The organism is Lysinibacillus sp. AR18-8, assembly GCF_001705465.1.
Taxonomy (GTDB): Bacteria; Bacillota; Bacilli; order Bacillales_A; family Planococcaceae; genus Lysinibacillus; species Lysinibacillus capsici.
Window position 1 is genome coordinate 173014 of the sequence record NZ_MDGU01000015.1, and the last position, 115343, is coordinate 288356.

A 115343-nucleotide genomic window follows, 5' to 3' on the forward strand; every position below is an offset into this window, starting at 1 on the left:
TATGGAATAGGAATGGGGATTATTGATTTTGCGACGATTTTAGGCGCGTTAACGATGGGGTACTTTGCAAAAAAGCTGCGTATTCACACCCTCTATATTTGGGTATTGATGTCAGCCTTTTTGGTAATTCCCATGGCTATGTCTGTGCTCCCTCGCGCCCTTCAAATTGGCTATTATCCATCGTATAGCTTATTTATTGGTTGTGCTCTTATCATTGCGATGATGATGACGATTATCTCCATTTACGTAATGACCCTTGTGCAAAAAGAAACACCAAATGAACAATTAGGGAAAGTCATGGCAATTATGATGGCAGTATCACAGTGTATGGCACCACTTGGGCAGATGGGGTATGGGTTGCTATTTGAGTTCTTTCAAGCCAACATCTATATACCAGTCTTTATAATCTCTGTGTGTGTATTATTATTAGCTTTCGTAACGAAAAGAATATGGCGATTGGAGGTCAAATAAATTGCTAGAACAAAGAAAACCACCTTTTCATTGGTAGTTTTCTTTGTAAAGCGTACTTTGCTAAAATCTTCGGGTTCTTTGACGAGGCCTATGCCTGCTCGTAGGAGTATTGGTAGGATGGGTTGGAAACAGTAGCGTTGGCATATGTTGTGTATTATCTCCTATATGAATAGTAATGGATTCTTCTTCTTGAGGTGAGACTACCTTTTCTTCCTCAAGTTGTGAGTGTTCTACCTCATTTAATAGTGGTGCTGAAGATTCACTATGATGGGTAGTACTTGTAGGATTTGAAGGATTTGTGGGAGCTGTTGATTCTTGATGTGTTACAGGATGTTCTACTGCTGCATGAGGCTGCTGAACAGCATGGACGTCTTTCATAACGAGAATGGGTCGCATCATATCATGATCCTCATGCTCAAGGAAATGACAATGCCACATATAATTCCCGACATGATCTTTCCAATGCATAATAATTTTTGTCACCTTTCCAGCGTCAGCCTTCACAGTGTCTTTCCAACCTCGCTCATAGTCTCTTGGTTCTTCAGGCGGCCCTGTAAATTGTACGATGCCTTCATTTTGATAGATTTCTAAATCAAACGGCCTTCGTTCCAGAATTTTAAATTGAATGAGGTGCAGGTGAATAGGATGGATAAAGGGTGTAGCATTAATAAAGCTCCAGATTTCCACACTATCTAAAGAAGGTTTTTCCGTTGTTGGATCATGGTACATACGATCATTTAAAAGCAACATAGGTCGACCAAACTCATCGGTAGTCGCCGTCAATGGTAGTTGTCTTTCAATATGTGCATGGTGTGGATGTAGATCCATAGAAACGGCAAGTCTTTCTGGAATCTCACTTGTATCTTCACATTTCAAAGGTAAAGTTACTCGAAACTGCATAATCACGTTTGTGTGTTCATCACTGAAATCGGTATCAGTATTAAGTAAGGTAATCTCCTGTCCAGCACAGCTTGAAAAATCGATAATGACATCCGTGCGTTCAGCTGGCAGCAACTCGACAGATTGGATAAGTTGTGGTGCTGATAAGAAACCGCCATCTGTACCAATTTGAAACATTGGTTGATCATTGGAAAGACTGATGACATAGCCTCGTCGATTAGAGCCATTTAGTAAACGAAATCTATATTTACGTGGCTCAACATCTAAAAAAGGCCATAGTTTTCCGTTAACCACTATCGTATTGCCAACAAAGCCTGGTGTGATAGAGGGATGAACAGGCACGGGAAAGGGTGGTTCGTCAGGATAAAACAATGAGCCATCCTCATTAAACGTTTTATCTTGAATTAAAATCGGATATTCATAGTCTCCACATGGTAAATTAGAGCGTTCCTCAAGGGCATCCCTCAGTAAATAAAAGCCTGCTAATCCTGCATATACATTTAAACGTGTTAAAGCCATGGAATGGTCATGATACCACATGGTAGTGCCAGGTTGATGATTCGTATATTCATGTATTTCCTTATTAAATTTTGGACCAGTATGCCGATAGTCTCTTGTGTACCATGCTTCAGGATGGCCATCACTCTGCCAATCCACATTGGCACCATGTAAGTGAGTAACTGTTCTTACTTCTTGTGAATCGTTTGCAGCATGAAGCGTAAAATCTACTGGTAAAAAGTGCTGTAAGGGCAGCTGGTTTTTGTATTTCACATAGATAGTTTTATCTTTAGAAGCTTCTATGGTTGGCCCTGGGTAAAGCCCATTGTAGCCCCAAATTAATGAGTTTGGAAAATGCTTATGAAAACGATGCTGGCCCTCCATCATGACCAATTCGTAATAATCATTCTTCTGTTGCCCTCTGCTGTATTTTGGTTTAGCAATCATTGGTTTTGGAAGTTCATCTACAAATTTTGGAATCGTTGCTGGATCAGAAGGGTTAATTTGCATACTCACAACATCACGTCCCTTTTCGATACTAAAAAAGCTAATTAACTCATCATATGGGTAAAAACAACAGGTAACGAGGACAAAAATGGAGAAAAATGTGTAAAGACATAAAAAAATTACCTACATATTATGATGAGATAAGATGATTCACTTTCAAGCAAACAGATGTAAGATTTTAAAACAATCATCACAAAAGATTTTTGCGTTGTAGGTAATAGTTGGTATCATACGAAAAAGGCGGACTAAGTGAATACATATGTCTTATAATTGAGAAAGCACAAAGTAAACTGGATGATATGGGGTATGGAGAAGTGGTGAAACGGTGGAATTAACATTAGAAGAATTAAATAAAACGATAATGGAGATGCGCACAAAGGGGTATTTAACGAAAGCACTAAAGCTTGCTGATCAAGGTCTTTTAGTCGCATTAGAGAGTAATAACTATCCATATGTCATGGATTTGTACTATCAAAAAATATTAGTTCACCATTCTTTAGGTGACACATTAAGCATGGTTAATCTTATTCATGATTATGAGGCCATTTGTCAAAATTATGGTACGACAAAAGATTTAATGCATTATCATTTAGTAATGTCATTAATCTATGATTTAGTTGGTATCCGTGAAAAAACGGTGGAGATGACGAAAAAATCTATCGCCTATGCACAGGAGCTACAAGATCCTGTCATGCTTGTTCGCTGTCATAATAATCTGTGCTATTTAGAGGTAGAGAAGGGCTGTACAAAGGAAGCACTTCAAGCAGGGCTATTAGCTAGAGAATATAATAAATCTCTTGCTAGAACAATGCCTGATCTAGCAAAATTACATGATATTCGTATTAATAATAATTTAGCAGATGTGTATATTTTAGAAGGGGATTTTAAAAAGGGGAAGGCATTGCTGGACAGTACGTTATCCTCTACTATTATTCATCATCATAAACGAGAAAAAGTAGCGGCATTGTTTGGCTACGGTTTTTTATTTGAAAAACAGCAAAAGCTTGAAGAAGCTGTATTTTATTATAAACAAGCCATAGATCTTGCCCGATCTTATGGAGATAAGCCAATTACAAAAAAAGTGATGCGCTTACTGTTAAATGTATTGTATCAATTGGATTGGCGAGATGAAATTTTTGATGTACAGCGTGAATATATTGATCTCTCGGAAAAAATGAGTGTTGCAAATTTATTACAACAAGTAATGAACTTAGAATTTAAGCGTCAAAAGGAAAAGCTTGAGAAAAAAGCACATTATGATCCATTAACAGGCGTTTTAAATCGACATTTTTTAGACTATGAGCTACAGGAATGGCTCAATGCAGCCGAAATAACACAATCCTATGTATGTATTACGGTTTTGGATGTCGATTATTTTAAACTATTTAACGACACGCATGGTCATTTATTTGGAGATATGATTTTACAGCTTTTAGCTAACAGCTTGAAGGATTTTTTACAGGATGAAGATGTGGAAATTATTCGTTATGGCGGAGATGAATTCATCCTTTGTTTGAGGCATTCTCAGAAGGACTATATCAAAACATTGGTCCATAACACACATGCCTATTTGCTCTCACTAAAGCTCGAACAGGAACAGCAAAGTTATCCCTTAAGGGTCAGTATGGGTGCTTGTGTGAATAATCAGAAAAACTATCAATACAAAGAGCTATTTGAGCAAGCGGATAGCTGTTTATACCAAGCAAAGGCGAATGGCCGTGCTAGCTGTGTGCTATACGAATTATCATAATGACAGGTTCCTATTTACATAGTTAAATAGGAATTTTTCTTGTGATAGGACCATGTTTTTTATGCCCAAAACGAGGCTTCTAAGAGGTGAAATGAAATTTACTGTAGTCATTGTTTGAAAACGTTGTTCTAGCAACGTACAATATATGAAATTAAGAAACACGACAGCACAAAATTGTTGTATAATGTTGTGGTATGAGGAAAGAAAGCAGGTTGACAAAATGGAAAGCAAAATGAATGGTTACACAGTTATAGACACACACATGCATCAGCTATGTGTTATGCCAAAACAGCTCGATGTGAAACATAAGGTGAATAGATGAAAAACTGGTTAATTTTCATTTCTGTCTTTATTGTTTCGTTGTCACTTGTCATTAGTATTTTAGTACTCTGGAAAGCCGAGGCTCCGTTCCGTTCAATTGAAGAGCAGGCTGAACAGTTGGCACTCGATGCCAAAGCCCTCGCAATTGTATCGGAGTCCTACACATATAATGGCAAACATTCGTATGTTACTGTGTTCGGGGTAGACGAATACGGTGATAAAAAAGCTGTCTTTGTTCCGACGAATCTAGACGAGGATTCCATTCAGGAAGTGATATTAGAAGATGGTATTACGGAAAAGCAAGCATTATCGGTTTTTAAAAATGAAGGAAATGTACAAAAAGTCCTCCACATGAAATTAGGCTATGAGGAGCCTGGCGCAGTTTGGGAAATTACATATCTGAACGACCACGACCAGCTCAACTATGTCTATATTCTGTTTAAGGATGGCGACTGGTGGAAGCGCATTACGAATTTATAAGAGGAGTAGATCCCGAATGAAAAATTTATTAGCAACACGTGTAAAAACTTTAACACCATCTTCAACATTAGCGATTACTGCAAAAGCAAAAGCATTGAAAGAGCAAGGTATTGATGTGATTGGTCTTGGAGCTGGTGAACCAGACTTTAATACACCTCAAAATATTTTAAATGCTGCCATTGATTCAATGGAGAAAGGGTATACAAAATATACACCTGCTGGCGGACTTCCAGTTCTGAAAAAAGCCATTATTGATAAGCTTCAACGCGACAATAACCTTACCTATCAGCCAAATGAAATCATTGTTGGTGTAGGGGCAAAGCATATTTTATACACGCTATTCCAAGTGATTTTAAATGAAGGCGACGAGGTTATTATTCCAATCCCTTATTGGGTGTCTTATCCAGAACAAGTGAAATTAGCTGGCGGCGTACCAGTTTATGTTGAAGGTACACGTGAACAAAGCTATAAAATTACAGCGGATCAACTGAGAGCAGCTGTGACAGACAAGACAAAAGCAGTGATTATTAATTCTCCTAGTAACCCATCAGGCATGATTTATTCTCGTGAAGAGCTTGCAGAACTTGCTGCTGTTGCAGAAGAAAAAGATATTTTAATCGTGTCAGATGAAATTTATGAGAAGCTTGTATACAATGGTATTGAGCATTTTTCAATTGCACAGCTTTCTGATGCAGTGAAAGCACGTACAATCGTTGTTAATGGTGTGGCAAAATCTCACTCTATGACAGGCTGGCGTATTGGATATGCTGCAGGTGACACAGACATTATTAAAGCAATGACTGACCTTGCATCACACTCAACATCTAATGCGACAACAACAGCACAATATGCAACTGTGGAGGCGTATAATGGCTCTCAGGATGCGGTAGAGGAAATGCGTCAGGCATTTGAATCTCGTCTTGAAAAAATTTATCCACAGTTAAGTGCTATTCCTGGCTTCCATGTATTAAAGCCACAGGGTGCATTCTACCTATTACCGGACGTAGCAGAAGCTATGGCTCACACTGGCTATGATTCAGTAGATGCATTTGCTGCGGATATTTTAACAGAAGCAAACGTAGCAGTGATTCCAGGCTCTGGCTTCGGTACACCAACTACTATGCGATTATCTTATGCTACATCTTTAGACTTATTAGAAGAGGCAGTCCGTCGTATTGATACATTCGTAAAATCAAAATGGCAAGACTAATCCTTCTAGTCAACTTTGGAGGATTTCTATGAAAAAAATTATGATTAAAGATATGCCACAGCATATCGGTGAAACAGTCAAAATTGGCGCTTGGTTAGCCAATAAACGTTCAAGTGGAAAAATCGCGTTCCTACAGCTACGTGATGGCTCTGGCTTTGTACAGGGCGTTGTAGTGAAAGAAGAAGTAGGCGAAGAAATTTTTGCTACGGCAAAAGGGATGACGCAAGAAACTTCTATGTATGTGATTGGTGAGGTGAAAGCTGACGAACGTTCAAGCTTTGGCTGTGAGCTTGCTATAACTGGTATCGAGGTACTACATGCAGCAACAGATTTCCCAATCACACCAAAAGAACATGGTCCAGAATTTTTAATGGATAACCGTCATTTATGGCTGCGCTCTCGTAAACAACATGCCATTATGAAAATTCGTAATGAAATTATTCGCGCTACATACGAATTTTTCAATAACAACGGTTTTACAAAAATGGACCCACCAATTTTAACAGGTTCTGCGCCTGAAGGTACTTCAGAGCTGTTCCATACAAAATATTTTGATGAAGATGCTTATCTATCTCAATCTGGTCAGCTTTACATGGAAGCTGCTGCGATGGCTTTAGGAAAAGTCTTCTCATTCGGTCCAACTTTCCGTGCTGAAAAATCTAAGACTCGTCGTCATTTAATCGAGTTTTGGATGATTGAGCCTGAAATGGCATTCGTAGAATTTGAAGAAAATTTAGAAGTACAAGAGCAATATGTAGCGCACATCGTACAATCTGTACTTGAAAACTGCAAATTAGATCTAGAGCGACTTGGCCGTGATACATCAACACTTGAAAACATTAAAGCGCCATTCCCTCGAATTTCTTATGATGATGCGATTAAGCTTTTACACGAACAAGGCTTCGACGATATTGAGTGGGGCGATGATTTTGGTGCGCCTCATGAAACAGCGATTGCGAATTCATTTGACAAACCAGTATTTATTACTTGTTACCCAGTAGGTATTAAACCGTTCTATATGCAACCACACCCAGATCGTGATGATGTTGTATTATGTGCAGATTTAATTGCACCAGAGGGTTACGGAGAAATTATTGGTGGTTCAGAGCGAATCCATGACTACGATTTATTAAAATCACGTCTGGAAGAGCATAACCTATCATTAGATGCCTATGCTTGGTATTTAGAGCTTCGCAAACATGGCTCTGTCCCACATTCAGGTTTTGGTCTAGGGTTAGAGCGAACTGTAGCATGGATTTCAGGCACAGAGCATATCCGTGAAACAATTCCATTCCCACGTTTACTAAACCGCTTATATCCATAAGCTAATCAATTTAAAAGTCGCGTAGTGAACTATCTACGCGGCTTTTCTACTTACTTAAAGAAGGAGTCTGGAGAATAATGAACGTAAATAATCATCGACTCCGTACATGGACTGAGCAGAGAATGATTCCCATTCCACAGCTTTTTTTTCAGTTTTATAAGGAGTTAAACATGGAGGATGAAGAGGCACTGATTGTCATGCACTTATTGGCCTTTCATATGGAGGAGAATGACTTCCCAACACCTAATGATCTAAAAAATCGTCTCACAATGTCTGATAATGACATCACATCCCGTTTACAGCGATTAATGCAGAAGGGTTTTCTTGAAATTACACGAGATGTCGACGCGGGTGGCAAGCTATATGAAAAGTATTCCGTATACCCGCTATGGGAGCGCATTTTACGGATGATTGATATGAAAGAGCAGCAACAAACGGCAGTGACACTTCAGCAAGAAGAAGGGGAGATATTCCGTCTTTTTGAAGAGGAAATGGGGCGTCTTTTATCTCCTTTAGAACTTGAAAAAATTGGATGCTGGCTTGATGAGGACAAGCATAGTCCCGCACTCATCAAAGAGGCGCTAAAGGAGGCTGTCTTTGCTGGGAAATTGAGTATTCGCTATATTGATCGCATTTTATTAGAATGGAAAAAGAAAAATATTACGACACCTCAAGCCGCACAAAAGCAAAGTGAACAGTTCCGTGAGAAACAGACATTTAACAGAGCACCAGCTCGAACAGTTCAACAAGAAACGCAATCAACGGGTAGAGTTCCTTTTTATAATTGGTTGGAAGAAAGAGAATAGGGGGCATCCAGTTTGTTAACGAAAAAACAGTGGGAGCATTGTCTAGAAGAAATGGATCGAATGTTTCCCGACGCACATTGTGAGCTCGTCCATGACAATGCTTTTGAGCTAACGATTGCCACATTATTATCTGCACAATGTACAGATGTACTAGTCAATAAAGTAACGAAAACCTTATTTCAAAAATATAAAACACCAGAAGATTATTTAGCTGTTTCCATAGAGGAATTGCAACAGGATATTCGCTCTATTGGCCTTTATCGCAATAAGGCGAAGAACATTCAGGCTCTATGTCAACGTTTACTAGATGAGTACGGTGGCGAAATCCCTGCAACACGTGAAGCATTGGTGACATTACCAGGCGTAGGTCGAAAAACGGCCAATGTTGTGCTTTCAGTAGCCTTCGATATTCCAGCACTTGCAGTGGATACCCATGTGGAGCGAGTATCCAAACGCCTAGGGCTCTGTCGATGGAAAGATTCGGTGCTTGAAGTGGAAGAAACGATTATGAAGAAAACGCCAATGGACAAATGGTCAAAAACGCATCACCAATTAATTTTCTTTGGACGTTATCATTGTAAGGCACAAAATCCTGGATGTGGTACTTGCCCTTTACTCGACGATTGTCGTGAAGGGCAAAAGCGTTTAAAGAAAGGCATGGTGAAGGAAGCATGAATAGTGAAGCCATTGCAAAAGAAAAAGTAGATGCATGGTTTGCCCAATGGACTTCACTACAAGCCGCTATCCATACAGCACATGATGCAAGAAATGGACTGGCAAAAGGGCTAATGGAAGATGCCATCGAGCTATTTGAACAACTTGTGCAAGCTGCAGGCGATGAAGTGCTACCGATTAATGGGGTTGAGCGATTAGCCTTTATTAAAGCTAAGCCAGGTCAATATGCATGCTATCGTCAACTAGATGAGCTATTTAAAGAAACGAAAAAGCGCACAGCACGACTGCGGATTCAAGCTAGTAAAAGTTAGAGTGGATGGATAGAGTATAAAAAGTGGATAGGACATGTAAAGTGAAGGATAGAACGCGAAAAGTGGCGGATAGACCTTGTAGAGTGAAGGATAGACCGTCAAAACTGACGGATAGCCTCCTCAGAGCCCTTCATCAATAAAAAAACAAAAAACCGAGAAGCAGTGAATGAACTGCTTCTCGGTTTTTTTCTTTATTCTGAGCTTTGGTCTTCTTCATTTGGGTTGGTAGGCTCGGTAGGAGGTGTTGGCTGCTGATTTCCATCATTATTGCCATTGTTTCCACCATTGCCGTTATTTCCATGCCCATTGCCATTTCCATGCCCGTTATTACCATTATTATTGTTGTTATTACCGTTGTCGCCATTACCATTATTGTTATTACCTTGATCATTATCCTCTTGACCAGGATCAATCGGTAAATCAATATCTGGTTCATCTGGATCTTCCGTTTCCAAATCTTCCTCAGGGGTACTTGTGATCTGGAAGGTAGTTGTCCCAGGCTCACTGCGTGTGCCATCTACAATGGCTACGACAGAGATTGTATAGTTACCATCTTCAAGTGTGTTAGCAACAGTTAGGCCTTTCGTGTCTGCTGTGCCAAGGACAACCGTTTCTCCACCTTCACGTGTGGCAGAAACTTCAAATGAAGTTGGTAATGGTTCATCGGTTTCTGGATTTAGGATGGCATCATGTTCCCAAGAAATATTGATCGACTGTGCTCCTAAATCTAAGTTTGCTGAAACATTATAAGGTGTAGATAGCTCTGGCGCCTCATAGACCTCAGAAACCTCTGTTGGTTCAGTCCCGCGAACGAATAACTCTGTTTGACGTAGTTCGCTAGGTGTATAGTCACTTGCCAATCTTAAAGGTTTAGAGCCTACTTCCACCGTTGCTTCTACAACAGTACTTGGCTTTTTGAAGCTAGCTGTCTCAACATTCGCTGAAATTTCTTGCATAATCGTCTTAAATAAGTTTTGTGGTAATCGACGTTCTTCCCACGTTGTAATTGGATCAAAGTGTTTTTCATAGCCACTCCATATAGCGATGGAATAGTTAGTTGTGTAACCAGCAAACCATGAATCTGGCACACTTGTATTCGGTAAATTATATTTGTTAAAGTCTTCTGCTGAATAGTTAGTTGTACCTGTTTTACCTGCGATATCCAAGCCAGGCACATTGGCTGCAGTTCCTGAGGCATCAGGCTTATTGCCGACTACATCACGTAGCATGTCTGTTACCATGTAAGCCGTATAATCATTCATAGCCACTTTAGACTCAGGTGTATAGTTTTTAGACGTTTTACCATCTCGATAAACAATTTTTGTAATCGAATGTGGATCTGTGTAAACCCCGTTATTACCAAAAGCAGCATAGGAAGCTGCCATTTGAATAGGAGAGATAGTAATAGCACCACCGCCAATTGCATCGGACTCATAGAGGTTTTCTGTTTCAATTCCTAAACGTCCAACAAATTCCTTGGCTTTTTCTGTGCCAACCTCCTGTAATGCTTTGACAGCTGGAACGTTCCGTGAAGCATATAATGCTTTACGTGCAGTCATGGCACCCATATATCTGCCATCCCAGTTTGTGATTGTTTGCTTTGTACCTGTATAGTTCATTGGTTCGTCGACAAGTGTTTGACCTGTAGACCATTTTAAATATTCAATTGCTGGCCCATAGTCGACTAACGGTTTCATTGTGGAACCTGGTTGATTATTTGTTAAGTCCTCGGCATAATTCCAGCCACGTTCTGCACCATATTTACGACCGCCACCAACGGCTTGAATGGCACCTGTTTTTGTATCAACGACCGCCACACCTGACTGAATATCTTCAGTTGGGAAATTACTATCATCATTCATCACATTTTCTACAACTTGTTGAGCATTTGGATCAAGCGTCGTATAGACTTTGATTCCTTCTGCCATTGCCGAACCGTCACCATTATTTTCTAATTCATTAATAACAATATCCAGGAAGGCATCATATTTGGAACCTGCAAATGATTGACGTGTTGCATCATCCGCTAAACCTGATTGAACTTCTGCTTTTTTGGCTTCTTCCATTTCGGCTTTAGAAATTTTTCCGTGTTGATACATTAATCCTAAAACGGTATTACGTCGTTTTTTTGCAAGCTCAGGGTTTTTTAATGGATTATACGCATTTGGTCGTTGCACTAACCCTGCTAATAGTGCTTCTTCATCTAATGTTAAATCTTTTAATTCTTTACCATAGAAGTATTGTGCGGCTGTGCCGAAGCCATAGATACGACCTGACATAAGCATTTTGTTGAAGTACATTTCAAAAATTTCTTCTTTTGTATACTTACGCTCTAATTGGAAGGCAAGCCATGCTTCCTGTGCTTTACGCTTTAATTTCTTCTCGTTTTGTAAAAATGAGTTTTTGACTACTTGCTGTGTTAAAGTTGATGCACCTTGCGCACCAAAGCCATCACGGAAGTTTGCAAGGATTGCACCGCCTAGCCGATAAAAATCCATACCATGATGCTCAAAAAAGCGTACATCTTCAGTAGCCAGAATAGCATTGATCATATCTTCAGGTATATCTTCATATTTTATATATTTACGGTTTTCAGCACCGATTGTTGCAAATAATTCACCGTTTTTATCGTAGAACTCTGAAGAAACAGGATCTTTCAGTAATTCTTCATCGAGCTCTGGAGCCGTGCTTGCATAGAAGGCAAATAATGCACCTCCTCCAATTAAGCCTGCTACACCGATGGCTAAGACTGTTAAGAAAATGCGTTTAAACCATGTCTTAGCGGATGAGGCTGGTTTCGTTTTTTTCTTTTTATTTTTTTCAGCGAGAGCTTTTTGATGCTCTCCACGTGTTCGACGACGTTCAGTCATTCTTATTTCTCCTCACTTTCAGACCCGTAGCATTTTGCATCAATCAATTGTTGGATGATGGGTAAATAATCGATACGCGGATAATAGCTCGTAGGAATTTCATATGCCTCTTCTTCGATGATCGAAAAGGGTATCGATTTACGATTGCCATTTTCCATTGCTTGCCAGGCCTTTTGTAAAACTTTGTATGGCACAATAAAATATCGTTCAAAAGCAGAAAAACGAACGATAATAAAAGCCACACCATTTTGTTCCGTCACTTGCTGCATATGTGTCATTTGATGCTCATGAATATTTTTTAAGGGGAAACTTGTTTTGGAAGCCGTTTCCTTTGCATCAAAATCTATATAATGCCCATTCCAAACACCATTGTAGTCGGTTGTAGAGGGTGTTCGAAAATAAGCTTCACGAATGACTGCAGCACTTCGTGAAGGGTACTCTACTTTGACGATTTGCACAGGAACAGGTTTCTTATGAATGATAGCAAGTCGCCTTTTTATATAATAGTCGTTTGCTTCATTAATTTCATCTTCTAGCGTCTTCCCGCGATTACTAAAAGATAAATCTTTGCTTTTGCTCTTTTTTTCTGTTTTCTGTACAGAAGCATTTGGGGTATACAATTTCCCGTTTGGATAACGAATTGTCATTAAACTCACCCTTTACCTTACTGCTTTTCTATCCACTAGTTTACCATGTTTTAATAGCTGTTCTCTACCTCCATCATTCATGAAATTGTTACTAGAATAGTAGAAAACAAATGGTACGTATGAATAATTTGCGTCGAAAAATCGCCAGCTTTATTATTACTAGAATCGTCAAAATAACTGATAAATTTAAATAGGTCATTGGGATGAAAATATACTCACACAGCAACCTTTCATTCATGACGATTTTTTTGGTCAGAGGTTCACTATTAAAATTTTATCGAAAATCTTCTTCTTTCAGCTAACTTACGCTTATTTTGTCACGCCTGAAGGTAATTCTATACATACGAGGAATACTAAAGTAAAGCAAAGGAGGCGTTATTTTGAACAAGTTAGAACAATTAGTTGCGCAGTTAGATCTGGTCAATCAATTACTTTTCACGAGAGTGTCATTGGAAAACAATGCTCATAGTTTGCATTTTTTTATGCAACTTAAAGCGGTTAGCCAGAAAGTAAGCTTAGCAGAAAAGAACTGGCAAGTAAAGAATGCTTGTTCGCCTATTAGTAGTGAAAAATCATAGACTTTGGTACACTTATCTTATAAGCAATTGAACTAACGCAATAGCATGAAGATTGATACATTATTTTCCATAAAGGTGTGGTAAATAGGTGTCATAAACAGTGATATTTCCATAGCTGACGAGCTGAACAAAACATACTCACCATGTATATGCCGTCACTCCGAAATATATTTGCTATGTATAATTGTTGAGAGATGAGGTGCAAAATTGTTAGTTATCCAGCAAACATCCAAATTAATAGATGAATGTGATCAGTGTGTTTCACGTTTTTGGCAAATGCGTGAGGAAGATCGAACACCTGATTTTTTTCAAGAGGTAAAGCCACATGCAGATGAAATTCATCAACTTTTAAAGGTATGGCAGCAAGAAGCCAATAAATGGATTCAAAAAAATCGACCAAAATATATGCATACGCAACAAATTGTTTCAGTCGTTGAATCGATGGAGCAATTTGTTGTGCAATCTTTTTATAAAGAAACAAGTAAAAAACGCTTTTTAGATGCTATCCATTCTACTTCCTATACTTTGAAAATATTTGAACGATTAGTTAAGGAGGGAGAAAAGGATGCTATCGAAGAAACGAACGATTAGTGAGCTTTTACATGAGTGGAGATATGATGAAGAACTTAAAGAGCGTATCCTGCATTGGCAAACATTAGAGGGGCGTCCAGCTAACTATGCACCATTTCCTAGGAATTTACATCCTTCTTTAGTGAAAGCCTTACAGACAAGAGGGATTGAGCAGCTTTATACACATCAGCGAGAGGCATTTGATTTGGCACAGAGTGGTACATCTTTTACAGCGGTTACGCCAACTGCTTCAGGTAAATCCTATTGCTATCATCTGCCAGTGCTACAAAAAATAATGGAGGATAAAAATGCACGTGCCATTTATTTATTTCCAACAAAGGCACTGGCACAGGACCAGAAAAATGATTTGAATGAGCTCATTGAGCAAAGCGGCGAGGAGATTTTAAGCTATACCTATGATGGAGATACGGCTCCAGGCATTCGCCAAAAGGTTCGTAAGGCAGGGCATATCGTGATGACGAATCCTGATATGCTTCATTCGGGGATTTTGCCGCATCATACAAAATGGGTTTCACTTTTTGAGAATCTACAATATATTGTGATTGATGAATTGCATACATACAAAGGTGTGTTTGGTTCCCATGTGGCGCATGTTATTCGGAGATTAAAAAGAATTTGTGAATTTTATGGGAGTAAACCAGTGTTTATTTGTACATCGGCTACCATAAAAAATCCTAAAGAGCTTGCTGAGCTGCTAACGAATGAATCACACATGCTCATTGCCGATTCGGGTGCTCCAGTTGGTAAGAAAACTTTTCTTTTTTATAATCCGCCGATTATTCATAAAACATTTGGCGTGCGTAGAAGTGCTGTATTAGAGGTAAGTGATTTAGCTAAGAGGTTGTACACGGCTGGCATTCAATCCATTATTTTTGCCAAAAGTAGGGTACGAGTAGAAATGATTGTAACCTATTTAAAGGAACTTACACGTAATAAGCTGCTCGATGAATCTGTACGTGGCTATCGAGGTGGGTATCTGCCATCTGAACGACGTGTCATCGAAAAAGGCTTACGTGATGGAACAATCCAAACAGTAGTTAGCACCAATGCATTAGAATTAGGTGTCGATATCGGTCAATTACAAGCATGTATTATGACAGGTTACCCAGGAAATATTGCGAGTGCTTGGCAGCAAGCAGGACGTGCAGGGAGACGTCAGGATGAGGCATTGATTATTTATGTTGCGCAATCTTCCGCATTGGACCAGTATGTAGTCAATCATCCACTATTTTTACTAGGCAGTACACCAGAGGAAGCACGTATTTATCCAGAAAATATGCTGATTTTAATGGATCATTTGAAGTGTGCTGCCTTCGAGCTACCTTTTTCAACAGGCGATACGTATGGAGAATATGACATACAAGAATTGCTGGAGTATTTAGCAGAAGAAGGGGTAGTTTTTAAGACGAGTGATAAATGGCATTGGATGAGTGATCGTTTTCCGGCGCATGATATTAGCTTACGTTCAGCGTCACAAGAAAATGTAGTCATTATTGATCTTACCATTCCTGCACAGACAAAGGTTATTGGTGAAATGGATCGTCATAGTGCCATGACACTCTTGCATGAAGAAGCCATTTACTTGCACCAAGGCATTCAGTTCCAAGTAGAGAAGCTTGACTGGGAAGAAAAGAAAGCCTACGTACGTGAAGTAGATGTTGATTACTATACAGATGCCAATCTAGCAGTTGAAATGAAAGTTTTAGAGGAAGATCGTAACCGTTCATATGCAGGTGGAACAATCTGCTTTGGCGATGTTGGCTTAGTTGCACAAGCAACGATTTTCAAGAAAATACGCTTCGGCACACATGACAATATTGGCTCAGGACCTATACATTTACCACCAGATGAAATGCATACCAGTGCTTCGTGGCTATCGTTTACAGCACCAGATAAATGGACAGAGGAAGAGCTAACAGATGCTATGACTGGGGTAGCCTACGCGATGAATGCCTTCATTCCTTTGTTTATTCAATGTGATAGTAGTGATGTAGCCGTTGTACCACAGGTGAAGGCCACACATAATGAGCGGCCAACGTTTTTTGTCTATGATAAGTATCCTGGTGGCATCGGCTTAAGTGAAAAGGTATATGAACTATGGGAAGAGCTAATCATGAAAACATATGAGCATGTTACAAATTGTGCATGTGAATCAGGCTGTCCTTCCTGTATTGGGGCACAAGAATCATTGCTCCAAACAAAAGGAAAGGTAGCTAAATTACTGCAACAATTAATGGCATAGTAAACAGAGGGTGAGGAACGCCAATATGTTCTTTCACCCTCTTGTTTGTATTCATGGTAAATCGATTTTCCTCGAAGAATATTTTGAATGAGGTTAACAATCATGTTACTCTTGCAAGAGAGATGTCTTATACAATAAGCAGAAAATGAGTGAAATTCATGTCTTACGAAAATAAAATATTACAAATGAAAAAAATGCTGGGAAAAAAACCGATGTCCGCCAAAAAAGTTGAAGAACTAGCGTTCCAAAAGCCTGCTAGGCCAAGCTATACAGAGCAATGGAAACAGGCGGGACTAACGGTTGTTGAAAATGATTTCGGCATCGTATTTAAGCGTCAAGTAAGCTATCCGTTTAGCTATCAGCATGGACATTATCAACTGCAATCATTCTTTGAAGCCCTGAAAAAATGGCAAGATGCTGAGTTTGATCATCCTTATGCGCTAGATATGGAAGAGTCCGTCTTATTTTTTGACACGGAAACAACAGGTTTAAAGGGTGTTGGGACCCATATTTTTTTGCTTGGATTTTTAGAGGTAGCTGAAGAATCCTTTATCCTCACACAATATATTATGGCAGATCCTGCACATGAAGCAGCCTTCTTATTTGAATCCAAGCTTTGGCAAAAGTCAGCTACTGTGATTACCTATAATGGGAAAAGCTTTGATTGGCCACAGCTTGAAACACGATGGACATTGCATCAAAAAACCTTACCAAAATTACGCTCTCAGCGACAGATCGATTTGTTGCATAGTTCGAAGCGTTTATGGAAAAATGATATGGAGCGCTTAAAATTAAAATCTGTCGAGGAAGAAAAGCTTGGTTTTTGGCGTAAAGGGGATATTCCAGGCCATCTCGCACCTATTATTTATTTGGATGCAGTAAAAAGTGGCATTCCAGATGCTCTTATAAAGGTTTTGCATCATAATGAGTGGGATTTACTATCACTTATCACACTGTATAGTCATTCTACGTATTTATTGTTCGAGCAGGACCATGAAGAATCAGCAAAAACTTTCACCAACATTGGGAAATGGTATGGTGATTTAAGAGAAAGCACACAAAGTGTGAGGATTTTAGAAAAGGTGACATCAAAATTTGATGCGCTAGAAGCGGGCAATGCTCAATATTATTTAGCTTTACAGCACAAGAAGAATAAACGCTATAGTGAAGCTATTGACTCATTCGTGGCCTCCCTTCATTTTGTTGAAGCAAGGACAAAGTTACATGCCCTTGAGCAGCTAGCCATACTTTATGAGCACCAAATGAAGGATTATGAGCAGGCCCTTTATTATACGCAAGAAGGCATACGTCTCATTCGAAATAATGGGCAATGGAGAGCAGAACAAAAACAAAAATGGGAAATTTCTTGGGAAAAGAGACTACACAGATTAGGAAATAAGAAATAAATTCGTGGGTAAGCGCGTGAAACGACAAGTTTAGCCTTACAATTAGTATTTTCAGACGATATAATGTGATGAAGTATGCTATAATGTATTCGTGTATGTAGTGTGAGGAAGGGCGATGTGAATGGACATTAAATTAACGTCAAAAATGATCCTTGAAAAGGAATTTAAAAAGAACTTTAAAGGCTACAATGTAGAAGAAGTAGATTCTTTTCTTGATGAAATTATTCAAGACTATGAAACGTTTGAAAAAGTGGTGGCCCAACTACGTGAAGAAAATAGACAGTTAAAAGAAGAAATTGAAAGCACACCTAAGAGACAACCGGTTGCTTCAGCGGCAGCTGGTACAACGAATTTTGATATTTTAAAACGTCTTTCTAATTTAGAAAAACATGTATTTGGTAGCAAGCTGTACGAATAAATTTAGTCAATTATATTGTATTTAACATAAAACTCTAGTATAATCTTTCGTATCATCACGAAATTCTGGTAATCGCTGCGGCGCTAGACGTCGTAGAGGAAAGTCCATGCTCGCACGGTTCTGAGATGACCGTAGTGTTCGTGCTTACTGAAAAAATAAGGTAAGGCAGCTATTAAGGCTGACGGCGGAAGGAAAACCTAAGTCCTCTGGATATGGTTGACACTTCCTGAAAGTGCCACAGTGACGAAGCTTGCTTGGAAACTTGCAAGGTGGAACGAGGTAAACCCCACGAGTGAGAAACCCAAATTATGGTAGGGGCACTCTCTAGAAGGAATTGAACGGATAGAGGGACAGAGTTTGCTCTGTAGATAGATGATTACCACCTGATCGTACGAGGCGCAAGCTGTTTGAGTACTCGGGAACAAAACATGGCTTATGGAATTTTTTGATGCTTATCTACGAAATAACAAGCGCTCTCCAATTCGGTGGAGAGCTTTTATTTTGAATTCATGAGGAAAAAGTAACCTTGTTAATCAAGTCTTGGTATGCGCTATACGTTTGAGAAGTATCGCTACCGCTTCTAAGTCACAACATCTGAAAACGGTTATAGCATCAATGTGATGTATTGATCTTGACTGCTCACATACTTGTATTGTAAGCAAACGCCAGGTATAACAACCACCTCTATAAATGGTTTATCAGTTTAGGTGTATGGTTACCTGTTTATCAAGAGAATGCCTTCGGCGATTGTCATAGATTTACTTGAGGCGCTTTTCGAGCAAATTCGAAAAATCTGGACGCATTCATTGCACGAAAGAGAAGCGTCAGTGACAATTACACCGAGCGTAATAGATTACATAGTGGTTGGCCTGACGTAAATGCCCTTCTGAGAGGGAGTATAGAGAGATAGGATGGAGCGGAAACATGAACGGAGTAAACAATTGGGAAAGTACGGATAAACTGAAACTGATATCTAAATATCCGACTTCCTTAATACTTAAAATCTTCGAAAATGTATCTGAAGGTATCATGATTACTGATGAATACAAAAAAATAGTAATGGTTAATCCTGCCTTTGAATTTGTGACAGGCTATACATGTGATGATGTGGTTGGAAAAACGCCAGCCGTTTTACAATCTGGTGTACATGAATTGCCGTTCTATTTAGAGATGTGGGAGCAGATACGACAAGAAGGCATTTGGCAAGGTGAGATATGGAATCGTCGTAAAACTGGAGACGTATATCCTGAATGGTTAACAATTGTTTGTGTAACCAACGATGAGGGTGAGGTTACAAATTACTGTGGTATTTTCACAGATTTGTCTGAAAGAAAAATAGTAGAAAATGAATTAGAAAAGCGTTTGCTCACGGATTCATTAACAGATGTATCCAATCGTTTTGCCTATATCGAAAGAATGGATAATCTCTTGGAATCGACTTCTGCTATTTCTCATTCAGTGCAGCATGCGATCTATTTCTTAGATTTGGATCGATTTAAGCAAATTAATGATACATTAGGCCATGCTGTTGGAGATTCAATTTTAATAGAAGTCGCAAATCGACTAAAAAAATTACTGAAAAATAAAGATATTATTGCAAGATATGGCGGAGATGAATTCGTCATTACATTAACCAATGTGAAAAATGTGAAAGAGGCTGCAAAATTTGCTGAACAAATTATTAGTAGTATTGAACAGCCAATGATGATAAATGATCAGGAAGTTTTTATTTCTACAAGTATTGGTATTAGCGTTTATCCAGTTGATAGTAAAAACACAGAAGAACTGATCAATTGTGCAGATAGAGCGATGACTTATTCAAAAAAGAATGAATTAAACGGCTATTCCTTCTATTTTGATGAACTGCAAACCGACGCACAACGAGTGCTATTGCTAGATTCTGAGTTAAGAAGAGCAATAGAAAACCGTGAATTTGAGCTACATTTTCAGCCAAAGATTTCTATGGAAAATGAGCAGATTCAAGGTTTAGAAGCACTAGTCCGCTGGAATAGCGAGAGGCTAGGCTTTGTTTCGCCTGCTGAGTTTATCACTTATGCGGAGGATACAGGTCTAATCATTCCATTAAGTGAGCTTATTATCGAAAAAGCATGTGAGGCAGTCATTCAAATGCAACAATATGGTTGGAAAACACCTGTCGCCATTAATATCTCGAGCATTCACTTTAAACAGCAGAAATTTTTGGAGTCGATACAAACAATATTAGAGCGCTATAATATGCCAGCTAACAATTTTGAAATAGAAGTGACAGAGCGAACGGTGATGAACAGTGCCAATGAGACAGTTAGTAAATTGGTTCGTTTAAAACAATTAGGCTTTAAAATCTCAATCGATGATTTTGGGACTGGCTATTCATCCTTAAGCTATTTGGTTCGCTTCCCATTAGATTGTTTAAAAATTGATCGTAGCTTTATCCAGCATATTGGATCACTCGATGAAAAACAGGCAGTTGTAGATGCGATTATTCAAATGTCCCATCGCTTAAAAATGAAAGTTGTTGCTGAAGGTGTAGAACAAGCACAACAAGTGGATATACTACGTAAAATGAACTGTGATATTATCCAAGGCTATTATTACAGCAAACCACTCCCGTTAAACGAATTGATGGAGTTTATGGAGTATTGGGAAATTGAGCATCAAGGAAGGAAATAATCTATGGCAAACTATCAATTAGTAGCTACGTCAGCAATGGGCTTAGAAGCTATTGTGGCACAAGAAGTAAAAGCACTTGGCTATGAAACAACCGTTGACAATGGCAAAGTATATTTTGAAGGCGATGAAACGGCGATTGCACGTACCAATCTATGGCTACGTGTAGCGGATCGTGTAAAGATTGTTGTTGGGCAATTCCCAGCAAAATCGTTCGAACAATTATTTGAAAGTGTAAAGGCACTCCCTTGGGAGAAGTATTTACCAGTGGACGCTGCTTTTCCTGTTTCAGGAAAGTCCGTAAAATCGAAATTATTTAGTGTACCTGATTGTCAAGCCATTACCAAAAAAGCAATCGTTGAGCGAATGAAACAGCATTATAAGCGACTTGGCTTTTTAGATGAATCTGGAGCGACTTACAAAATTGAGGTTTCAATTTTGAAAGATGTGGCGACACTAACGATTGATACATCTGGTGCTGGCCTACATAAGCGTGGCTATCGTCAGGCTCAAGGTGAGGCACCATTAAAAGAAACATTAGCAGCTGCACTTGTACAAATTTCAAAATGGAATCCAAATCGCCCGTTTGTTGACCCATTCTGTGGCTCTGGTACTATTGCATTGGAAGCGGCGATGTTTGGACAAAATATAGCTCCAGGCTATAACCGAGAATTTATTTCTGAGGAATGGCCATGGATGAAAGCTGCAATCTGGGATACGGTTCGTGATGAAGCAGATAGTTTAGCGAACTATGATCAGCCTTTAGAAATTATTGGTTCCGATATTGATCACCGTATGGTCAGCATTGCGCAAGAAAACGCAATGGAAGCAGGCTTTGGAGAGTTAATCACGTTTAAGCAAATGCAAGCACGTGATTTTACAACACAGTTAACGGATGGTGTCATGATTGGGAACCCGCCGTACGGAGAGCGTATTGGTGATGTGGAAGTCGTGGAACAGGTGATTCGCGATGTTGGGAAGGTCATGAAAAACTATCCAACTTGGTCTGTATATATGCTATCCTCCATGAAGAATTTTGAAGAATTATATGGACGCCAAGCGACGAAAAAACGTAAATTATTTAATGGTTTTATTGAAACAAATTATTATCAGTTCTGGGGTCAAAAGTCTAAAAGAGATTAACGAATAGTAACGGAAGATAAGATTTTTTCTTATCTTCCGTTTCGTCGCGTATAATAGCACCAGATAGTTAGAGGGGGAACATTAATTGCGTAAATCTTTACCATTTGCATTATCAAAGGACCGTTCATTTTTCGATTCATTAGGTGACTGGATGGGCGATGTTCTTTATGATGAATTACCAGAAAAGGGCTTTGAATGCCGTGATGAGCAAATCTTTATGGCTTATCAAATAGAACAAGCACTAAAAGAAAAAAATGTTCTCTTTGCAGAGGCAGGAGTGGGAACTGGCAAAACGATCGCTTATTTGCTTCCAGCTATTTCCTACGCACGTTACACAGGGAAACCTGCGTTGATTGCTTGTGCAGATGAAACATTAATCGACCAACTTGTAAAAGAGGGGGGCGATATTTATAAACTCCAAAAAACGTTAGGACTTGATATTGATGTTCGACTAGCAAAATCGAGAGATCAGTATTTATGCTTAAAACGCTTTGAGGAAGCAGAGAAAGTGGAGTCGGATGAATGGATTGATGATATTTCCTTTTCTATCCCTGATGGTGTTTATGCACAAGGTTCGATGATTGCTGTTCATCCATATGGGGAACGCAGTGATTATCCAACAGTCAGTGATGAGGATTGGCAAAAGGTTAATTACAATTCGATTATGCAATGTTCGGTTTGTGACCTTCGTAATCGCTGTGGGCAAACATTGCATCGCTCTCATTATCGAAAATCAACCGATCTTGTTATTTGTTCACAAGATTTTCTAATGGAGCATTTAGCTACAAAGGAATCTCGTGAGCGTGAAGGTCAGTTAGCATTACTGCCTGAGGTATCAATGATGGTGCTGGATGAAGGACATTTATTGGAGTATGCTGCGCAAAAAGCGATGACCTATAAAGTACAGGCGACGACTATCGTGCAATTACTGGAGCGCTTAATGGTAGATGGTGTACGCGAGCGCACACTGTATGCAATGGAGAAATTACAGGATGATCATGAACTATTTTTTGATCAGCTTCGTGATGATATCGTTGCTTCTAATGAAGATCGCAAACGCATAAACAAATCAAAAACATTGCTTGCTTATGGGAAGCAATTAATAGATGATGTAGAAACATTGATGGAAGAATTCGTTTTTGAATCAGAAATGTACATGATTCCTGAATATGAGCTAAATATGGCGGAAGAATATTTAGAACAATATGAGGCTTCGTTGCGTATTTTCATCGCACAGGGAGATGCAGTAGATTGGTTAGAGGAAACAGATGGTGAAGAAACGCTCGTCATTATGCCTCGTTTAATCACAGAAGTTTTAGCAGAAAAATTATTCTCTAAAAAGCTTCCAATCGTCTTTTCTTCTGCCACTCTATCGGTCAATAAAGACTTTTCTTATATTGCCTATAGTTTAGGAATTCGAGATTACCAATCATTTTCTGTACCATCCCCATTCGACTATGAAGAGGTTATGAAAATCTATTTACATGAGCTTACACAACGAGACAAAACAGCGCGTGTTCAGCAGTTGCTGCGTGATGATGAGCAAACGTTGATTCTGTTTAAATCGAAGCAAGCCATGCTAAACTTCAAGGCAGAATTACCGCTAATGGAACGTATGTATGTAGCATTTGAGGGAGATCGAGAGCTATCAGCCATTGTTCGAGACTTCCAGCAAGGAACAGTTAAAACATTATGTTCATATCATTTATGGGAGGGGTTAGATTTGCCTGAGGAAGCATTAACACGTGTGATTATTTATGATTTACCATTTCCTCCACAGGACCCATTATTTGATGCGAAACGTACATTTGCCGAAAACCCATTTGAGGAAGTGGAATTACCTTTCATGCAATTACGCTTGCAGCAAGGGATGGGGCGCTTAATTCGTACATCGAATGACCATGGTGATATTCACATTTTATTAAATGAAGATGAACAAAAGCAGCGCGCAGCCTTTGAAAATATAGTAGCAGTTGTACCAGAAATAAAATAGAAAGAAGCGAGTTTACCCAAACGGTAAGCTCGTTTTTTGTTATATCGAAATAACATTATGTGTGTAGTTAAATTATGGATCTTTAAAAAACTGTTGAATATTTCTCTTTTAAGCTATATAGTTCTTTGTAATGCAACGAAATCTTGTGAAAGAATATATTTTTTATATTGAAAATAATTTCACAAAAGGTTTATAATAATGACAAAGATTTTTAAGAATAGTCAAATTGCTTGCTGACTATTCCTTGATAGGGGGCTTAAACCTGTCGAACATTCAATCATTGTGTAGAAAATATACAAATCTATCGGCAACGGATATTGACAAGTTAATAGAAATAGAGGCTACGCTAACGTATTATGCTGAGTTGACTGATTGTTACATGTTCATAGATTGCCTGTTGGAGAATTTACCACATGCAATTGTTGTGGCAGAGGCATTCCCGAAGAAAGAGATTGGTTTATACGAAAAATCAGTTATCGGAAAATTCGTATTTGAAAGTTTTGAACCAGCCGTATTTGCTGCGTTTAAACATAAAGAAAAATCATCCATTTCCAGAGCAATTACGCAGGAAGGCATAACGGTGGAGCAAAATGTCATTCCCATTTTTAATGAGCAGCAGCAAGTAATTGCTGTGTTGATTCAGGAAAAAATGGTGAAGATGCAAACGACACCGAAGGATGATTTTCAAAATATGCCGTTTGCATTAATTGAGCATATTGTCGAACCTAATTCTCAACCAATTCCAGTTGTTTCTGATTTACTCGTAGAGTCGATTATTCTCACAAATCACGAAAATAAAGTGATTTATAGTAATCCAGCAGGCTATCATTTTATTTCGGAGCTATCTGGATTAGAAAATTTTGACAATATAGCGTTGGATAAAATCTTACCTTTTTTACAGGAGGTCTATGATAAAGGCGACGATGTCTTTTTCCTAGAAATTACGATTGATCGTAAGTCCTTTATTGTGAAGAAGATTCCTATTCGCAGTCATAACGAGAAAGTCACGCTACTCATTATTCATGATCTAACAGAGCTTAAGCTGAAAGAAAATGAGCTAATGATGAAAACATTTGCGATACGAGAAATTCACCACCGCGTGAAAAACAATCTTCAGACAGTGACAAGTCTATTACGTTTACAAATGCGAAATGATCTGTCTGCTTCAAATGCAAGTGCGTTTCAAGAGGCATTAAATCGAATCTATAGTATTTCATCGGTGTATGAGCTGATTTTAGAAAATGAAGATAACGCTGAAGAAAGAGTAGACGTTATCGCATTAGCTAAAAAAATTGGTCATAAAATGATTGGTACGTCTAATACAGCAACTATTCAACTAGCCTTTCATCATGAAAATTTGCAGCTGTTCTGCCATTCAAAAAAGGCAGTCTCTTTAGCACTCATTATTTGTGAGCTACTGCAAAATGCATTAAAGTATGCGTTTATCGGACGTGATGAAGGAGTTATCGATATTCAATTCATTCAGGAAGATTCTACAATTTCGCTTCATATTTCTGACAACGGCGTTGGAATGCAAGAGGTGAAGGCATCTTTTGGTATGGAGATTATCACAAGGCTTGTAGAATATGATTTAGCTGGCTCATTTTCAATTATCCCTAGTAATGAAGGTACACATACTCAAATTCAGTTCCCTGTAAGTGAGGAGGTATTTATCGTAAATGACTAGGAAAGTTATGATTGTCGAAGATGAATCACTGATTGCGATTGATTTGAAGTTTATGTTAGAAGATAACGGCTACGAAGTTGTAGCACAAGCGAACAATGGGGAAACAGCCATTGAATTAGCCTTTTTACACAAACCTCAGTTAATCTTAATGGACATTAAAATGCCTAAACTTGACGGTTTAAAGGCAAGTAAAATTATTGAACAACAGCTTGGTATACCCGTTCTTTTCATCTCGGCCTATAGTGAAAAAGAATTGTTGCTATACATGAAGCAGGATAATATATTAGGATATGTAATGAAACCGTTTTCTGAAAAAAATGTGTTGCCTGTGCTTGAGGTTGCTTTTCATCAAATTGATAAATTCAACCGTCTCAATGGGGAGATCTTACATAAGCAAACACAATTAGATAAGCGAAAAGTCATTGAACGAGCGAAGGGCTTGCTGATGCAGGCTGAAAATATAAGCGAGGACGAGGCTTACCGTAAGATTCGCAATGAAAGCATGCAAACACAACAGGAAATGGTGCATATTGCACAGCAAATTATTAACAACTTACAAGTCAATAGTTGAAGCAAAGGCGCTTTAAAGAGATTTCTTCTTTAAAGTGCCTTTTTTTATATAAATTTATAAATAAAAAAGGGGTGATGAGTAAGATGGCAATGATAGGAACGGTTATCGTTTATATTATTATGATTTGTGCTGTTTTAGGGGCAATCGGAGCTATCCGAGATGCTGAGTATGGAATTGGGAAAGAATTTATGAATGGGATCCATACGGTTGGTCATATTTTTGTCCCAGCAGCAGGGATCATGGCAGCTATACCTTACTTAACATGGTTTATTAGTCATTTTATTAGTCCGATTTTTGAATTAATTGGCGCAGATCCTGCGATTGCAGCGACGACGATTTTAGCCTCGGACATGGGTGGTTACCAATTAGCCAATGCGTTAAAGGAGTCTTATGAGGGATGGGTAATGGCTCTTGTTGTTGGTTTTATGTCAGGTGCTACTATCGTATTCTCAATTCCAATGGGCCTTGCGATGTTGGATAAGCGTGATCATAAATACATGGCGCTAGGAATTATGGCTGGCGTTTTAACAATTCCGATTGGTGCATTTATTTCTTCGATCATGATTGTGCTATTCAACACAGAAGTACGTGAAGTCATTAGTACAACAGAGGCTCCTACATATGTATTTGCCATTTCTGTTTTACAAATATTAATTAACTTACTACCTTTATTCATTTTCGTTATCTTAATCGCACTAGGCTTAAAGCTTATTCCAAACGGCATGATTACTGGCTTCATGGTATTCGGTCGTGTAATGGATGCGGGAATTAAATTGGTGTTAGTGTTCTCTATTGTTGAGATTTTTACAGGTATTTTTACAAAGATTTTTGGCGCGTGGGGCTTCGATCCAATCATGGCTGATGAAATCGATCAGTTCCGAGCATTAGAAACAGCCGGTTATATCGGGATTATGCTAGCGGGTGCCTTCCCAATGGTGTATCTAATTCGAAAGTATGCTTCCAAGCCACTTGAAGCAGCTGGTAAAAAATTAGGCTTATCCTCTATAGGAAGTGCTGGGATTTTAGCAACGATTGCGAACATTTTAGCGATGTTTACACTAATTCGCCATATGCCACCAAAAGACAAAGTAATTAACATTGCATTTGGTGTATGTTCCGCCTTTTTATTAGGTGATCACTTATCATTCACGGCGAACTTCCAGCCAACCATTATTTTACCTGTTATTGCAGGGAAGTTTTTAGCGGGTGTTATTGCGATTATTTTAGCCTATAAGCTTTCAGTACCAACTGCATTAAGGTTGGAAATTGAAGATCGTAAGGCTGGCATTATCAAAGAAGGCGAGTATTTAACAGATCAACAATCTTAATTGATTAAAAAGTGAGGTGATGACGTGTGAGTGAAGAGAAAAAACGATTTATTCAGGAGTTTGTGCCGGGTAAACAGCTAACATTGAGTCACCTTATTGCCAATCCTGATCCAGAAATGTTTCAAAAGCTAGGTATCCAAGAAGCAGGTGCCCTTGGCATTATGACTTGTACGCCAAGTGAAACGGTAATTATTGCAGGAGACTTAGCAACAAAGGCTGCCAATGTCAAACTAGGATTTTTAGATCGTTTTACAGGTAGTCTCGTTATTGTTGGTAGTGTGTCAGAGGTAGAAATGGCGATGTTAGAAATCAATCGTTTTTTATCCGAGGTATTAGGTTATACACCATCAAAAATAACAAAATCATAGGATGTGTCATATGAAAAATCGAGTAATGATAATAGGCGGTGTGCAAGCAGGAAAGTCAACATTGATGAATACATTGTTGGGCAAAGAAAGCAGTGCCAACAAAACACAAGCACTCGTTTATGATGACTGGATTGTTGATACACCAGGTGAATATGTTGAAAATCCAATGTATTACAGAAATATAATGGCAACATCTTTGGAAGTAACCCATGTGATTTACTTGCAGGATGCCACATCAGCAAGGAGTGTATTCCCTCCGCAATTCAGCTTAGGGATTCCCAAAATACAAATAGGGGTTATTACCAAGATTGATGCCCCTGATGCAGATGTAGAAAGGGCTACCGCCTTATTAAAAAATGTTATGACGCAGGGCCCTATCGTGAAAACCTCTTCCTGGCAAAAGCTTGGCATTGAATTGATTGAACCATTGATTCAACTCCAGACAAATGAAGAAATTCGACAATTTGTTAAGGAAAGCGATAGTCCGTATCTCATGTATTGCTCACAGTAGCGAGAGGGAGGTGTAGGGTGAAAACTGAAAAAATATTTAGTGCAGGCATTGATATTGGGACAAGTACCACAAAAATGGTTGTCAGTAGTTTTCTGTTAAAGAATGTGGCTGGCGTAACACATGTGCCAAGGATTGAAATTATTGAGAAAACGGTGTTGCATCAAAGTCCAATTATTAGAACCCCTTTTATCAATAAAGACATCATTGATATGAAAAAGATAGAGGAATTTATTTCTCAACAGTATCAATTGGCACAAATTGCTCCATCTGATATTGCAACTGGGGCCATCATCATTACTGGTGAATCAGCCACGAAGGAAAATGCAAGTGAGGTTGTCCATACCATTGCAGATGGCGCAGGTCATTTTTTAGTTGCTACCGCAGGTCCTGATTTAGAGGGCATCATTGCTGCCAAAGGGGCAGGTACTTTACAGCAATCAAAGAATTCATCCAAAGTCATCGCCAATATCGATATTGGTGGAGGGACAGCGAATATTGCTGTTATGCAATTTGGAGAGGTCATTGGTACATGTACCTTACATGTTGGTGGTAGATTGATTGAGTTTAAGGATGGCAAGATTCAATCAATTTCTCCGCCACTCATGCGATTGATGGAACGATGGACTAATCCGTTAGCGGTCGGTGATGCGGCCGAAGATATTCGAGTGACACATTGTATTGAAGAAATGGTGCAAACACTTGCCATGATTCTTCATGGGCAATGCAGAGATGAAAAGCATCCATTATTACTAGGGCATTTACCAAACTGGCATAAACCTGTGGATGCCATCGTTTTTACGGGTGGTGTGGCCTCTTGTATTTATGAAAATGAATGTACCCAGCGTCAATATGATGATATTGGTGAAAAATTAGCGAAAATGCTACTTCAGCATGAACAGCTACAATCATTTTTATGGTTACGACCAGAGGAAACAGCACGTGCAACAGTGACTGGTGCTGGTACACAAACCACTGAAATCAGTGGGGCAACCATTCAGGTGGATGCACAGGTATTACCACTAAAAAATGTACCTGTCTTCAATTGTCATATAGATCCTTCAACAGACTTCAACTCGACGGTGAAGACAGCAGTAGAGAGAGCAAATGATCTATTTTCTATACAGGACAATCGTTCGCCATTTGCCCTCTATTTTAGTGAATTGCCATATTTAAGCTTTCAGGATGTACATGCATTGTGTCAGGCCATTTTGCTACATTTGGCGACAAGATGCTCTAAGGACATACCAATTATCATAGTCATTCAATCAGATTATGCAAAGATTATTGGACAGACCATACAAGCCATAAATGTGACAGTACCAATTATTTGCATTGATCAAATTAAAGTGGAAACGGGCGATTACATCGACATTGGAGAGGTTCTGCCATCTGGCGTCGTTCCTGTTGTGGTGAAGACCCTTGCCTTCCATTCAAAGTAAGGAGGATGAATGTGAACTTATCGGTGATATTTGGTGGAGAAAAATATAATTTTAAATCATTAAAAGATGTTATGGCTAAGGCCAATGAAGAAAAATCAGGCGATCAGCTAGCAGGTATTGCCGCTGAGACGGTTCAACAACGGATCGCAGCAAAGGCAGTATTAAGTGAGCTTTTAGTTAAAGATATCCGCGAAAACCCATTAGTGCCACAAGAAAATGATGAGGTTTCACGCATTATTGAGGGCGATATTAATGAGCAAATATATGGAGAAATCAAAAACTGGAGCATCGAGCAGCTGCGTGAATACATTTTATCAAATGACACGGGTGATCGTGAATTAAAGCGTTTAAGTAAAGGGATGAATTCCGAGATTATTGCCGCTGTTACAAAACTAATGTCCAATTTAGATCTTGTACATGCAGCCAATAAAGTTGAAATACTTTCAACGTGTAATATTACGATTGGTCAAAAAGGGACGCTGTCATCTCGTCTACAGCCAAATCATCCGACAGATAATATTGATGGCATCATCGCCTCTCTAAAAGAAGGACTGTCCTATGGTATTGGGGATGCTGTTATCGGCATTAATCCTGTAGATGATTCAGTTGAAAGTGTCAAAAAAGTGCTTACAGCTACAAAGGAATTCATCAATGATTGGTCCATTCCTACGCAAAACTGTGTATTAGCTCATATTACAACACAGATGAAGGCAATTAAACAAGGCGCCCCAGCAGATATGATTTTCCAAAGTATCGCAGGCACAGAAATTGCTAACCGTTCGTTCGGTATTTCTGCTGATTTAATAAGAGAAGCAGAGGAGCTCATTAAAAAACAAGGAACAGGTACTGGTCCAAATTTATTCTACTTTGAAACAGGTCAAGGCTCAGAGCTATCGGCAGAGGCACATATGGGCATTGACCAAGTAACACTGGAATCGCGCAATTATGGATTTGCTAGACATTTTAATCCTTATATTGTGAACACTGTAGTTGGCTTTATTGGCCCAGAGTATTTATACAACAATAAACAAGTAATTCGAGCAGGTCTCGAAGATCATTTCATGGGCAAAATGCATGGTATTCCTATGGGGGTAGATATTTGCTATACCAACCATATTAAGGCAGACCAAAATGATGTTGAAGATTTAAGTGTATTGCTGACAGCTGCTGGTGTTAACTTTATTATTGCTGCGCCAATGGGCGATGACGTGATGCTCAACTATCAATCGATGAGCTTCCATGATGTGGCTACATTACTCCAAACATTTGGTAAAAAACCAGCACCAGAGTATTTAGCATGGTTAGAGAAAATGGGCATTTATGAAAATGGTCGACTGTCAGCAAGAGCTGGCGATTTATCCATTTTTGAAAGGTAGGTGAGTCAAGTGAATGATCAATTAGTTTCTATGATTACACAGCTTGTCATGGAGAAGATGGAGAAAAGTACAGGTAGCCAAACACCTGAAATAGCAGCTACTCCAACAGAACAACCACTTATTAAATTTTATGATACAGTAGAAAATCGTTTTTCAGGAACAACAGAAGCTATAGCAACATCACAGGAGCCATTAATTCAGCTGTATCAGCATGGAGCTCCACAGCAAGTAACGACGGTTACTTCTGCTACTTTCGAACAACCAGTAAATGACGCTGTGCCGATCAAGCCCTTTCAGTTTGAGGCGGGCTCGTTAAGTGAAAGTGTGCAGGCTGCTAAGAAACATACACCTGCTCGTATTGGTGTAGGAAGAGCAGGGACAAGACCGAAAACGAAAACCTGGTTGAAATTCCGACTTGATCATGCTGCTGCGGTAGATGCTGTATATGGCGAAGTGACAGAAGATCTTTTACAAAAGCTTGATGTCTTTCAGGTCACAACGAAAGTCACAGATAAAGAGGAATACATTACAAGACCTGACTTAGGGCGTCGTTTATCAGAAGAATCAAAGGCATTGATTCAGCAAAAATGTAAACCACAGCCAAAGGTACAGATTATTATCTCGAATGGCTTGAGTGCAAGTGCGATTGAGGAGAATGTTCAAGATGTTTACTTAGCCCTTCAGCAAAGTCTTAGCAATTTAAATATTGACATTGGTACTACGTTCTATATCGATAAAGGGCGTGTTGCTTTAATGGATGAGATTGGTGAGCTGCTACAGGCAGAGGTTATTGTTTATCTAATTGGTGAGCGTCCAGGGCTCGTATCAGCAGAATCGATGAGTGCATATTTATGCTACAAGCCAAGAATTGGGACAGTGGAAGCGGAACGTATGGTAATTTCAAATATCCATAAGGGTGGTATCCCACCATTAGAAGCGGGAGCTTATCTTGGCACAGTCGTAGAAAAAATCCTGCGTTATCAGGCAAGTGGCGTAGAGCTTGTCGCAAAAGAAGGTTAGGAGGCTGAAATATGTATCCTCAAAAAATTATGGCGCAAATCTTGGCGATGCAAACCATTCCAAGAGTCAACAGTGAACTAGCAGAGCAGTTAGATTTAAAGCCACATCATCATAGCATTGGGCTTGTCACACTGACAATCGACGATGTTGGCTATGTTGCCTTAGATGAGGCGACGAAAAAGGCAGATGTCGATGTTGTTTATGCAAAAAGCTTTTATGCTGGAGCGGCACATGCGTCTGGTCCATTGTCAGGTGAAGTGATTGGCATTATTGCTGGAAGCTCACCTGATGAAATTCGTAGTGGTCTTGATGCCATTCAACAAAAAATTGAATTTGATACGTATTTTGAAGCCATTAATAATAATGACAATCATGCCTTGTTTGCCCATACCGTGGCAAGCTGTGGGACGTATCTTGCTGAGCTTGCAGATGTAAAGGTTGGCACCCCACTTGCTTATTTAATCGCACCGCCGCTTGAGGCAGTTGTTGGATTAGATGCAGCATTAAAGGCTGCAGATGTTGAGCTAAAGGTTTTCTTTGGTCCTCCATCTGAAACCAATTTTGGGGGCGGCTTATTAACTGGCAGTCAATCTTCATGCGAGGCTGCGGCACATGCATTCAGAGAAGCTATTGAAAATATAGCTAGAAACCCAGTGATCTAGAAGGGAGGCGGCTTTATGGCCACATTAGACAAAGACTTATTAGCGATTCAGGAAATGAGAGATGCCGTTAAACATGCTAATACAGCACAGGCTGCCTATATGCAATTTTCTCAGCAACAAGTAGACAACATTGTAAAGGCTGTCGCGGATGCTGCCTTTAAGGAAGCAGACCGTTTAGCAAAAATGGCTGTGCAAGAAACAGGAATGGGTATTCCTAACCATAAAAAGATGAAAAATGAAGTAGCTTCACGAGATGTCTATGAAGATATTAAAGAATTACAAACAGTTGGTATTGTGGGCTATGATCGGATGAAAAAAGTAGCCGAAATTGCAAGTCCTTTCGGTGTTATTGCTGGTATCGTACCAACAACAAATCCAACCTCTACAGCGATCTTTAAGACACTTATTTCTTTAAAAACGAGAAATGGTTTAGTGCTTAGTCCACACCCATATGCAGTGAAATGTACAAAAGAGGCCTTAGATATTTGTCGAGTAGCTGCTGAAAAAGCAGGTGCGCCAGAAGGATTACTACAATGTTTAACAATGTCCTCCATGGAGGCAACACAGCAGCTAATGAAGCACCCAAACATCCATTTAATTTTAGCTACGGGTGGTGGTGCATTGGTCAAGGCGGCCTATAGCTCTGGCAAACCTGCCTATGGGGTTGGGCCAGGAAATGTACCAGCTTATATTGAAAAATCGGCTAATATTCAAAAATCTGTACGTCAATTGGTGCAAAGTAAATCGTTCGATAATGGCACAATCTGTGCAACAGAACAAGCCATTATTGTGGATAAGGTGATTGCAGAGCAAGTGCAAACAGAATTAAAGAAAAATGGTGCCTATCTATTAAATGCCGAAGAAAAAGCTAAAATGGAAAAATTGATCTCGCCAGTTCCTGGGAAAGTAAATCCCCAGATTGTCGGTAAATCAGCTACTTGCCTAGCAGATTCTGTTGGTATTACGGTACCAGACGATACAAAAGTTCTTGTGGGCTTCGAAACAATGATTGGTAAAAATATTCCATTTTCTCTTGAAAAACTATCACCAATCTTTGCGCTTTATGTTGTTGAAAACAGTACAGAAGCCAAGCAGGTGATGATTGACCTGCTCAATATTGGAGGACGTGGACATACATGCTCAATTCACACTGAAAATGCAGCATTAGCAGAGCAATTTTCTGTCGAATTACCAGTATCACGAATTGTGGTTAATACATTATCCTCAATTGGTGCAGTAGGTGGCACAACGGGCTTAGCACCATCCTTTACATTAGGCTGTGGGACATTTGGCGGCAATATTACGTCAGACAACATTACAGCAAGACATTTATTAAATATCAAACGTATGGCGTATGGCATTAAAGATGTCGAAGTGCCAAAACCAGAATTCGAAGTACAGTCCGTGGTTGAATCGGTAGTTTCACAAGAACCTACTCTTGATACAACGATGGTTCAACAAATTGTCGATCAAGTATTAAAACAAATCACATTACAAAATAAATAAATTATTTGGAGGAATGACAAATGAGTACAGCATTAGGAATGGTAGAAACAAAAGGTTTAGTAGGAGCAATTGAAGCAGCAGACGCAATGGTAAAGGCAGCAAGCGTTAATTTAGTAGGCAAAGTACATGTAGGTGGCGGGATCGTAACAGTTCTTGTACGTGGTGATGTAGGTGCAGTAAAAGCAGCAACAGATGCAGGGGCAGCAGCAGCACAACGTGTAGGAGAGCTATTATCTGTCCATGTAATTCCACGTCCACATCACGAATTAGAAATGATTTTACCAAAAGCAGAAGCATAATTTCATGATCTTTCAAACGCTATAGATGGAAAAATAACTACCATTTATAGAAGAGAGCTGGATCTAACTTTAGAACAGCTCTCACCTTGTCCTGATAAAATAATCAACAAAATAAAGAGGTGGCTAACATGACAACAGCAACAAAAACTTTTCCAGTGGCCATTTCGGCTCGTCATATCCATCTAAGTGAAGCGGATTTACAAGCACTTTTTGGTCCAAATGCAACCCTAACGAAAGATTTCGACTTATCACAGCCAGGGCAATTTGCTGCAAAAGAGCGCGTCTCTATTGAGGGACCTAAAGGCGTTATTCATAATGTCCGTGTCCTTGGACCTGTTAGACCAGCAACCCAAGTAGAGGTAAGCCGCACTGATGCCATGAAGCTAGGAGTGACACCACCTTTACGTCAATCAGGTGATATTGACAATTCTGCGGGTATTAAAATACTTTCTCAAGACAAAGAAATAGAGATCCAGCAGGGAGTCATCATTGCGCAAGCGCATATTCATATGACTGAGGAAGATGCCAAAGCATTGGAAGTACGCAATAATGAATTAGTTTCAGTAGAAGTTGTAAGTGATCGACCTGTCACTTTCCGAGGTGTCGTTGTACGTGTTTCCAATGATTTTAGTCTGGAAATGCACATTGATACGGATGAAGCAAATGCTGGTTTTATCGAACAGCAGGCACAGGGTAAATTAATAAAAGTATCATCGTAAGGAGGAGGCAAGATGCAAGAAAATTTAGTGCAAAAAATTGTGGAAGAAGTTCTGCAACAAGTCTTAAAAAATCAATCTTCCCCTCCACATGACGGTAAAATTCCGATTGGTGTATCTGCCCGCCATGTCCATCTTGCACAAGCAGAAGTTGAACAGCTCTTTGGTGAAAATTATCAGCTCACACCGAAATTCGAGCTTTCACAGCCAGGGCAATTTGCTGCGGAGGAAACTGTAGTAATTGCAGGTCCAAAAGGGTCAATTGAGCGCGTGCGTATTCTTGGTCCCGCTCGTTCCTTATCACAAGTGGAAGTAAGCTGGACAGATGCTATGAAATTAGGTCTGAAGCCACCATTAAGAATTTCTGGTGATATTCAAGGTTCCAGTCCTGTTACATTAATTGGTCCAAAGGGAAGTGTTGTGTTAAATGAAGGCCTCATTATTGCACAGGCACATATTCATATGTCCCCAGCGGATAGTGCGAGATTCCAAGTCGTAGATGGGCAATCTGTCCAAATTAAGGTAGAAGGTATTCGCCCAATTATTTTATCGAATGTGGTTATCCGTGTTTCAGAGCGCTATCGCTTAGAAATGCATATTGATACAGATGAAGCAAATGCAGGGTTAATTCAGCAAGGAACGCTTGCAGAAATCGTGCATCATCAAGTAAGTGAACCTATGATCACTGTGAAAGAGCAGTCGCCAGTCGTACAGAAAGTAGAGCAACCGTCCGTCTATCATTATGACAAAAAGCTACTTTCACAAATAGAAGTGCTCGATATCGATGCACAAGAAATTGTCGTTCCAAAGAAAACCATTGTGACAGCATTGGCTTATGATAAGCTGCGAGAGTTAAATAAAACATTAACGATTCGTTCAGAGTAGTTAGACAATGTGTGTCGCATAAAGAGGGTGAAGTTCATGCAAATGGGAAGAGTGATAGGCAGTGTATGGGCAACACGCAAGGAAGAGGGACTGAATGGTTTAAAGCTACTAATCATTCAACCTATTGATTCCAATCAACAGCCGATTCGCACAGAAATGGTTGCAGCTGATCGTATAGGAGCGGGTATTGGTGATGATGTCCTGATTACAAGTGGTGGGTCATCTCGCTATATTATGAAAGATAATCCGTTACCGATTGATGCAGTTGTCATTGGTATTATTGATTCTACGGAAGTAATGAGAGGTGAGGACAATGAGTAGCGCAATTGGAATGATCGAAACAAAAGGATTAGTAGGCTCTTATGAAGCTGCTGATGCGATGATTAAAGCGTCAGACGTCACAATCGTCAAACAAGAGTTTGTGGATGGTGGCATCGTGACGATTGTCGTGAAGGGTGACGTAGGTTCTGTACAAGCTGCAGTAGAGGCTGGAAAAGCAGCAGCTATGCGTGTTGGTGAATTATTAGGCGCTCACGTCATTCCGAGACCTGATGAAGATGTCTTTAAAATGATTAAAGGACCAGAGGCACCAAAGAAAAAGGCTGTCTCTGCACCAGCAGCAACCCGTGCTAAAAAAACAACAGAAACAACATCGGCGACAGATAATCGAGGTGAGGCATAATGGCATTTCGTAAAAATAAAATCGCTGTTATTGGAGCAGGCCACACTGGTTCCACACTGAGTTTATTTTTAGCACAGAAAGAATTAGGCGATGTAGTGCTTGTTGATATTCCAGAGGCCGAGAACCCGACAAAAGGGAAAGCTTTGGATTTGCTACAAACAGGCCCCATCGAAAAATTCAATGTGTCCATTAAAGGCACGAGTCAATATGAAGATATCGCTGGCGCGGATATTGTTGTTATTACAGCAGGTATTCCACGTAAACCAGGAATGAGTCGGGATGACTTAGTCACAACAAATGCTAAAATCATTCAACAGGTTTCAAGACAAATTAAACACTATGCTCCAAATAGTATTGTTGTTGTGTTGAGTAATCCTGTTGATGCCATGACGTATGTGTGTCATAAGGAAACAGGCTTTGCCAAAAATCGTATCATTGGTCAATCTGGTGTATTAGATACAGCTCGCTTCAACACGTTTGTGGCGCAGGAGCTTCACATTGCACCAGAGGATGTATCAGGCTTCGTCCTAGGAGGACATGGCGATGAAATGGTACCATTAATCCGTTATTCCTATGCAGGCGGCATTCCATTAGAGAAACTAATTCCTCAGGAACGACTACAGCAAATCGTAGAGCGTACGCGTAAAGGCGGCGGTGAAATTGTTGGCTTACTAGGTAATGGTAGTGCCTACTATGCACCAGCAGCAGCGTGTGCCCAAATGGTTGAAATTATTATCAAAGATCAACGAAAAATTATCCCTTCTATTGCCCTATTAGAAGGAGAATATGGGTACCACGATCTCTTTTTAGGGGTACCAACTATTTTAGGTGGCAATGGCATCGAATCTGTCATTGAATTGCACCTAACAAATGAAGAACAAACAGCCCTTCAGCACTCTGCAGAAGCTGTGAAACAGGTAATTGCTATTTGCCAAAACATTGAATAGAGTAAACAGACTCTATTTTTCAACGGATCGAAAGGATCCCCAACTTTCTTTCCAATAAAGCTTCATGATAGCTCAAAAAATGTTTGATTGGAAACCGAACATGACTTGAAGGCTAGTATAAATCCCCAATTATATAGAAAGCTCTCCTGTATTTATGGGAGCAGAAACTGTAGCAGACTTTAAAGTTTGCTGCAGTTTTTTTCATTCACAACTTATATCATAAAAATCATTATCGCTTCTACTATAATGAAATTAGGAGGGATGTGGATGAACAACATTGTACAGGAGATGATTGATTGGATTGAGCGTCACCTATCAGAAGGATTTTCATTGGAGCAATTAGGAAAGGATATGGGTTATTCTCCTTATTACTGTTCTTTTAAATTCCATCAGGCGACAGGGATGACGATTAAAAAATATCGATCACTACGTAAAATCTATCTTTCTACTACTGCATTAAAAGATCCCCAAAAGAAAATAATCGACATCGCCTTTCACTACGGCTTTTCATCGCAGGAATCCTTTTCTAGAGCTTTTAAAAGGTACTTTGGTATAAGTCCGAATGATTACAGAAAGTCCCCTAAACCTTTACAAACCTTTGTAAAGTTGAGATTACAGGATGATGGAGGATGGTTGACGATGGATATTTCTCAGAAATTAAAAATTGAAGTATTACAAGAGAAGATGAATGCGCAATACGATCAGAAGCTATTGAATGTATTAAATGGTCAAATGATGTATGAGGAGTTCGCAAAACAACAATTAATGGGCAACAGCGATTACGTTCCTTTCAATGAAGCGATGTGTGCGAATCCAACGATTAGTCCCATTTTCAGTGAAGAATTTAATAAACTACGCGCTATAGGGCATGAGGTGTCTTTACAACAATATGAGCAGGTGACATTGAATCCGTTAAAGCCATTGTTAACAAATGACTATGAATGTATTGTTTTATGGTTTGGAGATGATATGTTTTGTCAGATGAATTTATTGACAGTCCTCGCTTTCCTAGAGCAACAAAGCTATCAAGGCAAAGTCTATTATTATATGGTCAAGGAAATGACCTATGAAGTGGAAGAAACAGAGATAGAACTTGGACCGTATGGGGAGGTCTATCAGGAAGTATTGATGCACCATCGTCTGCCCAAGACAACGCTTATACCTGTCATGTATCAGGGCATTCAATTATTTTTCAGCTATTTAAATGAAGAGAATGAGATCACTGTGTATATAAAAAAACACCTCCATCTATCTCAAAATGACCTGTTAAAGCAATTATTTTCTCTATTTCCACACTATGGATTGGGGGATAGACAATATATTAAAATAATAGAGAAGATAAAAAAGGAATATTCTGAATAATTACCCTAGAAAGTCCGCAATATACAAAATTTTCGAAAATATGATAAAATAATAACGTGAAAAGGAGGATGAATGCATGACTGTTCAACAATTTACAGACTATGTGAAGAAAATGCAGCATTATGAGGAAGCGCTCAATGTGATTTATTGGGATATGCGGACGGGTGCACCGAAAAAGGGGTTAGCACAACGTTCTGAGGTAATTGGTACATTATCAGCCTCCTTATTTGATATGCAGACGAGTGAAGAACTAGGAGAGCTTCTAGCAGCATTAGAGTCACAAAAAGCTGATCTTGACTATGTAACACTGCGTCTAGTAGAAGAAGTAAGAAAGAATTACGATCAAAATAAAAAAATTCCTGCGAATGAATACAAAGAATTCGTCATTCTTCAATCGAAGGCAGAAACGGCTTGGGAAGAAGCGAAGGCAACGAATAATTTTGCTCTATTCCTACCATACCTAGAAGAAATCATTCAATGGCAGAAAAAATTCATTCAATATTGGGGCATTAAAAATGGATCTCCATATAATACATTACTAGATTTATATGAGCCAGATATGACAACAGATGTCGTAGATCAAGTATTTGGTGAATTACGAGAGTCTATTGTGACGCTTGTTCAAAAAATTGCTCATTCATCGAATAAGCCTGATACTAGCATGCTATTTAAGCATTTCCCGCGTGAGGCACAGCGTGAATTATCGTTAGAATTGCTTACTCAGCTCGGCTATGACTTTGATGCTGGTCGCTTGGATGAAAGTGTCCATCCATTTATGATCGGCTTAAATTATGGTGACGCTCGTATTACCACTAAATATGATGAAAATGATTTCCGTTCAGCTATTTTTGGCACGATTCATGAGTGTGGTCATGCGATGTATGAGCAAAACATTGATGAAAAACTTGCTGGTCTACCATTAGCTACTGGTACATCGATGGGGATTCATGAATCCCAATCATTATTTTATGAAAACTTTGTCGGCAGGAATGAAAAGTTCTGGGAGCATAACTATGAGCGTCTTCAACACTTCTCACCAGCTCAATTTGGCGATGTTGCATTAGCCGATTTTTTACGTGCCATCAATATGGTAGAACCATCATTGATTCGCATTGAAGCAGATGAACTAACATATCCATTACATATCATGATTCGCTATGAAATTGAACGTGACCTCTTCAATGGCGATTTACAGGCGAAGGATCTCCCACAGGTATGGAATGATAAATATGAGGAATATTTAGGTATTCGTCCTGAGACAGATGCACAGGGAGTATTACAAGACATGCACTGGTCAGGTGGCATGTTTGGCTATTTCCCATCCTATGCATTAGGAATGATCTATGCAGCGCAATGGAAGCACGCGATGGACAAGGATATTCCTAATTTTGATGAATTACTAGAAAAGGGAGAGCTACTACCTATTCGTGAATGGTTAACAGACAAGGTCCACCAATATGGGGCATTGAAAAAGCCATTCGAGCTATTACAAGAAGCGACAGGGGAAGGCTTAAATGCGAAGTACCTAGCAGACTATTTACAAGAAAAATATACAAAGCTATATCAGCTATAGAAAAACAAGCGATTTCTCTAAAATGAGAAATCGCTTGTTGCTTTGAAAATATTCTTACCAAAGCTTAAAGCCTTTGAGCCGCTGGTGAATTTGAAATAATTTCGAAGATTGGAATTGTGTAAGCTAATATAAATAAGGCTACTAAAATTACAAGTTAAGATTGAAAGTAAGCTACATTTCATGTTACATCAATATTTTTTATATAATGTTCAACATAATAAAGAGTCATTTTTAAATTGAACTATTGTGTTAAACAATCTGGCCAGATTGTTGAGTAAATATTTTTTTGTGTAGCTTATGTATGATACTTTTTTAAAAAATTTAGGGGTGATTATGGTGACACTTAAATGGTTGTGGATATTGGTTATTGCATTTTGCGTACTAGAATGGATTTCAATTCCATTCATAAGTGCATTTACAGGAAAATTATATCAAGTAGTTGATGGTGTATTAATAATTACATTTATTATTTATCCATTATTTTTCTTGACTACTATTTTATTATTACAAAAGGGGAATAGAAAAATTGGTGCAGTCATTTTGCTTATTCCACTAATTGTGTATGCCCCCGTGTTAATAAGTCTTCAAACGTTGGTTAAATAATGTATTACTAATTGAGTTAACGAGGTGCTTTGTAAAACAAGAGTTTCAAAAATTATCGAACTTTAGAAATTTAATCGATGCCATTCAATAAGAACAAGCTTTGATTATAAAGTGAAAAAAGCGATTTCTCGTTACAGAGAAATCGCTTTTTTATAGGAAGATGCGTTTGGATGCTTACCACAATTGATAGCCTTTAGAGCCGGCTGGTGAGTTTGAAATAATATCGATAATTGGTACTGTGTAAGCGAATAAAATTAAGGCTACTAAAATAACAAGCCAGATTTTAAAGTTTTCTAAAATAGCTGGTGTTGGACCGCTAAGCTCATGTACATCACCTACAGGGAATTCTTCGTCACCTTTAGGTGCGAACCAAGCTAATTTCACGACGATATAAATGATCACTAGGATGGCGATAAAGAGGATTGTTCCCCCCACAGCTTGCGCGATTTGATAAGGAATCCAATCATAAGCCTGCTGAGCGCCACCATATTCGGAGTAATCTGAACGACGAGGTGCGCCGAACAGACCAGCAATGTGCATTGCAGAAGACATAATCGTCATACCAGTAGCCCATAAGATACCAGCGAAATTACTAAGATTATTTAAAGACTTCGAAAGTGTACGACCTGTTAAATGTGGAATTAACCAGAACGCCGCACCGAAGTAAGTTAACACAACAGCTGTTGCAATCGTTAAATGGAAATGCCCTGTAACCCAAATGGTATTATGAATTAATTGGTTCATTTGATAAGAGGCATTGACAATACCGCCAGCACCACCTGGAATAAATGACACCATACCGATAAATGGTACGAAGAAACGAGCATCCTTCCAAGGTAATTTTTTAAACCAACCAAATAGTCCTTTGCCACCTAATTCACGTCCACGTAACTCGAACATTGCAAACATCGAGAAGGCTGTCATGAGAGAAGGCACGATTACAGCAAATGTTAAAACAACTTGAATGAACTTCCATGTACCATCAATACCAGGCTCTGTTAACTGATGGTGAATCCCAACAGGAATAGAGAAGAGTAAGAACAGCATAAACGAAAGTCTTGCTAAAGAATCGGAGAAAATTTTTCCGCCAATTACTTTTGGAATAATCACGTACCAAACCATATAGGCAGGTAATAACCAGAAGTATACAAGTGCATGACCAAAATACCAGAAAAGGGTACGTGATAATGCCACATCGACACGTTCAATTAAACCTAAGGACCATGGTAACAATTGAATTAAAACTGAAGCTGCAACACCAAGCGTTGCCACGAACCACATTAAATTATTAACAACTACCATAAATGATAGTAACGGGCTGCGTTGTCCACTCGCTTTATTTTCTTTGCGCCATTGGACATAGCGTAAAATTTGACCTGCTCCACCAACCCAAGAACCAACTACGACTAATGTAAGACCTAAATAGAAAATCCAATGTGCTTTTAATGGTGCATAGAATGTATAAAGAACAGTTGCTTTATTCAATAACACCATCGTTGCGGCAGCAGCTGTACCGATCGTCATTAACCAGAAACCAATCCAGCCAAGTCTTCTCTGAGTATCAGTGAATGTACCGGATGTTCGACTTACACTTGCAATTTGGAAGCCGTAAATAAAGAATGTAGTTAATATAAGACCGAGTAAGACACCATGAACTGTTAATACTTGATAATAACCAATGCCTGCTGGTAAAGTAAATTGACCAGAACGTACAAAAACCTGTAATAAACCTGCAAGACCACCTAATAACAATGCGATAAATGCCACGTAAATATGTGCCATTGCTAGCTTTGCATCTCGACGATCCACTTTTGTCATTGAATTAGTGTGACTCATTTGAATCCACCACCTTTAGCATAGAGTGCATCATCGTATGTCCTGTACCACAATACTCATTACATACGATTAAAAACTCGCCGACCTTATTGACTTCTGTTACATATTCCGAAATATAGCCAGGCTCAAGCATCATATTGATATTCGTACCTGCAACCTCAAAACCATGCATAACATCCTCGCTTGTCGCGATAAATTTCACTTTCGCACCAAGTGGAACCTCAATTTGTGGAGGATTATAATTGAATGCAGAAGCAACTACTACCACTTCGTAATCCCAATCTTTACCTTCAACCTTATGGACACCTGGATTATCAAAAGGCGCTGTCTCTTTCACTTTCTCGTAATCTAGTGTTTTTTTACCATTGTTTGGATGGGAGCCTTGATGAAATGCTCCGATACCGAGAATGATCAGGAATGCCACTAAAGTGGTAACTCCAAACACAAGCCAGTATTTCTCATACTTATGTATGTGCATATATTTCTGTCCCTTCTTCGTAGATTAAAACCGTCCAATGAACAAATCGAAGCAGTACACCCAAAGTAAAATGATGATAATACCTACTCCAAAAACTGCATAGAGTGAACCTTTTAAATTTTCATCTGACTTCTTTTTATTTGCCATTTTTGCTCCTCCTACGCTTTTTATTGTTGTGTTTCTTACTGTCATCATATAAAAATCCCCTACATTTTGATGTGAAAAAAATCACACTTCTAGGGGAATTATGTGAAAAAAGTGTGAAGAATTTAAGAGAGAAAAAAAACAAGCCATCTCAAAAGTCATTGAGATGGCTTGTTTAATGATTATAATAAACTTTTTTTAATAAAAATAATAGATTTTAAGGAAGGAGAACAGTCCTTCTTATTCCTTTTGGGCGAACGGCAAATCTTACAAATAAATGCTGAATGTCTTGCATATAATGTCTTATTTGTAACAGACTAAAACCTACTAAGCGCTATTCCGCTTCTTCTTCAATTGTTAATAGAACTGTTAGGGCACCGACGCTTGGGACCGAAACTGGGAGTGCAAATGCCTTTTCAAAGCCATATAATTTTGTATTGCCCACCATCACCGTTGGCGGAGTGATATCAATTTCTAAGCTTTCTTGCCCAACAGCTGTACATAAATTTCCTGCAATCATGTTACCAAATTCCCCTGTAAAAGATTCTAGCATTTCTCCTTCAAGCGGCATACCAAACATGGTACTACCGATCCCGCTGAACACTTCGGGAGAGGAGTCAATGATGACGCGTCCCTTTAAATCTCCGATTAAGCCAATTAATACGCCCATTTGTTGCTGTTGAAAGGGTTCAGAAATAATACTAGGCGACTTTACTTCTATATCCATAGGAAGAATGGTTTTTAAAGCGTGAATTGTCCCGTTTAAAATAGTTTGAAAGTACTTCGAATTACTCATCATTACCGCATCCTTTTTCCGACTTTTCTACATCTTACCATGTAAAAAGGGTAAGATGAAAGTATGTCTTGACGAATTCACATGAAATTTATAATATATTAATGAGAATGATTTTCAAATTCAATGTAAACGTCTGAAAACTTAACGAAAAATAACTAAGAAGGAGCGGTTCGCAATGACTTTCGTATTAATTGGAGCAGCTGTAGTGATCTATATTGGAGTTGGAAAATACGTCATGAACCAGGCAACTGCACATTTGAAATAAGAGCTAATACTTGATAAACATGTTTAGGCATGGTCCGAATATTCGGACCATGTTTTTTTGTATTTCTAGGAATGCAGCGCTAGATTAAATGTTTTTTCAGAATAATTTAATTAAGAGGAATTTTTATTTTTTTCTGAAAACTATTGAAATAACTAAGTTTCTTCTGTTAAGATTTTAAAAAATGGAATCGCGTTTCATATTTTGGAACGGAGGGGGAAATGAGTTTGAATATTTTAGAAGTAAGCGATTTGAAAATAGGTATTCAACAAAATAAAAAAGATATTGCCATTGTGAATGGAGTATCATTTCAACTTGAAAAAGGAAAAACTTTGGGGATTGTAGGGGAATCAGGGTGTGGAAAAAGCATGACATCACTTTCACTTATGGGATTGTTACCTGCTGGGGTTAACTGGCAAGGTGGAGAAGTTTACATAGATCAAAAACAAATTAATAAAAAATCGAATAAGGAATGGCGAAAGATTCGTGGGAAAAAAATTTCTATGATTTTTCAAGAACCAATGAGTTCGCTCAATCCAGTATATAAGGTTGGTTCACAAATTATGGAAATGATTCATAGTCATGAAAAAATTTCAAGGAAAGAAGCTCATGAACGTGCCGTTGATATGCTTCGTCTCGTAGGTATTCCACGACCAGATAAAGTAGTAAATGAATATCCTCATCAATTATCAGGAGGAATGCGACAAAGGGTTATGATCGCCATGGCATTGGCTTGTGGACCAGAAATATTAATTGCAGATGAGCCTACTACAGCATTAGATGTGACAATCCAGGCTCAGATTTTAGATTTAATGAGAGACATACAAGAAAAATTAGATATGTCCATCATTTTAATTACCCATGATCTTGGTGTAGTAGCAGAAATATGTGAGAAAGTAATTGTGATGTATGCTGGTGAAATTGTTGAAGAGGCAACAGTGCTAGATTTGTTTAATTATCCGCTTCATCCATATACAAAGGGGTTATTAAATTCATTGCCTGACATTGAATCAGAACAAGAGTACCTTCCATCAATTGAAGGGGTGGTGCCATCACCATCCGATATGCCTTCAGGTTGTAGATTTTTCGATCGCTGCGAATTTGCAACAGATCAATGTAAAAAGAAGCCTGATCTATATACAACCTCTATGGGTACCAAAGTTAGATGTTGGCTGTACGAAGAGAACGAAGTAGGAGGGGGAATTGTCAATGGGCAGTCCATTGTTAGAAGTTAAACATTTAAAGAAATATTTTTCAGTTAAAGGATCACGTTCAGGTCATTTAAAAGCAGTAGATGATGTTTCATTTTTTGTAAATGAGGGTGAGGTTTTAGGAATTGTCGGAGAGTCTGGGTGCGGGAAGTCCACTATGGGTAAAACATTAATTCAACTTCTAACACCTACTGAGGGTGAAATTTTACTGAATGGAGAAAATATTGCCACTCTTAGCCCAAAAGAGGTACGTCAAAAGCGCCGTGATATGCAAATCATCTTTCAAGATCCTTTTTCTTCCCTTAATCCTCGTATGAAGGTGTTTAAAATAATCGAAGAACCTTTGGTGAATTTTGGAATAGGTACAAAGGAAGAGAGAAAACAACGCGTTTATGAAGTAGCCAAACAGGTTGGACTTACACAAAAGCAGTTAGAACGTTTTCCACATGAATTTTCGGGTGGTCAAAGACAACGGATTGGAATTGCTAGAGCATTAGTGTCCAATCCAAAATTGATTGTTGCAGATGAACCAGTATCTGCTCTGGATGTTTCCATTCAATCTCAAGTATTAAATATTATGAAAGATTTAAAAAAGGAAATGAACCTTACCTACATTTTCATATCACATGATTTAAGTGTAGTGCATCATTTTTGTGACCGCATAGGGGTAATGTACTTAGGTAAGTTAGTGGAAATGGCAGATAAACACGAATTATTTAATAATCCTAAACATCCATACACAAAAGCTTTACTATCGGCATTACCAAAATCTCATCCTTCAAAAATAAAGGAGCGAATTGTGCTAAGTGGAGATGTTCCCAATCCTGCTAATCCACCATCGGGCTGTACATTCCATACACGATGCCCAAACTGCATGGAAATATGTAAAGTGACACCTCCAAAATTAAAAAAAATTGGCGATAAGCATGAAGTTTCCTGTTTACTTTATGAAGAGCAAATGGAGCGATTAACATGAGCAAAACATTGGAAAAAGGTATTAATATTTTAACGTTATTTACTGAAGAAAAACCTTCTTGGCGGTTAGACGAGCTAGCGATCGAAACAGATATTCCTAAACCGACTTTACATAGGTTTTTAAAAACATTTACAGATTTAGGCGTATTAAAACGTCCTTACGTTCAAAGCGGTGGACAGTTAGTATTGAGTGATCATTATCTACTTGGGAATAAACTCATTGAATTAGGTGCAATTGCTGCAAATTCAATTGAAATTCGTTCTTTGGCTATACCATATATGAAGATGTTGCAACAGAAGTTTGACTTGGCTGTTCAACTAAGCATACTGGATGAAACAGATGGTCTTTATATCGAAAAAATCGAAAGTTTAAAACCAGTTTTATTATATACACGGGTGGGGAGAAGAGCACCTCTTTATGCAGGCGCTTGTTCACGAATACTTTTATCCTTTCAATCAGAAGAAAAAATTAGTGAGGTACTTCAAAAAACTCGTAAAAAATATGCTAGTGGAACACCTGTTACTGATGAAGAGATATTCGAACTAATTGAATTTGGAAAAAAAAATGGCTATGCCTACAGCGTGTCAGAATTGGAAGAAGGTACTGTATCAATAGCCGTACCGATTTTCAATAGCGAACGCAAAGTAGAATACTCGATTAGTATAGCGGGCATAGAGACACTCATACCAAAAGAAAAAATAAATGCATTTTTAGAAGGTCTGTGGGAAACGGCAGCTTCAATATCTGCTGAACTAGGTTATTCGATGCCATATCCTTATGGCGTATAGATAGCACAAATACAAAAGGGGATGAACAATGTATGAAGAAACAAAAATGGATTGCGCTATTACTTGTTTGTATGATGGTTGTTTTAACAGCATGTAGTGGCGGTACATCATCAAAAGACGAAAGTAAAAATAGTAGCAAATCATCTGGTGATAATCCAGCAGCAACACGTGGAAATGAATTAGTTATTCGTGTGGCAGGAGACCCACAAAACTGGGACCCAATTGATACATTTTTACTTGCTTGGAGTACAGTAGCAACATCGATATTTGAAGGATTAGTAAGTCGTTCTTTAGATTTAGAAATTCAACCAGGGTTAGCGGAATCATGGGAATATATAGATGATAAAACGATTGTGTTTAAATTACGACAAGGTGTTACCTTCCATAATGGCGAACCGTTTAATGCGGAAGCAGTTAAATTTACATTTGATCGTCTACTAGGAGAAGAAGGTCAACAAGGACCGCAATATTCAAACTATACGTCGATTGACAATGTTGAAGTGACAGGTGACTATGAAGTCACTATGCACCTAAATGCCATTGACCCAGTATTATTGACTAAACTTTCAGGATATGGTGCTGTCATCGTACCACCTAAATATATCCAAGAACAGGGTGCAGAGAATTTTGACATGAAGCCGGTTGGTACGGGTCCATTTAAAATGACTGATTATCAACGTGATAAACAAGTAGTTATTGAGCGATATGAAGATTATTGGAATAAAGATGCTATTAAACTAGATAAAGTAACATTTAAAGTGATTCCAGAAACAGCGACGGCACTGGCAGAATTACAAACAGGAAATATTGATATTATGACACGTTTAGAGGTTTCGCAAGCAGCAACAGCAGAAGGAACTGATTTCATTGAATTAAAGGATGTGTCCACTCCTACAGCGTATTCAATTCGTTTTGATACAGCACAAAAGCCTGTAGATGATGTACGTGTTCGTCAAGCGATTAACTATGCCATTGATAAGGAAACAATAGTGAAAGAAATTTTAGGTGGCTATGGCAACCTCATTAGTTCGTTCCAAAGTAATCTATCTTTTGGCTATAACAAAGATTTAGAGCCATATCCATATGATCCAGAAAAAGCAAAAAAATTACTTGCCGAAGCTAAGGTTCCTGAAGGTACTACTCTTGAATTCTTTATTCCAGGTACGGATGGAACTTTTAAAGAAATAGCCCAAGCAGTAGCATTTTATTTACAAGAAGTGGGATTAAAAGTTTCTATTAATAGTGTGGAAAATACTACATTCCAATCAGAGTTAATACCACAAGGGAAAGCTGGTCAAATGTATAAAAATGGCTGGGGTGGTTGGACTTTAGATTTTGATAATACAGCTTATTTAATGTATCACGAAGGGGAATTCTGGAATCCATCCTATAAAAATGAAAAAGTTGAACAATTATTAACGGCAGAGCGAGCAACGATTAATAATGAGGAGCGTCAAAAAATCTTTAAAGAGCTGACAGAAGTGTTATATGAAGATGCTACAGAAGTTAATTTATATTCTGAGGTTGAAATATACGCAGTGAATAAACGAATAAAAGATTTCCAACCACCTCATGATGGCCGCTTTAGATTTGAAGGTGTCACTGTCGAGTAAGTAAAAAATTATGAGATAGTATGCTTGTCATACTATCTCTTTCATTTCAAATTAGGAGGATGGAATTATGCTTTCCTATATACTACGACGTATATCGCATACAGTGTTGGTGATAATAGCTGTCTCATTAATTATATTTTTCGCCATTCGTTTAACGGGGGATCCCGTAAGCATCATGTTCGGTGCTGGGGAACCTTCACAACAAGCAGTAGAGGAACTGACAGCAAAGTTGGGTTTAGATAAACCTATTTGGGAGCAATATATCATATTCATGAAAGATTTAGTAACGCTTGATTTTGGTACATCGTATCGTTCGAATAGTCCTGTTTTGGAAATGTTGTTAGAACGAGCATGGCCAACACTAGCACTTGCTTTAGGGGGGATGACTGTAGCATTGTTAATCGCTATTCCTATCGGTATCCTATCTGCAGTTTATAAAGGCAAGTCCATTGATATTTTTGGTCGTATTTTTTCTTTATTAGGTATCTCTTTCCCTAATTTTTGGTTAGCGTTTATGCTAATCTTGATCTTTGCTGTTCAGTTAAAATGGTTACCTGTATCGGGCTTTGATGGGTTTAGCTCATTGATCCTTCCATCCATTGCATTGGGTCTGATTTTATCTGGTATTTTAGTTCGATTAATTCGTACCTCTATGCTTGAAGTGCTTAAAATGCAATATGTGACAACTGCTCGAGCAAAAGGAATTAGAGAATGGCTTGTCATTATTCGACATGCCTTTCGCAATGCCTTATTGCCAACTGTGACGTTTGTTGGGTTACAGTTCGGTGGACTCTTAGGGGGGGCTGTTATTGTAGAGCAAGTATTTTCTTGGCCAGGAATCGGAAGATTAATTGTTGATTCTATTAATCAACGAGATTATCCAGTCGTACAGGGTGGGGTAATTCTCCTAGCTCTTATCATGATTGCTGTCAATCTAATTGTTGATTTATGTTATTCATTAATTAACCCAAAAATACGCACTGGAAGAGGTGACAATTAATGACACAGATAATGGAAGCAGAAACAGTCGAAATAAAAAAGGTTAGTAGAATAATAAGTATTTTAAAGTTTATTAAAAATAATCCAACTGGGATAATCGGTCTATTATTAGTTGTCACGACTATTCTATGTGCGATATTTGCCCCTTATATTGCTCCACATGATCCAGGAGCAGCTAGCTTAGGACATCGTCTAGATTTGCCTAAATGGTTAGATGATACTGGTAAATCACAATATTTACTGGGGGGAGACCAAGTGGGACGGGATTTACTCAGTAGGATTATATATGGTGCTCGTATTTCCCTTTTGGTAGGTATTTGTGGTGTGCTCATTTCGTTAGTCCTTGGAACATTTCTTGGAATTGTGTCAGGGTATTTTGGGAAATGGATGGACGATTTAATTATGAGGTTAGCTGAAGTTCAATTAGGTCTGCCATTTATTTTACTAGCAATTGTCATTATGAGTGTATTTGGAACAGGGATTGAAAAAATCATTATTATTCTTGGACTTACATATTGGGTTAGTTTTGCTAGGCTAATTCGAGGGGAGATTTTAGCTCTAAAGGAACAAGAATATATACAGGCTGCAAAGGCAATCGGAGGCACACATTTTAAAATTATCCTTAAGCACATTTTACCAAATGTTGCTTCTTCGATTTTAGTGTTAGCAACGATGTGTATCGCAGAGTTTATTTTATTAGAGGCTTCACTAACATTTTTAGGGTTAGGTGTTGAACCGACAGTACCTTCGTGGGGCGGAATGTTAGCAGACAGTCGGAATTATATGACGTCAGCTTGGTGGATTTCCGTATTTCCAGGTATTGCAATTATGTTAACTGTACTAGGCTTTAATTTACTAGGAGATTGGCTACGAGATCGCTTAGATCCAAATATGAAAGTTTAGGTGATATTGTGAACTCTAAAATATTTTCAATTTTATTTAATAAGAATGAAACCATAAAAAAGCCTTCTTTATTTATAAACTTACCTAAAAATCTTGTTCCAATCGGATTGATTAATTTTTGTGCGAGGTTAGGCTTAGAGTCAAATGAAATAGATTTTGATTTATTTCAAGCGTCTAATCAGCAGTACTCAATGGAATTTTTACAACATAGTAGTACATTTATTTCACAGAATGGGTCTATCTTTACACTCTATTATGAGACTGAGTCTTCGCTGTCAACGTTGTTAAGTACGATAGCAAGTGAAGGAGTGGCCGAAACCCATACGGATATTCCATCCTCTTATTATGAAAGTTTAAGTCATCTGTGGTCAGCCTATGGAACTGGTGAGAAGGACGAGGCACATCCACAACAGCATTTAAGTGTGAAAATTAATTTACAACAAGAAATAATGTCAAACGCCATTATAAAAGAAGTTTGCTATCTTGCATTACGTTTAGGACTGTATGCTACCTCTGTTTCTTTACCAGTTGTTACAGAAGAACATCGACATTTCACGATTGATATCAAGCAAGGAACTGCAAATTTAATGGAGTTAAGTACTAGAAACGTTATTCAAATTTGTGGTACAAAAGATTGCTTACCGACTGTCCTACATTCCATAGCAAAAGAAAAGCATGTGTCTGAAGGTGGCTTATTTGGTGTTTGGGAGCTAAACGAAAAACAAGTGAATATAGCAGATTTATTGTATGAAACAACATGGGAAGATGAATCGGAAGCATCGTATATTTTAAATGCTTTGCAAGATGAACCAAATAAAATGCTTGATGCTGAAATCTATCTTACAGCTTCTAAAAAAAATCGAGATGAATATAGTGTAGATTTGTATAAGAAATTTTCAAATTTAAAAACAATTACAGTTCGCTCTGCATTTAAAACAGGGTTATACTGGATATTAGAGGAAGTACTTCCATCTATTTCGGGTCATTTTGAACAAGTAAAAATAATATGTAAAGATGGGGTTAATAAAAATGGGTTAGAACAACATAATCGCTGGATTATGGAACTTTACCCTGTGGATGAATTGATTGAAATGCAATATGGTATACCGAAAGAACATGTACAATTTGAGCTTTCAAGCACACAGCAGCACATCTATAGTGTCTATGTTGATGATCTATTAATTGCTGAATTAAATCCGCTGATTAGTGAATTGGATTATGTTGATGGTCAGAGAAAAGTCTATCCAACTACAGCTGGATATAGGTTATTTGAAGATGGAAAACTGGTTCAAGAAAATGCAATATTGTCAGATCGCGAGCGTTTCTATAAAACGTATATCAATGAGTTACTTCCTCAGATAGTAGGAAAATTAAATATTGATGTAACAAATCGTGATCAAGGACAATTGTTCCCTTTATTTGATCGCATCGAAATTGACTTTACTTCATCTGGAATTGAAGAAGAACTAAACGTGAAGCAAGAAGCAAACTCGTCCTTTGAAGCGTTATACGAAGACCTTTATTTTAACACGCTTGATTATTTTAATGAGCTCGGTCGCCGATTAGTTAATCAACCTTATCAAGCTCCTGGTGGTATTATTCCCTTTATTCATATAGAGGAAAATATTTATAAGCCTATTAAAAGTGTAATACGCGCATACAAATGGCATGAAAAAACCAATTTAGTTCCAGTTACAAAAAGAATTTTATTTAACCAAGAGGGGCAATTTGAAACAGTAGAAATGTATTTAGGTAATTATCTGAAAGTAATGGAAATGAATGATAATTTAAAATACAATATTAAAAATGTTTATCAACTATCCACTCGGTATCAAAATTATTCTGAGGTCAAACTAAATTATGGGGATATATCTTACAAAGGGAATGTCATTCCATTTTTTGAAGTAACTGAGCCTATTACTAGTGACTTTTATTCAGGACTTAAAAAATCGGATGAAAAGCATACGATTGTCTTTGAAGCTGGCCATCATCCAAACGAAGTATCTAGTACACCTGCAATATTAGAGCTTATGGAAGATATTATTTGTCACCATCCTGAAATCTTAAAAAAGATTAATATAATCATTATTCCGCTATCAAATCCAGATGGTTATGAAATAATGGAGAGCTTGACAAAAGAACATCCAAAATGGAAACATCATGCTGCAAGATTTAATGCGGTAGGTTTAGAGTTTGCCTATGTCAAATTCCAAGAAAGTGTATTTGGTGAAGCAAATGTTTTACCACTCATCTTAAAAAAATGGGCACCTGATATAGTGATTGATGATCATGGTATCCCTGCTCGTGAATGGGTTCAACCATTCGCAGGATATGCATGTCCACCTATTTTCCCTGTTTCTTACACGCTTCCAAGTGCCAAGATCTACGGAATTGGTCGTTATGCGGATTATGATACGAGGGAAGTCCAGGCTACAAATCTAGAACAAGTAGCTGAAAAAGTGAATATGATTTTTGAGGGTACAATATTTGCCCAAGAAAATACTTATTGGCGTGAACGCTACTATAAATATGGCACAAAGTGGGATCCGCAAAAGTACCCCATTGAAGAAATGGGAAATATAAATTTTTATCGAAGTATGGAAGTTACGCCAACATACGCATCTGTAAGTATATTACGCTACCCGCAGTGGGTGGCTTTAGATATCATTTCTGAAGTGTCTGATGAAATTGTTTACGATGAAGAATTAACTTCTTGTATTGAAGCACATAAATTATTTAATCAAGCTATTATTGAAGCAGCACTTTCTACTAAAGTAACTAAAATTAAACAATTTGGACGCTACTTTAAAAAACGTCCGATAGAAATCAGGTGACAAATATGACAAAAATATTAGTAACAGGGTTTGAGCCATTTCTTGATTATAAAATAAATCCAACAATGCAAATTGTGGAAGCATTAAATGGAAAGAAGATAGATCGCTATGATATCGTCGGACGAATTCTATCTGTAGATTTTCAGCAATCAGCGGAGCAATTAAAACAACATATAGAAGAAGTGAAACCACAAATCATCATTTCATTAGGGTTAGCAGGAGGTCGTTTTAAAGTAACACCAGAGCGCATTGCCATTAATGTGAAGGACGGAGAGCCTGATAATAATGGCTATACACCAGTTGATGAGCGTATCTATGAGGAGGGGGCAGATGCTTATCTAACAAACTTACCGATTCGCAGTATGGTAAATCGTTTGCAGGCTGAAGGATATCCAGCGGAAATCTCCAATACAGCGGGTACATACTTGTGTAATAACATTATGTATGAGGGGCTTGCTTATGCACAGCAACATAAAGGGGTTCGTGCAGGCTTTATTCATATTCCAGCATCATTTGAGCTGGCCATCCAACATGGCAAAATTCCCGGCTGGCATATCGGAGATTTGATAGCTGCAGTACAGCTTTGTATTGAGGAGACGGCACGTGCAAGCAATCATTGATTTTCCGCATTCAATGTGGATTAGTCAACATACTATTCGTTTTGCATTCAAAGAGGAAATCTCCCACTCAAACTTTCATGCGGTCCAAACGTTTAATCGTTTTCTGAAACTGCAGCTACGACATAACCTAGTTGAAAGTGTTGCAAGCTACCATACAGTAACAGCTTATATTAAACAAAAAATAGATGTTGAACATTTAGAAATGCAGTGGCTTGAGATGCAAGCCTCCACAACAATTGATAAAGGAACGAATCGATTTTTAAAAATACCCGTCTGCTATGATGAGGAATTTGCCTTAGATTCAAAGCGCGTCATGAAATTCACAGGTTTACCTTTTGAGGACATTAAAACATTGCATATGTCCAAAAGCTATTATGTGTATTTAATCGGCTTTTTACCTGGCTTTCCTTACTTAGGCGAGCTTGATTCTAAATTATTTGTGCCACGCTTACAGAAACCAAGGGCATCTGTATCGGCAAGCTCTGTTGGGGTTGGGGGTGGACAAACAGGAATCTATCCTGTCGATTCACCTGGTGGCTGGAATATTATAGGGAAAACACCTTTGGATTTATTTGATGTTCATGGCAAAGAGCCATTTTTATTTGAACTTGGTGATGAAGTTCAGTTTTATGAAATAACCAAACAGCAATTTTGGGAAATGAAAAGCAAAGGAGTGTAGCGTTTGAAGCCACTTCTGATCGTAACAAAACAAGGGGTTTATGGTAGCTTACAAGACAAAGGAAGGTACGGCTATCGGGCATTTGGTATTCCGTTATCTGGTCCAATGGATCATCGATCGTTTAATGCAGCTCAAAGAATCTTACATCATCACCATGATCAAACGTCTTTTGAAATGTTTGTTGGTGGTTTTGAATTTGAGGCGCTTGCTGATGGTGTCTATGTATTAACAGGGGGGCATAGTACATGCTTGGTTAATCATGTACCAATCGAAATGTGGAAAACATTCCATTTAACGAGGGGAGATAGATTATCTATCAAGGGTGTCCATCAAGGCTCTATTGTTTACTTAACTCCATTAGGAGGTTTTCATACAACCGATGAGCTTGGTAGCCAATCTTGCCTCCCCCTTGGCAATTTGGGAACACGAATTACAAAAGGAAGTATTTTGTATGGGCAGGTATCATCGTCTTTAAAATATAATAGAGGGCTATATCCATCCTATCGTCCACATTTTGACAGTTCTATTACGGTTCGATTGTTTAAAGGACCACACTTTCATTTATTTACAAAAAAGAGTCAGCAACAATTTTTACAAAATCCTTTTCAATTTATCGGCGGCAATCGTATGGGCTACTACATAAAAGGACCTGCCTTACAACTTCAGGAAATGAAGGATATTCTGTCAGAAGCTACACAGTTCGGAACAATCCAAGTGCCGCAAAGTGGTGATCCCATTATCCTAATGGCTGATGCTCAAACAGTAGGAGGCTATCCTATTATCGCAACAGTTCATGAAGAAGATTTACATAAAGTAGCGCAAATGCGTATGTTTAACACAATTCACTTTGTACTGGAGGAAACATGATGTCAATTGATATCAATTGTGATCTAGGTGAAAGCTATGATGCTTTTATCACGGGTAAGGATGAAGAATTATTAGACTATGTAACTTCCATCAACATTGCATGCGGCTATCATGCGGGTCATCATTCAATTATGCATCAAATTGTACGCAGCGCCATTCGTAAAAACGTTCACATTGGTGCGCATCCAGGCTATCCAGATCGAGAGGGGTTTGGTCGCCGTAACATGGAATGTAGCCCAGGTGAAATTTACGATATGATGGTTTATCAAATTGGTGCCTTACAAGCATTTGTGCAGATTGAAAATGGTACGCTTCATCATGTTAAACCACATGGCGCACTTTATAATCAATGCGCGAACGACCGTGAAAAAGCGTTGGCTGTAGTCAATGCAGTGTATGATTTTAATCCACACCTTATTTTATATGCCTTATCTGGTAGCCTCATCGTAGAGATTGCTAGAGACATAGGGCTTCAAGTATATGAGGAGGTTTTTTCGGATCGACGCTATAACGATAATGGCACATTAGTGAACAGACAGGAACCAAATGCCTTAATACAATCGGAAGAAGAAATGCTAGTGCATGTAAAAGGTATTTTGACTGCTAATGAAGTGTTGTCGGTCGAGTCCCAAAAAATTAAAGTTGCGGTGCAAACCTTATGTATTCACGGAGATGGCCCACGTGCGATAGATTACGCCAAAAAAATTGCAGGTCTCAGAAAGCAATTACAATAAAATGGATGCCCTAAACAAGGCATCCATTTTATTTAGATTGTTGTCACTAGCTCCACAGCTTCGAGCACAATTGGCGTACCAGCAGAAAGTGTACCTGTGACAGTATTAAACGTTATTTCAGTTGTAGAAACTGTATAGGCACCACCCTCCTGAAGAACACCATTGATATATAAGTTATAGTAACCATTTGCGACTTCTGGGAATGCTGTTGCGGCTGTACCGCTATCATTTAAAAACGTTGTTGCAGCGACTGTTGTGCCATCTGCAATGACAAGGGGTGCAGCTAAGACGTTAAAAAACCTTGTAGAACTACCTGTTACATTGACGTGAATATTAATAATGGAAAGTGCCACCCAATTCACCTCCTTTCATTTCCTTTATTTCGTTGTAAAGCCTAGCGATTCAATAATAATGGGTGTTCCTCTATACAATGTCGCATTATAAGGTACGATTGTCAGGGAGGCTGGCGTTACCGAATAAATACCGCCTTCCTGCATTACTGCATTAATATAAAGGTTAACGTAACCATTAGGTGAAAAAATTGTAAACTCAGTAACAGAATTTGCTTCATCATTCCAAAAGAGATTGGCTGGAAGAGTTGCCCCATTCGATAGATCAAGATCAGCTGTAACGATATAAAAATATCGCTGGATCGTTGGTATAATCATACCTTCAGGGACTACTTCAGGAGGAACCATGGGTATTCCGTTTGTTGCTTTTATACGGGGCCAGATAAATCGATCCTCACAGTTACATGAACAATATTTTTCAATGATTTGATGAGACTTAGGATTTATCATATGGCATCACACTCCCTTCATAAAAAATATAACTTTGCCCCGAATATGCTTACTATAAAATATGAAGTAAATATAAAAAGAACTAGTTGACCATCTATCATTTGGCATAGATTTTTTGTATAAACATGTTTTTGTAAGGATGGAAACGTTGGCATATATGCTTTAAATTAGTGTTATACTTTGCTAGTTGAATAAGGTAGAATACTAATTATGAATAATTAATGAAAAAGGGGTTACTGGTTTCATGAAAGATTTTGAACAACAATTGGAGGGGCTATTAAAGCAAGCCTCTTTGCAATACATAATTTATCAGCATAATGGTGATACAGAGCGTATGGATAAAACATCACTTTTTGCTCGAAAAATTCAGCAAAAAGAGTATGTGATTGGTTTTGCAGGCCATTTCTCTGCAGGGAAGTCCAGTATGATTAATGCGCTGTCTGGTGAAAATCTACTGGCATCTAGTCCAATTCCAACAAGTGCGAACATCGTCAAAGTTCATAAATCAGAGGAAGACTATGCAATTGTTTATATGCACAATGAAAAGCCCGTAAAATTTGAGGCTGGCTATGATTTTAAAACAGTAAAAGAGCTAAGTAAAAATGGGGATTTAGTGTCACAGATTGAGATTGGACACAGTGCCTCTACATTACCACTAGGTGTTACTGTAATGGATACGCCAGGGGTAGACTCCACAGATGATGCACACCGCATGTCAACGGAATCAGCATTACATATTGCCGATATCGTATTTTATACAATGGACTACAACCATGTGCAGTCGGAATTAAATTTCCAATTCACAAAGCAATTAATGAAATATAATCCAAATGTTTATTTAATTGTCAATATGATTGATAAGCATAAGGATAATGAATTGAGCTTCGAAGAATTTAAAGCAACTGTTCATCAGTCCTTTGCAGCATGGGGTGTTGTACCGAAGGGTGTTTTCTTTACATCATTAAGAGAGCCAGAGCATCCACATAATGATTTTGAGGCAGTAAAGAAAATCGTGATGGACAGTATGAATGACTGGCAGGAGCAGCTTGTGCAAACAGCTACGAATACATTGCGTTTATTGCAAAGCGAGCATGACAATTATTTAATGGAAGAAAGACAGGATCGTTTAGCAATTGATGAAGAAATTTTAAGTGCGGATGACTGGGCACACCATCAAGATATATTAGAGCAATACAATAAATTAAATCGTCAGGTTGAATTATTTTCAGTAGAAGCTTGGAACGAAACGTTTGAGGAGCAACGTAAGGAGTTGCTCGCGAATGCTGCAATTATGCCAGCTGATTTACGCGATCACTTACGCCTTTATTTAGAAAGCATGCAGGAAGGCTTTAAAGTTGGAGGGCTCTTTACTGCAAAGAAAAAAACAGAGGAAGAGCGAAACAGACGTAAAGAAAATGCGTATAGTGCCTATCAAAATGTGGTCCATGCACAAATCACGGGGCATTTAAAAGGTCTTATGAAAAAGGCATTGAAGGACGTTGGTGCATTAAATGAGGAACGTGCCGCTGCTATTGATGCCTATGTATTTGACTTACCTTTTTCATTGATTGAGCAGCAAGTTCAAACAGGCGCTATTTTAACAGGTGATGCTGTGTTAAACTTCGCTAACCGTATCGCAGAAGCAACAAAGCGCTATTTCATTCAGGAGACAGATAGCTGGAAAAATGCGCAAGCGACAACTCTTGAAGCTGTAGCCACAGAAACTGCCGCACCATCAAAATTAAAAATGGCGGGTATGCAGGACAAAGTAGATGCCATTAATGCGGTCCTTGAAATTGAAGGCTATCAGCAATATAGTGCAAGCACTATGCATCAAGCGAGCAATGAAATTCGTAAAGTTGCCAATCAACAGCTTACAAATTGGGAACAATCATTTAAGCAAGATTTAGCAGAAATTCGTCTATTTGACGAGTCCATGTTGCAGCCAAAAGAGCAAATCATCCAACAAGAGGAAGCTCAGCAAGCTACTAGTGCAACGACTCTACCAATCGATGGTGTGATTAATCGTGCACTCCATACTGCCAATGCAGTCAAAGAGGTGCAAGGCTTTGCTGAAGTAGCCCAATACCTTGAAAATAAAGTAGAACGACTACAGAAAAAGGATTTTACTATTGCATTGTTTGGCGCATTTAGTGCTGGGAAATCTTCCTTCTCAAACGCTTTAATGGGAGCCAAGGTGTTACCTGTATCACCAAACCCAACAACTGCGGCCATCAATAAAATTCGTCCAGTTACACCTGAACACCCACATGAAACAGCGGATGTACAGCTTAAAACTGCGGAACAAATGCTAGAGGATATTCAAGGTTCCTATGCGGCGATTGGTTTGTCTGTATCGACATTGGAGGAAGCCTATAATCGTGCTGATGAAGGGCTTGCAGTGCAGTTAACGGACGAACGCTTAAATGTTCATAAATCATTTATTCGTGCCTATAAAGAAGGCTATCCAACCTTTAAGTCTGAGTTTGGTTCTATCCTCCGCGTAGACCGTGAAGAGTTTGAAAAATTTGTAGCACAAGAAAATAAATCTTGCTTTGTTGATAATATCGACTTCTATTATGATAGTCCATTAACACGTATGGGCGTGACACTTGTTGACACGCCAGGAGCGGACTCTATTAATGCCCGCCATACAGGCGTAGCATTTGAATATATTCGTAATGCTGATGCCATCCTATTTATTACGTACTATAACCATGCCTTTGCCAAAGCTGACCGCGAGTTTTTAATTCAGCTTGGTCGTGTGAAGGATGCATTTGAGCTTGATAAAATGTTCTTTATTGTCAATGCAATTGATTTGGCAACAACGGATGAAGAACAGGAAGATGTAAAAGGCTATGTACGCTCAGAGTTACAACGCTTTGGCATTCGCTTCCCAAGACTATATGGGGTATCTAGTCTTTTAGCGTTGAAGGAAAAGGTAGAAGGTGCGGATTTAACATCAGGGATGCCACCGTTTGAAAGCGACTTCCATACATTCTTAAATGATGAATTGAGTGCATTAGCCGTTCAAGCTCTTGCAGAGGAAGTTGATAAAACAGAGCAACGTTTGGCGGATTTAATTGCCCAAACAGAGGAAAACTTAAAACGTAAAGATGAGCGACTAGAGGAATTAACAACACTTGAACAACATATTCAATCGAAGTACAGTGTACTGAATACGAGCATGTTAGAGAGTGAAACAAAGCAGGAGCTTGATGAGCTACTCTATTATGTTCTTCAGCGTGTTTATTATCGTTACCCTGAGTTCTTTAAGGAAGGCTACAATCCTTCTACCTTTGCTGCAATGCCCGCACAACAAGCATTGGAGCATGCATTAAAAGAAGTGATGCAAAGCTTGCGTTTTGATTTTACTCAAGAAATGCGTGTAACAAACTTCCGTTTATCGCAATTCATTAGCAAAAAGATGCAACAACGTTTTAAAGATGAAGTGCGCGAATTGAAAGAGTTAAATCGAAGCTTCTCATTCCTAGCCTTTGAATCCTCTGAGCCAAATTTATTGGATTTTGAAGGACCGTTTGCGGATATTTCCAAATATGCTAGCGTAAAATCTCATTTCCGCAATCAAAAAGCTTTCTTTGAAAAGAATGAAAAAGTGAAGCTAAGTGAGGCACTAGAAGCTGTAACAAAGCCAGATGCACAAGATTATTTAGATGCACAGAAAGTTTCTCTCATGACATGGGCGATTACGTTTATAGCAGAGGAAGCCGAAAAATTACGTTACTATATTTATCATCAAGCGCTTGAACAAATTGACACAGAAAGATTAGCCTTACAAGAAGAGAGTCGTTTAGCTTCTTGGAAAGCGATTTACGCACAATTACAATACGCATGAGGTGATTCTAATGGGAAAAGTATTCAAATCAGTGGATGAAATTCAGTATGATGGCGTCCGTTTTATCGATGCTCGTTTCGATCTTCAGGACAAAGAGGCTGGCAAAAAAGCATTCGAGGAAGGTCATGCTACTGGTGCTATCTATATTGATTTAGAACAGCAGTTATCGGATATGGACAGCAAAGAAGGTCGTCATCCAATGCCAAGCAAAGAAAAATTGGCATCCGTTTTTCAAGAACTAGGATTACGGTATGAAGATCAGATTGTAGTTTATGACCAAGGAGCAGCTCCATTTGCCCCACGCGCCTGGTGGATGCTAACATATGCTGGTTTCCCAAATGTAGTGATTGTCAACGGAGGTGCCCCTGCGCTAGAGGCAAAAATTCCTTTTACCAAGGATATTATTAAATATCCTCCAACTATCATTGAGTTTGATTGGAAAGATGAGCTTTATGCACCACGCCAAGCCGTAAAAGCCATTGTAGATGGAGAGGTAAAAGCTACTTTACTCGATGCCCGCGCTGCTGAAAGGTATCGAGGAGAAGTAGAGCCTTTGGATAAAGTAGCAGGTCATATCCCAACTGCGAAAAACTTTGACTGGGAGCAATTGAAGTCAAATGGTCAACTAAAGGCAAACGATGCATTACGTCAAAAAGTTACACCTGATGAACAGGTTGTGGTTTACTGTGGCAGCGGCGTAACCGCCTCTCCACTTTATGCCGTATTAGCAGATGAAGGCTATGACAACATCCAATTATATGTAGGTAGCTTCAGTGATTGGATTACAGAATATGACGTGGAAAAAGGCACAAACGAATAAAAAGAAACGCTCACTTCGGTGGGCGTTTTTTTATAGTGCGGTGGATAGAGCGTAAAGTAGAGGTTAGAATTTAATGTAGCGGATAACCTCCTCAGATTGGCGGATAAGGAAGAAAAAGTGGAGGATAGAACGTTCAAAGTGACGGATAAAATTTAATGTAGCGGATAACCTGTTCAAAGTGACGGATAAAAATGAAAAAGTGAAGGATACCCCTTTTAAAGTAGGGGATAGAATTTTATACTTGATCAAAAAATCCATCAAAGTGGAGAGAGCATGCTCAGGTAGTAATACATAAAATGAGGAAATTTCTGTTTTGCAAAGCTAAATTGCATAGTTTAATAGTCTAATAGATAAAGGGGGGTGAGCGGGTGGTGGCTCAGGTATTGCAGCTTAAATCAGGGACGACGAAAACCATTTTGTATCGTGCATTAAAAAATTAAAGCAGGCACTGGAACAGGAGGGGCAAGGGTGAACGATCTAAAAAAGCAGATGGATCAAATAGACATTCCAGAATCGTTACATCAGCGTAGTCTACAAGGTATTGAACAAGCAACAAAAGAGCAGCATAAGCCTTTGCACTGGGTACCTAAAGTCTTGACTGTTGCTGTAACACTTGCAACGGGTGGATTTGTGGCATTCATGGTGGGGGAACAACACGTAGATAATGATCGGGCTAGTGCGTTAATGTCACAATTAGATCATTTATCTTCGCCAATGTACTGGATTTTGGCTATTTTGTGCGTATGCATCATACTGTACATCTCTAGGAAAAAGCTTAAAGTTGGCGCTGATCAGAAAAAGACGATTGGTGTTGCCATAGTTTTGATTTTACTGATCGGTAACAGTACGATTTTTTTACAACATCAATTCATAAAACCGATAGTGGTTCCTGCTGCAATTGAAGTTACAGATAGCTTACAGAATGCTTTAGAGGTACGCTATATTACAAACAAAGATGACCATCGATATGTGAAATATTTACAGGCAGAAGACGTGCAATTACCAATAGTATATGATCAAACAGAGCAAGCAAATCTAGTCAATGGCTTTTATTATCCATTGGATACTTCTCAAGATTTACGCTATCAAAATATTCGATTAGCTTTTTTTCAGTTTGATTTAAACACGATGAAAAAAGTGATGGCAAGTAAAACTATTTATCTTGTATTAAATGACGGGGTGAAATTACCTGCCCCAATTCATTTTACGAGGGAAACCTTCATTGATGAAAATCAGATCATGAATAATAGCTATAGTCAGTCACAAAATGATTCGGAACAAATCATATCATTTACCCTTCAGCAGGATGCAGTTTTTGATGCATTTTATGTTCCAGCTACATTAGAGGATAAAATACTGTTGAAAGAATGGCGATTAAACGATCAGCGCTACACAGCAAGTGATTTCCCTTTTTCAGTGACGAAAGGTCAACGCTTGGAGCTGACTATTCAATTGAAGGAAGCTCCTTTAGATATCAATACGTCCATAGGTTTTAGTGGCCCCGATGGTTATTTAACTAAAAGAGTATATTCGCAAGCGTATTTTACGTCGAATTTGGTGAAAAAGGTGCGTGAAAACAATGAGTGAATCTAAACAACAGGTAAAACTTTTACAATGGTTTGCAGTGGCGCTCTTTTTTCAATTTATCTATTTAAATGTTTTTAAATACGCTAATCTTCTACAAGATATCCTTGTTTATGGGGCCTATTTAAAAAGTCTTTCATTCTATAAAGAAAAAACACCTATCAGCAAATATATGGCTTGCGCTATGATTCTTGCCTTGATGAGTACTTTCTTTTCTTCACATCTTCTCTTCTATTGGAGTACGGTTTTAATTCAAGGAATTAAATTGCTGATCATAATGGAATTTGGAAAAATTTTATTAAGCATTGAACAAAAACACGATATACAGGGTTCCACTACAAGAGTGATGAAAAAATATATAGCGATTACCTTTGCTGTCATTATAAGTTGGACGCTGTTAATGAATGTTACAAATGATTGGCAGATGGGATTATTGTTCCTAGGCGCATTGCTTTTATTGGCTGTAAATATACGATTATTTCTTCATGTGTTAGCACTTCGTAAACATGTAAAAAACAAATCCTTTGTTGTTACCTACTTACAAAAATGACTCACCATTCATTTTATGCTACACTTTTTGTACAAGGGGCAAAGGGGGAGCAGGATGTTTAAACGGGAGAAAAGTATCGAGATTCAGCAGCATCGCGGTGTACAATGTGCGCATGGGAAAGTTGCGGTGCAGGGGGTTGGTATGAGTGTGTACAGTTTTTTTGTGGATGGGTTACTAATTGATACAGGTTCCTACTCACTATCGCAGGAATTTCAATCCTTTTTTAAGGGTATACCGATAGAGCAATTGGCATTAACACATTCACATGAGGATCATGCAGGAAATGCAGCGTGGATTCAACATCATAAGAATGTACCTATTTATATTCATCGTGATTCAGTCAATCTTTGTGCTGAAGATGGAGACTATCCACTCTATCGTCAGGCATTGTGGGGGGAACGACCCGCGTTTGTTGCCCAACCATTTGGTCAAACCTTACAAACGAACGCAGCAACATGGGATGTTATTGAAACACCTGGGCATACTACAGATCATCTTTCTTTTTACAATCGGGAAACAGGCGCTATGTTTACAGGTGATTTGTTTATCCAGCCAAAGACAAAGGTTGTGCTTGATGAAGAAAACATTGTCCATACCTTGGCGTCTTTAAGGAAAATAGTAAACTATGATTTCGATGTCGTCTATTGCTGTCATGCAGGCTTTATAGTGGATGGTCGAACGAAAATACAAGAAAAAATTGCTTATTTGGAAGACATGCAAGGAAAAGTGAAGCAATTATTTAAGCAAGGTTTTTCTGTTGAGGAAATCACCAAATCAATTTTTCCTCGTGATTATCCGATTACAAAAGTTTCGGGAGAGCAATGGTCTTCCAAGCATATCATCACGGCCTTTATTAATCATTTTACCGAAGAGTCCTTTATATAGGGCTCTTTTTTGTCTTGTTAAGAATTTCACAAATACTTTGATCTGTATAATAAAAAACTTTGTGAAAAAATGTGAATAAATTGTGACGAAGTCAATCAGGGCAATGGATGCGCTTACAAAAGTTTGTGAAAAAATTCTCATTTACATAAGAAAAATACTATGTGAAAAGTTGAGCAGGCTAAATGGCTCTATGTGTACACTTTATAATGTGTTAACAATCGCATTAATTATCTTAAAATAATTGATTGTGAAATGTTTAATTTGACAGAAAAATGTAATGAAAGTCATTAAACATTGAATTATTGAAGTTAAGAATAAATTGACAGAAAATTCGTTGACTATATTTTCACAAAGTATTATGATTCTGAAATATAATAAAAAATCAAAGGGAAAAGGATGGGATGGAATGGACGTAATGAAAAAGGCTTTAGAAATGCATGCACACTATAGCGGAAAATTAGAGGTGAGCTCAAAGGTACCTGTACAAGATTCCTATGATCTTAGCTTGGCTTATTCACCGGGGGTAGCAGCGCCATGTGTGGAGATTGAGAAAAATCCTTCGCTTGTGTACGACTATACAATGAAGGGTAATATGGTAGCTGTTGTGTCGGATGGGACAGCGGTTTTAGGGTTAGGAGATATCGGACCGAAAGCGGCATTACCTGTAATGGAAGGGAAGGCGATTTTACTAAAGCGTTTTGCCAATGTTGATGCTTTTCCAATATGCTTAGATACAAAAAATACGGATGAAATCGTCAGCATTGTGAAGGCGCTTGCCCCGACATTTGGTGCGGTAAACTTAGAGGATATTTCAGCACCAAGATGCTTTGAAATTGAAGATCGCCTACGTCAAGAATGTGATATTCCAGTTTTTCATGATGATCAACATGGAACAGCGATTGTTGTAGGAGCAGCGATGATTAATGCCAATCGTATTGTGAAAAAGGATATTGCAACGATGAAGGTTGTGATTAACGGTGCTGGTGCTGCAGGCATTGCGATCTTACGTATACTTGTACAAATGGGCTATAAGAATATTTATATGTGCGATACAAAGGGTATTATTTATGAGGGTCGTACAGAGGGGATGAATCCGATTAAAGAAGCGGTTGCTCATTTGACGAATCCAGAGAAGCAACATGGTACACTAGAGGATGCACTAACAGGTGCAGATGTCTTTATTGGAGTTTCTGTAGCCAATCTATTAACAGAGGCACATATTGCGTCCATGAATGAAAATCCAGTTGTCTTTGCCTTAGCCAATCCAAATCCAGAGATCACGTATGAAAATGCCAAAGCATGGGGGGTACGTGTTATGGGAACAGGCCGTTCGGATTATCCAAATCAAATTAATAATGTTCTTGCATTCCCTGGTATTTTCCGTGGTGCTTTAGATGTGCGTGCTACGGATATTAATGAGTCGATGAAGCTAGCTGCTGTAGAAGCGATTGCCTCCCTTGTGAGTGATAAGGAACTAAAGGAAGAATATATTGTGCCTAAATCTTTGGACGAACGCGTTGTGGCAATCGTCTCACGCGCAGTAAGTGGGGCAGCTGTAGAATCTGGCGTATCTGAGCTATTCCAGCAAAGTACAGCACTATCTGTCTAATAAAATTAAAAAAAGCAGATAGAGAAAAGTTACAGGCTTTTTCTCTATCTGCTTTTATTATTAAGCTGTCTCGAGTTAACAAAGGCTTTGTCTCAAGTTTTTACACCATGCCAACACCAATAATTCCGATGAGTATGACAAAGAAAAGAACAAATAATACGATGAAGATAATAATGGCTGGAATAAAGATGGTGAAGAAAGCCATCCAGTTTGAAATTTGATGTGCTTCAGCGACTACACCTACAGAAATAACAAATGACCAAATCGTCACAATGATGCTTACTAAAATAGTTGGCCAAAAAATCCACGGTAATGAACCCATAAAATTAGGATCTAATAATGAATCGGGTGAAGTCATTAACCAAATAATATAAAGTGGAATCAGTACGATATATGGGATTGCAGTTAAGCTTAACCCCTTAAATAAGTCCGAGTAAGTCCCAGTACCTTTAAATAATTTCCCGAATAGCCAAGAGATGAGTGCAGAAATAGCTGTGCCAATCATACCTGCGATAGGAGCAAAAATGACACATAACAGGACTAAAAGCCATGGCGAAAAATCAGGAAGAAATTCTGAATCAATTAATCCAGACATAAGGGAGCCAATATAACCAATAGACAAAACCAAAATTGCAAAGCCGATAGATTTTTCATTAATCATATAACGAGTCGTTTGCTTTGGATGCATCCAAACCGATAAAAATGGATTTAGTTTTGACCTTTCTTCTTTTGATGTCTCATTCAAGTTTTCCATCAAACTACCTCCAAAATAATAGAATAATTGCTTGTTACATATAGTTAATATACGAGTGAAGTAAAGAAAAGTTTCATGGAAAATAAAAATAAGCCCATACATAAAAAAAGAGTCGTAATTGTCGACTCTTTTTAGGGTTGTTTCTATTATTCAGCTAACATAATTTTCTCAAGTTCTAACGGCTCAATATACTGATCACCTTTGTAAGCACGCATATTACCGCCTGAAATTTCATCGATTAATAAAATTTCATTCGTTTTCGCATCGCGGCCGAATTCTAATTTAATGTCATAAAGCGTTAAGCCTTTTTTAGCAAGCTCTGCCGCTACAAATTTGGAAATTTCAATTGTACGTTGTTTTAAAATGGCGTATTCTTCATGAGTTAACAGGTTTAACATTGCTAAAGCATCTTCAGAAATTGGAGGATCTAAACGATCATCATCTTTGATTGTTACTTCTACAAAGGAGTCTAAATCTTGTCCTTCCTTTACATAGGCACCATAACGGCGTAGGAATGAACCAACTGCCTTAAAGCGGCAAATCACTTCTAAACCATTACCGAAAACAGTTGCCGGTTTTACTGTCATTGTTGCATCTTCGAAGTTAGCATCAACGAAATGAGTAGGAACCCCTTGTTCGTTTAATTTTGAATAAAAATAAGAAGTTAAACGTAAACCAGCCAAGCCAGCCCCATCAATTGTTAAACCAACAGTATTTGCACCTGGATCAAACACGCCGTTTTCTCCTGTAACATCGTCTTTAAATTTTAATAAATAATGACCATCTTCTAATTTGAACACATTTTTTGTTTTACCTGTATACAATAATTCCACAAAAAACCCTCCAATATTTTTCATAGTACTCTAAAATTATAACACGAATGTTCTAAATATTTAATGATAAAAATGTTCGTTTAAAACGTTTATTTTGATGTTTTATAACGGAATTGCAAATAAAAAATAAGGTGATAACGAATGTTCGTTACCACCTTGGTTGAAATTAAGAATATTCCGAAATCAAATCCTAGGAAACATTGAAAATAGAAGGTTATTAATAGACGCCTTCAGTAAGCATTCCATCTGCTACTTTGATAAAGCCAGCAATGTTTGCACCAACTACTAGGTTACCTGGGAAGCCATATTTTTCTGCTGCCGCTTTGCTGTCTGTATAAATATTTTTCATAATTTGATGAAGTTTCGCATCTACTTCTTCAAATGACCAAAATACGCGACTAGAATCTTGTGCCATTTCAAGAGCAGATACCGCAACTCCACCAGCATTCGCTGCTTTTGCTGGACCAAATAATACGCCTGCCTCTAGGAATTCATTGATTGCTTCAAGGTCTGATGGCATATTAGCACCTTCACCGATTGCTTTCACACCATTCGAAATTAATGTACGAGCTGACTCACCGTTAATTTCATTTTGCGTAGCACATGGTAGGGCAATATCACAAGGAATCGTCCAAATTCCTGTACAACCTTCTGTAAAAGTAGCATTTGGTCGGTAATTAACGTAAGTTGAGATACGGTCACCTTTTACTTCTTTAATTTCTTTGATAGCATCTAAATCTAAGCCCTCTGGATCATAGATATAGCCTGAAGAGTCCGAGCAAGCAACCACTTTGGCACCATACTGTTGCGCTTTTTCAATCGCATACGTAGACACATTACCAGATCCAGAAACAACTACTGTTTTTCCTTCGAATGAGTCATTTGCATCCTTTAGCATTTCGTTCACAAAGTAAACAGTACCGTAACCAGTTGCTTCTTTACGTGCTAAAGAGCCACCGTAGCCAGGAGTCTTACCAGTTAATACACCTGATTCATTTGCTTTTGTTAAACGCTTATATTGACCCCATAAATAACCTACTTCACGAGCACCTACGCCAATATCACCAGCAGGAACATCGACATCTGGACCAATATGACGGTATAATTCAGTCATGAATGCTTGGCAGAAACGCATAATTTCTGAATCTGATTTACCTTTCGGGTCAAAGTTTGAACCACCTTTACCACCACCGATAGGTTGCCCTGTTAAAGCATTTTTAAAGATTTGCTCAAAGCCTAGGAACTTAATGATGGATTCATTTACGGAAGGATGGAAGCGAAGACCGCCTTTATATGGGCCCATGACATTGCTGTATTGTACACGATAGCCACGATTCACTTGCACTTGATTGTTATCATCTTGCCATGCTACACGGAAAGAAATAATACGATCTGGCTCCACAATACGAGATAAAATATTGGCCTTAATATATTCAGGATGTTGCGCGAATACAGGTACTAATGAGATGAAAATTTCTTCAGCTGCTTGTAAAAATTCCGCTTGATGACTATTCTGTTGTTTAAGTTGCTCAAATACGCCATCTACGTATTCTTTTGCTAATTGTTCATTGCTAACAGTTGTAATTGTCATAAATAAAACCCCCATTTAGTTGATAGATGTATCGTATATCTATTTTTCAAACTATTCAATAAAATACTTTTAAAGTTTGTGAAAAATTGAGCAAGAGAGGTTGTTTTAAAATTATATTAAAATAATTTAGTTCTAAGTGATTCATCTAATTACGAGAAAGGAATGATGCCTTATTGTGAAGGTTCTTATAGACGCTGATGCCTGTCCAGTAGTGGATTTAGCGCTATCTATATCATCTGAGTTTGAGATAGAAACTATCTTGTTTTGCGATACATCACATCGTGTTGAACGTGATAATGTAATAACAATTATTGTACCCAAAGGTCCAGATTCTGTTGATTTTACGCTAGTGAACGCGCTTTCAAAACACGATATTGTTATTACACAGGATTACGGATTAGCAGCCATGGTTTTAGCACGAGGAGGGTATCCGATTGATCAAAATGGACGAGAAATGTCTAATGAAAACATCGAACGTTTGCTCGATATGCGGCATGTTGGTCAAAAAATTAGAAGGGCAGGTGGACGAACAAAGGGACCTAAAAAAAGAACACAAGAAAACAATATTTCGTTTGAAATGAAATTTCGACAAATTTGTGAACGAGCAATTTTAGCCCATAAACTGGAGGAATCTACAGGTGAAAAATGAACATAAACACGAACTATTCGAACAATATCCGCAGTTGAACGAACTAGCAAAAAAGGCTACTGTATTGTGGGAAAATACAAATTGGATGAAAAATCCTGAAACAACGCTCTTTACTATGGCTGAAGTGGATGATGCTGAAGCAACATTACAACGTTTTTCTTCTTATTTAAAAGTAGCATTTCCAGAGCTTCTAGAAAGTGATGGTTTAATTGAATCAACGATTAAGGAAATTCCTGCAATGAAAAGTGCTATTGAACAAGCATATGGTGTGGCGATTCCCGGCCAATTGCTTTTAAAATGTGATCATGAATTACCGATCTCTGGCTCGATCAAAGCACGTGGAGGAATTTATGAGGTATTAAAACATGCAGAAAGACTAGCTTTGGCAAGTGGAAGACTTAAAGAAGTGGATGATTATGCAATTTTAGCAACAGAAGAATTTCAGTCGTTCTTCCAACAATATACGATTGCAGTAGGCTCTACGGGGAATTTAGGATTAAGTATCGGCATTATGGGCAAGAAGCTCGGCTTTAATGTCGTTGTACATATGTCGAGTGATGCCAAGGAGTGGAAAAAAGCCTTACTGCGTGAAAAGGGTGCGACAGTGATTGAATATGAAGCTGATTACAGTGTAGCTGTTGAGCAGGGGCGACAAGAAGCTGAGCAAGATCCAAAATGTCATTTTATTGATGATGAAAATTCAAAGGATTTATTTGCTGGCTATGCCGTAGCTGCCAAGCGTTTGAAGGAACAGCTAGAAAGGACGAATATTTCAGTGGATGAAGCACATCCATTGTTCGTCTATTTACCATGTGGCGTAGGTGGAGGACCAGGTGGTGTTGCCTATGGATTAAAAGAAATTTACGGTGAGCATGTGCATATTTTCTTTGCAGAACCTGTCGCTTCTCCTTGTATGACGATCGGGCTGATGACAGGCTTACATGATGCAATTAGTGTAGAAGATATTGGCCTTGACAATCGAACAGAAGCGGATGGGTTAGCCGTTGGTCGTGCCTCCAAATTTGTAGGAAAAGTGATGGAGACGTATATAAGTGGTTGCTATACTGTATCAGATGAAGAGCTGTTTACATCTCTGGGATTAGCGATGGAAAGTGAAGGTTTATTTTTAGAGCCATCTGCACACGCAGGAATGTATGGAGCCATTCGTTTATTACAACAAGGTCAATCCTATCTAGAAAAGAACGCATTAGTAAACCATCTACCACAAGCCACACATCTTGTATGGGCAACTGGCGGTAGTATGGTCCCACCTACGATGCGAGCTGCTTATTTAGCAAAGGCCAAGGAATTTAATTAAAGACGATGTGAAGCTATGTTTGGATGGAAGCTCGACCTCTATTAGTGATATCCCGCTCGAGCATGCAGTAAAGCATTCGAATAGTGAGATGACCCGCTCCAATAGGAGACCAAAGCGCTCACAAAATGTGTGGATCCGCTCAAACAGGGGTCTTAAGCTCTCAAAAAGTGAAGCAACCCGCTTAGATTAGCGTCCACAAACGCGCAACGCAATTTCAAGTTTAGTAGAAACAAAATCAAATTAAAAAACAGGTGGAGTCATTTTTCTCCACCTGTTTTTGCTGTTTAACGTTGTAGTGCTTTACGTTGTGCGACTAAGTATACTTCTTGTGCGGCAAGGACGCCTGCTCCTGGTTCGAAATCATAGGAGAAATCTTGTAGGGCAGCCTCAAGTAGGGAAACGGCTTGTAAAATGTCACTTGGGAAACAATAGCCCATATGGCCGAATCTAAAAATTTTACCCTGTAGTTGACCTAGACCGCCTGCGAAATCTAAATGATAGTGTTGCTTAAGATGCGTCAAAAATTCACCAAGATCAATTCCTTGAGGTGTTTTAATTGCTGTAATAGTTGGAGAAGCGTATTGATCTTCAGTTAATAGCTCAATGTGTAATGCTTTCATTGCATTTCGCACCATGTTTTTCATGAGGTCATGTCGGGCAACTGTTTGCGTAAAGCCACCTTCCTGTTCGATTAATTTACACACCTCATGCAGTCCATAAATCAGTGTGATAGCAGGTGTATTAGGAGTCATGCCCTTTTCCGCCCAGCTACGATAGCTTTGAAGATTTAAGTAATAAGCAGGTGTTTGATTTTCTTCAATGACTTCCCAAGCTCTTTCGCTTACGCTGACAAGAGAGAGTCCAGGTGGGAGCATCATGGCTTTTTGAGAGCCTGTCACCAGAATATCAATGCCCCAAGCATCCATTTCAGCAGGAACGCCACCAATACAGCTTACACCATCAACGATAACGAGGGCATCTGTTTCTTCACGGATCACCTGAGCTAGTTCAGCAACAGGGTTTAAAATACCTGTGGATGTTTCATTGTACGTCACAAAAACGGCTTTAATAGTTTGTAATGGCTGTAAAAATGCTCGAAGTTCTTCGGCTGTACAAGCCTGTCCCCATTCTTTTTCGAGCTTATGTACATGGAAGCCATATTGCTCACAGATTGAAACGAAATAGTCGCCAAAAGCTCCAACTGTGATGACGACAACCTCTTCACCAGCAGATACAGTATTAACAGCTGCAGCCTCAAGCGCGGCTGTCCCACCCGAAGGTAAAAGTAAGATGTCCTGTGTCGTACCGAAAACAGGCTTTACTAATTCAATTGTTTCTCGGTATAATTCTACAAATTCCTGACTACGATGACTAAAAATATCCTGATTCATCGCAAGCTGTACCTTTTTTGGAATCGGTGTTGGCCCCGGATGTCTTAAAATATTTTCATACATATTCATTTATCCCCTTTGCTAGAAATTCAAAATTTTCTAACTATAATAATAGCATATTTATGGTGCTAGCTAACTACTTTTTTGAAAAATGATGGAAGAGATTGTCATTGTGGTACAATTTTTAAAAAGGAGGCAGTGCGAATGGAAACATCCATGCATTATCCATTTATCTATTTCTTCTACGACACAAACCAGGTGCTAGTATATAGAATTCAAGCGTTAGAGTATATCACAATAGCAGAGGTGATGAGGGAGGGGGAATGGCAGGGGTATGAGCTTGAGCCATCTGAATCTTTTACAGCATTTCATCATGAACAAAGCACACCTCAGCAGGGATGGTCTTTCTTTATGGGGCAGGAAGAGCTCTATCAGTTGGTAGAAATTATTAATGATTATATTCAACAGGTCATAACTACTACTTCAGCACAAATGGTACATATTGTTTGCTCGGAATCTGCAGCAGGCTCCTTACGAGCGACACTTGCTCCACCGAAATATGTGATCGGGTTTCCAGAGGATTTGTCGATTGGACCATTGTGGAAACTCGATGAAAAAAGAGGACAGGCATTCCGTGATGAGTGGCTAAGAGAAAATATTAATGATGGAATGGATGATTTTGTAAATCGAAATAAATTAATGAACACAATCAGAGAGATACAGGATATTCCAAGCAACCTGCAGATTTACATTTGGTGTGGGTACAATGCAGAAGAACAGTGTGGTATTAGATTTCTACTCTATTTATTACGTGATAAAGTCAATGAAGTTGTTCTTATCAACACAGGTGAACAGCGGGCTATCAACCATCAATGGAACATGGAAATGTATGATATAAAGCGAATGTCCGCAAAGGAGCGTCTAATTTTTCAGCAACAGTGGGAAAGTTTAGCACAGACAAAGGATGTTTGTCGACTATGGCTACATCGACAAATTCAAGCAGTCCAAGAGAATTATTATGATAATTTGATTATGTCAACGATTGAACAACTTCATAAGGAGCAAGGGGGTACTGATTTTATACAAACAGGTGAATTCATCTCAGAGCTATTAACAAGAATGGATGCCCCCCCAAATATCTTCTTTTTAGAATATAGAATTCGCTATTTAGTATATAGCGGGGGTTTTGAATTAAAGGGAATTCCTAAATCAATGCACCATTACTCTGTGAAATTACGTAAAAAACCTCTTTAGCCTAAGGGCATAAAGAGGTTTTAAACAATTAAGCAACGAAAGGTCTGTTCATACGCATTAAGCCGTAGATGGCAAAGAACAATCCACCTGTTATTACCATTAAGATTGTGTATAATACTGCCTTACCTGTTTCGCCACACCAGCGGTAGAATAGGCGATACGTGAAATACAGTGTAAAGCCTGCCGCTCCTAAAGAAGCTAGAATACCAATAAATGGAATAAATGAAACAATGATCAAGCCTGCATAAATAAGGGTATTTTTTAAAGCTGTTGCACGTATTGTTTCTCGAGTATCCCCACCAGCTGTCAACAGGAAGAGACTATATACATTAATAATGGGAATCCAAGCAATATAGGCTACATCTCCAAAACCATTTGTTTTAGATGTCATAAAATAAATAAGTGCACTAATAATGTAGGCAATTAAACCAATAGCAAGAGCGGCTAGTATAAAGATAAAAAATAAACCACCCATGGCTGCATCTAAATCTGAGTAATAATAAGAATCATTATAGTCATAATTCATCAGAAAAACCTCCCTTCATATGAAAATACCTCCTAATCATAACAATCCTCAAATGTTAAAGCTACAACAATTTAGATGTAATATTTAGTAGAAATCGCACAAATGTACTAGAATGAAGTTGATTATTTAAGACTTTAATGATGATTTTTTGAGTGCCTTGTGATAAAAATGCAAAAAATATCCTTGGGAACATTATTATGCTAGTTTTTGAGAATCATTTTCCGTTTTATTAATTTCAAAAATTACGTACAAAAACATTACTATCCTATGATGGTAGATGCACAAGAAATGCCACAAAAATAAAAATAGCCATCTTAACTACATTGTAAGATGACTATTTTCACGTGTATTAAATGAATTTGGCGATGTGCTCAAGTTCAATGCGGGAAGAATTGTAAGCAGGTGCGGCTGCCTTACCAATTGCAATTAAAATAACTGGGACGATATGGTCAGCTAATTCAAAGCGTTGAGCAAAGGCTTCTTTATTAAATCCACCCATTGGCACTGTATCATAGCCCATGTCTTTAGCTAGTAGCATAATCTGCATGGAAATTAGACCAGCATCAAATGTAACGATATTTTTTAACACTTCTTGGGGAAGTTGAGAATATAGATTGATTGAGTTGTTAATCATTGAATCTTTTGTTGCCTCATTGATATAGCCAAGATCGAAGTTCTTTGTATAGACAGCCTCGGCATTTTCGTACATCTTTGTATCACCTAAAACGGCAATAATTGCTGAGGAAGTTTCTACTTGTTCTTGGTTATTGGCAATAGCACGTAGCTCTTTTTTGACCGCTTCATCCTGAATTACTAAAAAGCGCCAAGGCTGTAGGTTACTAGACGATGGAGCAGACGTTGCTTCTACAAGTAATTCTTCTAATTGTTGCTGCGGGATTTTAAAGTTTTCATCGTATTTACGAACGGATTTACGCTCGTGCATAACTTTAGTTAAAGAACTTTTTGTCACTGTCATTATTTTGTCTCCTTCATGGTATGATGCGTTTTTTACTATACGATAAATGAATTCATTTTCCAAGTAAATTGCTCGAATTAAAGAGTCTTGAATCTAGGATTTAAAAGTTACAAAAAAAACATATTTTTGTAGGTATAATCCATTTATACTAGAGATGGAATAGAGCAATAATAATAGATATGGAGTGAAGGTGAATGAAAAAGCTATTAGGAAATTTAAATATTATGGCAAAAATCGCAATGCTTATTCCTGTCATCACTGTTTTTTTAGGTGGTATGACCTTCCTTAACTATTTGAACGTATCCAATGAACTTGAAAGCTCTATTGAAAATGAAATGTCTATACTAGCGGATGATGTTGCAGGTTCCGTTGAGAGCAAATTGCATGCACACATTCAGCTCATAAATAGTGCAAAGACAACAATAGAATCGGCTGACAGTATGATGACCAGAGAGCAATTTATTCGCTACGTACAGCAGCTATTGCCTTTCAATAAGGAAACGTATGGTATGGGATTATGGCTAGAGGAGGATGTGGCAAAGGGAGAGATTTTCGGGCCTTATGCCTATAAGGAAGAAGAAAAAATTGTCTCTACGGATGCTTATGAAGATCCTGCCTATCATTTTCACGAGCAAGAATGGTATCGCAATAGTATCCAGTCTAATAAGGTAGTTCATACTGCACCTTATTTTGATGAAGCTCTTGGGGAAATGTTTATCTCATTTGGTACACAAATTGTCAAAGATTCTAAGCCCATTGGCGTTATTACAGGGGATTATGTATTAGATTCAATTCAATCCATTGTTTCTGACGTGAAAATTCGAGAGAGTGGTTATGCATTTATAATTGATGATAGTGGCAAAATTTTAACGCACCCTGATGTAAATAAAGTGAATAAAGAAACGATCCAGCAGTTGTTGAACATGCCTGTGGAGCAGATTTCTGATCAAAAAAAGTTAATACATACAAACAGTCAGGGTAGTGATTTTACCTTACAATTTATGCAAATACAAGATATGCCGTGGAAGTTAGTTTTACTGGTTCCGACAACTGAGCTTTACGGCGAAATACAGGCAATGCTTCAACAGCAAATCGTGATCAGTGTCGTTCTAATTTTACTTATCGCAATTAGTATTTATTTCCTTGCTCGTTATATCCGTGGGGAAGTGAAAACTATGAATAATCATTTGGGCTATCTTGCTACGGGTGATTTAACGCAACAAATGGCCGTTCATACGAAGGACGAATTTGGTGAAATGGCGCAGTATTATAATGACTCTGTGGAAGCATTAGGTTCGATGATGCAGCGCATTGTAGCTGAAACCGAGACAGTTGCTTCTACTGCAGAGGAATTAACGGCAAGTGTGCAAGAGGTCAATAAAACTGTCACAGAAGTTGCGATTTCTATGCAAGAGGTGGCAGAAAATACGAGTTCACAACAACAGGTGAGTGGGGAGTTAGAGGGTGTAACAACACAACTAGGTGGGGATATGAAGACCGCCATGGACGATTTACATAAAGCAGTCCAACAATCACAAAAAACCTCTGAACTCGCTACTGGCGGATCACAAAAAATACATGGTTTCGTAAATGATATTGTCCACCTACATGCACAGGTTGACAGTAGTGCCAATCTGGTGAATGGCTTGAAGGAGCATTCGATTCAAATAGAGCAGATGAGTCAGCTCATTTCGGCTATTACCGACCAAACTAATTTACTATCACTTAATGCTGCCATTGAGGCAGCACGAGCAGGGGAAGCAGGGAAAGGCTTTGCCGTTGTTGCAGGAGAGGTTAAAGCACTGGCTGAACAAACTAGCCGTGCTTCGTTAGATATTGCAAAGGTTGTGCAGACGATTCAGGAACAAATGAATGACGCAGTAGAGATGATGGAGCAAAGTCGAAAAATAGCTCATCAAGGCATTGGCTCTGTTCAACAAGCAGGCATGACCTTCGATACAATTGCCAGTGCAACTGAAGGTCTCCAAAACACCATGCAAAATACAAGCAAAACGACATCTGATGCTTTTGAAAAGTTGCAGGCAGTAACCGAAAAAGTACAGGCAATTAGCAAACAGGCACTTGCAACAAATGATCATACATTAAATGTATCGGCCATCACGGAGGAGCAGGCATCGACAATGAATGAGATGTCTGTAGCCTCTGAGCAGTTAGCACAACTTGCTCAAAATCTGCAAGAAGAAGCAACTAAATTCACGATTTAGTGCTAAGGTGTACATCTAGATTTAGGTGTACACCTTTTTAAGATCTAAATGAAAAAGCTTCCCATTGTATATTTTTCTTAGGTGCAGCCGATTTGAAATGCTTGATCATTTTTTCTGGTCCACATATATAAATACTAGTTTGTGGAGAAAAGGATAACTCATCAACAGAGAGTCTATTGCGCTGTGTTGTATCAATAAATGTGACAGTAAAATGGTCATTTGCTTGTGCATAATCCTCTAAAAAATCTTTGTAGATGACATTGTCTTGCCCGTGAAAAGAATAATATAAGTCAATTTTTTTATCAGGCTGTGTGTGTAAATAGGCAAGAAATGGGGTGATGCCCATACCACCTGCAATCCATAGCTGCTGTGCATTCCCGTTGCCGAAGTCAAAATGACCATAGGGGCCATCTACAGCAACCTCTGTATGAACCTGAATAAGGTTGTAGACCTGTTTGGTATAATCTCCAATAGCTTTTATTGTAAGATTGATTTGTTGTCCACACCCTCCAGAAATAGAGAAGGGATGTGGTGCTTTTTCGATACCCTCTTGAAAGACTTTCAGAAAGAGAAATTGTCCTGGTCGATAATCCAGCTGTTTTGTAAGCTTCAACTTAATTTCCAATATCTCAGGAGTCAGCCTTTGAATGGATGAAATCTGACCTTTATAGGGAAAGAACATATCCTGATACATTGTCAGCATATAAAGGGCTGACATAAATCCAATCGTAGTTGTTAATGCTGTAAAAATTCCTAAAGCTGAGGGCTGTAATAAATCATAGTGGCTAGAAAAATAAGCATGATAAATACCCAATGTATAGGGCACAAGTAATAAGCGATGAAGCCAGCGCCAATGCTCGTACTTCAGGAATTTTGCAATAAAGGCAAGAATGATTAGGAAGATAAAGCCGTATTGAGCAAGCTCGCCAAGATCTTTTGCGAATTCGTTGAGTGGTGTTTGTTGTGTTAGCTCTTCATCAGGAATCATTTTTTGTAATTGCCCGTGAATAAGAATCAATACAAGTGAAAGGATTGCTAGTAATTTATGATAAAAATAGACATGCTCAAGACCACTAAACCATCGCTCTAACATTTTTATTCTTGTAGCTAATAAGAATACAAGAAATAAACAAGTTATGGCTAAGCCACCAATGACATGACTTAGTGTGTTCAATGGATGAATCGGTGCCATCGGTTTGCTAAAATACCAAAGCAAAGCACTACCACACAAAATGATGAAAATAAAAAGTATTCCTTTATAAGCTCTCATATTTAACCTCCATCACTATGTTTATCCATAATTTAACTAGCTATACAATCAGAGTGGAAAAAGTTTCGAGCGTACGTTCGGAATGTACGTTCCCTTTTGTGTCGAATTATGTTACATTAAGAAGGAAAAATAAGAGAAAAGGAGTGGAAGTAATTTATGCAAGGGAATACCCATATCGTTGGGGGCATTACAGCAAGTCTTGCCTTTGCGCAGTTTTCAAATGATAACCCACTTGTCTTAGTTGGTGCGGGGGTTATTGGTGCATTACTTCCAGATATTTGTCATAGAGGTAGTAAAATAGGTCGAACATTTCCCCTCATCGCGAAGCTAGTGACTACAGTATTTGGACATCGTTCCTTTACACATAGTTTGTTGTTTTTAATAAGCATGATGGTTTTATTACATATGTTGATTCCCTATCGAGCGATATCTATTGGAATAATTATCGGGATGGCTAGTCATATCATACTTGATATGTGTACAAAAAAAGGGGTTAAACTATTTTTCCCTGCGACTGTCTCCATTCGTTTTCCACTTACAACGAAAACTGGTAGCAAGGTAGAAGGTGTCGTACTGATGTTGTTATCGATGCTATCCATCTATTTCAGCTATGAATTAATTGTAAGATTTATTGATGCGATATAAATAAGAAAAGCCCCAGTAATCGTTTACTGGGGCTTTTCATGTTAGTCTGCCTGTACCTCTTCAACAGTTTGCTCTACCTCAGCACGAGTCATTTTTTCTCGTCCTTCTTGCATTGCCTTTAGTGTTTTGTGCGCTAAGGCAAGTGGTAGGCGACAGAATAGCTGAATAGTACGTTTATTGATATCCTTCATATATAAATCTGCTTTGGCTAAATTTTCTTCTGCATACGCAAATAAATCCTCGCGTGTCCATCCCTCTGGTACGAAACTTACACCACGTTCATCTAAATCCTCATGCTGATTACGTAAGATGTTGACAGCCTGCAATCCACGGCCATAGCCTATTGCTAGCTCGCGATCCGTTTGAACGCCTGCACCCCATGCCCAAAGCTCAGACAGCATCGTCCCTACAAGCCCAGCCACGTAGTATGTATAATCGTCTAAATCCTCACGTGTGCGGACCTGCCAATTCGCCTTTGCCCATTTTGCCATCCCAAAAGCCATTTCACTTGTGGAAGCCTGTACAATTTTTCTGGATTCCTCAGGGCAAAATGTCAGCCAATCTGCTAAACGAAGGGATACTTCAGGTAATAGCTCTGCATAAGGTGCAAGTAATGACTGATAGGCTTCGTTATTGAAATTGTCCTTTAGTAATTCACTCGTAGCTGACAGTAAATCAAATTTTACATCATTAGAAAGTTCTTCATGGTCTTCAATTTCATCAATAGCACGCATTGCTAAATAGGCTGCAGCCACTGATATCTTTAAATCATTTTTTAAAAATGTAATAGGTATATAAAACGTGCGGCTTGTATCTTTCAAAACCTGCATCGCTTCTTTGTAAAGTCTTTTTTGCTCGTTCACTTGTATTCCTCCGTTCAAATGGTTCCACATCTATAGTATATCGTATCGTAAAAATAGGGAAAGATAAAACAGATTGTTCATATTTAGAGAGATATTCTTTGAAAACGTTTCCTAAAAGTGATATAGTTTAATAGTAAACTATTTAAGCTTATACTTTCTTTGTGGACGAAAGTATAAGTTAAACCACATTACAGAAGAGAGGAAGTTTAGAAAAATGGGACGTTTAGATAACAAAATTGCGATGATTACTGGTGGCGCATCTGGTATGGGTGCAGCAATGGCGAAATTGTTTGCCCAAGAGGGTGCTACGGTAATTGCAGCTGATATTAATGAAGATAACCTAGCAAAAATTTCTGAGCTTGACCATGTAGAGGGGATGAAATTAGATGTTTCCTCTGACGAAAACTGGGCAGAAGTGACGAAAGCCATTGTGGAGAAATATGGTCGCATTGATATTTTAATTAACAATGCTGGTATTTCTTCCGAAAAAGGACCAGATCAAATTACACAAGCGGATTGGTCAATCATGCATAATATCAATGCCTTTGGACCTTTCCTGGGCATTAAACATGCCTCTAACTATATGAAAGAAGCTGGGAAAGGCTCTATCGTTAATACATCCTCTTACACAGCAATTATTGGCGCTGGCTTTAATGCCTATACAGCCTCTAAAGGATCTTTACGTGCGATTGCTCGTGCAGCGGCATCCGAGCTTGGTGCTTTCAATGTTCGTGTCAATACAGTATTCCCTGGTGTCATTGAAACACCAATGACTGCTAAATTATCAGAAGCAAAAGAAGCAATGGATATGTTAGTAAGAGCAACACCAATGGGTCGCCTTGGTCAACCAGAAGAAGTAGCGAATGCTATTTTATTTTTAGCATCTGATGAAGCTTCTTACATTACAGGTGCCGAGCTTGTCATTGATGGTGGCTATTCAGCACGCTAATTAATCGTTTTAGGAAAGTGAAAGTGCCTGTTCAAGCAGTGCATTTTCACTTTTTTTTGCATTTCAAGATTTAAATAGTGGAACGTCCGATTTGGACGCTCCCATCACTATTTCATGAACCACCCAAAGCGCCTTAATATGATAGGCATCGTGCATAGCTAATCTCTTCATTTCAAGCACTAAAGAGTGCTCTCCTGGAATCTGTTTATATAAATCTTCATATTCCGCTTTAGAATATTCGTTAAATTTCAAAAACAGCATAATGCTTTAACAAAGCTTTATTTTTTTAGTAGAATGATAATAAAGCTTTAGAAATGCATTAAAATTCAGCTATCATATAGAAAAAATTTGATATTTTCCATGATTTTTTCATGAAAGTTTACGAAGTTATTGCACAATCATTTCAACAGCGTTAAAGTTTAGAAAGGGCGAAAATGTCATTACACAATTTGGGGGATTGTACTGAGCGTTTAGCTTTTGTACAAACAAATTAATTGGTCAGGATTTTGGCACACAAAACTCCTTGCAAAATCCTTCGTACCAAAGAGGGCATGTACTTTAATAGTTGCCTTAATCTTCGCGTAAACTGCAATCATTATATGACAAAGTTGCGTAATAAAAACAAAGGAGAATTGTATGCCAAAGGCTATAGGTATTGATGCAGGCGGCACATTGACAAAGGTTGCTTATTTAGATCAACACAATGAACTTGTTTTAACAACCTTTCCGTCTAATGATCTGCAATCTGTAAAAAAATGGATTATCGATCATCCAGATATTGAGGATATTGGTGTTACGGGGGGACGTACAGAGCAATTACTTGATGTCATTAAAACAATGAAATCGATTCATTATATAGTGGAATTTGAAGCAACATTAAAGGGTGTCCGATTTTTACTAAATAAAGAAGGCTACTTTTTTGAGCGTAGCATGATTACCAATATCGGGACAGGCACTTCCATTCATTACATGGAGGGCAATACCCATATTCGCGTTGGCGGGACAGGTGTTGGTGGTGGGACGTTAATTGGATTGTCAGCGCTTACAACAGGGATTACAGATTACAATGAAATACGAGAAATGGCTGACAAGGGCCATCGTGAGAGCATTGATTTATTAGTTAAGGACATTTATCAGGGCATGGATACACCTATTGATGGTCATTTAACTGCAAGTAATTTTGGGAAAGTAGGCATTACCCAGTCCATGAAACATCCTGCAGAGGATATTATAGCGACTGTTCAGGGTCTAGTAGGTGAAGTTATTACCACGCTTAGCATTCAATATGCGGAAGAAAAAAAGGCTCAGCATATTGTCTATATTGGATCAACTCTCAGCAATAATGCTCATCTTGCCCGTGTGATTGCAAATTATACACGTACGAAAAAGCATACACCTGTCTTTATTAACGATCATGGTTTTTCAGGCGCTGTCGGAGCATTGCTCAACATCACAGAATATACAATTGTCTAGGGACGAAATATGAATGAACATGACTAATACATATTAGTCATGTTCATTTTTTTACAATTAGCGAAGAAACTGACCTACATAGTAACGCCTCAATTTGAACAAATTATGTGCAGGAGGTGATGTTACGTGGGGAAACGTAATAATCGAAATAACAGTAAAACCATGAATATGCGAACGCATAATCCTTTTGGTACTTACAAAAGTAAGGATCTTGATCGAAGTAATAGCAATAACAACAATCCGAATGACAACTTAAACGAAGAATTCGCAGCAGAATTTGATGCAAAAGCTAAAAATAAAAACAATAAAACGAATCATGATAAAAACCAGCAGTCCAATAAAACGAAATAACGGAGGTGCAAATCATGGCAAAGAAGAGAAAAACAAGCTTTAAAAAGAAAAAGAAGGAAGATACACATAAAAAGAATGATCGTGAAGAGTACTCAGCAGAGTTTAACCAGGTCATTCATAATAACCCTCAACAGCCAAAGCAATAAAGACAAGCTGCTCCAAAGCTTTTGGAGCGCTTATTTTTTTAAAGGAGTGATTCAAGTGCGGAAGTTATATTTACTTGGGGTTGTGCTTGTTTGTCTTACTGTGTTCATACAAACAGCAATGGTCGCAAATGCACAACAAGAAACACCACCAGCCTATGCCAAATGGGGACAAATGGCCATCAAAGAGGTAAAGGCAAAATATCCTTCAGCCAAAATTATCGATTATTTGCATGAGGGTAAAGAAGTACATGGGGAGTCAACAATCGAAAAGTTTAAGCTCTGGCTCAAGCAACCCGATAAGGAATTTGGTGTCTATGTAAGAATTAGTTATCAAAGTGCAACACAAAAGGTAGAAAAAATTGAATTACAAGAAAGTACGTCATGAAAAAAAGGATGCCCAGAAAAGGCATCCTCATTCATTTAACTTTCAAGCTTTTGAATAAACGCACGCATCAAGCCTGGTAAATCAGGCCATGCATGTCCACTTACTAAATTGCCATCTGTATGAAGATTGGCATCAATATAAGTAGCGCCAGCCACTTGCACCTCTGGCTTGCAAGCAATATAGGCTGTCAGTTCACGTCCTTTTAGCACTTCAGGAATCGTTGCGAAAATTTGTGCTGCATGACAAACGGCTGCAATCGGTTTATTCGTTTCGAAAAAGTGGGATACGAGTGGTGGCACATGCTCATTTAAACGAATGTATTCTGGCGCACGACCACCAGGAATAATCAATCCATCAAAATGGGTTGGATCAACATTAGCAAAAGAAGCATGTGCCTCTAAACCATAGGCAGGTCGCTCGATGTATGTATCGACGCCATCTACAAAATCGTGTAGTACAGTTTGTAATTTCTTAGCTGATGGTGCTGCAATTGTGACATCATATCCTGCCTCAAGACAACGATAATAAGGATAAAAAATCTCTAAAGCCTCTACGGCATCTCCTGCAAGAATTAAAACTTTTTTCCCCATGATTCCATCTCCTTTACATTGAAAGTTTATTAACTTTTATTCGACACATGCAAAAAATTTCCTGCTACTGGTCAAACCATCTTGGCAAATTACTTCCTTTACAAAGAAAAAAATGAAGCGTATAGTATTTATTTAGCTAGGTAAATAATTTTAGGAGGTAGATAGTGATGAATCCAATTTTCCATGCTTTATTCCAAAAAAATCGCTATTTAACTAATTGCTTAAATGAAGTGCTGAAGCAGCATCATTTATATAGTTCTCAGTGGACCATTTTATATTGCTTACATAAAAATGGACCGATGACATTGACGCAAATTTGGAAATATTTAAATGTGGAAGCGCCAAGTATCACCAGAGCGATTACAAGGCTTGAGGCATTGGGCTGGGTACAACGATTAGATGGTGAGGATAAACGAGAAAAGATAGTGACTTTATCCACACAAGCAGAGGAGCGCCTACCAGCCATTACAGTGACTATTCGAGCGTTTGAGGAGGAAATGGTAGGTTCTTTAACTGCTGAAGAACAAGAGCAATTTCTGAAGCTATTGGAAAAAATGAAAGGTTGATGGACATGCAGCAAGAAGAGAATACACAAATATGGACGAAGCGTTTCATTAGTCTATTTTTAACGAATATCTCAGTTTTTTTTGTATTTTATGGACTTGTAACGACTTTGCCGCTTTATGCAATAGGGGAGCTACATCAGACAGATAAGGAGGCAGGGCTTCTATTGTCTGGCTTTTTATTGTCAGCTATCATTGTACGCCCGTTTTCAGGAAAACTGTTGGATGTATTTGGTAAGAAAAAACTGTTAGTCCTCTCAATCGGGGGCTATTTTATATGTACCGTCTTATATTTATTTATTCATCCATTCGGCCTTTTACTTGGTCTACGTTTTATACAAGGGATTTTCTTTAGTATTATTACAACAGCTGCAGGATCTTTAGCGGCTGATATCGTTCCAGCTAAACGAAAAGGAGCAGGCCTTGGCTATTTCACGATGTCTACAAATCTAGCTGTCGTTATTGGTCCATTTATCGGACTATTATTAATACAATATAGTACCTTTAACGTATTGTTCATCGTTATGAGTATCTGTATTCTAGCAGGAGGAATTCTAGCGTTTACGGTCAATACTGATGATTTACCGAAACCTGCACATGAAGGAAAACTAACCTTTAAATTTGATGATTTGTTTGAGCGAAAAGCGTTACCTGTTGCTGCGATTGCTAGTTTAGTAGCCTTTTCGTATGCCAGTGTTTTATCCTTTTTATCGGTCTATGCACAGCAAAAGGATTTAATGGCTGTGGCCAGTCTTTTTTATGCGGTGTTTGCTGCATCCATGTTAATTACGCGTCCGTACACAGGTAAACTTTATGATACGAAGGGACCACAATTTGTTATTATTCCCGGCATTATCTCCTTCGCCATCGGGCTCGTTATGCTCGCTTTTGTAGAGGGGCCCGTATTATTTTTGAGTGCTGCTATTTTTGTAGGTTTCGGCTATGGTGCTGTGACGACAAGCTTGCAAGCATTAGCCGTTCAATCCACAGCCATCCAGCGAAGTGGCTATGCTACAGCAACCTATTTTACGATGTTTGACCTTGGAATCGCACTAGGTTCTTATATTTTAGGAATGGTAGCCGTGCAGGCAGGCTATGCTTCAGTTTACTTGTCAGGTGCAGGCTTACTAGGGGTTGTCTTTATTATTTATCTATTACGACTTGCAAAGATGAAACCGAAAAAAATAGTGAATATATAGTAAAACAGTTGGGCCTGTCCCAACTGTTTTTATGATTATAGGCAATCATGTAGCGTGGCCGTTTTAGACCAAAATATGGTATAATAAGAGAGTAACTAGATAGAGGTTTCATGGGCGGTTGGCACAATATTAACCTATCTCATTCAACTTATGGAAGAGAAAGGAGTTGATGCCTTTGACTATTTTTGAAGCAATAATGGTTGCGATAAGTCTTTCAACACTTATTGTTTCTGTACTTGCATTGTCATTTACTTTTACACAAAAAAAGTAAACCGCCCCTGCCTCGCCAGCATGTGAGATGGTTTACTTTCATCACTTTGCAAATCGCCTTTGAAGCGATTCATCTTGTTACTAGGACCATTGGTGTTCCAGCACCAATGGTCTTATTTACTTATATACATCTTCACTAAGAATTATAACATGGATAAACGGTTTTTTTCAAATAATGTAAATTTAATTGTCATTGACTACAATGATTTTTGGGAAACAAAATATATGGAACCTAAATGGCTTGAGTGGGCAAAACAGCCACAATCAATTGCACAGGCAGGACTAACTTATTCGAAGGATATTTATGACTTGGAAAGGATTTGAATCATTAAGAGAAATAAGCGTTGACATTATAGCACACCATACAGAGATCGATAAGACAGTTATACGTGATTTATTTGCTAATGAGACGGGTTATGCGACCCCAAAAATAGATATTCGGGCGGTGGTTTTTAGGGACAATAAAATATTAATGGTTAAAGAAAAAATGGATGGTGATTGGTCATTACCAGGTGGCTGGGGCGACATCGGCTTTACACCTAGTGAAGTAGCCATCAAAGAAACGAAAGAAGAATCGGGATTTGATGTAAAAGCAATCAAACTCATAAGTGTATTTGATAAGAAGTGCTACCCTCAGCCACAATCTCTCTATCATGTCTATAAAATGTTTATCCAATGTGAAATCATTGGAGGACGTGCAGAAGAAGGTATGGAAACTAACGCTGTTGCGTTCTTAGCTGAAAATGAACGCCCTCTCTATCAATGGCTAGAAATACCGAATCACAAGTAAAATTAGCTTTTCGTCATTTAAATAATCTACATTTACCTACCTATTTTGATTGAAATCTCAAGCTGAATAATATGAATTGTATATTTGACGATTAAAGGAGAGCCGCTCAAACCAGCTCTCCATTTTTTATGTATTCTTCGATTTTTTCGAATTTGTATTTGACATAAAGTGTGCATAAAGGAAAACACTAAGAAAATCTTAAGAATTGATGTCTGAGTTTGTTAAGATTTAATTAGTATTATATCCTTATACGAATCCTATAGGGGTGATTGACATGAACCTAAAGCGGTGGAGGAGTGAATGTAGTTGAACATTTTGATTTGTGATGATGATAAAGAAATTGTTAGGGCGATTAGCATTTATTTAGAAAATGAGGGCTATCAAGTATTCAAAGCTTACAATGGGATAGAGGCAATCGATCTTATTCGAGATCACATTATTCATCTTATTATTATGGATATTATGATGCCCAAAATGGATGGGATTACGGCGACGATGAAGATTCGGCAAGATAATATGATTCCGTTAATTATGCTTTCTGCTAAATCAGAGGATTATGATAAAATACTGGGATTAAATATCGGAGCAGATGATTATATGGCCAAGCCGTTTAATCCATTAGAACTTGTGGCTAGAGTGAAATCGCAGCTCAGAAGGTATACGACCTTTGGAAGTCTTGAGAGGAGTAGTGCTGTATTTCAAACGGGTGGTCTTGTGATTGATGATGAACAGAAAATCATTACTGTTGATAAACAAGAGGTTCATTTGACACCAGTGCAATATAAAATCTTAAAGCTTCTCACAGCCAATGCTGGAAGAGTATTCACGATTGAAGAAATTTATGAAAAGGTATGGAATGTCAGGGCTATTAATCCTGAAAATACGGTTTCGGTTCATATTCGAAAGATTCGAGAAAAAATTGAAATTAATCCAAAAGAGCCGAAGTATTTAAAAGTTGTATGGGGAGTTGGGTATAAGGTTGAGAAAGTTGAGAAGTATTAGTCATGCACTTATTACGAAAGTAGTTGTGTTTCTAATTGCTGTCGCTTGTTTAACTGGTATAGCGAGAGTAATGATTAACATGGAATTTAATGAGATTCATCTTAGTAGTATAAATCAAGATAACTATTTTGAAAGTCGAGCATTCGCAGATGAAAGTTACAGCATTATTGCTCCTTTAGCGCAATTAATCGGAAAATACAAAAGTGAAGAATATATTTTAAGTGGGAAGACACTAACAGAAGAGGATAATAGAAGAATCGAAGAGGAATTATATTATGATTTTCGCAATTCTTACAGATATAATCCTAATTTGAGTGAAGAGGAAAATAAGCACATCTATCAGGAAAAATATGCAAAAGACATTGCTAGAACAAAAGATGAAAGTATGACAGAACAGGTAAGAAATTTTTATCAATTACGCAGTTCGCTCGAAGCCTATGAAGGAATTGTGTTTTATGCGAGTGACGGTGAACATAAGTTCTCCAATAGTGATCTCACTAAGAAAGAGCAATTTGAATCCTTTGATGCCTATATGTTATTTGAAGATTATCAACAAAAGCTTTACCCAAATGAAGTGAAAGAAAGTCAATACTTGGATTACTTTACACACGAAGTTAACATGTTGAACCCACAAACAGATGTTATTTATGTGGCGTTTAAAGATTCTTACCTACAGCAAAAAATATCGGAATGGGAAAAAGATAAAGCGGCTGCCCAAGGTTTTCTGAATGAATGGATAGTATTTCTAGCAGGGTTTATTTTATGTTTTGTGTATTTAATCATAGTTATTGGAAGAACGCCATTTGATAAAGAAGAAATTCATTTCCATGTCATAGATAAACTTTATAATGATCTTAATATTGTGCTTATCGGTTGCTTAACAGCGATGTGGATCGCCATGATTGTTGAAGTCTTCCGTGATATGTACATGTTCTTCACCGTGCCTATTTTTATCATTGGCTTACTATTGATTTTATCACTCGTAAAGCATATTAAAAATAGAACGTTATTTCAGCATACACTCCTCTATCAACTATTCAAAAAGCTATTTATTTTGCTGAAACATGTTTTTGACAGTGGCAGTACAGGCGTCAAAATTGTGCTGCTAGTTATTGGCTATCCATTAGTAGTGGCGGCTACGTTTTTCATGTTTCCTATTACGATGGGGATTGCTGCCTGGTTGGCAATGAGAAAGGTGAAGTCGTTTAACCGCATTAAAGAGGGTGTAGAGCAAATTAAAAATGGAGATCTTCATCATCGAATTGAAGTTGACGGAAAAGGGGAGTTTAATCAACTTGCAGAAAATATTAACCGTATTACAGATGGGTTAAAAAAGGCAGTGGATAGTGAAATCAAGAGTGAGCGTTTAAAAACAGAACTTATTACGAATGTTTCGCATGATATTAGAACGCCTTTAACGTCAATTATTACGTATGTTGATTTATTGAAATTAGAAAACGATCCTAAAATGATTGAAGAATATGTAGATGTGTTAGATCAAAAATCTAAAAGACTGAAGCTTTTAACGGATGATTTATTTGAAGCGGCTAAAGCATCAAGTGGTAGTATACCTGTTCAGTTAGAACGGATTGATATCGTCTCATTACTAACGCAAGGAATTGGAGAAATGGATGAAAAAATTGAAGCCTCGTCATTAGATTTTAAGTTAGCCCATCCAACAGAAAAAGTGTATGTGAAGGCTGATGGTAAACTCCTATGGCGTTCCATCGAAAACTTATTCTCGAATATTTTTAAATACGCACTGCCTACATCAAGGGTATATATTGGTGTTGAAGACGTAGGGAATGAAATACTTGTGACATTTAAAAATATTTCAGCATATGAATTAAATATTTCAGTTGATGAGTTAATGGAACGCTTTAAACGGGGCGACGAATCAAGATCAAGTCAAGGTAGCGGATTAGGGTTGTCGATTGCTGAAAGCCTTATTCACATCCAGAATGGCAAATTCTTAGTTCAAGTAGATGGTGATTTATTTAAGGTCATGATTTATCTACCGAAATTTCCAAATGAATAATGTAATAAAGGAATAGGATACATGCGAGTCCTATTCCTTTTGTGTACGTAAAGAAGATAAAAAAAGAGAGCGGCATAAGCCAACTCTCCCTTAACTTAGTTAAGATTCTTTTGTAAAAATGCCTTTGTACGGTCGTTTTGAGGGTTTGTAAAGAAGTTGTCTGGATGATCGGATTCGATAATTTGACCACCATCCATAAAGACGACCTTATTTGCTACCTCTCGTGCAAAGCCCATTTCGTGTGTTACCACAATCATCGTCATCTGATCCTCTGCTAGGCTTTTCATAACCTTTAATACTTCGCCTGTCAGCTCAGGATCTAAGGCAGAGGTAGGCTCATCAAATAATAAAATTTGAGGATTCATCATAAGGGCACGTGCAATTGCTACCCGCTGTTTTTGGCCGCCAGAAAGATTAGCTGGAAAAGCCTTGGCCTTGTCGGCAAGACCAATTTTTTGTAGTAAATCTTGACAGCGTTTTGTAATGGCTTCTGCCGATTCTGTTTTTAATAAGCTCGGTGCCATTTCAAGGTTTTGCTGAACGGTTAAATGGGGGAACAGGTTAAAGTGTTGAAAGACCATCCCCATTTTAGCTGTGATTGCTTTGATGTCTTGTGGCTTTGTATATCGACCATCTTGCACTAAATAATCGCCATCTACTACAATACTGCCACCATCGATTTCTTCTAAATGTATTAAGCTTCGAAGCATTGTACTTTTCCCAGATCCAGAGGGACCGATAACTGCAATGACATCATTCTTCTCTACTGAAAATGTAATTTGTTTCAGAACCTCCACCTGATCGAAAGATTTCTTCAAATTTGTTACTTCCATTAATGCCATATGTGTCACCTCTATTCGAATTTAAAGCGTTTTTCTAGCCATTTAAAGAACACCGTCAAGACAAGGGTCATGACTAAGTAAATTGCACCAGCAATAAAGAACGGTGTAATTGTGAAGTCACGATTGACAGCTGTTTGCGCAAAATGTAGTAATTCTGGAACAGCAACTGCATAAAGTAGGGCTGTATCCTTAATTAGTGTAACGGATTCATTTGATAAAGCGGGTAAGGCGACACGAAACATTTGTGGCAAAATAACACGTGTCGTCGTTTGCCATTTGGATAAGCCGAGTACCTGGGCTGCCTCATATTGTCCTTTATCGATGGCAAGAAGACCACCACGGAATATTTCTGCAAAGTAGGCAGCATAATTTAAAATAAAGCCAAGACATGCGGCTACAAAACGATCCAATACTAAATATTCACCGATTACTGGCAGCATAGGTAGACCAAAGCAAATTAATAATAATTGTAGTAATAGTGGTGTACCACGCATGATATAAATATACGTATGTGCAAGCCAAGCGAGTGGTTTTATCCGACTTTTTACGGTGAGTGTTAGTAAAAAGCCAAATGGAATCGATACCAGAATGGCAATGAAGAACAGTAAAACTGTCATTTTTGCTCCTTCTAGCATCGGTAATATCATAGTTTGCCAGTAATCCGCCATAACGATGTCCCTCCAAAAAGAGTAAGAGTTCCGCTAAGGAAACTCTTACAGTTGATGTATCCTGTCATTATTTTAATACTTTATCTTCACCGAACCATTTTGTTGAAATGTCAGCCGCAGTACCGTCTTCATTCATTTTGTCTAACGCGGCTTGTAGTTTTTCTAATAAGGCTTCATTTCCTGGTTTCACACCAATACCGTATTGCTCAGGTGCGAGTGATTCCTCTAATAATTTGAATGTGTCAGGCTCTTGTGTCATGTAATATTCTGCAACTACAGCATCAATTACCACAGCATCAACACGGCCTGTTTTTAAGTCTGATAATGCTAAAACATTATCCGCAAATTCTGTAATTTTTTTCACTTCTTTGTGAATTGGATTACCGTTTAATGCATCGGCTGCAGAAGAAAGGGATTGAATACCTACTTCTTGTCCAGCTAAATCACTTAGCTTCGTAATCTTTGAATCTGCCTTTGTTATTACAACTTGAGAGTTTTCAAGATAAGGCTTTGTAAATAAAACTTTTTCCTTACGTTCATCTGTAATGGTATAACCGTTCCATATTAAATCAATACGTCCACTTAATAATTCAGCCTCTTTTGTTTTCCAATCGATTGGCTGGAATTCTGCTTCAACGCCCATATGCTCTGCTGCAGCGCGAGCTAAATCAATATCGAATCCAACGATGTCATTTTTATCATCGCGGAAGCCCATTGGTGCAAATTTATCGTCAATTCCAATAATAATTTTTTCTTGATCTGCTGCTGTTTCGTCTTTTTCTGCTGTCTTTTCTTTTGAAGTACCGCATGCTGCTAAAACGATGACAGCTGTCAGCATCATAAATAAAGTCAATACACGTTTCATTTTAGTTTCCCCCTATAATCTAACGCTTTCGTTTGCTAAACTGCTAATGTGTTAAAGGATAACATCGTACTCTAACAATGTCAATATCGTTTTGGATTAATCAGAAAATGAGTGGCGTTTTCTAGCTATTTTTTGAATATCATAAAATAATGAAATTGGGGGAAAGTAAGTAACTGAAGAATAGGGAAAAGAAAAAGGGACTGCTCCAATAGAACAGTCCTGTGAAATGAGCTAGCCATTTTTGCTTTGGATTGCTTTTCGTGCCAAGGCATCAGCCGCTTTATTTTGTGAGTCGGGCACCCATTTGATAAAGAATAAATCAAAGCTAGTAGCAAGCGCTAAAGCTTTTTCTAAATAAGGTTTAAATTCCTCATTTTTCACATATTCTTTTTCCATAGAAGCAACAACGATTTTGGAATCTGAACGCACCGAGACAAGAGGGGAGCCTAGCTTTTGCGCTTCTTCAAGACCACGAACCAATGCTGAAAACTCAGCAATATGGTTGTTTGTTTCCCCAATATACTCGCTGATTTGGATCTGGTGACCTTCACCTTTAATAAATATTCCTATACCACTTGGCCCGGGATTTCCTGCACTGGCAGCATCTATATAAACCTCTAACATATCATCCCTACTTTGCGTTTTGACTTCTCTATAATTGTACAACAAGGCTATGGGCAAAGCATCCTTGTGGGGCAATTCGTGTTTGAAAAAAATACGTTGGAAGTAAACAAAATAGTTGCTTGTTGAAATTGAACGCTTCATAATAGTAGGAAGTGAATTTTGGACGTGAAAGGAGCGAGAGTTCAACATGGATAAAGTGACGGTTATGAAGGATATTGATGAACTGCATGATACGTATTGTTCGGATTGCTTAGTGATTAAGCAATTACGTAAAGAACGTGGTAAACCAGGGGCTCATCGTTTCTGCATTGAAGCCTGTTCAGTTGGAGAAAAGCTACAGTTCCTAGGGGAAGAACTTTTAAAAGTTTATAGCAAATAAACACATGAGAAAAAGCTACATGTATTAGCAAAACGCTAGTACATGTAGCTTCTTTAATTGTCAAGATTATTTCGTTTCAGCATAGCTGCTTAGATCTTGGTAATACTTTGTAAGAGAGGAAGCCGAAATATCGAATGTCGCAGCGATTTCTTTTACCGTCATAGAAAGGGACTCAAACAGCTCCTTTTCCTGACCGTAACGAATAGCACCAGCTGCAATGGCCGCTTCTTTACGCGCAGTCGGTTGACCTTCAATTAAATAGTCTTCTAAAAGCTCAAGCATCGGTGCTGTTTCACGCTCATTTTGCTCTAGGAAGTCTTTTACTTGTGTCAGGACATTGCTCTCAAAGTTTGAAAATTCCTCACCTTTATAGCCATTTGATACTAATAACTCCCAAAATGCTAGGTGCTCTTCTTTTAAGAAGGAGCCAACCTTCTTCTCTGAAGCCTCAAAGCGCTTCTTAAATTCTTCAAAGACCTTCGCATGATCCTCTGGGAAGAAAATCAGTGTAGACACAGCTAAATAATGAGCCGATTTCTTCGTGCCATCTGGTAAAATGAAGGCAAATACATGCATACCTTCAGGAATCGGTTTGTTATTTTCACGTCGAATATAAAGTTCATCATTTGTAAGTATATGATTAGCCTTGAAATATTTTTCCTCAACAACAGACACCGTACCAATAAATAAAGTAGGCTGAGACCAATCTTCAAGTACTTTGACTGTAGAAGGTCTTACCGCTTTTTTCTTCGTTTTCTTCAAATAATTTTTCCAAATAGATGGCTCTTGATGGAAGAAAAAGTCGTCTAAAGCGATGGCTTCAATAAGCTCTCGCTGTAAAACGCTCTCTAATTTAGGCTGCCATGTGCCCACATGCTCAATATAGGCACGAACATCTTTACGTTCTGGATATTCTAAGTAAAATGTTTGTAGCACACGCTCTAATTCTTCGATTTGTACTGCTTCCACTGTTACTTGTTGTTTGCCTTCACAACATTTTTTATATTTTTTGCCGCTACCGCATGGGCATGGATCATTACGTTTTACCATAATTAGAACACTTCCTTTAATCATTGTTAATCGTATATTGCTAAATAATTTGCGTACTCTTAATAATAACGGTACTTTTGTATGAAGAAAAATGATTGTCTATTTTGAAATATCTAAAAAATATAGAGGGACGCCCTGATTCTAGTATATGTACGTATTTTTCTACTTAGAACTAAAAAAAGAAAACGATCTATACCTTGAATAGGCAGGACCGTTTTCTAGTTAAATTATTGCTGAACCGCTTCGATTTCCACTGTTAGACGTTCAAGCTCATCAATTAAATGGCCAATGTAGGCAATTGTATCACGAAGTGGTTGGTCAGTCGTAATATCAACACCAGCCATTTGCGCTAACTCCACTGGTGATTTTGTACCGCCAGCCCGAAGAACTGCTAGCCAATCTTCAACAGCTGGAGCGCCCTCTTTTAAAATACGTTGAGACACTTGTGTGGAGATGGTTAACCCTGCACTATATGTGTATGGATAAAGGCCCATATAATAGTGCGGCTGACGCATCCATGTGAGTTCAGCACCTTCAGAAATAGCGACAGTATCACCCCAGAAATCTTCCAACACGGAACGTTTTAATTGATTGAGGATGGTTGCATTAACTGCTTCTCCAGCATCAATTAATTCATATACTTTGCGTTGATAGGCAGCTTCTAGTAAATGTGTAACAAAGTTATGATAATATGTTTTCGCTACAATATTGGAAATTACCCAACGTTTAAAGCGTAGATCTTCATTATGTGTTAGTAAATAATTTGCTAACAGCATTTCATTCATTGTCGATGGCGCTTCAATAAAGTATAGAGATGGACGACTATTAAGATACGATTGATGTTCATACGTATTTGCAAAATGCCCAGCATGACCAAGCTCATGAATAAGTGTAAAGACTTCATTCATTTGTTCATTCCAAGACATTAAAATATAAGGATGGCTACCATACGGACTTGAACAAAATGCCCCTGTAGATTTTCCTTTGTTTGGCGCATAGTCAATCCAGCGTTCATTAAAGGCTCTCTCCATTAATTGATTATAGTCTTCACCCATAACGGCTAATGCCTTTTCAACATATTCTTTTGCCTCAGCCATTGATAATCTTGGATCATACTCAGGATCCAGCGCAATTTTTAAATCTGCAAATGTCATTTGGTCGATTCCGTTGGCTTTTTGAATTAACGTTGCATAGCGACGCATATGCGGGGCAAGCTCTTTTGTAATTAAATCAATTTGACGATTATAGAGCGAACGATCGACATCTTGATCAAATAATAAATAATCAATGACAGAATTAAAGCCTCTTAGGTCAGCCATTGTTTTTTCTTGTTGAATATGTGTGTTATATACTTGTGCCGTTGTATGCTGGTAATCGCGTAGCTTGCTTGAAAAAGCTTGAAAGGCAGCACGGCGTACATCTGTATTTGCTTCAAACTCCCAGTCATTTTCGTACAGCACAAAGCTAAGAGGATGCTTTTCGCCATTGGCTTCAAATTCGCCAAAATCCATGTCCACTAATTTCGTCGTATTGTACGTTTTATATGGCGCGTCAAATGTGGCACTGAAGGCTGCCAGCGCTTTTTCCACTTCAGGATGGAGCTGGTGTGGTTTTTGTTTTAATAATTCCTCTAGATATCGTTTGTAAAGAGGGCTTAATGTCGCTGCTTCTTGTAAAACAGCTTCATCCAATGCTAGTAACTCGCTGCGCACGAAGGATAGTGCACTGCTGACTTTTCCTATAGCTGTACCAAACTTTGCAGCACGCATTTGTGCTACATCATTTGTGCGATCTGTCTCAAGATTTAAGCTTGCATATGTGCCAATCGGAACAAACTTTTTTTGTAGCTCTTCAAAGGCTGTTAACACGTCGATTACTTTTTGTGCATTTGTAATCGTACCTTTGTATTGTTGCTCGAAGCTAAGTGCATCTTCCACTAATTGTGCTAAGGTAGGTTCAAAATCAGCCTCATTGCTCAATAAATCTGTTAAATCCCAAGTTTCCTCTACTGCAACATCTTTTCGTAATGGTAAAACTTTCATTTATGGACACCCCTTTACATATAAGTGATTTCATTATAACGAAACTATTTCGGAAAGTGAAATAATTTCATAGAATAGTTGAAATATTCTTACTCTAAATCGTTTCTCATGAAGGATGTTTGAAATATTGTCGGTCGGGAACAATGAGTGTATAGCCAACATCTTTTATTACTCATACTAATGGCTAGAACAAGACATATTGGAGGAGAAATTGATTATGACACAAAACTTAAACAAACAATTAAATAAGCTAGTGGCGACATGGTCTGTGCTTTATACAAAGCTACACAATTATCATTGGTATGTCACAGGTCCAGCCTTCTTTACACTGCATGCAAAATTTGAAGAGCTATATAATGAAACAACATTGAATTTAGATGAAATAGCAGAGCGTATTTTATCAAAGGATGGCAAGCCAGTGGCAACATTAAAAGAGCATCTAGAGCTATCCTATGTAGATGAAGCAACAGGTGAAGAAACGACAGAGGACATGGTTGCAACGACAATCTCAGATTTCCAAAAGCTGATGAAAGCTTTAAATTCTACAATGGAGCTAGCCGCAGAAGAAGGAGACGACCGTACAGAGGATTTACTCAATGCCATGTATCAGTCTCTTGAAAAGCATACATGGATGTTAAAGGCCTTTCTTGACAAGTAAAAATTGACAATTTGCATGCTGAAGAAGAAATTCTCTCCAGCATGCTTTTTTTCTGCCCTGAACTTATTATGTCAAATCAGCAACGTAGTTTAAGGCAATTTAACAATTATTACAGTTTAGTAAAATGGGTTTGTTTGTGTGTAGTGCGGGTAATTACCTAGTAAGCCATACAACATAGGAGGAATTGAACATGATGAATGAACAAAATCCAAAAATTGAGGTGGCCCATACAAGGGATGAAATGCTTCACATTTTAGAGAATATGCGAATGGAAGGTTATCACCAAGACGATATTCATATTATTGCGAGAGATCCCCAACAGTTTGAGGATGTAAAATGGGATGCCGATGTGCAAACGCATGAGGCTGGAAATTGGGTAGATCAATTTAAATCTTGGTTTACAGGCGACTCAGCCGTTACAGAGGGTTTAAAACGATTTAATCTGTCAGAGGGACAAATCGCTTACTATGCGCATCTTGTAGAACAAGGAAGTATTGTCTTATATGCAGAACATGAGGATGATGTCGATACACTCCAAACATATCCAGAGACTGCTGAAGAGCAAGAGGAGCGTTTAAGAAATCAACAGCGTATGGCAGAAGCAGAGCAATATAGAAGATTTTTATAATGAATCAAACTAACGAGATATGACTATTCCTTGCTAGTTTGAATATAGACAAAGTCGATTGTTTCGACTTTGTCTATTATTTTATCTAGCATTTCTTGAAAAGAAGGGCTATTTTTTAAATGCCATCTTTATATTTAGAAATGTTATTTTTCGCATTTAGTATTGATAGAATAGGATCACTTGTTTTCTTTTTAAAAGGTTGCGAAAGCAGGTCTTGTAAATTAGTAGATTCTCTCATATCAAGGCTTTGTTTGGTTTCCATGAGGAGAACCCTTTGTCCTGTTGGTTTGACAAGGTATTGACGTACATAGCCATTTTCGTATCTGACCTCAATTTTCGATTTGTTCTTTTTTTCGTCTTCCTCTTCACGGCCACCGACATGTCTCATTAAATCCAGTAGGTTTTGTGTTTGAATTGGTTGATTATCCTTGGTTGGTAAATAATATGACGTATGTAAGGTTTGAATTTGCATGTATGAATCTCCTTTATTTTCGTACCTGTAAAAATTAGTCTATTTTACATGTAATCGTGCTATAAATTCAATACATAGTAAAAGGAAGCTTGAGAAATAACTCTCAGCTTCCTCTTTTATTCATATGCACTATATTATTGTATGACTTTTTCCTGTGCATCCTTTTTCATAAAACGTAATACATGGAAATGCTCTAATTGTGCTACTAAATTCCCTATAAGAATGAAGCTGCCACCAATCATTAATTTCATTGTTATGCCTTCTCCGATAAACATCATGGCAAACATAGCGGCAAAAATTGGTTCTAAGGAGAATATAAGACCTGTATGTGTAGCAGAAGTATACTGTTGTGCAACAGTTTGACCAACAAAGCAAAACGCACTACAGATGATGCCAAGCCCTAAAATAGCAATCCAGGATATTGCTGAATTTGGCATTGTTGGTGTTTCGAATAGAAAGGTTAACACAAGTGCATAAATTCCAGCAAAGCCAAGCTGATAAATTCCGTATGAAATGGACTCTACATTTCGTGTGAATGAGCTATTTAAAAGTAAATAAATTGAATAACATAACGCAGCAATTGCTACTAATAAATCACCTTTATGGAATGTGAATGAGCCGTGTGCTGTTAAGACGGTAATACCAATCATGGTACAAATGATTGCAAAGCTAACTGCTCGAGAAGGTAATTTTTTTTCAATAAAGCTGCTGAAAATCGGCACTAACACGACCGTTAGGCTCAAGATGAAGCCAGCATTTGAAACAGAAGTAGATTGTAAACCAAATAAACTTAACGCGAACACAATGAATAATAAAAATCCTTGAATAGCCGCATATTTTAATGTTTTACCATTTACTTTGATCATCCGTTTGTAAAAAATAAGTCCTGCTACGAAAAATGCGATGATACAACGTAATGCCACCACATTATAAACTGCCAACGTTTCTAGCCCCATGACCATAAAGGTATAAGAGAGCCCCCAAAACATTGTGACAATAACCATCAATACATTTGCTTTTCCTTGGATACTCATTATGTTCACCTACCATCTGTGTACTAAAACAGTTTTATACTAAAAATTACTATATATCTTGTGTTGTGATTAGTAAAACGAATGTTTATAATGAATAGGATTAAAAAAATTCATGTATATAGAGGGATTGCAGATGAGCTTAGTGAAATATGAGATTTTAACAAAGGTGGCAGAGGTGGCAAGCTTTACAAAAGCAGCTGATGCGCTAGGGTTAACACAATCTGCTGTGAGTCATGCCGTATCGAGTTTAGAAAAAGAGTTTGGCTTTGCGCTCATTCATCGAAGTCGTGTGGGTGTGACATTAACGAGTGAGGGACAAACAATGCTAAGGGCAATGCGTCAGGTTTTGGATGCTCAGGAATTATTGCAACAGGAAGCAGCTCACATTCATGGCGTGACACGAGGTAAGGTTCGAATTGGTGTGATATCGAGTATTTCTTCAAATTGGATGCCAGAAATTGTTCGAATTATGGATAATCAATTTCCAGGGATACAGGTGGAGTTACGAGAGGGAGATTACTATGAAATTGAACAATGGCTTTTAAGTGGTGAAGTAGAAGCAGGATTTTTGAATGGTCAAAAGTCAGAGCAATATCAGTTCACTGAGCTCCAACAAGACCCATTATTATGTATTGTTTCGGATAAAAGTCCATTGTTTGATAAGACAGAAATTGATATCGTAGATTTAGAGGATATGCCATTTATTATGACTTCCTATAAAGGGACAAATGATGTCAAGGTGCTATTAGAGCAATATCATGTTAAGCCGAATATCCGCTTTGAGCTTTCCGAGGAGGTAGGGATTCTTTCCATGATTTCTCATCATTTAGGGATCAGTATTTTACCTCAGTTGGTTATTCAAAATTTACCGCCAACATTGAGAGCGATTCCGTTAAAGCAAGGTGGCTACCGAACGATTGGTATTGCCATGAAACACCATGCTTCGCCCGTCACAAAGAAATTTGCAGAGATATTAAGTGCTTGGCTAAAAGAACAAAACAGCTCCCTAAAATAGTGGCTATTGAAGCCTATCCTTACATTACGTTAAAATAGTATTTGTATATATTTCAGAAAATAGGTGAGTGTATGGGGACATTACAGGGCAAAACCGTACTCATTACAAGTGGGGGAACACTTGAAAAATGGGATCGTGTACGAGGTCATACGAATTTATCAAAAGGCACAATGGGGTGTTATTTAGCAGAGGCGGCGCTGGCTGCTGGCGCTAACGTAGTATACATGCATGGTTACTTTGCACAGCTCCCAGAAAACCAAAATGATATGACATTGATACAATTTGAAGGCATAGAGGATTTAGGACAAAAGGTGCGTCATGCAGTTCAACAACAACATGTCGATATCGTTATTATGGCGGCTGCGGGCTCTGATTGGATCATTGACAAAGTATATGATCAATCAGGTAATTTAATGGAGGAAACGGGGAAAATGCCTTCTGACGAACCACCTATTATTCATTTTAAAAATGCACCAAAAGTATTAGGTCAAATTAAGGGATGGCAACCGAATGTAACGTTAGTAGGCTTTAAGCTCGAAGCAACGAATGATGAGGAATTCTTGTTAGCTCGTGCCAGACTGCGTATGGAAACAGCCAATGCACAATTTATGGTAGCAAATAGCTCTCAGTCTTTATATGGGGGGGATGAACCTCATTGGATTGTACCTGCTGATGGACAGCCTCTTAAAGTAATGGGCAAGCAAAAAACAGCAGAAGCTTTAATGATGTATTTACAAAATCAATAAATGTGAACTGTGTAGAGAAATATTTCTACACAGTTTTTTCTTGTCTAAAAGGTTAGCATCCTATAATATTTACTTAACGGTCGGTAAAAAAGGAGGGTAATAATGGGAAATAAAGAACAAACTTTTCACAAAATTATAGAAATTGCTTATGGGATGTTTGCGGAAAATGGATTTGAAAAAACAAGCTTAGCAATGATTGCTACAGAGGTCGGTATTTCAAAACCAGCCATTTACTATTATTTTCAATCAAAAGATCAATTAATCGCTTTCATATTTGATGAATTGTATAAAGAAATTCAACATGATGTTGCTGTGGATTATAAAGAGCTTTCTTCTGCTAATTTTAAGGAGGAATTACTTAAGCTAGGCTATAAATCTATTGAGGCACAGGACAAGGACCCTTATTTTAATAAAATATTTAATCAATATGTACTATTAGCGGCCCGCGATGAAAACTATAAAAGACAATTAGTAGAGCTAGAAACCAGCTTTTTAACGAGCTTTGTTGCTATACTACGATATGGCGTACAGCTAGGCGTGCTAGAGGATACTCCCCATATAGAAGCGAAGGCACAAATGCTAGCCCTCGTCTATGATAATATCGGTAATTTCATGTTAACAGGCAACCAATTGAACTATAGGGCTATTTGGAAGGAGGCTGTACATAGCGTTATCCAAGGGGGCAAAGATGACAAAAAGAAATGATGATCGGCGCATTGAAGGTCTTGATTTTGCAAGAGCTCTCGCCATGCTTGGCATGTTCATTGTCAATTTTGGCGTCATAACAGGTTCTACAACGAATGGTTCAACATGGTTAATTGCCTTCCAACATCTTTTCGAGGGACGTGCTTCGGCCGTATTTGTCATGCTAGCAGGAATAGGGACAGCCTTAATGACTCATCAGGCTAGAGAGAGTAAGGACCCAATCCTTCTTCGTCAAAATCGACTTACTTTGTGGAAGAGGGCGCTTTTGTTATTTACGATAGGGATAATTTTATATGCAATCGGCTGGACAGGAGATATCTTACATTATTATGGCGTGTATATGTTTGTTGCTGCTTGGTTGATTGCCCAATCCAAGAAAATGATGATCTTCATAATCGGTGCCATCCTTATTCTTTCACAATGGCTTCAAATTCAATTTAGTTACCTTGCTGGTTGGCATCCAACATATGTGCTACTAGAGTATCTTGATTTTTGGACACCAGCAGGATTTATAAGAAATTTGATGTTTAATGGCTATCATCCACTATTCCTCTGGATTTGCTTCTTTCTGATAGGTATGGTAGTGGGCACATTAGATTTAACAAATCATACATTAAGAAAAAACTTACTGGTGATAGGTTTATTGTTAGTCATCATGACTGAGACTTGTTCAACGTTATTCATTAAGATGACAACCATTCATTTATTAGATGTAGAGAGTGCATTGTATTTATTTGATACAGGACCGATTCCACCGAATATGATGTATGTCCTATCTAATTCGGCTTCGGCTATTGTTATCATTGTTGGCTCCATCTATCTTGTAGAGACATGTAAAAATAAAGTTATTCAATCTTTCATATTAACAGGACAAATGTCTTTAACGCATTATGTTGGCCATGTTGTTATAGGCATTGGAATACTAATTATTTGCCAAAAGCTGGAGAACCAAACACTTGCTTTTTCCATGCTGTATGCCTGCTGTTATTTTTTAGGATGTGTCGTTGTTTCTGTATGGTGGAGGACTAAACATCATCGAGGCCCACTTGAATTCATGATGAGGAAATGGAGCTTGTAATAAATTAATGGATTGCCATCTATTTCTCACTGACTAGGCATAAAATACTTTAGGTATAGGGAGTCTTTTAATCTAAACGACATATTGCATAGTATTCAACTAGGTTTTCTAATATTTTGTATTGACATTCCTATAGCAGAATTATAGAATTATTTTCAAGAAACGCAGTACTCTTATCAAGAGAGGTGGAGGGACTTGGCCCAATGAAGCCTCGGCAACCGAACAACAGGTGCCAAATCCAACAGATGGTGTCTGAGAGATAGGAGGGGCTATCAATCAGTTTGATGCGTTGGCCTCTTTATGAACAATAAGGATAAAAAAGAAGGGGTGTATCGTATGGCTCAGTCAGTAAAAGTAGATGATAAGAAACTAGAGGCAATTGCGAAGGCGATTCAAAATCTTGAATTTGGTGAAGTGCATATTACGATTCAAGATGGTGTGATTGTGCAAATTAATAGGCTTGAAAAGCAGAGATTTCCGCAGAAAAAATAACAATGATTTCAGTAGAACTTATGTCAAACGGCCACCTATAAGCATGAAGGATTTCCTGTGCTTACAAGTGGCCCTTTTTTTGTGTAAAGACTAGCTATAAAAGCTTTTTGGTATGGGACCGATATGACGGCGATGATAAAGCAAAGGCTCTTTTTGAGCATTTGTAATGTCTACGACCTGCCCAATAAAAATGGTATGGTCGCCAGCATCGATTTGCTGAAATGTTTTACATTGTAAATTAGCTGCTGTATCATGTAAAATCGGTAGTCCTAAAGAGGAAGTTGACCATTTTGCTTGTGCAAAGCGATCAGGGATTTTACTGGCAAATAGTGTACATAAATGCTCTTGATCACTCGCTAAAATATTGACCGCAAAATTTGGCGCAGTCGTGAAATAAGGATGGAGCTGAGATTTTTTATCGAGTGACCACAAAATAAGGAGCGGGTCGATTGAAACAGATGCAAAGGAATTGACGGTTAAGCCAATCGGTTTTGTGTCATGACATGTCGTGACAACTGTTACGCCTGTAGGATAATTACCTAATGCCAATTTAAAAGCAGCTACTAAATCTGTCATTCAAATCACCTCTTTATGAAATTAGTGAACGGAGTTTGTAGGTAAACGAAACTTTTTTTCATATCCTACTAGTAACTCCTTTTCTTGAGTAAATTTTAAACTAATCAAACATACAGGTAAAGGTAATGGGGAAAGAAAGGGGAATGGCCATGACTTTATATTTTGATCATTTGGTTCATCAAGTGGAATCACCAGAAAATATAAAGGTTTTCTTCAATAAACGAAATGTCCATACAGTGAATGGTGGGCAGCACACGATGTGGGGGACTTATAATACGTTAAGCTACTTTGGCTTAAGCTATATTGAACAAATTGCTATCTATGATCGTGATTTATTTGAGCAAGCGGCACAATACCCATATTCCCTACATTATACGTTTAAACGTGATCAAGAGCGCCAGGGATTTTCTCGAATTGCTCTGCGCACAAAAAATATTGAGGAAGAGGGTCGACGCTTGCGAGCATTGGGCTATGAAGTATATGGACCAGATGCATGTAGCAGAACAAGACCAGATGGCACTGTGGTAGAATGGAAGCTACTGCATTTTGGTAAGCCAGATCTGCCAATTGATTTTCCATTTTTGATTGAATGGGCGGAGGAAGATGAAGAACGTTTGGTTCAATTAAAGGCAAGTGGTGCCATTGATGTCAAACAGGCTATAACGATGGAATCCGTCCAATTCTACGTCAAGGACATGCAGGCAACAGTTAAGCTGTGGCAAGAGGTGTTACAGCTACCAGTGCCTACGCAATATGAGCAGTATTTGTCACTACAGCTACCGAATATGCGCTTAGATTTCTATGAGGAAGAGAGCGCGATGACAATGACACTTGGTCATGTCAAAGAGGGACCATTTGGTGTGACATTAAAGGATCCTAAACGAACAAAGGAAACTTTAGTTTGCCCTGGTGCTTTTTATTGGATAAATCGATAAGGAGAAAAGGCTGGGCCATAACTAACTGGGACCTTCATTAAGCCGAATAATCTTTAAATTAACAAACATGATAACTAGAAAAACCGAACTATTCCGAAACACTTCGTAAGCGTTTTAGTGGATAGCTCGGTATTTTTATGGGCTGAAACACTTTTGCTTCCGCCTTTTTACATAAGTATTGAAAAACAAAACCATCAATAGAATTTCTGATGCTGGCTACTTGCTTTCCTGTGGATTTAGCGTTACAGAGGAGACCCTGGAGCGAAATCACCCCAACCTTGCTAAAAAGTTTTAGCTAGTGACATGATCTTTAATTCAACAATATGGAAAAATCCACTTCATCAGAAAAGTGGATTTTCGTTGCCAATTATTATTCAATTGTCATTTTTTTCGGTGTTTCTGTACCTGTATACCAATCAAATTCAATTTCAAATGAATGCTTGTCGCCCTTTTTTGTATAGGAGTATTCGATTTTGAGCTGTTCACTTGGGCTGACAACTGTTGGCTCTGTGTCTTGAACAAAAGTGAATTCACCATTTTCTTTAAGCTTTTTTGCAATCGTTTCCAGTGTTGCTGCAAATTCTGCTACACTTTGTCGTTCTTTATGCTTCAAAATAACTTCAGTCATGGGTTTATTTTGTTTTTGCATCGAAATCCCTCCTTACGTCTTGTTACTTCTATTATAACATGGAGGGGGCATTCAGCTTATAAAACAATACAAAAAGCGGATGAAGGAAACGATGCATTTCCTAATCCGCTGCTAATCTGGAACTACACGGATAGTCCCATTACGCTTATAGTTTTACAACATTTGATGCTTGGGGTCCACGATTGCCTTCCACAACATCAAATGAAACCTTTTGACCTTCTTCAAGTGTACGGAAGCCTTCCTCCTGGATGCCCGTAAAATGAACAAATACATCTTCGCCATCATCACATTCAATAAAGCCATAACCTTTTTCATTATTGAACCACTTTACGATCCCCTGTTGCATAAGCATTCGCCTCCAATGCGCTTGAATGTAAAATAAAGTTAAATAAATGGTGCACTCATTGAGAAAATGTGAAAAAATTGCATTTTCTCTTAGAACATACAGGAATTGAACAAATAAGTCAATTGATTGACGAAATGCTTGCATATCTGGCTTTCTTTTTTTTCACAATTAAGACTATAATGGAAATGAACAACATAGAAAGTAGGATGCCAAATGACAACGAAAAATCAACCATTATCAGATTTAGAAATCGCTAGTCAAGCAGTGATCAAACCTATTACGGAAATTGCCAATGCTGCGGGTATTCCAGAGGATGCTCTTGAGCAGTATGGACGCTACAAAGCAAAGATCGACCCATTAAAAATTACTGCTCAGGGCGAGGATGCAAAGGTAGTATTAGTATCAGCTATTAGTCCAACCCCAGCTGGTGAAGGAAAGTCGACTGTGACTGTTGGACTAGCAGATGCCCTTCATCAATTAGATAAGAAGGTGATGGTCGCATTACGTGAACCATCATTAGGTCCAGTCATGGGCGTAAAAGGTGGCGCAACTGGCGGAGGTTACGCACAAGTTATACCAATGGAGGATATTAATTTACATTTTACTGGCGACCTTCATGCGATTACAACAGCTAACAATGCTTTATCCGCATTTATTGATAATCATATCCACCAAGGAAATACACTTAACATTGATCCACGACGCATTATTTGGAAGCGTGTCATGGACTTAAATGATCGTGCCCTTCGTAAGGTAGTGGTGGGATTAGGTGGTCCTGTTCAAGGCATGCCGCGTGAGGATGGCTTTGATATTACGGTTGCCTCTGAAATTATGGCAGTATTCTGTTTAGCCACAAGCATTGAGGATTTACGTGAGCGCATCGCTAGTATTGTTATTGGCTATACTTTCGAGCGTGAGCCTGTCTTTGTACGTGATTTACAGGTAGAGGGTGCCTTAACACTATTATTAAAAGATGCCTTTAAGCCAAACCTAGTTCAAACATTAGAGGGAACACCTGCTATTATCCATGGTGGTCCATTTGCGAATATTGCCCACGGCTGTAATTCTATTATGGCGACACAAACCGCTCGTAAGCTAGCTGATATTGTGGTGACAGAAGCGGGCTTCGGCTCTGATTTAGGTGCTGAAAAATTCATGAACATTAAAGCTCGTAAGGGAGGCTTTAAACCAAGCGCAGTTGTCATTGTAGCGACAATTCGTGCATTAAAAATGCATGGTGGTGTACCGAAAACAGCGCTTGTAGGTGAAAATGTGGAAGCACTCCTACAAGGAATTGAAAACTTAGCTAAACATGTAGATACAGTTCGTACATTTGGCGTTGAACCAATTATTGCCTTAAATCGTTTTATCACGGACACAGAGGCTGAGCTAGAAGCCGTTCTGAACTGGTGTCAAGAAAATCATGTTCGCATTGCCCGTACGAATGTCTGGGAAGAGGGCGGTAAAGGTGGTCTAGCCTTAGCTGAGCAAGTACTAGCTGTGCTAGAGGAAGAAAACAGCTTCTCTCCTTTATATGATGTAACAGAGTCAATTGAAGAAAAGGTACGTACGATTGTGCAAAAGGTATATGGCGGGAAAGATGTGCAATTTACAGACCAAGCTAAAAAACAAATTGCCCAAATCGAAAAATTTGGTTGGGACTCCCTTCCAATTTGTATGGCGAAAACCCAGTATTCTTTATCAGACCAACCAAGTTTACTTGGTCGTCCAGAAGGCTTTACCATCACAATTCGCGAAGTTATTCCAAAGCTTGGTGCAGGCTTCTTAGTTTGTCTAACTGGCGATATTATGACAATGCCAGGACTTCCAAAAGCACCAGCTGCTCTACGTATGAATGTCGATAACGAAGGACATGCGGTAGGATTGTTCTAACAGAATATTAAAAGCTGCCTACTTAAATGGGCAGCTTTTTTATTGATAATGGGTAAACATGGTTTGTAGGAGGTGACCCAATTCAACGTCTATCTACAATGCAAATATGGTATAAAAGTAAAATTTCGGATGATTCCTTCATCCACCTCTTGAGTAAAAATTCATAAAAATTAATTTTTTTAAAACGATTTTAAGATTCTAGTTAAAACTAGGATCTTTTTTATGTTGCACAAAAATCACGAGAACCTTCCTTATATAAATGTGTTTGGTATTTTTTATCAATAGTTCTCTGATATTGGAAAGATAGAGCGGGTTTTTACAACGAAGGACAATTGTCAAATGAATTTTTATTTAAAAAATACATTGAATTTTCTTTTTCTTTTAAATATAATTTATTTAATTCTAATTCGGAACATTGTACCGATAATAGGAACACGGAGGGATGAAGTCTTGAAAATCGCAACAGATATTGGCGGTACTTTTACTGACCTAGTTTTCACAGATGAAAAAGGAAATCTTCATTTTGATAAGGGACATACGACACCTGGTCACTTTGAGGATGGCATATTAAATGTATTAGGACGACATGTAACGGAAGATTCTTTCATTGAATCATTTATTCATGGATCGACGGTTATCATCAATACATTAACGGAAAGAAAAGGGGGCGTAGTTGGGTTAATTACAACAAAGGGTTTCCGTGATGTTATAGAAATTGCTCGTGGAAATCGACCAGACTTATATAACTTTAAATATAAAAAGCCAGAACCATTTGTAGAGCGTTATTTACGTCAAGAAATTGATGAGCGAATTGATTTTAAAGGAAATATTATGAAAGCGCTTAATACCGAGGAAGTTGACGAGATCGTTTATAAATTTAAGGAATTAGGTGTTGAGGCGATTGCCATTTCCTTAATACACGGCTATAAAAATCCAATTCATGAACAACAGTTAAAAGAAGCCATTTTAAAAATTTGGCCGGAAGTATATATCACACTTTCAAGTGAAACGATTAAAGAATACCGTGAGTATGAAAGAACAAACACAACAGTCCTTAATTCTTATGTAAAGCCAATTGCACATGCCTACTTAAAAAGCCTAAAAGAGAAATTAAGCACAATTGGCATTACAGACCATTTAAAAATTATGCAATCGAATGGCGGAACTACAAGCTTTGATAAAGCAATGGAGCTACCAATCAACCTCGTTGAATCTGGACCTGTAGCAGGGATGTTTGGGGCAGCTAAATTAGGCCAACTTTTAAATGAATCGAATATCATAGCTTTTGATGTTGGTGGGACGACAGCAAAATGTTCGCTTATTACAGATGGCAAAGTCAATGTCACAACAGATTACTATATTGAAAGAAATGAAAAATTTGCGGGCTATCCAATTAAAACACCTGTAGTGGATATTGTGGAAATCGGAAATGGTGGTGGCTCTATCGCACGTGTAGATCAGTTTGGCTCATTAAAGGTTGGACCAGATTCTGCTGGGGCAAAGCCAGGACCTGTAGCATATGGCTTAGGGAATACACAGCCAACAATTACAGATGCCAATGTTTATTTAGGAAGATTATCCTTAGCAAACTTTGATAACCCAGTATCCATTGACAAAGTGGAGGAGGCTCTTGTTGAAGCAATTGCGAAACCATTTAATGTGTCAGCAGAAGAAGCAGCACAGGGTATTTTAGATATTGCAAACTCCAATATGTTAAATGCACTGAAGCTGATCTCTATTCGTAAAGGCTATGATCCTGAAGACTTTACAATGGTGGCATTTGGTGGTGGTGGTCCACTACATGCGATTAATTTAGCAGAAGAGCTTGGTATGAAAAAAGTCATTATTCCTTATGGCTCATCCGTCTTCTCAGCATTAGGAATGATGATGACCGAATATCGACAAGATTACATTCAAACAAGTTTAATGAACTTTGACAAAGACCATCTTGCGGCTATTCAAGAAAATATTGATCAAGTCATTGCTAATGCCTATGCAGATGCACCATTATCAAAGGATCATTATTATTTTGAAATTAATTATGATTTACGCTACAAAGGTCAAGAGCATGCCGTTAAATTAAATGCATCAGCTATTACGCTTGATGAAGAGGGGCTACTTGCATTAGCAGAAGCCTTCCATATCAAACATAAACAAGAGTTTTCTTTTGATTTACCAGCTACACCAATTGAGTTAGTCAACTTACATCTTACAATCTACGGGAAAGATGAGGCGGTTCAATTTAAAGAGCTAGACTTCTCTCATATCGACAATTCTACATGTATCAAGGCACAACGCAATTTATATGTGAAGGGAACAGGTTGGGTAGAGGTCAATGTCTATGACCAACAAAAATTAGTACCTGGCTATGTCATTACAGGTCCTGCAATTGTGGAAAATCCAACATCTACGGTCGTAATCAATAATAATCAATCAATTGAAATTGATAAATACGGCAATTTGATAGTAGAGATGGAGGGGAAATAAAACATGAAAAAAGATGTTTTTGCAGTAGAAATTATTCAAGATTCATTGCTAGCTATAGGCGATGAGATGTTTATAGCTTTAGCACGCTCTTCTATGAGTCCAGTAATCTATGAAGTATTAGACTATGCTTGTGGTTTAACAGATGCCAAGGGTAATTTAATTAGTCAAGGAAACGGTGTAACGAGCTTTATTGGGATGTTAAGTCCAATGGTACAGCGTGTAATAGAGAAGTTTGATAATGGGAAAAAACTACATGAAGGTGATGTCATTATTATCAATGACCCTTATGTTGGAGGTGGCTCGCATTTATCGGATGTGGGCTTAGTTCTCCCAATTTTCTACAACGGTGAAATTATTGCGTACTCTGCCAATAAAGCACACTGGACAGAGGTAGGGGGCATGGACCCTGGTTCGTTTACAAGTAATTCTAATGAAATCTATCAGGAAGGTTTACAGCTACCAGGTGTCAAACTTTATCATCAAGGTGAGTTGAACGATGCAGTCTATGAAATCATTTCTACGAATGTTCGTTTACCAGAGCTTTCAATCGGTGATATGTTTGCACAAGTAGCCGCCTTAAAAACAGGTGAAAAACGAATCTCAGAGCTTTGTCAGAAGTTTGGTGCGGAATCGGTGAAATTGTCCATTCAAAAATTATTGGACAAAGGTGAGAAAATTGTAGAGTATGAGCTTCAACACCTACCTAAAGGTGAATTTTATGCGGAGGACTTTATTGAAGGGGACCCATTAAAGGGTGGACCTTATCCAATAAAAGTGAAAGTCACAATTAGTGATGAGGCGTTTATTTGTGACTTCAGAGGCTCACATCCTGCAGTCAATGTGCCAATGAACTGTTCTCAGTTTGGTTTAATGGCAAGTGTGCGCGTTATGTTCTTAGCATTACTTGGCGATATTGACGTAATTAACGAAGGTGTCTTTAAACGCTTAACGATTATCACAGATGACAATTCGATTGTTTCAGCTAAACGTCCACATCCTGTGTCTATGAATTTTGAGGCACGTATTGGGGCAGCTGATCTAATTTGGAAAGCTCTTGCGCCGCATTTACCAGAACGCTTATCGGCAGGGCATTTACAATCTGTTTGTACGTTTATTCTCACTGGGAAAAATCCTGAAAATGATGAGTCATTCCTAATTGTTGAGCCATCTGTTGGTGGCTGGGGAGCGGCGAATGATGAGGATGGGCAAAGCGGGCAATACTGTATGGGAGATGGCGAAACATATAATCTTCCAGTTGAAATTGCAGAAACAAAATACGGTATTCAAATTGATGAATATAGCTTAAATTGTGACGGTGCTGGTGCTGGTCAATTTAGAGGTGGCTTAGGTGTTCGTCGCGTTTATACAGTCAATCATGATGGTCAAAAGGTTTCTGTGAACTTAGGTAGACATCAATTCGCGCCATTCGGCTTAAATGGTGGTGGAGAAGGCTCTCACAACTATTTAATCATTCATAAAAAGGATGGAACGAAAATTGGACCAGTGGGCGTACTTGCCAATTATGAATTGCAAAAAGGCGACCGTATTGAGCTTGTGACTGCTACTGGCGGTGGTTATGGTCCTCCACACGAACGAAGCTCAGAGGCCATTGAACGTGACCTATTAAATGAATATATTTCTGTAGATGTAGCGAAAGAGCGATACGGTTATCAAAACGCTTAAAGGGAGAAATAGATGACTGTCAAGACATTAAAAAACTCATTGGATATACTAGAATGCTTTGCAACGACAGAAAATGCATTAGGTGTTCGTGAAATTTCACGCATGATGAAACTGCCGACAAGTGTCGTGCAAAGAACCATTAATACATTTACAGAAGCGGGTTATTTAATACAGGATGAACACACGAAAAAATATAAATTAGGTTATAAAATGTACCTTTTTTATGATGTGTTATCGAATTCAAAAGACCCTCACTCGACCATTTATGAATTGATGCAAAATCTTGCCAGTGAAATCAATGAATCAGTATTTCTTACTTATATGGACAATGAATACGGTGTCACAACGAAAATAGCCGAAAGCAATAAAAATGTAAAGTATGCGGTGTCTTTAGGAACAAAGACACCCCTTTACATCGGTGCTTCCTGTAAGGTCATGTTTGCTTATTTAGACGAGGACAGGCAACTGGAATTAATGGCCTTCTTTCATGAGGAACAATCGAAGGAAGAGCAGGTTTCTTTCCTAGCGTCATTAAAGGAAGAGCTGCAACAAATTCGCCAAAACAACTGGTGTGTTACCATCGGGGAGTATAATGAACATGCATTTGGCATTAGTGTACCGTTATTTAACTATAAAAAGGAAATCACTGCATCTCTTACAATTTCTGGGTTAGTATATGATTTAGATGATCAAAGGGAGAAAAATATGCTTGAACAGTTAGTGAAAGTAGCTCAGCAAATACAATCACACATTTCAAAATTATAACAACAATAGGGGAGCTGACACTATGAATAATAAAGTATTACATCCAAGGGCTTTAGAGCCTGTAACTCTACTAATGATCGTCTTAACATCTGTTGTGGGGGCAATTATTGGGATACAGCTAATTACGACTTTAGGGATTTCTGCCAATACATCAATCGTTGGGGCAATATTTGCGATGATTCTTGGAAGAATACCGATTGGCAAGCTAATTGCCTTTAAATCTGTACACAGACAAAATATTATTCAAACTGCCATTTCGGCAGCAACGTTCAGTGCAGCAAGTAGTTTAATGTTGCCAATTGGTATTCCATATGTATTAGGCTATGAAAATTTAGTATTACCATTGTTTATCGGTGTTATTTTAGCGATGTTTGTTGATGCTTTATTATTATATAAATTTTTCGATACAAAGATTTTCCCAGCAGCAGGTACTTGGCCACCAGGGATTGCAACAGCTGAAGCCATTAAGGCGGGCGATAAAGGCGGTAAGAATGCAAAGGTATTAATTGGTGGTGTGTTAATTGGTATCGTGGGATCTGTTTTGAAAATTCCAATGTCAGCTTTTGGGGTAGCGTTCATCGGTAATATTTGGGCACTGACGATGTTTGGGATTGGGCTTTTATTAAGAGGCTATTCTGTTCAATTATTTAATGTTGACTTAAATGCTTACTATATTCCACATGGCGTTATGATTGGTGCTGGGATTGTAGCACTTTTCCAAGTAGCTTTTGCCTTATTGAATAAAAAGTCGGCTAAAAAGTCAGAAGAGTTAAGCTATTCAAAAGATGCAAAAGAAATTCGACAAGCATTTGGTGTTGGGTTTATAGCATATTTAGCCATTGCTCTATTAATCGCTATTTTAGGCGGTATTATTTCACACATGTCTTTCGGTATGTTAATAGGATTCATCATCTTTGCAACGATTGCTGCATTTGTCCATGAGCTAATTGTAGGTATCGCAGCGATGCATGCGGGTTGGTTCCCTGCATTTGCAGTGGCATTTATTACACTGATTGTTGGTATTTTAATTGGTTTCCCAGCTCCAGCACTTGCATTACTAGCAGGGTATAGTGCTGCTACAGGGGTAGCATTTGCGGATATGGGCTATGACTTAAAAACTGGTTTCATTTTACGTGGTAATGGTAGTGATGTTGCATTAGAAAAAGAAGGTCGCAAGCAACAATTGATTGCTGGTATGCTAGCTTTTGCAATTTCCGCAGTTGTAGTATTGCTATCCTATAAATCTTATTTTGCACAGGATTTAGTAGCACCTGTTAACCATGTGTATGCAGCAACAATTCAATCAGGCGTTACAGGCGATGTAGCGAAACAATTAATGATTTGGGCGATTCCAGGTGCATTAATTCAGCTAATTGGTGGTTCAAAACGTCAAATGGGTATCTTATTCGCAACAGGTTTATTACTTGTCAATCCAATTGCTGGCTGGGCTGTATTAGTTGGTATCATACTTCG

At 38.3% G+C, this 115343-nt stretch carries 109 protein-coding genes, 1 other RNA gene, 1 pseudogene and 1 riboswitch (2 of these 112 only partly in view); of the genes and pseudogenes, 82 read left to right on the forward strand and 29 right to left on the reverse strand.

What is annotated here, in order from left to right:
* On the forward strand, nt 1-471 hold the final stretch of the coding sequence (locus tag BFM98_RS13660) for an MFS transporter (RefSeq protein ID WP_054550762.1). 780 nt of this gene lie to the left of the window's left edge; the window shows 471 of its 1251 coding nt (coding positions 781-1251); the start codon falls outside the window, past its left edge; the stop codon is at nt 469-471.
* A 60-nt stretch (nt 472-531) separates the two neighbouring features.
* On the opposite strand, the gene BFM98_RS13665 is transcribed toward BFM98_RS13660, so the two are convergent.
* A complete protein-coding gene (locus BFM98_RS13665; protein ID WP_083225378.1) occupies nt 532-2379 on the reverse strand; it encodes a multicopper oxidase family protein in 1848 nt (615 codons plus the stop codon).
* A 322-nt stretch (nt 2380-2701) separates the two neighbouring features.
* Here BFM98_RS13665 and BFM98_RS13670 point away from each other — a divergent pair, with 322 nt between their 5' ends.
* The 7 genes from BFM98_RS13670 (at nt 2702) to BFM98_RS13700 (ending at nt 9253) form a co-directional block, all read left to right on the forward strand.
* The gene (locus BFM98_RS13670; protein ID WP_066037664.1) at nt 2702-4126 is read left to right on the forward strand and encodes a tetratricopeptide repeat-containing diguanylate cyclase; all 1425 of its coding nucleotides are present in this window, start codon (nt 2702-2704) and stop codon (nt 4124-4126) included.
* 318 nt (nt 4127-4444) lie between these two features.
* Complete coding sequence (locus BFM98_RS13675; protein ID WP_048389969.1) at nt 4445-4927, forward strand: cell wall elongation regulator TseB-like domain-containing protein; 483 nt, start codon at nt 4445-4447, stop codon at nt 4925-4927.
* Between the two features lie 16 nt (nt 4928-4943).
* On the forward strand, nt 4944-6137 hold the full coding sequence (locus BFM98_RS13680) for a pyridoxal phosphate-dependent aminotransferase (RefSeq protein ID WP_048389971.1): 1194 nt from the start codon (nt 4944-4946) through the stop codon (nt 6135-6137).
* Nucleotides 6138-6165: 28 nt separating this feature from the next.
* Complete coding sequence (asnS, locus tag BFM98_RS13685) at nt 6166-7461, forward strand: asparagine--tRNA ligase (protein ID WP_048389973.1); 1296 nt, start codon at nt 6166-6168, stop codon at nt 7459-7461.
* A gap of 77 nt (nt 7462-7538) precedes the next feature.
* Complete coding sequence (locus BFM98_RS13690) at nt 7539-8267, forward strand: DnaD domain-containing protein (protein ID WP_066037665.1); 729 nt, start codon at nt 7539-7541, stop codon at nt 8265-8267.
* A gap of 12 nt (nt 8268-8279) precedes the next feature.
* A complete protein-coding gene (nth, locus tag BFM98_RS13695; protein ID WP_048389975.1) occupies nt 8280-8942 on the forward strand; it encodes an endonuclease III in 663 nt (220 codons plus the stop codon).
* Complete coding sequence (locus tag BFM98_RS13700) at nt 8939-9253, forward strand: YpoC family protein (RefSeq protein ID WP_066037666.1); 315 nt, start codon at nt 8939-8941, stop codon at nt 9251-9253. Before nth ends, BFM98_RS13700 begins: the two co-directional genes overlap by 4 nt.
* 191 nt (nt 9254-9444) lie before the next feature.
* On the opposite strand, the gene BFM98_RS13705 is transcribed toward BFM98_RS13700, so the two are convergent.
* Nucleotides 9445-12123 carry a penicillin-binding protein 1A gene (locus BFM98_RS13705; RefSeq protein ID WP_066037667.1) on the reverse strand — a complete coding sequence of 893 codons (2679 nt, stop codon included), beginning with the start codon at nt 12121-12123 and terminating at the stop codon, nt 9445-9447.
* Between the two features lie 2 nt (nt 12124-12125).
* Nucleotides 12126-12770, reverse strand: a complete 645-nt coding sequence (recU, locus tag BFM98_RS13710) for a Holliday junction resolvase RecU (RefSeq protein WP_048389981.1) — start codon at nt 12768-12770, stop codon at nt 12126-12128.
* Between the two features lie 380 nt (nt 12771-13150).
* On the opposite strand from recU, the gene BFM98_RS13715 reads away from it, so the two are divergent.
* From BFM98_RS13715 to BFM98_RS13850, 28 genes are all read left to right on the forward strand, one after another.
* On the forward strand, nt 13151-13348 hold the full coding sequence (locus BFM98_RS13715; protein WP_004225568.1) for a hypothetical protein: 198 nt from the start codon (nt 13151-13153) through the stop codon (nt 13346-13348).
* Between the two features lie 207 nt (nt 13349-13555).
* Nucleotides 13556-13939, forward strand: a complete 384-nt coding sequence (locus BFM98_RS13720) for a YppE family protein (protein ID WP_066037668.1) — start codon at nt 13556-13558, stop codon at nt 13937-13939.
* Entirely contained in the window at nt 13914-16181 is a 2268-nt protein-coding gene (locus BFM98_RS13725) for a DEAD/DEAH box helicase (RefSeq protein ID WP_066037669.1), read from the forward strand. Before BFM98_RS13720 ends, BFM98_RS13725 begins: the two co-directional genes overlap by 26 nt.
* Before the next feature lie 185 nt (nt 16182-16366).
* A complete protein-coding gene (locus BFM98_RS13730) occupies nt 16367-17587 on the forward strand; it encodes a ribonuclease H-like domain-containing protein (protein WP_254660037.1) in 1221 nt (406 codons plus the stop codon).
* A gap of 121 nt (nt 17588-17708) precedes the next feature.
* Nucleotides 17709-18005 carry a cell division regulator GpsB gene (gpsB, locus tag BFM98_RS13735; protein ID WP_004269307.1) on the forward strand — a complete coding sequence of 99 codons (297 nt, stop codon included), beginning with the start codon at nt 17709-17711 and terminating at the stop codon, nt 18003-18005.
* 60 nt (nt 18006-18065) lie between these two features.
* Nucleotides 18066-18446: RNase P RNA component class B (gene rnpB / locus BFM98_RS13740), an RNA gene on the forward strand.
* A 483-nt stretch (nt 18447-18929) separates the two neighbouring features.
* Nucleotides 18930-20675: a GGDEF domain-containing phosphodiesterase gene (locus tag BFM98_RS13745; protein ID WP_066037671.1), complete on the forward strand. Its 1746-nt coding sequence runs from the start codon at nt 18930-18932 to the stop codon at nt 20673-20675.
* Nucleotides 20676-20678: 3 nt separating this feature from the next.
* The gene (locus BFM98_RS13750; protein ID WP_048389991.1) at nt 20679-21815 is read left to right on the forward strand and encodes a THUMP domain-containing class I SAM-dependent RNA methyltransferase; all 1137 of its coding nucleotides are present in this window, start codon (nt 20679-20681) and stop codon (nt 21813-21815) included.
* Nucleotides 21816-21900: 85 nt separating this feature from the next.
* Nucleotides 21901-23808: an ATP-dependent DNA helicase gene (locus BFM98_RS13755; RefSeq protein WP_066037672.1), complete on the forward strand. Its 1908-nt coding sequence runs from the start codon at nt 21901-21903 to the stop codon at nt 23806-23808.
* A 280-nt stretch (nt 23809-24088) separates the two neighbouring features.
* Nucleotides 24089-25495, forward strand: coding sequence for a sensor histidine kinase (locus BFM98_RS13760; protein WP_016991941.1), 1407 nt, complete (start codon nt 24089-24091; stop codon nt 25493-25495).
* On the forward strand, nt 25488-26066 hold the full coding sequence (locus BFM98_RS13765) for an ANTAR domain-containing response regulator (RefSeq protein ID WP_004269312.1): 579 nt from the start codon (nt 25488-25490) through the stop codon (nt 26064-26066). Before BFM98_RS13760 ends, BFM98_RS13765 begins: the two co-directional genes overlap by 8 nt.
* Nucleotides 26067-26149: 83 nt before the next feature.
* Complete coding sequence (gene eutH, locus BFM98_RS13770) at nt 26150-27394, forward strand: ethanolamine utilization protein EutH (RefSeq protein ID WP_066037673.1); 1245 nt, start codon at nt 26150-26152, stop codon at nt 27392-27394.
* Nucleotides 27395-27420: 26 nt separating this feature from the next.
* On the forward strand, nt 27421-27762 hold the full coding sequence (gene eutS / locus BFM98_RS13775; RefSeq protein ID WP_004269314.1) for an ethanolamine utilization microcompartment protein EutS: 342 nt from the start codon (nt 27421-27423) through the stop codon (nt 27760-27762).
* A 10-nt stretch (nt 27763-27772) separates the two neighbouring features.
* The gene (locus tag BFM98_RS13780; RefSeq protein WP_054550775.1) at nt 27773-28273 is read left to right on the forward strand and encodes a EutP/PduV family microcompartment system protein; all 501 of its coding nucleotides are present in this window, start codon (nt 27773-27775) and stop codon (nt 28271-28273) included.
* Nucleotides 28274-28290: 17 nt separating this feature from the next.
* Entirely contained in the window at nt 28291-29712 is a 1422-nt protein-coding gene (locus tag BFM98_RS13785; RefSeq protein WP_066037674.1) for an ethanolamine ammonia-lyase reactivating factor EutA, read from the forward strand.
* A 5-nt stretch (nt 29713-29717) separates the two neighbouring features.
* Entirely contained in the window at nt 29718-31088 is a 1371-nt protein-coding gene (locus BFM98_RS13790; protein ID WP_008176446.1) for an ethanolamine ammonia-lyase subunit EutB, read from the forward strand.
* A 9-nt stretch (nt 31089-31097) separates the two neighbouring features.
* Entirely contained in the window at nt 31098-32108 is a 1011-nt protein-coding gene (gene eutC, locus BFM98_RS13795) for an ethanolamine ammonia-lyase subunit EutC (RefSeq protein WP_066037675.1), read from the forward strand.
* An 11-nt stretch (nt 32109-32119) separates the two neighbouring features.
* The gene (gene eutL / locus BFM98_RS13800) at nt 32120-32770 is read left to right on the forward strand and encodes an ethanolamine utilization microcompartment protein EutL (RefSeq protein WP_036077522.1); all 651 of its coding nucleotides are present in this window, start codon (nt 32120-32122) and stop codon (nt 32768-32770) included.
* A gap of 15 nt (nt 32771-32785) precedes the next feature.
* Nucleotides 32786-34276 (forward strand): aldehyde dehydrogenase family protein, encoded by a 1491-nt coding sequence (locus BFM98_RS13805; RefSeq protein WP_066037676.1) that lies wholly within the window; start codon nt 32786-32788, stop codon nt 34274-34276.
* A 20-nt stretch (nt 34277-34296) separates the two neighbouring features.
* On the forward strand, nt 34297-34575 hold the full coding sequence (locus tag BFM98_RS13810) for a BMC domain-containing protein (protein WP_004269321.1): 279 nt from the start codon (nt 34297-34299) through the stop codon (nt 34573-34575).
* A 128-nt stretch (nt 34576-34703) separates the two neighbouring features.
* On the forward strand, nt 34704-35294 hold the full coding sequence (locus BFM98_RS13815; protein ID WP_054550779.1) for a phosphate propanoyltransferase: 591 nt from the start codon (nt 34704-34706) through the stop codon (nt 35292-35294).
* 12 nt (nt 35295-35306) lie between these two features.
* Nucleotides 35307-36176: a phosphate propanoyltransferase gene (locus BFM98_RS13820; RefSeq protein WP_009370493.1), complete on the forward strand. Its 870-nt coding sequence runs from the start codon at nt 35307-35309 to the stop codon at nt 36174-36176.
* A 36-nt stretch (nt 36177-36212) separates the two neighbouring features.
* Nucleotides 36213-36497: a EutN/CcmL family microcompartment protein gene (locus BFM98_RS13825; protein ID WP_004269324.1), complete on the forward strand. Its 285-nt coding sequence runs from the start codon at nt 36213-36215 to the stop codon at nt 36495-36497.
* Nucleotides 36490-36858, forward strand: coding sequence for a BMC domain-containing protein (locus BFM98_RS13830; RefSeq protein ID WP_016991930.1), 369 nt, complete (start codon nt 36490-36492; stop codon nt 36856-36858). The genes BFM98_RS13825 and BFM98_RS13830 overlap by 8 nt, the downstream gene beginning before the upstream one ends.
* Nucleotides 36858-37805 carry a malate dehydrogenase gene (mdh, locus tag BFM98_RS13835; RefSeq protein WP_016991928.1) on the forward strand — a complete coding sequence of 316 codons (948 nt, stop codon included), beginning with the start codon at nt 36858-36860 and terminating at the stop codon, nt 37803-37805. The genes BFM98_RS13830 and mdh overlap by 1 nt, the downstream gene beginning before the upstream one ends.
* Before the next feature lie 267 nt (nt 37806-38072).
* Complete coding sequence (locus BFM98_RS13840) at nt 38073-39167, forward strand: helix-turn-helix domain-containing protein (RefSeq protein ID WP_066037677.1); 1095 nt, start codon at nt 38073-38075, stop codon at nt 39165-39167.
* A gap of 76 nt (nt 39168-39243) precedes the next feature.
* Nucleotides 39244-40740, forward strand: coding sequence for a carboxypeptidase M32 (locus tag BFM98_RS13845; protein WP_066037678.1), 1497 nt, complete (start codon nt 39244-39246; stop codon nt 40738-40740).
* A 336-nt stretch (nt 40741-41076) separates the two neighbouring features.
* A complete protein-coding gene (locus tag BFM98_RS13850; RefSeq protein WP_066037679.1) occupies nt 41077-41343 on the forward strand; it encodes a hypothetical protein in 267 nt (88 codons plus the stop codon).
* Between the two features lie 174 nt (nt 41344-41517).
* Here the strand turns inward: BFM98_RS13850 and BFM98_RS13855 are convergent, their stop codons facing one another.
* The 4 genes from BFM98_RS13855 to BFM98_RS13865 form a co-directional block, all read right to left on the reverse strand.
* Complete coding sequence (locus tag BFM98_RS13855) at nt 41518-43179, reverse strand: b(o/a)3-type cytochrome-c oxidase subunit 1 (protein ID WP_066037680.1); 1662 nt, start codon at nt 43177-43179, stop codon at nt 41518-41520.
* Entirely contained in the window at nt 43166-43657 is a 492-nt protein-coding gene (locus BFM98_RS13860; RefSeq protein WP_004269330.1) for a cupredoxin domain-containing protein, read from the reverse strand. Before BFM98_RS13860 ends, BFM98_RS13855 begins: the two co-directional genes overlap by 14 nt.
* Nucleotides 43658-43681: 24 nt before the next feature.
* Nucleotides 43682-43852 carry a hypothetical protein gene (locus BFM98_RS24010; protein WP_175400755.1) on the reverse strand — a complete coding sequence of 57 codons (171 nt, stop codon included), beginning with the start codon at nt 43850-43852 and terminating at the stop codon, nt 43682-43684.
* Nucleotides 43853-44135: 283 nt separating this feature from the next.
* Nucleotides 44136-44597, reverse strand: coding sequence for a chemotaxis protein CheX (locus BFM98_RS13865; RefSeq protein WP_004269332.1), 462 nt, complete (start codon nt 44595-44597; stop codon nt 44136-44138).
* 483 nt (nt 44598-45080) lie between these two features.
* On the opposite strand from BFM98_RS13865, the gene BFM98_RS13870 reads away from it, so the two are divergent.
* The 11 genes from BFM98_RS13870 to BFM98_RS13920 all read left to right on the forward strand — a co-directional run bounded on the left by BFM98_RS13870 (nt 45081) and on the right by BFM98_RS13920 (nt 57083).
* Nucleotides 45081-46094 (forward strand): ABC transporter ATP-binding protein, encoded by a 1014-nt coding sequence (locus tag BFM98_RS13870; RefSeq protein WP_175400757.1) that lies wholly within the window; start codon nt 45081-45083, stop codon nt 46092-46094.
* Nucleotides 46069-47046 carry an ABC transporter ATP-binding protein gene (locus tag BFM98_RS13875; protein ID WP_066037682.1) on the forward strand — a complete coding sequence of 326 codons (978 nt, stop codon included), beginning with the start codon at nt 46069-46071 and terminating at the stop codon, nt 47044-47046. Before BFM98_RS13870 ends, BFM98_RS13875 begins: the two co-directional genes overlap by 26 nt.
* Complete coding sequence (locus BFM98_RS13880) at nt 47043-47834, forward strand: IclR family transcriptional regulator (protein WP_066037683.1); 792 nt, start codon at nt 47043-47045, stop codon at nt 47832-47834. Before BFM98_RS13875 ends, BFM98_RS13880 begins: the two co-directional genes overlap by 4 nt.
* Before the next feature lie 32 nt (nt 47835-47866).
* Nucleotides 47867-49447 carry an ABC transporter substrate-binding protein gene (locus BFM98_RS13885; protein WP_066037684.1) on the forward strand — a complete coding sequence of 527 codons (1581 nt, stop codon included), beginning with the start codon at nt 47867-47869 and terminating at the stop codon, nt 49445-49447.
* 67 nt (nt 49448-49514) lie between these two features.
* Nucleotides 49515-50447, forward strand: a complete 933-nt coding sequence (nikB, locus tag BFM98_RS13890; RefSeq protein WP_066037685.1) for a nickel ABC transporter permease — start codon at nt 49515-49517, stop codon at nt 50445-50447.
* Nucleotides 50447-51349, forward strand: a complete 903-nt coding sequence (locus BFM98_RS13895) for an ABC transporter permease (protein ID WP_016991918.1) — start codon at nt 50447-50449, stop codon at nt 51347-51349. Before nikB ends, BFM98_RS13895 begins: the two co-directional genes overlap by 1 nt.
* Nucleotides 51350-51540: 191 nt before the next feature.
* Nucleotides 51541-54183 carry a M14 family metallopeptidase gene (locus BFM98_RS13900; protein ID WP_254660038.1) on the forward strand — a complete coding sequence of 881 codons (2643 nt, stop codon included), beginning with the start codon at nt 51541-51543 and terminating at the stop codon, nt 54181-54183.
* A gap of 5 nt (nt 54184-54188) precedes the next feature.
* On the forward strand, nt 54189-54803 hold the full coding sequence (pcp, locus tag BFM98_RS13905) for a pyroglutamyl-peptidase I (protein ID WP_066037686.1): 615 nt from the start codon (nt 54189-54191) through the stop codon (nt 54801-54803).
* Nucleotides 54787-55482: a 5-oxoprolinase subunit PxpB gene (gene pxpB, locus BFM98_RS13910; RefSeq protein ID WP_066037687.1), complete on the forward strand. Its 696-nt coding sequence runs from the start codon at nt 54787-54789 to the stop codon at nt 55480-55482. The genes pcp and pxpB overlap by 17 nt, the downstream gene beginning before the upstream one ends.
* Before the next feature lie 3 nt (nt 55483-55485).
* The gene (locus tag BFM98_RS13915) at nt 55486-56349 is read left to right on the forward strand and encodes a 5-oxoprolinase subunit C family protein (protein WP_066037688.1); all 864 of its coding nucleotides are present in this window, start codon (nt 55486-55488) and stop codon (nt 56347-56349) included.
* Nucleotides 56349-57083: a 5-oxoprolinase subunit PxpA gene (locus tag BFM98_RS13920; protein ID WP_083225375.1), complete on the forward strand. Its 735-nt coding sequence runs from the start codon at nt 56349-56351 to the stop codon at nt 57081-57083. Before BFM98_RS13915 ends, BFM98_RS13920 begins: the two co-directional genes overlap by 1 nt.
* Before the next feature lie 32 nt (nt 57084-57115).
* Here the strand turns inward: BFM98_RS13920 and BFM98_RS13925 are convergent, their stop codons facing one another.
* Both BFM98_RS13925 and BFM98_RS13930 read right to left on the reverse strand, forming a co-directional pair.
* On the reverse strand, nt 57116-57436 hold the full coding sequence (locus tag BFM98_RS13925) for a DUF4183 domain-containing protein (RefSeq protein WP_048390025.1): 321 nt from the start codon (nt 57434-57436) through the stop codon (nt 57116-57118).
* Nucleotides 57437-57460: 24 nt separating this feature from the next.
* Nucleotides 57461-57883 (reverse strand): DUF4183 domain-containing protein, encoded by a 423-nt coding sequence (locus BFM98_RS13930; RefSeq protein WP_066037690.1) that lies wholly within the window; start codon nt 57881-57883, stop codon nt 57461-57463.
* A 244-nt stretch (nt 57884-58127) separates the two neighbouring features.
* On the opposite strand from BFM98_RS13930, the gene BFM98_RS13935 reads away from it, so the two are divergent.
* The 6 genes from BFM98_RS13935 (at nt 58128) to BFM98_RS13960 (ending at nt 67187) form a co-directional block, all read left to right on the forward strand.
* Nucleotides 58128-61739, forward strand: coding sequence for a dynamin family protein (locus tag BFM98_RS13935; RefSeq protein ID WP_066037691.1), 3612 nt, complete (start codon nt 58128-58130; stop codon nt 61737-61739).
* Nucleotides 61740-61749: 10 nt separating this feature from the next.
* Nucleotides 61750-62559: a sulfurtransferase gene (locus BFM98_RS13940; RefSeq protein ID WP_048390032.1), complete on the forward strand. Its 810-nt coding sequence runs from the start codon at nt 61750-61752 to the stop codon at nt 62557-62559.
* Nucleotides 62560-63027: 468 nt separating this feature from the next.
* Nucleotides 63028-64146 (forward strand): hypothetical protein, encoded by a 1119-nt coding sequence (locus tag BFM98_RS24285; protein ID WP_254660039.1) that lies wholly within the window; start codon nt 63028-63030, stop codon nt 64144-64146.
* A complete protein-coding gene (locus tag BFM98_RS13950; protein ID WP_066037692.1) occupies nt 64139-64693 on the forward strand; it encodes a hypothetical protein in 555 nt (184 codons plus the stop codon). The genes BFM98_RS24285 and BFM98_RS13950 overlap by 8 nt, the downstream gene beginning before the upstream one ends.
* Before the next feature lie 54 nt (nt 64694-64747).
* Nucleotides 64748-65578: an MBL fold metallo-hydrolase gene (locus BFM98_RS13955; protein ID WP_066037693.1), complete on the forward strand. Its 831-nt coding sequence runs from the start codon at nt 64748-64750 to the stop codon at nt 65576-65578.
* A 406-nt stretch (nt 65579-65984) separates the two neighbouring features.
* Nucleotides 65985-67187, forward strand: coding sequence for an NAD(P)-dependent malic enzyme (locus tag BFM98_RS13960; protein WP_048390037.1), 1203 nt, complete (start codon nt 65985-65987; stop codon nt 67185-67187).
* A gap of 100 nt (nt 67188-67287) precedes the next feature.
* On the opposite strand, the gene BFM98_RS13965 is transcribed toward BFM98_RS13960, so the two are convergent.
* The 3 genes from BFM98_RS13965 to gdhA all read right to left on the reverse strand — a co-directional run bounded on the left by BFM98_RS13965 (nt 67288) and on the right by gdhA (nt 70365).
* Nucleotides 67288-67941 (reverse strand): Yip1 family protein, encoded by a 654-nt coding sequence (locus BFM98_RS13965; protein WP_066037694.1) that lies wholly within the window; start codon nt 67939-67941, stop codon nt 67288-67290.
* Nucleotides 67942-68087: 146 nt separating this feature from the next.
* Nucleotides 68088-68774, reverse strand: coding sequence for a phosphoribosylaminoimidazolesuccinocarboxamide synthase (locus BFM98_RS13970; protein ID WP_004269355.1), 687 nt, complete (start codon nt 68772-68774; stop codon nt 68088-68090).
* Nucleotides 68775-68991: 217 nt separating this feature from the next.
* Complete coding sequence (gene gdhA, locus BFM98_RS13975; protein WP_004269356.1) at nt 68992-70365, reverse strand: NADP-specific glutamate dehydrogenase; 1374 nt, start codon at nt 70363-70365, stop codon at nt 68992-68994.
* 175 nt (nt 70366-70540) lie between these two features.
* Between gdhA and BFM98_RS13980 the strand changes: the two genes are divergently transcribed.
* On the forward strand, nt 70541-71014 hold the full coding sequence (locus BFM98_RS13980) for a YaiI/YqxD family protein (RefSeq protein WP_004269357.1): 474 nt from the start codon (nt 70541-70543) through the stop codon (nt 71012-71014).
* Nucleotides 71004-72332, forward strand: coding sequence for a D-serine ammonia-lyase (locus BFM98_RS13985; RefSeq protein ID WP_066037695.1), 1329 nt, complete (start codon nt 71004-71006; stop codon nt 72330-72332). Before BFM98_RS13980 ends, BFM98_RS13985 begins: the two co-directional genes overlap by 11 nt.
* Nucleotides 72333-72616: 284 nt before the next feature.
* Here BFM98_RS13985 and BFM98_RS13990 read toward each other — a convergent pair whose 3' ends face one another.
* On the reverse strand, nt 72617-73786 hold the full coding sequence (locus tag BFM98_RS13990; RefSeq protein ID WP_066037696.1) for a pyridoxal-phosphate-dependent aminotransferase family protein: 1170 nt from the start codon (nt 73784-73786) through the stop codon (nt 72617-72619).
* A 141-nt stretch (nt 73787-73927) separates the two neighbouring features.
* Between BFM98_RS13990 and BFM98_RS13995 the strand changes: the two genes are divergently transcribed.
* Nucleotides 73928-74977 (forward strand): DUF1835 domain-containing protein, encoded by a 1050-nt coding sequence (locus BFM98_RS13995; protein ID WP_066037697.1) that lies wholly within the window; start codon nt 73928-73930, stop codon nt 74975-74977.
* A 28-nt stretch (nt 74978-75005) separates the two neighbouring features.
* Here the strand turns inward: BFM98_RS13995 and BFM98_RS14000 are convergent, their stop codons facing one another.
* Both BFM98_RS14000 and BFM98_RS14005 read right to left on the reverse strand, forming a co-directional pair.
* Complete coding sequence (locus tag BFM98_RS14000) at nt 75006-75503, reverse strand: hypothetical protein (RefSeq protein ID WP_004269361.1); 498 nt, start codon at nt 75501-75503, stop codon at nt 75006-75008.
* 349 nt (nt 75504-75852) lie between these two features.
* The gene (locus BFM98_RS14005) at nt 75853-76479 is read right to left on the reverse strand and encodes a nitroreductase family protein (protein WP_036076309.1); all 627 of its coding nucleotides are present in this window, start codon (nt 76477-76479) and stop codon (nt 75853-75855) included.
* 194 nt (nt 76480-76673) lie between these two features.
* Here BFM98_RS14005 and BFM98_RS14010 point away from each other — a divergent pair, with 194 nt between their 5' ends.
* A complete protein-coding gene (locus BFM98_RS14010; RefSeq protein ID WP_066037698.1) occupies nt 76674-78704 on the forward strand; it encodes a methyl-accepting chemotaxis protein in 2031 nt (676 codons plus the stop codon).
* Nucleotides 78705-78741: 37 nt separating this feature from the next.
* On the opposite strand, the gene BFM98_RS14015 is transcribed toward BFM98_RS14010, so the two are convergent.
* On the reverse strand, nt 78742-79974 hold the full coding sequence (locus tag BFM98_RS14015; RefSeq protein ID WP_048390052.1) for a ferredoxin reductase family protein: 1233 nt from the start codon (nt 79972-79974) through the stop codon (nt 78742-78744).
* Nucleotides 79975-80130: 156 nt separating this feature from the next.
* Between BFM98_RS14015 and BFM98_RS14020 the strand changes: the two genes are divergently transcribed.
* A complete protein-coding gene (locus BFM98_RS14020) occupies nt 80131-80619 on the forward strand; it encodes a metal-dependent hydrolase (RefSeq protein ID WP_036076312.1) in 489 nt (162 codons plus the stop codon).
* A 41-nt stretch (nt 80620-80660) separates the two neighbouring features.
* On the opposite strand, the gene BFM98_RS14025 is transcribed toward BFM98_RS14020, so the two are convergent.
* Nucleotides 80661-81482: a squalene/phytoene synthase family protein gene (locus BFM98_RS14025; protein WP_083225376.1), complete on the reverse strand. Its 822-nt coding sequence runs from the start codon at nt 81480-81482 to the stop codon at nt 80661-80663.
* A 214-nt stretch (nt 81483-81696) separates the two neighbouring features.
* On the opposite strand from BFM98_RS14025, the gene BFM98_RS14030 reads away from it, so the two are divergent.
* The 5 genes from BFM98_RS14030 to BFM98_RS14045 all read left to right on the forward strand — a co-directional run bounded on the left by BFM98_RS14030 (nt 81697) and on the right by BFM98_RS14045 (nt 84786).
* Nucleotides 81697-82431: an SDR family NAD(P)-dependent oxidoreductase gene (locus BFM98_RS14030; RefSeq protein ID WP_004269367.1), complete on the forward strand. Its 735-nt coding sequence runs from the start codon at nt 81697-81699 to the stop codon at nt 82429-82431.
* A 636-nt stretch (nt 82432-83067) separates the two neighbouring features.
* Nucleotides 83068-83904 carry a type II pantothenate kinase gene (gene coaW / locus BFM98_RS14035; protein ID WP_036076313.1) on the forward strand — a complete coding sequence of 279 codons (837 nt, stop codon included), beginning with the start codon at nt 83068-83070 and terminating at the stop codon, nt 83902-83904.
* 126 nt (nt 83905-84030) lie between these two features.
* Complete coding sequence (locus BFM98_RS14040; protein WP_004269369.1) at nt 84031-84255, forward strand: hypothetical protein; 225 nt, start codon at nt 84031-84033, stop codon at nt 84253-84255.
* 14 nt (nt 84256-84269) lie between these two features.
* Nucleotides 84270-84401 carry a hypothetical protein gene (locus BFM98_RS24435; RefSeq protein ID WP_004269370.1) on the forward strand — a complete coding sequence of 44 codons (132 nt, stop codon included), beginning with the start codon at nt 84270-84272 and terminating at the stop codon, nt 84399-84401.
* A 55-nt stretch (nt 84402-84456) separates the two neighbouring features.
* Complete coding sequence (locus tag BFM98_RS14045; RefSeq protein WP_048390060.1) at nt 84457-84786, forward strand: DUF3889 domain-containing protein; 330 nt, start codon at nt 84457-84459, stop codon at nt 84784-84786.
* A 35-nt stretch (nt 84787-84821) separates the two neighbouring features.
* Here BFM98_RS14045 and BFM98_RS14050 read toward each other — a convergent pair whose 3' ends face one another.
* Entirely contained in the window at nt 84822-85376 is a 555-nt protein-coding gene (locus BFM98_RS14050; protein WP_066037700.1) for a DJ-1/PfpI family protein, read from the reverse strand.
* A gap of 167 nt (nt 85377-85543) precedes the next feature.
* Between BFM98_RS14050 and BFM98_RS14055 the strand changes: the two genes are divergently transcribed.
* From BFM98_RS14055 to BFM98_RS14075, 5 genes and pseudogenes are all read left to right on the forward strand, one after another.
* Nucleotides 85544-85942: a MarR family winged helix-turn-helix transcriptional regulator gene (locus BFM98_RS14055; RefSeq protein WP_048390064.1), complete on the forward strand. Its 399-nt coding sequence runs from the start codon at nt 85544-85546 to the stop codon at nt 85940-85942.
* A complete protein-coding gene (locus tag BFM98_RS14060) occupies nt 85942-87138 on the forward strand; it encodes an MFS transporter (RefSeq protein WP_048390066.1) in 1197 nt (398 codons plus the stop codon). The genes BFM98_RS14055 and BFM98_RS14060 overlap by 1 nt, the downstream gene beginning before the upstream one ends.
* 495 nt (nt 87139-87633) lie before the next feature.
* A pseudogene (locus BFM98_RS14065) lies at nt 87634-88251 on the forward strand (NUDIX hydrolase).
* Nucleotides 88252-88504: 253 nt separating this feature from the next.
* Nucleotides 88505-89200 carry a response regulator transcription factor gene (locus BFM98_RS14070; protein WP_048390068.1) on the forward strand — a complete coding sequence of 232 codons (696 nt, stop codon included), beginning with the start codon at nt 88505-88507 and terminating at the stop codon, nt 89198-89200.
* A complete protein-coding gene (locus BFM98_RS14075) occupies nt 89178-91238 on the forward strand; it encodes a HAMP domain-containing sensor histidine kinase (protein ID WP_066037701.1) in 2061 nt (686 codons plus the stop codon). Before BFM98_RS14070 ends, BFM98_RS14075 begins: the two co-directional genes overlap by 23 nt.
* A gap of 95 nt (nt 91239-91333) precedes the next feature.
* On the opposite strand, the gene BFM98_RS14080 is transcribed toward BFM98_RS14075, so the two are convergent.
* The 4 genes from BFM98_RS14080 to BFM98_RS14095 all read right to left on the reverse strand — a co-directional run bounded on the left by BFM98_RS14080 (nt 91334) and on the right by BFM98_RS14095 (nt 94237).
* Complete coding sequence (locus tag BFM98_RS14080; protein ID WP_066037702.1) at nt 91334-92080, reverse strand: amino acid ABC transporter ATP-binding protein; 747 nt, start codon at nt 92078-92080, stop codon at nt 91334-91336.
* 11 nt (nt 92081-92091) lie between these two features.
* Complete coding sequence (locus tag BFM98_RS14085; protein WP_066037703.1) at nt 92092-92748, reverse strand: amino acid ABC transporter permease; 657 nt, start codon at nt 92746-92748, stop codon at nt 92092-92094.
* Between the two features lie 67 nt (nt 92749-92815).
* Complete coding sequence (locus BFM98_RS14090; RefSeq protein WP_054550807.1) at nt 92816-93613, reverse strand: amino acid ABC transporter substrate-binding protein; 798 nt, start codon at nt 93611-93613, stop codon at nt 92816-92818.
* Nucleotides 93614-93844: 231 nt separating this feature from the next.
* Nucleotides 93845-94237, reverse strand: coding sequence for a ribonuclease HI family protein (locus tag BFM98_RS14095; RefSeq protein ID WP_066037704.1), 393 nt, complete (start codon nt 94235-94237; stop codon nt 93845-93847).
* Nucleotides 94238-94424: 187 nt separating this feature from the next.
* Here BFM98_RS14095 and BFM98_RS14100 point away from each other — a divergent pair, with 187 nt between their 5' ends.
* Nucleotides 94425-94616 carry a zinc-finger domain-containing protein gene (locus BFM98_RS14100; RefSeq protein ID WP_004269383.1) on the forward strand — a complete coding sequence of 64 codons (192 nt, stop codon included), beginning with the start codon at nt 94425-94427 and terminating at the stop codon, nt 94614-94616.
* Nucleotides 94617-94682: 66 nt separating this feature from the next.
* On the opposite strand, the gene BFM98_RS14105 is transcribed toward BFM98_RS14100, so the two are convergent.
* Together BFM98_RS14105 and pepF are read right to left on the reverse strand one after the other, a co-directional pair.
* The gene (locus BFM98_RS14105) at nt 94683-95666 is read right to left on the reverse strand and encodes an SEC-C domain-containing protein (protein WP_004269384.1); all 984 of its coding nucleotides are present in this window, start codon (nt 95664-95666) and stop codon (nt 94683-94685) included.
* Nucleotides 95667-95893: 227 nt separating this feature from the next.
* On the reverse strand, nt 95894-97708 hold the full coding sequence (gene pepF / locus BFM98_RS14110) for an oligoendopeptidase F (protein WP_066037705.1): 1815 nt from the start codon (nt 97706-97708) through the stop codon (nt 95894-95896).
* Nucleotides 97709-97925: 217 nt separating this feature from the next.
* Between pepF and BFM98_RS14115 the strand changes: the two genes are divergently transcribed.
* Both BFM98_RS14115 and BFM98_RS14120 read left to right on the forward strand, forming a co-directional pair.
* Nucleotides 97926-98366 carry a Dps family protein gene (locus tag BFM98_RS14115; protein ID WP_054550810.1) on the forward strand — a complete coding sequence of 147 codons (441 nt, stop codon included), beginning with the start codon at nt 97926-97928 and terminating at the stop codon, nt 98364-98366.
* 190 nt (nt 98367-98556) lie between these two features.
* On the forward strand, nt 98557-98994 hold the full coding sequence (locus BFM98_RS14120; RefSeq protein WP_048390084.1) for a general stress protein: 438 nt from the start codon (nt 98557-98559) through the stop codon (nt 98992-98994).
* 115 nt (nt 98995-99109) lie between these two features.
* Here the strand turns inward: BFM98_RS14120 and BFM98_RS14125 are convergent, their stop codons facing one another.
* Together BFM98_RS14125 and BFM98_RS14130 are read right to left on the reverse strand one after the other, a co-directional pair.
* Complete coding sequence (locus BFM98_RS14125; RefSeq protein WP_066037706.1) at nt 99110-99466, reverse strand: hypothetical protein; 357 nt, start codon at nt 99464-99466, stop codon at nt 99110-99112.
* Between the two features lie 134 nt (nt 99467-99600).
* Nucleotides 99601-100500 (reverse strand): DMT family transporter, encoded by a 900-nt coding sequence (locus BFM98_RS14130; protein ID WP_004269389.1) that lies wholly within the window; start codon nt 100498-100500, stop codon nt 99601-99603.
* A 133-nt stretch (nt 100501-100633) separates the two neighbouring features.
* On the opposite strand from BFM98_RS14130, the gene BFM98_RS14135 reads away from it, so the two are divergent.
* The 5 genes from BFM98_RS14135 to BFM98_RS14155 all read left to right on the forward strand — a co-directional run bounded on the left by BFM98_RS14135 (nt 100634) and on the right by BFM98_RS14155 (nt 104536).
* Nucleotides 100634-101515 carry a LysR family transcriptional regulator gene (locus BFM98_RS14135; protein ID WP_048390089.1) on the forward strand — a complete coding sequence of 294 codons (882 nt, stop codon included), beginning with the start codon at nt 100634-100636 and terminating at the stop codon, nt 101513-101515.
* 71 nt (nt 101516-101586) lie between these two features.
* Entirely contained in the window at nt 101587-102261 is a 675-nt protein-coding gene (locus tag BFM98_RS14140) for a phosphopantothenoylcysteine decarboxylase domain-containing protein (RefSeq protein WP_066037707.1), read from the forward strand.
* Between the two features lie 102 nt (nt 102262-102363).
* Nucleotides 102364-102966 (forward strand): TetR/AcrR family transcriptional regulator, encoded by a 603-nt coding sequence (locus BFM98_RS14145; RefSeq protein WP_066037708.1) that lies wholly within the window; start codon nt 102364-102366, stop codon nt 102964-102966.
* On the forward strand, nt 102950-104044 hold the full coding sequence (locus tag BFM98_RS14150) for a DUF418 domain-containing protein (RefSeq protein WP_066037709.1): 1095 nt from the start codon (nt 102950-102952) through the stop codon (nt 104042-104044). The genes BFM98_RS14145 and BFM98_RS14150 overlap by 17 nt, the downstream gene beginning before the upstream one ends.
* Before the next feature lie 170 nt (nt 104045-104214).
* A riboswitch (SAM riboswitch) is annotated at nt 104215-104310 on the forward strand.
* Between the two features lie 34 nt (nt 104311-104344).
* Entirely contained in the window at nt 104345-104536 is a 192-nt protein-coding gene (locus BFM98_RS14155; RefSeq protein ID WP_036218773.1) for a YezD family protein, read from the forward strand.
* Between the two features lie 90 nt (nt 104537-104626).
* Here the strand turns inward: BFM98_RS14155 and BFM98_RS14160 are convergent, their stop codons facing one another.
* Entirely contained in the window at nt 104627-105112 is a 486-nt protein-coding gene (locus tag BFM98_RS14160) for a flavin reductase family protein (RefSeq protein ID WP_048390098.1), read from the reverse strand.
* Between the two features lie 149 nt (nt 105113-105261).
* Here BFM98_RS14160 and BFM98_RS14165 point away from each other — a divergent pair, with 149 nt between their 5' ends.
* Nucleotides 105262-106047, forward strand: coding sequence for a VOC family protein (locus BFM98_RS14165; RefSeq protein ID WP_048390099.1), 786 nt, complete (start codon nt 105262-105264; stop codon nt 106045-106047).
* A 370-nt stretch (nt 106048-106417) separates the two neighbouring features.
* On the opposite strand, the gene BFM98_RS14170 is transcribed toward BFM98_RS14165, so the two are convergent.
* Both BFM98_RS14170 and BFM98_RS14175 read right to left on the reverse strand, forming a co-directional pair.
* Nucleotides 106418-106696: an amphi-Trp domain-containing protein gene (locus BFM98_RS14170; protein WP_048390101.1), complete on the reverse strand. Its 279-nt coding sequence runs from the start codon at nt 106694-106696 to the stop codon at nt 106418-106420.
* A 145-nt stretch (nt 106697-106841) separates the two neighbouring features.
* Entirely contained in the window at nt 106842-107042 is a 201-nt protein-coding gene (locus BFM98_RS14175) for a cold-shock protein (protein WP_004269397.1), read from the reverse strand.
* A gap of 213 nt (nt 107043-107255) precedes the next feature.
* Here BFM98_RS14175 and BFM98_RS14180 point away from each other — a divergent pair, with 213 nt between their 5' ends.
* The 5 genes from BFM98_RS14180 to BFM98_RS14200 all read left to right on the forward strand — a co-directional run.
* Nucleotides 107256-108935, forward strand: a complete 1680-nt coding sequence (locus BFM98_RS14180) for a formate--tetrahydrofolate ligase (RefSeq protein ID WP_066037710.1) — start codon at nt 107256-107258, stop codon at nt 108933-108935.
* A 450-nt stretch (nt 108936-109385) separates the two neighbouring features.
* Complete coding sequence (locus tag BFM98_RS14185; protein WP_054550816.1) at nt 109386-111422, forward strand: hydantoinase/oxoprolinase family protein; 2037 nt, start codon at nt 109386-109388, stop codon at nt 111420-111422.
* A gap of 3 nt (nt 111423-111425) precedes the next feature.
* Nucleotides 111426-113105 (forward strand): hydantoinase B/oxoprolinase family protein, encoded by a 1680-nt coding sequence (locus BFM98_RS14190; RefSeq protein ID WP_066037711.1) that lies wholly within the window; start codon nt 111426-111428, stop codon nt 113103-113105.
* A 12-nt stretch (nt 113106-113117) separates the two neighbouring features.
* Complete coding sequence (locus BFM98_RS14195; RefSeq protein WP_054550817.1) at nt 113118-113870, forward strand: IclR family transcriptional regulator; 753 nt, start codon at nt 113118-113120, stop codon at nt 113868-113870.
* A 22-nt stretch (nt 113871-113892) separates the two neighbouring features.
* Nucleotides 113893-115343, forward strand: the 5' portion of a protein-coding gene (locus tag BFM98_RS14200) for an OPT/YSL family transporter (protein ID WP_048390111.1). Its footprint extends 124 nt past the window's final position; 1451 of the gene's 1575 nt are visible here — the first part of the coding sequence; it begins with the start codon at nt 113893-113895; its stop codon lies off the right edge, out of view.

Excerpts from the sequence above, each read along its gene's own strand:
- BFM98_RS13665 (WP_083225378.1), bottom strand. The coding sequence starts at position 2,379 with ATGCAAATTAACCCTTCTGATCCAGCAACGATTCCAAAATTTGTAGAT.
- BFM98_RS13675 (WP_048389969.1), top strand. The coding sequence starts at position 4,445 with ATGAAAAACTGGTTAATTTTCATTTCTGTCTTTATTGTTTCGTTGTCA.
- BFM98_RS13680 (WP_048389971.1), top strand. The coding sequence starts at position 4,944 with ATGAAAAATTTATTAGCAACACGTGTAAAAACTTTAACACCATCTTCA.
- asnS (WP_048389973.1), top strand. The coding sequence starts at position 6,166 with ATGAAAAAAATTATGATTAAAGATATGCCACAGCATATCGGTGAAACA.
- BFM98_RS13690 (WP_066037665.1), top strand. The coding sequence starts at position 7,539 with ATGAACGTAAATAATCATCGACTCCGTACATGGACTGAGCAGAGAATG.
- BFM98_RS13700 (WP_066037666.1), top strand. The coding sequence starts at position 8,939 with ATGAATAGTGAAGCCATTGCAAAAGAAAAAGTAGATGCATGGTTTGCC.
- BFM98_RS13705 (WP_066037667.1), bottom strand. The coding sequence starts at position 12,123 with ATGACTGAACGTCGTCGAACACGTGGAGAGCATCAAAAAGCTCTCGCT.
- recU (WP_048389981.1), bottom strand. The coding sequence starts at position 12,770 with ATGACAATTCGTTATCCAAACGGGAAATTGTATACCCCAAATGCTTCT.
- BFM98_RS13725 (WP_066037669.1), top strand. The coding sequence starts at position 13,914 with ATGCTATCGAAGAAACGAACGATTAGTGAGCTTTTACATGAGTGGAGA.
- BFM98_RS13730 (WP_254660037.1), top strand. The coding sequence starts at position 16,367 with ATGAAAAAAATGCTGGGAAAAAAACCGATGTCCGCCAAAAAAGTTGAA.
- gpsB (WP_004269307.1), top strand. The coding sequence starts at position 17,709 with ATGGACATTAAATTAACGTCAAAAATGATCCTTGAAAAGGAATTTAAA.
- BFM98_RS13745 (WP_066037671.1), top strand. The coding sequence starts at position 18,930 with ATGAACGGAGTAAACAATTGGGAAAGTACGGATAAACTGAAACTGATA.
- BFM98_RS13750 (WP_048389991.1), top strand. The coding sequence starts at position 20,679 with ATGGCAAACTATCAATTAGTAGCTACGTCAGCAATGGGCTTAGAAGCT.
- BFM98_RS13765 (WP_004269312.1), top strand. The coding sequence starts at position 25,488 with ATGACTAGGAAAGTTATGATTGTCGAAGATGAATCACTGATTGCGATT.
- eutH (WP_066037673.1), top strand. The coding sequence starts at position 26,150 with ATGGCAATGATAGGAACGGTTATCGTTTATATTATTATGATTTGTGCT.
- BFM98_RS13780 (WP_054550775.1), top strand. The coding sequence starts at position 27,773 with ATGAAAAATCGAGTAATGATAATAGGCGGTGTGCAAGCAGGAAAGTCA.
- BFM98_RS13790 (WP_008176446.1), top strand. The coding sequence starts at position 29,718 with ATGAATGTGAACTTATCGGTGATATTTGGTGGAGAAAAATATAATTTT.
- eutL (WP_036077522.1), top strand. The coding sequence starts at position 32,120 with ATGTATCCTCAAAAAATTATGGCGCAAATCTTGGCGATGCAAACCATT.
- BFM98_RS13805 (WP_066037676.1), top strand. The coding sequence starts at position 32,786 with ATGGCCACATTAGACAAAGACTTATTAGCGATTCAGGAAATGAGAGAT.
- BFM98_RS13810 (WP_004269321.1), top strand. The coding sequence starts at position 34,297 with ATGAGTACAGCATTAGGAATGGTAGAAACAAAAGGTTTAGTAGGAGCA.
- BFM98_RS13815 (WP_054550779.1), top strand. The coding sequence starts at position 34,704 with ATGACAACAGCAACAAAAACTTTTCCAGTGGCCATTTCGGCTCGTCAT.
- BFM98_RS13820 (WP_009370493.1), top strand. The coding sequence starts at position 35,307 with ATGCAAGAAAATTTAGTGCAAAAAATTGTGGAAGAAGTTCTGCAACAA.
- BFM98_RS13825 (WP_004269324.1), top strand. The coding sequence starts at position 36,213 with ATGCAAATGGGAAGAGTGATAGGCAGTGTATGGGCAACACGCAAGGAA.
- BFM98_RS13830 (WP_016991930.1), top strand. The coding sequence starts at position 36,490 with ATGAGTAGCGCAATTGGAATGATCGAAACAAAAGGATTAGTAGGCTCT.
- mdh (WP_016991928.1), top strand. The coding sequence starts at position 36,858 with ATGGCATTTCGTAAAAATAAAATCGCTGTTATTGGAGCAGGCCACACT.
- BFM98_RS13840 (WP_066037677.1), top strand. The coding sequence starts at position 38,073 with ATGAACAACATTGTACAGGAGATGATTGATTGGATTGAGCGTCACCTA.
- BFM98_RS13845 (WP_066037678.1), top strand. The coding sequence starts at position 39,244 with ATGACTGTTCAACAATTTACAGACTATGTGAAGAAAATGCAGCATTAT.
- BFM98_RS13855 (WP_066037680.1), bottom strand. The coding sequence starts at position 43,179 with ATGAGTCACACTAATTCAATGACAAAAGTGGATCGTCGAGATGCAAAG.
- BFM98_RS13860 (WP_004269330.1), bottom strand. The coding sequence starts at position 43,657 with ATGCACATACATAAGTATGAGAAATACTGGCTTGTGTTTGGAGTTACC.
- BFM98_RS24010 (WP_175400755.1), bottom strand. The coding sequence starts at position 43,852 with ATGATGACAGTAAGAAACACAACAATAAAAAGCGTAGGAGGAGCAAAA.
- BFM98_RS13865 (WP_004269332.1), bottom strand. The coding sequence starts at position 44,597 with ATGAGTAATTCGAAGTACTTTCAAACTATTTTAAACGGGACAATTCAC.
- BFM98_RS13870 (WP_175400757.1), top strand. The coding sequence starts at position 45,081 with ATGAGTTTGAATATTTTAGAAGTAAGCGATTTGAAAATAGGTATTCAA.
- BFM98_RS13875 (WP_066037682.1), top strand. The coding sequence starts at position 46,069 with ATGGGCAGTCCATTGTTAGAAGTTAAACATTTAAAGAAATATTTTTCA.
- BFM98_RS13880 (WP_066037683.1), top strand. The coding sequence starts at position 47,043 with ATGAGCAAAACATTGGAAAAAGGTATTAATATTTTAACGTTATTTACT.
- BFM98_RS13885 (WP_066037684.1), top strand. The coding sequence starts at position 47,867 with ATGAAGAAACAAAAATGGATTGCGCTATTACTTGTTTGTATGATGGTT.
- nikB (WP_066037685.1), top strand. The coding sequence starts at position 49,515 with ATGCTTTCCTATATACTACGACGTATATCGCATACAGTGTTGGTGATA.
- BFM98_RS13895 (WP_016991918.1), top strand. The coding sequence starts at position 50,447 with ATGACACAGATAATGGAAGCAGAAACAGTCGAAATAAAAAAGGTTAGT.
- BFM98_RS13900 (WP_254660038.1), top strand. The coding sequence starts at position 51,541 with ATGGAATTTTTACAACATAGTAGTACATTTATTTCACAGAATGGGTCT.
- pcp (WP_066037686.1), top strand. The coding sequence starts at position 54,189 with ATGACAAAAATATTAGTAACAGGGTTTGAGCCATTTCTTGATTATAAA.
- BFM98_RS13920 (WP_083225375.1), top strand. The coding sequence starts at position 56,349 with ATGTCAATTGATATCAATTGTGATCTAGGTGAAAGCTATGATGCTTTT.
- BFM98_RS13930 (WP_066037690.1), bottom strand. The coding sequence starts at position 57,883 with ATGATAAATCCTAAGTCTCATCAAATCATTGAAAAATATTGTTCATGT.
- BFM98_RS13935 (WP_066037691.1), top strand. The coding sequence starts at position 58,128 with ATGAAAGATTTTGAACAACAATTGGAGGGGCTATTAAAGCAAGCCTCT.
- BFM98_RS13940 (WP_048390032.1), top strand. The coding sequence starts at position 61,750 with ATGGGAAAAGTATTCAAATCAGTGGATGAAATTCAGTATGATGGCGTC.
- BFM98_RS13950 (WP_066037692.1), top strand. The coding sequence starts at position 64,139 with ATGAGTGAATCTAAACAACAGGTAAAACTTTTACAATGGTTTGCAGTG.
- BFM98_RS13955 (WP_066037693.1), top strand. The coding sequence starts at position 64,748 with ATGTTTAAACGGGAGAAAAGTATCGAGATTCAGCAGCATCGCGGTGTA.
- BFM98_RS13960 (WP_048390037.1), top strand. The coding sequence starts at position 65,985 with ATGGACGTAATGAAAAAGGCTTTAGAAATGCATGCACACTATAGCGGA.
- BFM98_RS13965 (WP_066037694.1), bottom strand. The coding sequence starts at position 67,941 with ATGGAAAACTTGAATGAGACATCAAAAGAAGAAAGGTCAAAACTAAAT.
- gdhA (WP_004269356.1), bottom strand. The coding sequence starts at position 70,365 with ATGACAATTACAACTGTTAGCAATGAACAATTAGCAAAAGAATACGTA.
- BFM98_RS13990 (WP_066037696.1), bottom strand. The coding sequence starts at position 73,786 with ATGTATGAAAATATTTTAAGACATCCGGGGCCAACACCGATTCCAAAA.
- BFM98_RS13995 (WP_066037697.1), top strand. The coding sequence starts at position 73,928 with ATGGAAACATCCATGCATTATCCATTTATCTATTTCTTCTACGACACA.
- BFM98_RS14000 (WP_004269361.1), bottom strand. The coding sequence starts at position 75,503 with ATGAATTATGACTATAATGATTCTTATTATTACTCAGATTTAGATGCA.
- BFM98_RS14005 (WP_036076309.1), bottom strand. The coding sequence starts at position 76,479 with ATGACAGTGACAAAAAGTTCTTTAACTAAAGTTATGCACGAGCGTAAA.
- BFM98_RS14010 (WP_066037698.1), top strand. The coding sequence starts at position 76,674 with ATGAAAAAGCTATTAGGAAATTTAAATATTATGGCAAAAATCGCAATG.
- BFM98_RS14015 (WP_048390052.1), bottom strand. The coding sequence starts at position 79,974 with ATGAGAGCTTATAAAGGAATACTTTTTATTTTCATCATTTTGTGTGGT.
- BFM98_RS14020 (WP_036076312.1), top strand. The coding sequence starts at position 80,131 with ATGCAAGGGAATACCCATATCGTTGGGGGCATTACAGCAAGTCTTGCC.
- BFM98_RS14030 (WP_004269367.1), top strand. The coding sequence starts at position 81,697 with ATGGGACGTTTAGATAACAAAATTGCGATGATTACTGGTGGCGCATCT.
- coaW (WP_036076313.1), top strand. The coding sequence starts at position 83,068 with ATGCCAAAGGCTATAGGTATTGATGCAGGCGGCACATTGACAAAGGTT.
- BFM98_RS24435 (WP_004269370.1), top strand. The coding sequence starts at position 84,270 with ATGGCAAAGAAGAGAAAAACAAGCTTTAAAAAGAAAAAGAAGGAAGAT.
- BFM98_RS14050 (WP_066037700.1), bottom strand. The coding sequence starts at position 85,376 with ATGGGGAAAAAAGTTTTAATTCTTGCAGGAGATGCCGTAGAGGCTTTA.
- BFM98_RS14055 (WP_048390064.1), top strand. The coding sequence starts at position 85,544 with ATGAATCCAATTTTCCATGCTTTATTCCAAAAAAATCGCTATTTAACT.
- BFM98_RS14060 (WP_048390066.1), top strand. The coding sequence starts at position 85,942 with ATGGACATGCAGCAAGAAGAGAATACACAAATATGGACGAAGCGTTTC.
- BFM98_RS14080 (WP_066037702.1), bottom strand. The coding sequence starts at position 92,080 with ATGGCATTAATGGAAGTAACAAATTTGAAGAAATCTTTCGATCAGGTG.
- BFM98_RS14085 (WP_066037703.1), bottom strand. The coding sequence starts at position 92,748 with ATGGCGGATTACTGGCAAACTATGATATTACCGATGCTAGAAGGAGCA.
- BFM98_RS14090 (WP_054550807.1), bottom strand. The coding sequence starts at position 93,613 with ATGAAACGTGTATTGACTTTATTTATGATGCTGACAGCTGTCATCGTT.
- BFM98_RS14095 (WP_066037704.1), bottom strand. The coding sequence starts at position 94,237 with ATGTTAGAGGTTTATATAGATGCTGCCAGTGCAGGAAATCCCGGGCCA.
- BFM98_RS14100 (WP_004269383.1), top strand. The coding sequence starts at position 94,425 with ATGGATAAAGTGACGGTTATGAAGGATATTGATGAACTGCATGATACG.
- BFM98_RS14105 (WP_004269384.1), bottom strand. The coding sequence starts at position 95,666 with ATGGTAAAACGTAATGATCCATGCCCATGCGGTAGCGGCAAAAAATAT.
- pepF (WP_066037705.1), bottom strand. The coding sequence starts at position 97,708 with ATGAAAGTTTTACCATTACGAAAAGATGTTGCAGTAGAGGAAACTTGG.
- BFM98_RS14115 (WP_054550810.1), top strand. The coding sequence starts at position 97,926 with ATGACACAAAACTTAAACAAACAATTAAATAAGCTAGTGGCGACATGG.
- BFM98_RS14120 (WP_048390084.1), top strand. The coding sequence starts at position 98,557 with ATGATGAATGAACAAAATCCAAAAATTGAGGTGGCCCATACAAGGGAT.
- BFM98_RS14125 (WP_066037706.1), bottom strand. The coding sequence starts at position 99,466 with ATGCAAATTCAAACCTTACATACGTCATATTATTTACCAACCAAGGAT.
- BFM98_RS14130 (WP_004269389.1), bottom strand. The coding sequence starts at position 100,500 with ATGAGTATCCAAGGAAAAGCAAATGTATTGATGGTTATTGTCACAATG.
- BFM98_RS14135 (WP_048390089.1), top strand. The coding sequence starts at position 100,634 with ATGAGCTTAGTGAAATATGAGATTTTAACAAAGGTGGCAGAGGTGGCA.
- BFM98_RS14140 (WP_066037707.1), top strand. The coding sequence starts at position 101,587 with ATGGGGACATTACAGGGCAAAACCGTACTCATTACAAGTGGGGGAACA.
- BFM98_RS14145 (WP_066037708.1), top strand. The coding sequence starts at position 102,364 with ATGGGAAATAAAGAACAAACTTTTCACAAAATTATAGAAATTGCTTAT.
- BFM98_RS14150 (WP_066037709.1), top strand. The coding sequence starts at position 102,950 with ATGACAAAAAGAAATGATGATCGGCGCATTGAAGGTCTTGATTTTGCA.
- BFM98_RS14155 (WP_036218773.1), top strand. The coding sequence starts at position 104,345 with ATGAACAATAAGGATAAAAAAGAAGGGGTGTATCGTATGGCTCAGTCA.
- BFM98_RS14160 (WP_048390098.1), bottom strand. The coding sequence starts at position 105,112 with ATGACAGATTTAGTAGCTGCTTTTAAATTGGCATTAGGTAATTATCCT.
- BFM98_RS14165 (WP_048390099.1), top strand. The coding sequence starts at position 105,262 with ATGACTTTATATTTTGATCATTTGGTTCATCAAGTGGAATCACCAGAA.
- BFM98_RS14170 (WP_048390101.1), bottom strand. The coding sequence starts at position 106,696 with ATGCAAAAACAAAATAAACCCATGACTGAAGTTATTTTGAAGCATAAA.
- BFM98_RS14175 (WP_004269397.1), bottom strand. The coding sequence starts at position 107,042 with ATGCAACAGGGGATCGTAAAGTGGTTCAATAATGAAAAAGGTTATGGC.
- BFM98_RS14180 (WP_066037710.1), top strand. The coding sequence starts at position 107,256 with ATGACAACGAAAAATCAACCATTATCAGATTTAGAAATCGCTAGTCAA.
- BFM98_RS14190 (WP_066037711.1), top strand. The coding sequence starts at position 111,426 with ATGAAAAAAGATGTTTTTGCAGTAGAAATTATTCAAGATTCATTGCTA.
- BFM98_RS14195 (WP_054550817.1), top strand. The coding sequence starts at position 113,118 with ATGACTGTCAAGACATTAAAAAACTCATTGGATATACTAGAATGCTTT.